This is a genomic window from Rhodoferax sp. RT5P35, from assembly GCF_056521385.1.
This window is the reverse complement of sequence record NZ_JBWMAX010000004.1, coordinates 1-111902: the sequence shown is the minus strand read 5'-3', so window position 1 is coordinate 111902 and position 111902 is coordinate 1. Positions and strand designations below refer to the sequence as shown.

At 61.7% G+C, this 111902-nt stretch carries 114 protein-coding genes and 1 tRNA gene (1 of these 115 running past the window's edge); 74 read left to right on the top strand and 41 right to left on the bottom strand.

From position 1 onward, the window contains the following. From AC097L_RS07160 to AC097L_RS07150, 3 genes are all read left to right on the top strand, one after another. Positions 1-94, top strand: the final stretch of a protein-coding gene (locus AC097L_RS07160; protein WP_479585576.1) for an HTH-type transcriptional regulator ArgP. The gene continues 851 nt to the left of window position 1, outside the view; 94 of the gene's 945 nt are visible here — the last part of the coding sequence; its start codon lies beyond the left edge, outside the window; it ends in the stop codon at positions 92-94. 1200 nt (positions 95-1294) lie between these two features. Further along, positions 1295-1585 (top strand): type II toxin-antitoxin system Phd/YefM family antitoxin, encoded by a 291-nt coding sequence (locus AC097L_RS07155; RefSeq protein ID WP_479585575.1) that lies wholly within the window; start codon positions 1295-1297, stop codon positions 1583-1585. Between the two features lie 2 nt (positions 1586-1587). Next, positions 1588-2004: a PIN domain-containing protein gene (locus tag AC097L_RS07150; protein WP_479585574.1), complete on the top strand. Its 417-nt coding sequence runs from the start codon at positions 1588-1590 to the stop codon at positions 2002-2004. Between the two features lie 74 nt (positions 2005-2078). Here AC097L_RS07150 and AC097L_RS07145 read toward each other — a convergent pair whose 3' ends face one another. The 3 genes from AC097L_RS07145 to pdxR form a co-directional block, all read right to left on the bottom strand. After that, on the bottom strand, positions 2079-2375 hold the full coding sequence (locus tag AC097L_RS07145; protein WP_479585573.1) for an addiction module antidote protein: 297 nt from the start codon (positions 2373-2375) through the stop codon (positions 2079-2081). Between the two features lie 101 nt (positions 2376-2476). After that, positions 2477-2665 (bottom strand): type II toxin-antitoxin system RelE/ParE family toxin, encoded by a 189-nt coding sequence (locus AC097L_RS07140; RefSeq protein WP_479585572.1) that lies wholly within the window; start codon positions 2663-2665, stop codon positions 2477-2479. A gap of 43 nt (positions 2666-2708) precedes the next feature. Beyond that, the gene (pdxR, locus tag AC097L_RS07135; protein ID WP_479585571.1) at positions 2709-4190 is read right to left on the bottom strand and encodes a MocR-like pyridoxine biosynthesis transcription factor PdxR; all 1482 of its coding nucleotides are present in this window, start codon (positions 4188-4190) and stop codon (positions 2709-2711) included. Positions 4191-4263: 73 nt separating this feature from the next. On the opposite strand from pdxR, the gene gabT reads away from it, so the two are divergent. The 5 genes from gabT (at position 4264) to AC097L_RS07110 (ending at position 8884) form a co-directional block, all read left to right on the top strand. After that, the gene (gene gabT / locus AC097L_RS07130) at positions 4264-5571 is read left to right on the top strand and encodes a 4-aminobutyrate--2-oxoglutarate transaminase (protein WP_479585570.1); all 1308 of its coding nucleotides are present in this window, start codon (positions 4264-4266) and stop codon (positions 5569-5571) included. Positions 5572-5579: 8 nt separating this feature from the next. After that, positions 5580-7049, top strand: coding sequence for an NAD-dependent succinate-semialdehyde dehydrogenase (locus AC097L_RS07125; protein ID WP_479585569.1), 1470 nt, complete (start codon positions 5580-5582; stop codon positions 7047-7049). Between the two features lie 62 nt (positions 7050-7111). Further along, positions 7112-7387, top strand: a complete 276-nt coding sequence (locus AC097L_RS07120) for a cupin domain-containing protein (RefSeq protein ID WP_479585568.1) — start codon at positions 7112-7114, stop codon at positions 7385-7387. A gap of 270 nt (positions 7388-7657) precedes the next feature. Next, positions 7658-8050 carry a DUF805 domain-containing protein gene (locus tag AC097L_RS07115; protein WP_479585567.1) on the top strand — a complete coding sequence of 131 codons (393 nt, stop codon included), beginning with the start codon at positions 7658-7660 and terminating at the stop codon, positions 8048-8050. Positions 8051-8086: 36 nt separating this feature from the next. Further along, positions 8087-8884, top strand: coding sequence for an NRDE family protein (locus tag AC097L_RS07110; RefSeq protein WP_479585566.1), 798 nt, complete (start codon positions 8087-8089; stop codon positions 8882-8884). Positions 8885-8947: 63 nt separating this feature from the next. On the opposite strand, the gene AC097L_RS07105 is transcribed toward AC097L_RS07110, so the two are convergent. From AC097L_RS07105 to AC097L_RS07090, 4 genes are all read right to left on the bottom strand, one after another. After that, complete coding sequence (locus AC097L_RS07105; RefSeq protein WP_479585565.1) at positions 8948-9895, bottom strand: PhzF family phenazine biosynthesis protein; 948 nt, start codon at positions 9893-9895, stop codon at positions 8948-8950. A gap of 153 nt (positions 9896-10048) precedes the next feature. After that, positions 10049-11215 (bottom strand): aminotransferase-like domain-containing protein, encoded by a 1167-nt coding sequence (locus tag AC097L_RS07100; RefSeq protein ID WP_479585564.1) that lies wholly within the window; start codon positions 11213-11215, stop codon positions 10049-10051. A gap of 38 nt (positions 11216-11253) precedes the next feature. Continuing rightward, positions 11254-11844, bottom strand: a complete 591-nt coding sequence (locus tag AC097L_RS07095; RefSeq protein WP_479585563.1) for a LysE family translocator — start codon at positions 11842-11844, stop codon at positions 11254-11256. Between the two features lie 15 nt (positions 11845-11859). After that, positions 11860-12789, bottom strand: a complete 930-nt coding sequence (locus AC097L_RS07090; RefSeq protein WP_479585562.1) for a DMT family transporter — start codon at positions 12787-12789, stop codon at positions 11860-11862. A 105-nt stretch (positions 12790-12894) separates the two neighbouring features. Between AC097L_RS07090 and AC097L_RS07085 the strand changes: the two genes are divergently transcribed. The 14 genes from AC097L_RS07085 to AC097L_RS07020 all read left to right on the top strand — a co-directional run bounded on the left by AC097L_RS07085 (position 12895) and on the right by AC097L_RS07020 (position 29564). Then, entirely contained in the window at positions 12895-14304 is a 1410-nt protein-coding gene (locus AC097L_RS07085; protein ID WP_479585561.1) for an aminotransferase-like domain-containing protein, read from the top strand. Between the two features lie 139 nt (positions 14305-14443). Further along, entirely contained in the window at positions 14444-15649 is a 1206-nt protein-coding gene (locus AC097L_RS07080) for an SGNH/GDSL hydrolase family protein (protein WP_479585560.1), read from the top strand. A 320-nt stretch (positions 15650-15969) separates the two neighbouring features. Beyond that, complete coding sequence (locus AC097L_RS07075; protein ID WP_479585559.1) at positions 15970-16800, top strand: sugar phosphate isomerase/epimerase family protein; 831 nt, start codon at positions 15970-15972, stop codon at positions 16798-16800. Between the two features lie 45 nt (positions 16801-16845). After that, entirely contained in the window at positions 16846-17967 is a 1122-nt protein-coding gene (locus AC097L_RS07070) for a substrate-binding domain-containing protein (RefSeq protein WP_479585558.1), read from the top strand. A 37-nt stretch (positions 17968-18004) separates the two neighbouring features. Further along, positions 18005-19027 (top strand): zinc-binding dehydrogenase, encoded by a 1023-nt coding sequence (locus tag AC097L_RS07065; RefSeq protein ID WP_479585557.1) that lies wholly within the window; start codon positions 18005-18007, stop codon positions 19025-19027. Between the two features lie 74 nt (positions 19028-19101). Then, the gene (locus tag AC097L_RS07060) at positions 19102-20241 is read left to right on the top strand and encodes a substrate-binding domain-containing protein (RefSeq protein ID WP_479585556.1); all 1140 of its coding nucleotides are present in this window, start codon (positions 19102-19104) and stop codon (positions 20239-20241) included. A gap of 72 nt (positions 20242-20313) precedes the next feature. Further along, positions 20314-21483, top strand: a complete 1170-nt coding sequence (locus tag AC097L_RS07055; RefSeq protein WP_479585555.1) for a levoglucosan dehydrogenase — start codon at positions 20314-20316, stop codon at positions 21481-21483. Beyond that, positions 21480-24071 (top strand): ATP-binding cassette domain-containing protein, encoded by a 2592-nt coding sequence (locus AC097L_RS07050; RefSeq protein ID WP_479585554.1) that lies wholly within the window; start codon positions 21480-21482, stop codon positions 24069-24071. Before AC097L_RS07055 ends, AC097L_RS07050 begins: the two co-directional genes overlap by 4 nt. Continuing rightward, positions 24068-25036: an ABC transporter permease gene (locus AC097L_RS07045; protein ID WP_479585553.1), complete on the top strand. Its 969-nt coding sequence runs from the start codon at positions 24068-24070 to the stop codon at positions 25034-25036. The genes AC097L_RS07050 and AC097L_RS07045 overlap by 4 nt, the downstream gene beginning before the upstream one ends. Positions 25037-25061: 25 nt before the next feature. After that, positions 25062-25385, top strand: coding sequence for a putative quinol monooxygenase (locus AC097L_RS07040; RefSeq protein ID WP_479585552.1), 324 nt, complete (start codon positions 25062-25064; stop codon positions 25383-25385). A 57-nt stretch (positions 25386-25442) separates the two neighbouring features. Next, positions 25443-26429: a LacI family DNA-binding transcriptional regulator gene (locus tag AC097L_RS07035; protein WP_479585551.1), complete on the top strand. Its 987-nt coding sequence runs from the start codon at positions 25443-25445 to the stop codon at positions 26427-26429. A gap of 23 nt (positions 26430-26452) precedes the next feature. Beyond that, positions 26453-27526 (top strand): sugar phosphate isomerase/epimerase family protein, encoded by a 1074-nt coding sequence (locus AC097L_RS07030; protein WP_479585550.1) that lies wholly within the window; start codon positions 26453-26455, stop codon positions 27524-27526. An 11-nt stretch (positions 27527-27537) separates the two neighbouring features. Then, positions 27538-28686: a Gfo/Idh/MocA family protein gene (locus AC097L_RS07025; RefSeq protein ID WP_479585549.1), complete on the top strand. Its 1149-nt coding sequence runs from the start codon at positions 27538-27540 to the stop codon at positions 28684-28686. A gap of 23 nt (positions 28687-28709) precedes the next feature. Beyond that, a complete protein-coding gene (locus tag AC097L_RS07020) occupies positions 28710-29564 on the top strand; it encodes a sugar phosphate isomerase/epimerase family protein (protein ID WP_479585548.1) in 855 nt (284 codons plus the stop codon). A 57-nt stretch (positions 29565-29621) separates the two neighbouring features. Here the strand turns inward: AC097L_RS07020 and AC097L_RS07015 are convergent, their stop codons facing one another. The 12 genes from AC097L_RS07015 to flgB form a co-directional block, all read right to left on the bottom strand. Beyond that, on the bottom strand, positions 29622-30833 hold the full coding sequence (locus AC097L_RS07015; protein ID WP_479585547.1) for an HDOD domain-containing protein: 1212 nt from the start codon (positions 30831-30833) through the stop codon (positions 29622-29624). 22 nt (positions 30834-30855) lie between these two features. Beyond that, positions 30856-32163: a flagellar hook-associated protein FlgL gene (gene flgL, locus AC097L_RS07010; protein WP_479585546.1), complete on the bottom strand. Its 1308-nt coding sequence runs from the start codon at positions 32161-32163 to the stop codon at positions 30856-30858. A 14-nt stretch (positions 32164-32177) separates the two neighbouring features. Further along, positions 32178-34079, bottom strand: a complete 1902-nt coding sequence (gene flgK / locus AC097L_RS07005; RefSeq protein ID WP_479585545.1) for a flagellar hook-associated protein FlgK — start codon at positions 34077-34079, stop codon at positions 32178-32180. A gap of 21 nt (positions 34080-34100) precedes the next feature. Then, positions 34101-34958, bottom strand: a complete 858-nt coding sequence (locus AC097L_RS07000; protein WP_479585544.1) for a glucosaminidase domain-containing protein — start codon at positions 34956-34958, stop codon at positions 34101-34103. Next, positions 34958-36094, bottom strand: a complete 1137-nt coding sequence (locus tag AC097L_RS06995; protein ID WP_479585543.1) for a flagellar basal body P-ring protein FlgI — start codon at positions 36092-36094, stop codon at positions 34958-34960. Before AC097L_RS06995 ends, AC097L_RS07000 begins: the two co-directional genes overlap by 1 nt. 394 nt (positions 36095-36488) lie before the next feature. Then, positions 36489-37178 (bottom strand): flagellar basal body L-ring protein FlgH, encoded by a 690-nt coding sequence (locus AC097L_RS06990; protein ID WP_479585542.1) that lies wholly within the window; start codon positions 37176-37178, stop codon positions 36489-36491. 10 nt (positions 37179-37188) lie between these two features. Further along, positions 37189-37971 (bottom strand): flagellar basal-body rod protein FlgG, encoded by a 783-nt coding sequence (gene flgG, locus AC097L_RS06985; protein ID WP_479585541.1) that lies wholly within the window; start codon positions 37969-37971, stop codon positions 37189-37191. A 14-nt stretch (positions 37972-37985) separates the two neighbouring features. Further along, entirely contained in the window at positions 37986-38726 is a 741-nt protein-coding gene (flgF, locus tag AC097L_RS06980) for a flagellar basal-body rod protein FlgF (protein ID WP_479585540.1), read from the bottom strand. A gap of 17 nt (positions 38727-38743) precedes the next feature. Further along, positions 38744-39967 carry a flagellar hook protein FlgE gene (gene flgE / locus AC097L_RS06975; RefSeq protein WP_479585539.1) on the bottom strand — a complete coding sequence of 408 codons (1224 nt, stop codon included), beginning with the start codon at positions 39965-39967 and terminating at the stop codon, positions 38744-38746. A 47-nt stretch (positions 39968-40014) separates the two neighbouring features. Further along, positions 40015-40665 carry a flagellar hook assembly protein FlgD gene (locus tag AC097L_RS06970; RefSeq protein WP_479585538.1) on the bottom strand — a complete coding sequence of 217 codons (651 nt, stop codon included), beginning with the start codon at positions 40663-40665 and terminating at the stop codon, positions 40015-40017. 18 nt (positions 40666-40683) lie between these two features. Next, positions 40684-41088: a flagellar basal body rod protein FlgC gene (gene flgC / locus AC097L_RS06965; protein WP_479585537.1), complete on the bottom strand. Its 405-nt coding sequence runs from the start codon at positions 41086-41088 to the stop codon at positions 40684-40686. A 22-nt stretch (positions 41089-41110) separates the two neighbouring features. Further along, positions 41111-41524, bottom strand: coding sequence for a flagellar basal body rod protein FlgB (gene flgB / locus AC097L_RS06960; RefSeq protein WP_479585536.1), 414 nt, complete (start codon positions 41522-41524; stop codon positions 41111-41113). Between the two features lie 178 nt (positions 41525-41702). On the opposite strand from flgB, the gene flgA reads away from it, so the two are divergent. From flgA to AC097L_RS06945, 3 genes are all read left to right on the top strand, one after another. After that, positions 41703-42422, top strand: coding sequence for a flagellar basal body P-ring formation chaperone FlgA (gene flgA / locus AC097L_RS06955; protein ID WP_479585535.1), 720 nt, complete (start codon positions 41703-41705; stop codon positions 42420-42422). 106 nt (positions 42423-42528) lie between these two features. Beyond that, on the top strand, positions 42529-42855 hold the full coding sequence (flgM, locus tag AC097L_RS06950) for a flagellar biosynthesis anti-sigma factor FlgM (RefSeq protein WP_479585534.1): 327 nt from the start codon (positions 42529-42531) through the stop codon (positions 42853-42855). Positions 42856-42901: 46 nt separating this feature from the next. Further along, on the top strand, positions 42902-43294 hold the full coding sequence (locus AC097L_RS06945) for a hypothetical protein (protein WP_479585533.1): 393 nt from the start codon (positions 42902-42904) through the stop codon (positions 43292-43294). A gap of 213 nt (positions 43295-43507) precedes the next feature. Here the strand turns inward: AC097L_RS06945 and AC097L_RS06940 are convergent, their stop codons facing one another. The 9 genes from AC097L_RS06940 to motA form a co-directional block, all read right to left on the bottom strand. Next, positions 43508-44224 (bottom strand): RNA polymerase sigma factor FliA, encoded by a 717-nt coding sequence (locus AC097L_RS06940; protein WP_479585532.1) that lies wholly within the window; start codon positions 44222-44224, stop codon positions 43508-43510. Continuing rightward, positions 44224-44997: a hypothetical protein gene (locus tag AC097L_RS06935; RefSeq protein ID WP_479585531.1), complete on the bottom strand. Its 774-nt coding sequence runs from the start codon at positions 44995-44997 to the stop codon at positions 44224-44226. Before AC097L_RS06935 ends, AC097L_RS06940 begins: the two co-directional genes overlap by 1 nt. Next, positions 44990-46420, bottom strand: a complete 1431-nt coding sequence (gene flhF / locus AC097L_RS06930; protein WP_479585530.1) for a flagellar biosynthesis protein FlhF — start codon at positions 46418-46420, stop codon at positions 44990-44992. Before flhF ends, AC097L_RS06935 begins: the two co-directional genes overlap by 8 nt. Then, positions 46417-48498 carry a flagellar biosynthesis protein FlhA gene (flhA, locus tag AC097L_RS06925; RefSeq protein ID WP_479585529.1) on the bottom strand — a complete coding sequence of 694 codons (2082 nt, stop codon included), beginning with the start codon at positions 48496-48498 and terminating at the stop codon, positions 46417-46419. Before flhA ends, flhF begins: the two co-directional genes overlap by 4 nt. Then, the gene (locus AC097L_RS06920; protein WP_479585528.1) at positions 48495-49652 is read right to left on the bottom strand and encodes an EscU/YscU/HrcU family type III secretion system export apparatus switch protein; all 1158 of its coding nucleotides are present in this window, start codon (positions 49650-49652) and stop codon (positions 48495-48497) included. Before AC097L_RS06920 ends, flhA begins: the two co-directional genes overlap by 4 nt. A 100-nt stretch (positions 49653-49752) precedes the next feature. Further along, positions 49753-50373 (bottom strand): protein phosphatase CheZ, encoded by a 621-nt coding sequence (locus AC097L_RS06915; protein ID WP_479585527.1) that lies wholly within the window; start codon positions 50371-50373, stop codon positions 49753-49755. Then, positions 50370-50768 (bottom strand): response regulator, encoded by a 399-nt coding sequence (locus AC097L_RS06910; protein WP_348027440.1) that lies wholly within the window; start codon positions 50766-50768, stop codon positions 50370-50372. Before AC097L_RS06910 ends, AC097L_RS06915 begins: the two co-directional genes overlap by 4 nt. Positions 50769-50828: 60 nt before the next feature. Further along, the gene (gene motB, locus AC097L_RS06905; RefSeq protein WP_479585526.1) at positions 50829-51791 is read right to left on the bottom strand and encodes a flagellar motor protein MotB; all 963 of its coding nucleotides are present in this window, start codon (positions 51789-51791) and stop codon (positions 50829-50831) included. A 17-nt stretch (positions 51792-51808) separates the two neighbouring features. Further along, positions 51809-52669, bottom strand: coding sequence for a flagellar motor stator protein MotA (motA, locus tag AC097L_RS06900; protein ID WP_479585525.1), 861 nt, complete (start codon positions 52667-52669; stop codon positions 51809-51811). Between the two features lie 191 nt (positions 52670-52860). Here motA and AC097L_RS06895 point away from each other — a divergent pair, with 191 nt between their 5' ends. The 3 genes from AC097L_RS06895 (at position 52861) to rfbG (ending at position 60879) form a co-directional block, all read left to right on the top strand. Further along, positions 52861-58926, top strand: a complete 6066-nt coding sequence (locus AC097L_RS06895) for an O-linked N-acetylglucosamine transferase family protein (protein WP_479585524.1) — start codon at positions 52861-52863, stop codon at positions 58924-58926. Beyond that, positions 58923-59693, top strand: a complete 771-nt coding sequence (rfbF, locus tag AC097L_RS06890; protein ID WP_479585523.1) for a glucose-1-phosphate cytidylyltransferase — start codon at positions 58923-58925, stop codon at positions 59691-59693. Before AC097L_RS06895 ends, rfbF begins: the two co-directional genes overlap by 4 nt. Positions 59694-59808: 115 nt before the next feature. Further along, positions 59809-60879, top strand: coding sequence for a CDP-glucose 4,6-dehydratase (gene rfbG / locus AC097L_RS06885; protein WP_479585522.1), 1071 nt, complete (start codon positions 59809-59811; stop codon positions 60877-60879). 57 nt (positions 60880-60936) lie between these two features. On the opposite strand, the gene AC097L_RS06880 is transcribed toward rfbG, so the two are convergent. Beyond that, the gene (locus AC097L_RS06880) at positions 60937-63147 is read right to left on the bottom strand and encodes a malate synthase G (RefSeq protein ID WP_479585521.1); all 2211 of its coding nucleotides are present in this window, start codon (positions 63145-63147) and stop codon (positions 60937-60939) included. Between the two features lie 146 nt (positions 63148-63293). Here AC097L_RS06880 and AC097L_RS06875 point away from each other — a divergent pair, with 146 nt between their 5' ends. Both AC097L_RS06875 and AC097L_RS06870 read left to right on the top strand, forming a co-directional pair. Beyond that, complete coding sequence (locus tag AC097L_RS06875) at positions 63294-64502, top strand: CaiB/BaiF CoA transferase family protein (RefSeq protein WP_479585520.1); 1209 nt, start codon at positions 63294-63296, stop codon at positions 64500-64502. A 51-nt stretch (positions 64503-64553) separates the two neighbouring features. Next, on the top strand, positions 64554-65492 hold the full coding sequence (locus tag AC097L_RS06870; RefSeq protein ID WP_479585519.1) for a LysR family transcriptional regulator: 939 nt from the start codon (positions 64554-64556) through the stop codon (positions 65490-65492). A 27-nt stretch (positions 65493-65519) separates the two neighbouring features. Here the strand turns inward: AC097L_RS06870 and AC097L_RS06865 are convergent, their stop codons facing one another. Then, on the bottom strand, positions 65520-65834 hold the full coding sequence (locus tag AC097L_RS06865; RefSeq protein WP_479585518.1) for a PsiF family protein: 315 nt from the start codon (positions 65832-65834) through the stop codon (positions 65520-65522). A gap of 121 nt (positions 65835-65955) precedes the next feature. Here AC097L_RS06865 and argS point away from each other — a divergent pair, with 121 nt between their 5' ends. From argS to AC097L_RS06815, 10 genes are all read left to right on the top strand, one after another. Continuing rightward, a complete protein-coding gene (argS, locus tag AC097L_RS06860; protein WP_479585517.1) occupies positions 65956-67629 on the top strand; it encodes an arginine--tRNA ligase in 1674 nt (557 codons plus the stop codon). A gap of 12 nt (positions 67630-67641) precedes the next feature. After that, positions 67642-68352, top strand: coding sequence for an SPOR domain-containing protein (locus AC097L_RS06855; RefSeq protein ID WP_479585516.1), 711 nt, complete (start codon positions 67642-67644; stop codon positions 68350-68352). A gap of 84 nt (positions 68353-68436) precedes the next feature. Further along, on the top strand, positions 68437-69090 hold the full coding sequence (locus tag AC097L_RS06850) for a thiol:disulfide interchange protein DsbA/DsbL (protein WP_479585515.1): 654 nt from the start codon (positions 68437-68439) through the stop codon (positions 69088-69090). 97 nt (positions 69091-69187) lie between these two features. Next, the gene (gene lptA, locus AC097L_RS06845; RefSeq protein ID WP_479585514.1) at positions 69188-69808 is read left to right on the top strand and encodes a lipopolysaccharide transport periplasmic protein LptA; all 621 of its coding nucleotides are present in this window, start codon (positions 69188-69190) and stop codon (positions 69806-69808) included. Further along, on the top strand, positions 69805-70569 hold the full coding sequence (gene lptB / locus AC097L_RS06840) for an LPS export ABC transporter ATP-binding protein (protein WP_479585513.1): 765 nt from the start codon (positions 69805-69807) through the stop codon (positions 70567-70569). The genes lptA and lptB overlap by 4 nt, the downstream gene beginning before the upstream one ends. A gap of 7 nt (positions 70570-70576) precedes the next feature. Beyond that, a complete protein-coding gene (locus tag AC097L_RS06835; RefSeq protein WP_479585512.1) occupies positions 70577-72154 on the top strand; it encodes an RNA polymerase factor sigma-54 in 1578 nt (525 codons plus the stop codon). Between the two features lie 57 nt (positions 72155-72211). Further along, the gene (locus AC097L_RS06830; RefSeq protein ID WP_479585511.1) at positions 72212-72439 is read left to right on the top strand and encodes an addiction module protein; all 228 of its coding nucleotides are present in this window, start codon (positions 72212-72214) and stop codon (positions 72437-72439) included. Then, complete coding sequence (locus AC097L_RS06825) at positions 72436-72729, top strand: type II toxin-antitoxin system RelE/ParE family toxin (RefSeq protein WP_479585510.1); 294 nt, start codon at positions 72436-72438, stop codon at positions 72727-72729. Before AC097L_RS06830 ends, AC097L_RS06825 begins: the two co-directional genes overlap by 4 nt. Positions 72730-72807: 78 nt before the next feature. Further along, positions 72808-74004: a THUMP domain-containing class I SAM-dependent RNA methyltransferase gene (locus tag AC097L_RS06820; protein ID WP_479585509.1), complete on the top strand. Its 1197-nt coding sequence runs from the start codon at positions 72808-72810 to the stop codon at positions 74002-74004. Positions 74005-74137: 133 nt separating this feature from the next. Then, complete coding sequence (locus tag AC097L_RS06815; protein WP_479585508.1) at positions 74138-74551, top strand: putative toxin-antitoxin system toxin component, PIN family; 414 nt, start codon at positions 74138-74140, stop codon at positions 74549-74551. On the opposite strand, the gene AC097L_RS06810 is transcribed toward AC097L_RS06815, so the two are convergent. Beyond that, positions 74532-76190 (bottom strand): FMN-binding glutamate synthase family protein, encoded by a 1659-nt coding sequence (locus tag AC097L_RS06810; protein WP_479585507.1) that lies wholly within the window; start codon positions 76188-76190, stop codon positions 74532-74534. The genes AC097L_RS06815 and AC097L_RS06810 overlap by 20 nt on opposite strands. A gap of 61 nt (positions 76191-76251) precedes the next feature. Here AC097L_RS06810 and AC097L_RS06805 point away from each other — a divergent pair, with 61 nt between their 5' ends. Then, positions 76252-77079: a YecA/YgfB family protein gene (locus AC097L_RS06805; RefSeq protein ID WP_479585506.1), complete on the top strand. Its 828-nt coding sequence runs from the start codon at positions 76252-76254 to the stop codon at positions 77077-77079. A gap of 169 nt (positions 77080-77248) precedes the next feature. Here AC097L_RS06805 and AC097L_RS06800 read toward each other — a convergent pair whose 3' ends face one another. Further along, the gene (locus AC097L_RS06800) at positions 77249-77734 is read right to left on the bottom strand and encodes a nuclear transport factor 2 family protein (protein ID WP_479585505.1); all 486 of its coding nucleotides are present in this window, start codon (positions 77732-77734) and stop codon (positions 77249-77251) included. A 327-nt stretch (positions 77735-78061) separates the two neighbouring features. On the opposite strand from AC097L_RS06800, the gene AC097L_RS06795 reads away from it, so the two are divergent. The 4 genes from AC097L_RS06795 to AC097L_RS06780 are packed head-to-tail and all read left to right on the top strand — an operon-like array spanning position 78062 to position 82977. Then, positions 78062-79471, top strand: coding sequence for a class I SAM-dependent methyltransferase (locus tag AC097L_RS06795; RefSeq protein WP_479585504.1), 1410 nt, complete (start codon positions 78062-78064; stop codon positions 79469-79471). Further along, complete coding sequence (locus AC097L_RS06790) at positions 79468-80817, top strand: sensor histidine kinase (protein WP_479585503.1); 1350 nt, start codon at positions 79468-79470, stop codon at positions 80815-80817. Before AC097L_RS06795 ends, AC097L_RS06790 begins: the two co-directional genes overlap by 4 nt. Beyond that, a complete protein-coding gene (locus AC097L_RS06785; protein ID WP_479585502.1) occupies positions 80810-82000 on the top strand; it encodes a hybrid sensor histidine kinase/response regulator in 1191 nt (396 codons plus the stop codon). The genes AC097L_RS06790 and AC097L_RS06785 overlap by 8 nt, the downstream gene beginning before the upstream one ends. Further along, positions 81997-82977, top strand: a complete 981-nt coding sequence (locus AC097L_RS06780; protein ID WP_479585501.1) for a response regulator — start codon at positions 81997-81999, stop codon at positions 82975-82977. Before AC097L_RS06785 ends, AC097L_RS06780 begins: the two co-directional genes overlap by 4 nt. On the opposite strand, the gene AC097L_RS06775 is transcribed toward AC097L_RS06780, so the two are convergent. Together AC097L_RS06775 and AC097L_RS06770 are read right to left on the bottom strand one after the other, a co-directional pair. Next, positions 82961-83440 (bottom strand): CinA family protein, encoded by a 480-nt coding sequence (locus AC097L_RS06775; RefSeq protein ID WP_479585500.1) that lies wholly within the window; start codon positions 83438-83440, stop codon positions 82961-82963. The two genes, AC097L_RS06780 and AC097L_RS06775, sit on opposite strands and share 17 nt — an antisense overlap. A 163-nt stretch (positions 83441-83603) precedes the next feature. Further along, entirely contained in the window at positions 83604-84137 is a 534-nt protein-coding gene (locus AC097L_RS06770; RefSeq protein WP_479585499.1) for a phosphatidylglycerophosphatase A family protein, read from the bottom strand. Positions 84138-84173: 36 nt separating this feature from the next. Between AC097L_RS06770 and AC097L_RS06765 the strand changes: the two genes are divergently transcribed. Further along, positions 84174-85319 (top strand): M14 family metallopeptidase, encoded by a 1146-nt coding sequence (locus tag AC097L_RS06765; protein WP_479585498.1) that lies wholly within the window; start codon positions 84174-84176, stop codon positions 85317-85319. 76 nt (positions 85320-85395) lie between these two features. Next, positions 85396-85944 carry a CGNR zinc finger domain-containing protein gene (locus AC097L_RS06760; RefSeq protein WP_479585497.1) on the top strand — a complete coding sequence of 183 codons (549 nt, stop codon included), beginning with the start codon at positions 85396-85398 and terminating at the stop codon, positions 85942-85944. Here AC097L_RS06760 and AC097L_RS06755 read toward each other — a convergent pair. The 4 genes from AC097L_RS06755 to AC097L_RS06740 form a co-directional block, all read right to left on the bottom strand. After that, on the bottom strand, positions 85941-86165 hold the full coding sequence (locus tag AC097L_RS06755) for a hypothetical protein (RefSeq protein ID WP_479585496.1): 225 nt from the start codon (positions 86163-86165) through the stop codon (positions 85941-85943). The genes AC097L_RS06760 and AC097L_RS06755 overlap by 4 nt on opposite strands. After that, on the bottom strand, positions 86077-87156 hold the full coding sequence (locus AC097L_RS06750; protein WP_479585495.1) for an MFS transporter: 1080 nt from the start codon (positions 87154-87156) through the stop codon (positions 86077-86079). Before AC097L_RS06750 ends, AC097L_RS06755 begins: the two co-directional genes overlap by 89 nt. A 175-nt stretch (positions 87157-87331) precedes the next feature. Next, complete coding sequence (locus AC097L_RS06745) at positions 87332-87913, bottom strand: hypothetical protein (protein ID WP_479585494.1); 582 nt, start codon at positions 87911-87913, stop codon at positions 87332-87334. A 322-nt stretch (positions 87914-88235) separates the two neighbouring features. Continuing rightward, entirely contained in the window at positions 88236-90479 is a 2244-nt protein-coding gene (locus tag AC097L_RS06740) for a heavy metal translocating P-type ATPase (protein WP_479585493.1), read from the bottom strand. A gap of 79 nt (positions 90480-90558) precedes the next feature. On the opposite strand from AC097L_RS06740, the gene cadR reads away from it, so the two are divergent. Beyond that, entirely contained in the window at positions 90559-90990 is a 432-nt protein-coding gene (cadR, locus tag AC097L_RS06735; protein ID WP_479585492.1) for a Cd(II)/Pb(II)-responsive transcriptional regulator, read from the top strand. A 264-nt stretch (positions 90991-91254) separates the two neighbouring features. Here the strand turns inward: cadR and AC097L_RS06730 are convergent, their stop codons facing one another. The 3 genes from AC097L_RS06730 to AC097L_RS06720 form a co-directional block, all read right to left on the bottom strand. After that, positions 91255-91521 carry a hypothetical protein gene (locus tag AC097L_RS06730; protein WP_479585491.1) on the bottom strand — a complete coding sequence of 89 codons (267 nt, stop codon included), beginning with the start codon at positions 91519-91521 and terminating at the stop codon, positions 91255-91257. A 118-nt stretch (positions 91522-91639) separates the two neighbouring features. After that, complete coding sequence (gene glpK / locus AC097L_RS06725; RefSeq protein WP_479585490.1) at positions 91640-93133, bottom strand: glycerol kinase GlpK; 1494 nt, start codon at positions 93131-93133, stop codon at positions 91640-91642. Between the two features lie 7 nt (positions 93134-93140). Then, positions 93141-93908, bottom strand: coding sequence for a DeoR/GlpR family DNA-binding transcription regulator (locus AC097L_RS06720; protein ID WP_479585489.1), 768 nt, complete (start codon positions 93906-93908; stop codon positions 93141-93143). A 148-nt stretch (positions 93909-94056) separates the two neighbouring features. Here AC097L_RS06720 and AC097L_RS06715 point away from each other — a divergent pair, with 148 nt between their 5' ends. The 26 genes from AC097L_RS06715 to AC097L_RS06590 all read left to right on the top strand — a co-directional run bounded on the left by AC097L_RS06715 (position 94057) and on the right by AC097L_RS06590 (position 111689). Further along, positions 94057-95142 (top strand): ABC transporter ATP-binding protein, encoded by a 1086-nt coding sequence (locus AC097L_RS06715; protein ID WP_479585488.1) that lies wholly within the window; start codon positions 94057-94059, stop codon positions 95140-95142. Then, positions 95142-96212, top strand: coding sequence for an ABC transporter ATP-binding protein (locus tag AC097L_RS06710; protein WP_479585487.1), 1071 nt, complete (start codon positions 95142-95144; stop codon positions 96210-96212). Before AC097L_RS06715 ends, AC097L_RS06710 begins: the two co-directional genes overlap by 1 nt. Beyond that, positions 96209-97102, top strand: a complete 894-nt coding sequence (locus tag AC097L_RS06705; RefSeq protein WP_479585486.1) for a carbohydrate ABC transporter permease — start codon at positions 96209-96211, stop codon at positions 97100-97102. The genes AC097L_RS06710 and AC097L_RS06705 overlap by 4 nt, the downstream gene beginning before the upstream one ends. After that, positions 97095-97907, top strand: a complete 813-nt coding sequence (locus tag AC097L_RS06700; protein WP_479585485.1) for a carbohydrate ABC transporter permease — start codon at positions 97095-97097, stop codon at positions 97905-97907. Before AC097L_RS06705 ends, AC097L_RS06700 begins: the two co-directional genes overlap by 8 nt. Before the next feature lie 21 nt (positions 97908-97928). Further along, a complete protein-coding gene (locus tag AC097L_RS06695) occupies positions 97929-98237 on the top strand; it encodes a DUF2160 domain-containing protein (protein WP_479585484.1) in 309 nt (102 codons plus the stop codon). 89 nt (positions 98238-98326) lie between these two features. After that, positions 98327-100057 (top strand): ABC transporter substrate-binding protein, encoded by a 1731-nt coding sequence (locus AC097L_RS06690; RefSeq protein ID WP_479585483.1) that lies wholly within the window; start codon positions 98327-98329, stop codon positions 100055-100057. A 129-nt stretch (positions 100058-100186) separates the two neighbouring features. After that, positions 100187-101785 carry a glycerol-3-phosphate dehydrogenase/oxidase gene (locus AC097L_RS06685; protein ID WP_479585482.1) on the top strand — a complete coding sequence of 533 codons (1599 nt, stop codon included), beginning with the start codon at positions 100187-100189 and terminating at the stop codon, positions 101783-101785. After that, positions 101782-102603 carry an HAD-IIB family hydrolase gene (locus AC097L_RS06680; RefSeq protein ID WP_479585481.1) on the top strand — a complete coding sequence of 274 codons (822 nt, stop codon included), beginning with the start codon at positions 101782-101784 and terminating at the stop codon, positions 102601-102603. The genes AC097L_RS06685 and AC097L_RS06680 overlap by 4 nt, the downstream gene beginning before the upstream one ends. 202 nt (positions 102604-102805) lie before the next feature. After that, the gene (gene rplN / locus AC097L_RS06675) at positions 102806-103174 is read left to right on the top strand and encodes a 50S ribosomal protein L14 (RefSeq protein WP_068674584.1); all 369 of its coding nucleotides are present in this window, start codon (positions 102806-102808) and stop codon (positions 103172-103174) included. Between the two features lie 9 nt (positions 103175-103183). After that, entirely contained in the window at positions 103184-103504 is a 321-nt protein-coding gene (gene rplX, locus AC097L_RS06670) for a 50S ribosomal protein L24 (protein ID WP_479585480.1), read from the top strand. A gap of 2 nt (positions 103505-103506) precedes the next feature. Further along, complete coding sequence (gene rplE, locus AC097L_RS06665) at positions 103507-104046, top strand: 50S ribosomal protein L5 (protein ID WP_315192382.1); 540 nt, start codon at positions 103507-103509, stop codon at positions 104044-104046. Positions 104047-104054: 8 nt separating this feature from the next. Beyond that, a complete protein-coding gene (gene rpsN / locus AC097L_RS06660; protein ID WP_295959399.1) occupies positions 104055-104360 on the top strand; it encodes a 30S ribosomal protein S14 in 306 nt (101 codons plus the stop codon). 21 nt (positions 104361-104381) lie between these two features. Then, positions 104382-104777 (top strand): 30S ribosomal protein S8, encoded by a 396-nt coding sequence (rpsH, locus tag AC097L_RS06655; protein WP_295959402.1) that lies wholly within the window; start codon positions 104382-104384, stop codon positions 104775-104777. Positions 104778-104793: 16 nt separating this feature from the next. Continuing rightward, positions 104794-105327: a 50S ribosomal protein L6 gene (gene rplF, locus AC097L_RS06650; protein WP_315191933.1), complete on the top strand. Its 534-nt coding sequence runs from the start codon at positions 104794-104796 to the stop codon at positions 105325-105327. Between the two features lie 11 nt (positions 105328-105338). After that, the gene (rplR, locus tag AC097L_RS06645; protein ID WP_295959407.1) at positions 105339-105704 is read left to right on the top strand and encodes a 50S ribosomal protein L18; all 366 of its coding nucleotides are present in this window, start codon (positions 105339-105341) and stop codon (positions 105702-105704) included. Positions 105705-105721: 17 nt separating this feature from the next. Further along, positions 105722-106246, top strand: a complete 525-nt coding sequence (gene rpsE / locus AC097L_RS06640) for a 30S ribosomal protein S5 (protein ID WP_092757617.1) — start codon at positions 105722-105724, stop codon at positions 106244-106246. Positions 106247-106260: 14 nt separating this feature from the next. Further along, on the top strand, positions 106261-106443 hold the full coding sequence (gene rpmD, locus AC097L_RS06635; RefSeq protein ID WP_092757618.1) for a 50S ribosomal protein L30: 183 nt from the start codon (positions 106261-106263) through the stop codon (positions 106441-106443). 9 nt (positions 106444-106452) lie between these two features. After that, entirely contained in the window at positions 106453-106884 is a 432-nt protein-coding gene (rplO, locus tag AC097L_RS06630; protein WP_479585479.1) for a 50S ribosomal protein L15, read from the top strand. A gap of 23 nt (positions 106885-106907) precedes the next feature. After that, on the top strand, positions 106908-108224 hold the full coding sequence (gene secY, locus AC097L_RS06625) for a preprotein translocase subunit SecY (protein ID WP_295959414.1): 1317 nt from the start codon (positions 106908-106910) through the stop codon (positions 108222-108224). 86 nt (positions 108225-108310) lie between these two features. Beyond that, positions 108311-108424 (top strand): 50S ribosomal protein L36, encoded by a 114-nt coding sequence (gene rpmJ, locus AC097L_RS06620; protein ID WP_028820150.1) that lies wholly within the window; start codon positions 108311-108313, stop codon positions 108422-108424. 23 nt (positions 108425-108447) lie between these two features. Then, positions 108448-108813 (top strand): 30S ribosomal protein S13, encoded by a 366-nt coding sequence (gene rpsM, locus AC097L_RS06615; protein ID WP_295959417.1) that lies wholly within the window; start codon positions 108448-108450, stop codon positions 108811-108813. A gap of 18 nt (positions 108814-108831) precedes the next feature. Beyond that, positions 108832-109236: a 30S ribosomal protein S11 gene (rpsK, locus tag AC097L_RS06610; RefSeq protein ID WP_092757621.1), complete on the top strand. Its 405-nt coding sequence runs from the start codon at positions 108832-108834 to the stop codon at positions 109234-109236. Between the two features lie 107 nt (positions 109237-109343). Then, a complete protein-coding gene (rpsD, locus tag AC097L_RS06605; protein ID WP_295959421.1) occupies positions 109344-109967 on the top strand; it encodes a 30S ribosomal protein S4 in 624 nt (207 codons plus the stop codon). 108 nt (positions 109968-110075) lie between these two features. Next, positions 110076-111068 carry a DNA-directed RNA polymerase subunit alpha gene (locus tag AC097L_RS06600; protein WP_295959425.1) on the top strand — a complete coding sequence of 331 codons (993 nt, stop codon included), beginning with the start codon at positions 110076-110078 and terminating at the stop codon, positions 111066-111068. Positions 111069-111192: 124 nt separating this feature from the next. Further along, positions 111193-111591, top strand: a complete 399-nt coding sequence (gene rplQ / locus AC097L_RS06595; RefSeq protein WP_315191949.1) for a 50S ribosomal protein L17 — start codon at positions 111193-111195, stop codon at positions 111589-111591. A 21-nt stretch (positions 111592-111612) separates the two neighbouring features. After that, a tRNA-Met gene (locus tag AC097L_RS06590) sits at positions 111613-111689 on the top strand. Positions 111690-111902 lie beyond the last annotated feature (213 nt).

Below are 111902 nucleotides of genomic sequence, written 5' to 3'. Positions count from 1 at the left end.
GCGGTTGACGGGGGCGGTGAAGGGGGCGGCGGGGGGGGGGTTAACGTTTGAGTTGAGCCGCCCGCGGAGGCAGGACGGTTTTGGCCCAGAATGAAATGATGGACAAAACCGGCCTGCCGGAGCGGGTCGGCTCGAACGAAGGGTTAGGCCTCACCCGTGCCGCCATACTGTTTCTTAGCACTTGTGTTGCATTTCTCATTTATGGCCAACATTGTCTCGGCGTTTGAATAGCTTGAGTAAGACGACAATGGTTGGAATTGAGACGATTGCAAAAACAAGCAGTGGCTTATAGTATGGTTCGAGGTATTCAAACAGAGGTTCTTGCTGATTAATTTGCCCTGGTTCGACTGCACGTAACGTAAAGCCCACAGATTGTGGCGCCAGAAAGTAGAAAGAAATTGAGTAAGCAGCGGCTAGCGCAATTGTGGAAACAATTAGGAACCTCCATGGGCTTGCGAGCGCGTTCCATGTTAGGTATGCGGTCCCGACGGACAGTAGAAGCGGAAATGTAAGTAGAAAGATTAGTTGAAGCATTTGTTCGCGGGGATGTATTTGTTTCTGTGAGGCCTAACGCGATGTACACCGCAAAACCTGCGGTTTAAATCGGCTGCTGAGGTTTAAATCATCCATCGAAATCTCCTGAAGGTGGCTTGCAGACTGGTCTTTCGTAAGGTGAGCCAGTTTTTATACAGGTATAAAAATTTCTACAAACCCCGCAACAAACCGATGGCCCACTATAGCCCGGCGAAGCCTTGCGACTATTCGCACATCCACATTTTTGCTTTCAACATTGAAGGTACGAAATGCTCTTCTTTCGGTAGCTGCTCACGCCCTTGGAATAAGCGCTGGAACCTCTTTTTCCTTAGAGATTTTAATGGAGTTTCGTGGGGCGCATTCATTGCTGTATGCCACAGCCGCCGCTGGCCGGGTAGTGCGCCCGGCAGCGCAGTCCCTTTTCTTTTGCGCAAAAGCAAAGGAACCAAAAGAAAGGCGCCCCAACTGTCTGCGCCCCTGCGCTGGCGCTTCTGGGAACCTGCGGTGCGCGCTTTGGTCGGGGTCTGGCTAAACTCGCTGGCGCTTAGACAACGCCAGCCCTGATCCGCCCAAAGCTGTGGTCCTCGGCGCATACAGATGGGGATCCCAGGGAGCAGGATCGGCCCGGCTGCGCCGAGCATCGCGCCAGTCGCGAGCTGGGGGAATGTTGGCGATAGATAACTCCGATAGGCCGTGTTGCATGGGTGCGCTCGAATCCGTAAAATGTGTACACATTGATCCACAATTCTGAAAGCTCTCCATGGAAACCAGCAAAGTCGGCATCCGCGAGTTTCGGGCGGATTTGGCGGAGTACATCGCCTCCAGCACCCCGGTGGCCGTGACGCGCCACGGGCAGACGGTGGGCTATTTCATCCCCACGTTGGCCCACGGCGATGCCGATATCGCGGCGCTCAAAACCGCTAGCAAAGCCCTTGACCAGATACTCGCCGCCAAAGTGGTCGATGTGGACGCCGTGGTGGCCGATTTCAAAGAGGTGCGTAAAACCATTCGCAAAAGCACCCCGAAAAAGCCCAAGGCTGCTGTGGTGTAAGCGTGTTGGCCATTGTGCTGGATGCGAACATTCTGGTCCGCGCGGTGTTGGGTACGCGGGCCTGGCAATTGATCCTCGAAAACGACTCTACGGTCCAATTTTTCACGCCCGATGTGGCCTATGCCGATGCCCGCAAGTATCTGCCTGCATTGCTGGAGAAACGGGGTGTGGACAGCACCATTGCCATGCGCGTTTTGGATGTTTTGGAACCTATCGTGCAGTGCATGGATGCGGACCAATACGCCAGTTTCAAGCAACCCGCCCTGCAGCGGATCGCCCAGCGCGATGCAGATGACTGGCCGGTGCTGGCCTGCGCTCTGGCCATCGGCTGCCCGATCTGGACAGAAGATGCCGATTTCTTCGGTGCTGGCGTAGCCACTTGGACCAGCGACCGGGTGGCGTTGTATTTTGCGGGTTGATATTCACGCCGTATGGCACGGCGTCCTTCTGAATATGGCACCCACATCCGCCAGAGGGTGCGCTGGATGCATCCTCACCCCGGTGTCGCTACCTGCACAGACAATTTGAACCCCAAGGCCCGCAGTACCTTAAACAGCGTATCGGTACTGGGTGCGCGCTCACCCGACAGGCTTTTGTACAGGCTTTCGCGGGACAAGCCCGTGTCTTTGGCCAACTGCGCCATGCCACGGGCGCGGGCGATGGCCCCTAATGCAGCACCCAACTCTGCGGGGTCACCGTCTTCCAGCACTTGACGCATGTATTCGGCGACATCCTCGTCGTCGCCCAGATAGTTGGCCACATCGAAAGGCCGGGTGGTGAGTTTGCCCATTACAGCTCCTTTGCCATGTCTATGGCACGTTGAATATCTTTGCTTTGGCTGGCCTTGTTGCCGCCGCCCAGCATGAGAACAATCGTGCCCGACTGCTCCACCTAGTACATGCGCCAGCCAGGGCCAAAGAATTCACGCATCTCAAATACCCCCTCGCCCACGGGTTTGACATCCCCCAGAATGCCGCGCCGGGCTTTGTCTAAACGTCGGATCAGCCGAATGCGCGTGGCGCGATCTTTCAGCGCACCTAGCCATTGGCTGAACTCTTCGGTTTCAATCACGCTGTACATGCTTGTATTGTAGCCAATTGGCTACTTTCTAAGGTCTAAAGCCCTACAAAAACCCCCGCACCACCTGCGCCAGCCGCGCAAAGCTGGGGCCAATCTCCTCCTCTGGCACCGCGCCATAGCCCAGCAGCAGCCCCTTGGTGGCCGCCGGTTGGCGCAGGTGGTACAGCGACAAGGGCCGAGTGCTGATGCCTGCGCGCAGGGCGGCCTGGGCCACGGCGGCATCGTCTATCTGCGGGGGCAGGCCCAGCACCAGGTGCAGGCCCGCGTCACCGCCCAGAATCGGCAACTGGCTGCCAAATTCTTGCCCTATGGCGTGGATCAGTGCGTCGTGGCGGGCGCTGTACACGGCGCGCATACGGCGGATGTGGGTGGCGTAGTGGCCTTCGCTGAGGAACTGCGCCAGCACCGCCTGCTGCACGGTCTGGCCCTCGCGGAACAGCTCGTTTAGCGCCTGGGCGAAGCCGTCCACCAGGTCGGGCGGCAGCACCAGGTAGGCGATGCGCAGGGCGGGGTACAGGGTTTTGGAAAACGTGCCCAGGTAGACCACGCGGCTTTGGGTGTCCAGCCCTTGCAGCGCGGGCAGCGGGCGGGTGCCGTAGCGGAATTCGCTGTCGTAGTCGTCTTCCACCACCCACACGCCGTGCACGGCCGCGTAGTCCAGCAGCTGCTGGCGGCGGCCATGGCCCATGAGCGCGCCCAGCGGGTACTGGTGCGAGGGCGAGAGGAACATCACCCGCGGCGGCTGGCGCAGTTGGGCCGGGCTGGGGGCCATGCCTTCGGCATCCAGCGCCACCGGCTGCAGCTCCAGCCCGTGGGCGCGGAACACGCTGCGTGCGCCCCAGTAGCCGGGGTCTTCCAGCCACACCTTGTCGCCGGGGTCGGTGAGCAGCTGGGCCACCAGGTGCAGCGACTGCTGGGTGCCGCTGGTGATGACCACTTGCTCGGGTGTGCACACCACGCCGCGCGTGCCCTGCAGGTAATCCGACACGGCCTGGCGCAGGCCCGCGTCGCCCGGGCCGGTGGCGTAGGTGAGCTGCGCCGGGGTCTGCCTGCGGGCGGCGCGGGCCTGCAGGCGGCTCCAGATGGCGGTGGGGAACATGCGCACCTCGGGCACGCCGGGGGTGAACGCGCCCCATTGCAGCGGGGCCGCCCCGGCTTCGCGCACCAGCTGGCTACCTCGGCGCGAGAGCAATGCTGAACGGTCTTGTTTCGGGGCTTGGCGTGGCGCCGTGCTGCGGTCGGCCAGGCGCGGGCCCACGGCGGCCACAAAGGTGCCCCGGCCCACGCCCGCCTGCACATAGCCTTCCAGCGCCAGTTGCTCGTAGACATGCACCACGGTGTTGCGGGCGATTTTCAGTGCCTGGGCCAGCACGCGGCTGGGCGGCAACTGGGTGCCCGCCGCCAATACCGCCGTGCGGATACCACGCTGCAGGATGCCGTAGAGCTGGCGGTGGTCGTTGTGCGGGCTGGCTGCGTCAAATTGGCGCAGCATGAAGTCGGGCAGAACGTGGCGGATTGGTTCCATTAACTAACTGTAATTGGTTCTATTTGTGGAGCCAAATAAATTTTAAACTGCGTGCTCCACTCCAGGACACCCCATGAACACCGCCGTCGCCCCTTCTGCCGTCACCCAATCCGCCAGCCCCACCAACGCCCAACTCGACCAGCGCCGTGCCGCGGCCGCCCCGCGCGGCGTGGGCATTGGTTTCCCCATCTACGCCGACCGCGCGTTGAACTCGGAAATCTGGGACGTAGAGGGCAACCGCTACATCGACTTTGCGGCCGGTATCGCCGTGCTCAACACCGGCCACCGCCACCCGCGCCTGATGGCCGCCATCCGCGAGCAGCTGGACCACTTCACCCACACCGCCTACCAGGTCATCCCCTACGAGAGCTCGGTCTACCTGGCCGAGCGCCTGAACGCCCTCACCCCTGGTAGCCACGCCAAGAAAACCGCCTTCTTCACCACCGGTGTGGAAGCGGTGGAAAACGGCATCAAGATCGCCCGCGCCCATACCCGCCGCCCTGGCGTGATTGCTTTGAGTGGCGCGTTCCATGGCCGCACTTTCATGGGCATGGCGTTGACCGGCAAAGTAGTGCCGTACAAGGTGGGCTTTGGCCCCTTCCCCGGCAGTATTTACCACGTGCCCGCCCCGATGGACGTGCATGGCGTGACGGTGGACGACACGCTGCACGCCATCCAGAACCTGTTCAAGTGCGACATCGCGCCCGACCAGGTGGCGGCCATCATCATCGAACCCATCCAGGGCGAAGGCGGCTTCTACGTGATGCCCCCGGCGCTGATGGTGGCGATACGCGCCCTGTGCGACCAGCACGGCATCGTGATGATTGCGGATGAGATCCAGACCGGCTTTGCCCGCACCGGCAAACTGTTTGCCATGGACCACCACACCGTCGTGCCCGACCTGATGACCATGGCCAAGAGCCTGGCCGGTGGCATGCCCTTGTCGGCCGTGTGTGGCCGCGCCGAAATCATGGACGCACCCGCCCCCGGCGGCCTGGGCGGCACCTACGCCGGTAACCCATTGGCCATCGCCTCGGCCCACGCCGTGCTGGACGTGATTGCCGACGAGCAGCTCAGCGCCCGCGCCGAGCGCCTGGGCAAGGTGCTGACCGACCGCCTCAACAGCCTGCGCGCCACCGTGCCGCAGATCAGCGACGTGCGCGGCCTGGGCTGCATGGCCGCCGTGGAATTTGCCAAGGCCGACGGCACCCCCGACACCGACTTCACCAAGCTCATCGTCCAGCGCGCCCAGAAAGCCGGTCTGCTGCTGCTGACATGCGGCGTGTACGGCAACGTGATCCGCTTCCTGTTCCCGCTGACGATTGAAGACAGCGTGCTGGCCGAAGGCCTCGACATTCTCGCAGCCGCCATGACCGCATAAAGCCCCTGATGACTACCACTCTGAACCTCAAAGACCCCACCCTGCTGCGCCAGCAGGCCTTCATCGCTGGTGCCTGGGTCGATGCCGACAACGGTGAAACCGTGCCGGTGACCAACCCCGCCACCGGCGAAGTGCTGGGCACCGTGCCGATGTGCGGCACAGCCGAAACCGTGCGCGCCATTGCCGCCGCCGAAGCGGCCCAGCGCGCCTGGCGCAATGTGTCGGGCAAAGACCGCGCCGCCATCCTGCGCCGCCTCAACGACCTGATGCTGCAGCACCAGGACGACCTGGCGCTGATCCTCACCTCCGAGCAGGGCAAGCCGCTGGCCGAAGCCAAGGGCGAAATCGTCTACTCGGCATCGTTCATCGAGTGGTTTGCCGACGAGGCCCGCCGCATCTACGGCGACACCATCCCTGCCCCCACCGGCGACCGCCGCCTGCTGGCCATCAAGCAGCCCATCGGGGTGACGGCAGCCATCACGCCCTGGAACTTCCCCACCGCCATGCTGACCCGCAAGGCCGGTCCGGCGCTGGCCGCAGGCTGCTCCATGGTGGTCAAGCCCGCCACGCAAACGCCTTATTCGGCCCTGGCCTTTGCCGAGCTGGCCGACCGCGCCGGGGTGCCCAAGGGCCTGCTGTCGGTGCTGACCGGCTCCGCCAGCCAGATCGGCGGCGAGATGACGCGCAGCCCCATCGTGCGCAAGCTCACCTTCACCGGCTCCACCGAAGTCGGCCGCACGCTGATGCGCCAGTCGGCCGATACCATCAAGAAGCTGTCGCTGGAGCTGGGTGGCAACGCGCCGTTCATCGTGTTCGACGATGCCGACCTGGATGCCGCCGTGGACGGCGCGATGATCTCCAAGTACCGCAATACCGGCCAAACTTGTGTGTGCGCCAACCGCATCTACGTGCAGCGCAGCGTGCTGGAAGCCTTCACCACCAAGCTGGTGGCCAAGGTCAATGCCTTGAAGGTCGGCAACGGCGTGGATGCTGGCAGCACCCAGGGCCCGCTGATCGACGCCAAGGCCGTGGCCAAGGTGAAAGAGCACATCGCCGACGCCATCGCCAAGGGCGGCAAGGTGCTCGCCGGTGGCAAGCCGCACGCACTGGGCGGCCTGTTCTTTGAACCTACCGTCATTGGCGGCGCCACCGAAGACATGCTGTTCGCCCAGGACGAAACCTTCGGCCCGCTGGCCCCGATCTTCGTGTTCGATACCGAGGCCGAAGTCATTGAACGCGCCAACAACACCGAGTTCGGCCTGGCTGCCTACTTCTACAGCCGCGACATCGGCCGCGTGATGCGCGTGTCCGAGCAGATCGAGTCGGGCATGGTGGGCGTGAACACCGGTTTGATCTCCACCGCCGAAGCGCCGTTTGGTGGTGTCAAGCAGTCGGGCCTGGGCCGCGAGGGGTCCAAGTACGGGCTGGATGAGTTCATGGAAATAAAGTACATCTGCCTGGGCGGGCTGGATACCTGAGTTCGCTGCCTGCGCTGGCAAGCTTTTCGCTTGCCAGTGCCCACACTGTCCATCCACCGACTATGCACGCCATCCCCACCGTACAGATCGACAACGACCGCACCACCGTCACCGAATGGCGGTTTGCGCCGGGGGCCGACACCGGCTTCCACGTACACGCCATGGACTACGTCGTGGTGCCGCTGACCACCGGTGTGCTGCGCCTGGAGGAGCCCGGCGGCGTGCGCGAGGTGCAGCTGACGGCGGGGCTGTCGTACACCCGTCCGGCCGGGGTGGCGCACAACGTCATCAATGCCAACAGCTACGAGTTTGTGTTTATCGAGATCGAGCTGAAATAACCGGGCCATGCCCTTCACCGTGACTGGGCCCTGCATCCAGTGCAGATACACCGACCACGCCGCATGGCGCGATGTGGCGGCGAAGGCACACCCGATGGTGTTGCCGAATTTATAAGACAAACAGCCCGCTAGCGCTTATTCTGTATGCGTAGATAGTTATGTTTTTGATAGCATGCGGCCGCAGATTTAGGTCATGCATCACAAAGAAAACTGCCCCAATCCAGCCATAATTTCAGCAGGCATTTCGCCTGGATGCAGTGGGAGAAAAAGATGGACTGGTTTGTCGAAGCCCTGAAGAAATACGCCGTCTTTTCGGGACGCGCGCAACGCAGCGAGTACTGGTACTTCTTTCTGTTTTACGGCCTGATTTCTATCGTGCTGGGCATTGCCGACGGCTTGGCGGGCTCGTACAACCGGCATGCAGGCATGGGGGTGTTGTCGGGTATTTTTAGCATCGGCATGCTGCTGCCCTCGCTGGGCGTGGCGGTGCGGCGGCTGCACGATGTGGACCGCAGCGGCTGGTGGCTGCTGATTGCGCTGATCCCCATCGTGGGTGCCATCGTGCTGCTGGTGTTCAGCGTGCGCGACAGCCAGCCCGGCACCAACCGGTTTGGGCCCAATCCCAAAGATGCGCTGCCGGGCGAGCGGTTTTCGCTGACCTGAGGTCGCCAGCCCACCCAGCCACCCACCCTGCCAGGCATGTGTCTTCTGGCCTTCCAATGGCAACCCGGTGCCCGCGCGCCGCTGACCATTGCCGCCAACCGCGATGAGTTCTATGCGCGCCCCACCTTGGCGCTGCACGCCTGGGCCGACGGCCACACAGTGGCGGGGCAGGATTTGCAGGGCGGCGGCACCTGGATGGGCGTGCACCGGCCCAGCGGGCGGCTGGCGGCGCTGACCAATGTGCGTGACCCGGCGGCAATGCGTGCGAATGCGCCCACGCGCGGCGGCATCGTCACGGCGTTTCTGCACAGCGGCCTGAGCGTCGACGATTTTGCGCAGCAGTTAGCAGCGACATCGGATGCCTTCAATGGCTTCAACCTATTGTTGTTCGACGGCCAGCAACTGGTGGCATTCGAGAGCCGCCAGCGGCGGCATTTCCAGCCAGCGTCCGGCGTGTGGGCGGTGTCGAACGCCGACTTCAACACCCCCTGGCCCAAGCTGGTGCGGTTGCGCAGCGGCTTCGCCAGCGCACTGCACACCCACCAGGCGGCAGAGTCAGCGACCATCTCCCCGGCGCTGGAGGCAGACCTGTGGCCGCTGCTGGCCGACACCCACGTGGCCGACGATGCCGAGCTGCCCACCACCGGGGTTAGCCTGGCGCTGGAACGCACCCTGTCTGCCGCCTTCATCTGCGCGCCGCATTACGGCACCCGCGCCAGCACGCTGGTGCACCATGCACGCGACCGAGTGCAGGTTATAGAACGCAGTTTTGGGGCACAAGGTGTGCAAGAACCTACCGGGACTGTGCGTTTGACGCTGGACGGTTTTACATAGAAAAATAGCATCCTGCGCAGATATTACCTGCGCAGGATGCTATTTTTTTAGGAGCATATTGATTTACAACAGCACGCTGCCGTGGATGCAGGTGACGGATGCGCCGCCCGCCCATACCTGGCCTTGCGCATCGCGTTCGATGTGCACCCGGCCCGCGCGGTCCAGGCAGGTGCCTTGGCTCACAAGGTACTGTTCGGGCGCATAGCCGTCTGCTATCAGCCACTGGGCCAGGCTGGCGTTCAGGCTGCCAGTGACGGGGTCTTCCAGCACGTCCACCGCGGCGGCGAAGGCGCGCACTTCCATCTGCGGTTCGGCAGCGGTATCTACGGGCGCGCTGCGGCCAAAGGCGCGGGCCTCCCGGCTGGAGCGGGCGATGAGCTGGGGTGCATCGTCCACCGGGTACAGCCCGGCCACGCCTACGGTGATGCCGGTGTTTTTCAATGCCAGGTGGTCGGGAGTGAGTTGCAGCACGGTTTGCGGGCTGTCCAGCAAGATGCCCAGCCAGGGCAGGCCGTTGTCCAGCATCTGCGCGGCCACCACGTCGCGCGGCTTCAGGCCCAACGCGGCGGCCACCTGGGCCAGCACCATGGCGCTGGGCGCGCTGCGCTTCAACGCTGGAGCAGCGAACAGCAGGCGATCGCCTTGTGCGTGGGTTTCTCGGCGGATCGGCACCAGCCCCACGGCGCATTCCTGCACCACCATCTTGGCCGCACGCGGCTGGCCACCCGCCTGCAGCCAGGCATGGCAGCTGCCCAGCGTGGGGTGGCCGGCAAAGCGCAGCTCGCTTTTCGGGTCGAAGATGCGCACCCGGTAATCCGCCCCCGCCGCCCGGCCCGCGTCGGTGGGTGGCAGCAGAAACGTGGTTTCCGACAGGTGCGTCCAGTTGGCAAAGCGCTGCATCTGCGCATCGCTCAAGCCCGCGCCGTCCAGCACCACCGCCAGCGGGTTGCCCTGGTAGGGGGTGGGTGTGAAAACGTCGACTTGCTGGAAGGGGCGGGTATGCGGAGTCATGGTGAGTCGGGTCAATGCGGGTATTCAAGCGCGGCGCAACAGGCTGAACGCCCCCCCAGGGATACCGTGGAACTGGCTTTGCCAGGCCACTGGTATCGCCCCCTGCATGGGGGTTGGAGAAAGATGCGAAGCACTGCAGCCTGGGGGGGAGCCTTATTTCATCGCGTCTGCGAGGGCTTTGATGCCGATGTTGATCTGCTCCACGCTGGCGGTCACGAACGACAGGCGGATGGTGTGCGGATCGGCGTTGTCGGCATAGAAAGCGGTGCCGGGCACGAAGGCCACGCCCTTGTCCACCGCCTTGGGCAGCAGGTCCACGGCGTGCACGCCTTCGGGCAAGCGGGCCCACAGGAACATGCCGCCGTCGGGGGTGTTCCATGTCACGCCCGCAGGCATTTCGCGGGTCAACGCGGCCAGCATGGCATCGCGCTGGGCTTTGTACAGTGTGCGGATGGTGGGTACGTGGCGGGCCAGGAAGTTATCTTGCATCACCGCCACCACCATGCGCTGGTTGAAGCTGGGGCTGTGCAGGTCGGCGGCCTGCTTGGCTTGCAGCAGTTTGGGCATCATGGCCTTGGGGGCGATCACGTAGCCCAGGCGCAGGCCGGGGGCCAGCACCTTGGAGAACGAGCCCATGTAGATGCAGCCGTCGGGGTTGCGGCCAGTCAGCGGTGGCGGTGGTGGCGCGTCAAACCACAGGTCACCGTAGGGGTTGTCTTCCACCAGCGGCAGGCCCAGGGCGGCGGCGCGTTCGATCAGCGCGGCACGGCGGGCTTCGGGCATGGTGCGACCGGTGGGATTCTGAAAGTTGGACATCACATACAAAAAGCGCCCTCCGGCGGCTTTGCGGGCCAAGTCGTCCAGGTCCACGCCCTGGTCGTCGCAGTCCACGCCCACCACGGCCGGTTCCATCGGTGCAAAGGCCTGCAGCGCGCCCAGGTAGGTGGGTGTTTCCACCAGCACTTTGCTATCCTTGTCGATCAGTACCTTGCCGATCAGGTCCAGCGCCTGCTGCGAGCCGGTGGTGATCAGCACCTGGGCGGGTTCTACGTTCCAGGGCAGGCCCGCGGCCACGATCTCGCGCAGCGGGCCGTAGCCTTCGCTGGCGGCGTACTGCAGCGCGCCCTTGCCGTCTTCGTGCAGCACCTTTTCGCAGGCCGCCGCAAATTCGGCCACCGGAAAGGTCTTGGGCGAGGGCAGGCCGCCCGCAAAACTGATGATGCCAGGGCGCTCGGTGACCTTGAGGATTTCGCGGATCACCGACGAGTTCATTTTTTCGGTACGGGCGGCGAGGGTCCAGGGGTTGGATGGGTTGCTCATGGGGACTTTGTGCAATTAGGGTGGAGTTGGATTGTCAGCTAAGCGAGCATCGGTGCGAGCGAAGCTACCAGTAAAACCGCCATCACGCTGTTAAAAATTCGGCGGTAGCGCGGAATGCGCAGCCAGTGGCGCAGGCGGCTGCCGCACAGCGCCCACAGACTGATGGCCGGGATGCCGACAACGGCAAACCACGCCGCCGCACCCACCACCAGCGCACTGCCACTGTGGGCGGGCACATAGCTGCTGAACGCGCCCACGGCCATCACCCAGGCCTTGGGGTTGACCCACTGGAAGCCCGCCGCGCCCCAGAAACCCAGCGGGTGGGCAGCCTCGGCATCTTTCGGTGCCCCGGCGATGGCCACGCCCCAGGCCAAGTACAGCAAATAAGCCGCGCCTAGCCACTTCAGCACCAGATAGAGCTGAGGCACCTGCGCAAACAGCAAGCCCAGCCCCAGGCCCACCGAGGCCAGCAGAATAAAGAACCCCGTGGAAATGCCCGCCATGTGCGGCAGCGTGGCGCGAAAGCCGTGGTTCACGCCCGAGGCCAGCAGCATCAGGTTGTTCGGGCCGGGGGTGATGGAGCTGACGAAGGCAAACAGCGTCAGCGCGGCGAAGAGTTGGGTATCCATACTGGCTCCTGAAAATCAACGAACGGGCATGCGCTTGCCGATGAAGACGGTGGCAATCACCGCCAGGCTAAAGCCCAGCGTCACCACATCCAGCGTTTCGCCCAGAAGTGGGATGGAAATCAGCATGCTCAAAAACGGCTGCACCAGCTGCACCTGGCTGACGCGCACGGTGCCGCCCAGCGCCAGCCCCCGGTACCAGGCAAAAAAGCCCAGCCACTGCGAAAACACCGCCAGGTAGGCAAAACCGGCCCAAGCGTGGACCGACACCGCCTGCTCGGGTTGCGTCCACAGTGCCACAGGCAAAGTGATGGGCAGGGCCAGTACCAGCACCCAGCAAATCACCTGCTCGCCGGGCATGCGCTGCGCCAAGCGCCCGCCAAAACCGTAGCCCACGGCGCCCAGCAGCATGGCCAGCAGCAGCAGGCCGTCGGCGGCCTGGATATGCAGCCCGGCTTGCCCCGAATGCAGCATGGCAAACGTCACCACCATCCCGCTGCCCAGCACGGCGCACAGCCAAAAGCCGGTGGACGGGCGTTGGCGGTGCATCAGCGCGCCCATCACCGCCGTGGCCAGCGGCAGTACACCAACGATCACACTGGCGTGGACCGCCTCCACATGGCGCATGGCGATGGAGGTGAGCAGGGGGAAGCCAAACACCACACCCGCCATGGTCAGCAGCAGCGGCATCCAGTCCTGCCGCTGCGGCCAGGGCGCACGGGTGGCCCATAAGAACAGCGCCGACAAGCCGCCCGCCAGCGTCGCACGGCCCATGGCCACAAACACCCCGGACATCTGCGGCACCTCGGGCGTGCCCACGGCCATGCGCGTCATCGGCAGGGTCAGCGCAAAAATCACCACGCCCAGCAGACCCAGCCAGAGGCCACGGCGTTCGGCGCTGCGGTGCGAGGGCGGCGGCAGGGGGAGGGTGGCAGTGTGGGTGTGCATGGTGATATCCAATGTAGTGGCAATATCAGCACACTGGCAGTACACTTTAACGACTCAGTTTGTGAACTGTATTGCCCATTAGGCCAGCACACAGGACGTACCACCATGTTGATGAAAACCGCAGACCAAACGCTGACCGAGCAGCTCGCCAGCCATTTCGCCGAGCGCATCCGCAGCCGCTTGCTGGCCGCCGGTGCGCGCCTGCCCTCGGTGCGCCAGTGCGCCCAGCAGCACCAGGTCAGCGCTTCTACCGTGGTGGCGGCCTACGACCGGCTGCTGGCGCTGGGCCTGGTAGAGGCGCGCAAGAACCGCGGCTTTTATGTGCGAGACTTTATACAAAATGGGGCTCCAGCGCAGGATATGCATACGCGAGAAGCTACACATTCCATAGCAAGCCCGCCCCGCCGCCCCATCGACGCTACCGCCCTGATGCGCGGCATGTTCCAGGGCGACAGCGACACCCCCCAACCCGGAATGGGTGTGCTGCCACCTGACTGGCTGGCCAACAGCTTCATGCCCGCCGCGGTGCGCCGGGTGGCGGCAGGCACGGCCGATTTCTCGCGCCGCTATGGCGACCCGGCGGGCGACCTCGGCCTGCGCCAAAGCCTGTCGAAAAAGCTGCTCGGCCTGCACGTACCGGCCGGGCCCGAGCAGATCATCACCACCGTGGGCGCCACCCACGCGCTGGACATCGCCAGCCGCACCCTGCTGCGCTCCGGTGACTGCGTGATGGTCGAAGAACCCGGATGGGCGGTGGAATTTGCCCGGCTGGAGGCCATGGGCATGCGCATCCTGCCCGTGCCGCGCAACGCCGACGGGCCGGATTTAGAGGTGATGGCCCGCTACTGCGAGGCGCACAGCCCGAAGCTGTTTGTCAGCGTGAGCGTGCTGCACAACCCCACCGGCTTCTGCCTCACCCCTGGCAGCGCGCACCGGGTGCTGACCCTGGCCAACGCCCACGACTTCTACATCCTGGAAGACGACACCTACAGCCACCTGGCCCCCGAACACGCCACCCGCCTGTCCGTGCTGGACGGCCTGCAGCGCACCCTGTACGCCAGCGGTTTCTCGAAAATCCTGGCCCCTGGCTGGCGTGTGGGTTTTCTGGCCGCCCCCACCGCCCTGGTGGACCGCCTCACCAACACCAAGCTGCTGGCCACATTGACCACCCCGTCCCTATTGGAAAAAGCCCTGGCCTGGTGCATCGACCAGGGCCAACTGCGCCGCCATTCGGAAGGCGTGCGCGCCCGCCTCGACCAGGCCCGCACCCGCAGCACCAAGCTGGCCCTGGCCGCAGGCTGCAGCTTCGCCTCCGAACCCGCAGGCCTGTTCGGCTGGGTCGAAACCGGCGTAGACACCGATGCCCTGGCCCAGCGCATGCTGGACGAGGGCTACATGCTGGCCCCCGGCGCCCTGTTCCACGCCAACCGCCAGCCCAGCAGCCTGATGCGCATCAACTTTGCGAATACGCAGGATGCGGCGTTTTGGAAAGTGTTTGCGCGGGTGCGGGGCTGAAGCGGGCGGCCTGTGCCGCGGGGCAGTAAGCCCCTATCTCTGCATTTACCGCGCGTAGTATGGTGGGGGTTGATCACTGCCCAAGCGTGCGCAAGGTCGTACAACCGTGTCTCCTTAATTCCCAAAGAATATCGATCCTATGCCGCCTGACTTCGCTTCCAGCTCTCAACACACCTGGGTGGCTACCTGGACCGCCAGTCCCCAGCCCGTCTGGCCCGCCAGCTTCCCGGTTCCCATCGGTCTACCGCGCCAGCTCTGGAACCAAACCCTGCGCCAGACCGCGCGCATCAGCATTGGCGGCGAGCGGGTTCGCATCGTCCTGTCCAATGCCTATGGTGACCGGCCGCTGGTGATTGGCGCAGCTGAACTCGCCTTGGCCCACAGCCCCTCGGCCACCGTGGCCGGATCGGGGCATGCGCTACGCTTCGATGGCCAGCGCGGCACGGTGATCCCTCCCGGAGCCATCGCCATCAGCGACACTTTGGCATGGCCTGTGGCACCGTTGACCAGCTTGTCGATCAGCCTGTACCTGCCCGAGATTACGCCTACCTCCACCATGCATTTCGATGCCCGCCAAACCGCCTGTATTGCCGCTGGCGACGTGGTTTCGCAGGTTGGGCTGACTACCGAGGCCAGCTTCACTTCGCGCCTATTCCTGAGTGCTGTGTGGGTCGATGCCCCGGCTGCGGCGCGCGCGGTGGTGGTGCTGAGCGATTCGATCGCCGATGGGGACGGCTCCACGCTCGACGCTAATCGGCGATGGCCCGATGGGTTGGCCGAACGTTTGCAGGCGGCAGGTGGAGCGCCAGTGGCGGTGCTGAACCAAGGTATTTCGGGCGGCCGGGTGCTTGCCGACGGCATGGGTTCCAGTGCGTTGGCGCGGTTTGATCGGGATGTGCTCGCGCAGCCAGGCGTTGACACCCTGATTCTGATGCTGGGCCTGAACGATATCGGTTGGCCAGGCGGCGTACTCGACCCGACCGGGGCGTTGCCCACCGTGGCAAGCCTGACCAGTGCCTACCGCCAGTTGATAGCCCGCGCCCGCGCCCATGGTTTGCGCGCCATCGGGGCAACTCTCACCCCTTTTGCCGGGGCCTTGTCCGACGGACCGTTTGCCTATTTTTATGACCCGGCCAAGGAGAGTTTGCGCGTTCAGGTCAACGCATGGATACGTGAGGCTGGCCATTTTGATGCGGTTATCGACTTCGACGCGGCCGTGCGCGATCCGCAGTCGCCGACCCGGCTACGGCCGGAATACGACTCGGGCGATCACCTCCATCTGCAAGACCGAGGCTATGCCGCCATGGCGGCGCACGTCGATCTGGCCTTGCTCCGGGCCGCTTGAGGTGAGTCTCGCCATCGCGGGAAAACCCCGATTAAATAAAAAAAGTAAACGATTACTATACAACCCATAGAGCAACGCACCTGCTGGGATTGAGGTGTTGTTAGCGGCCTGAATTGCAAGCATGGGGTAGGGAGGAAATATTCCTCCTCACTTTGATGTAAAAAAGTAAACGATTACTTTATTCCAGAAATGCATGTTTTGTGGGCTGGAACTTAAGCTGAAATGGGATGGTTCCTGCCCAGCCGCATCAAAACGGTAAAAGATGGATCTAAAAAAGTAAACGATTACTAAAACCGATTGTCAATTGAAGGGGATCTCTGATGAAGCGCTGGAAACTGGGTTATCAAACCAACTGCTGGGGCCCGATGGGGGGCGACGCTGTTGGCGTCACGTCTGCCACACGCCTGACCTACCGCACTTATGGCGACATGGGGCGCGCCATTGCCGACATCGCCGAGGCCGGCTTCGATGGTGTCGAGATGTTTGACGGCAACCTGCTCGACTACCAGCCAGCTGAATTGCGTCGCCTGCTGGACGCGGCCGGGGTGCAACTGGTAGCGTCTTACAGCGGTTGCAACTTCATCTTTCCCGATCTGTTGGAAGAGGAACTGGCGCGCATCGACCGGGTTTCGGCGGCCACCGCAGAAGCCGGTGGTAAATACATCGTGCTGGGCGGCGGAGCGCAGCGCGCCGCAGGTATCCGCGAAGGCGACTACGCCCTGCTGGGCGCGGCGCTGAACCAGGCCGCAGCCGTGGCCCGCAAGCATGGCATCAGCGCGCACTACCACCCGCACCTGAGCACCATTGTCGAAACCCCCGAGCAGGTGCGCAAGATCTTCGCGCAGACCGACATCGGTTTCTGCCCGGATACCGCCCACTTGGCTGCCGGTGGCGCTGACGTGCCGGCGCTGATCGAAGAGTTCTTCGACCGCATTACCTATGTGCACATGAAGGGATGGCAGCGCACGCCCTTCCGTTTCACGCCACTGGACCAGGGCGACCTCGACACGCGCGCCATCTTGGCCAAGCTTGAGGAACTGAATTTCGAGGGTTGGATCACGACCGAGCTTGACGAATGGTCCGAACCAGCGGCCGCAGCCCAGCGCACGCGCAAGTTTTTTCAAGACTTCGAGGCGACACAAAAAAATTAGGCCTGGACCTACAGGCACCCATCACAACAATAAAAGGAGACATTCATGCTACGTTCTATCCCCACCGTTTTTGCTGCGGCCCTGTCGGCCGTGCTCATCGGCCTTTCCACTTCTGCTGTAGCGGTAGACCCCGCAGCTGCGCTGGCGGTGTTGAAAGACAACGTGCAGAGTCTGGGCCCCCATGGCGAGAAGCCTGCACCGGCCTCGGTGGTGCAGCTCAGCGATGCCGAACTGGCCAAGATCAAGACGATGAATGCGACCGCGGCCATCGTCTTGCATTACAGCGGCAACGACTGGTCGCGCGCCCAGATTGCCGGTCTGAAGGACCAGTTTGCCAAGATGAACATCAAGGTGATTGCCGTTACCGATGCCGGTTTCAAGCCTGAAAAGCAGGTCGCCGACATCGAAACCGTGTTGACCCAGAAGCCTTCGATCATTGTCTCGATTCCGGCAGACCCGTCGGCCACGGCCTCGGCTTACAGGGCGGCGGCGGCCCAGGGCGTGAAGCTGGTTTTCATGGACAACGTGCCCAAGGGCATGCAGTCCGGCAAGGACTATGTCAGCGTTGTTTCGGCCGACAACTACGGCAATGGCGTGGCCGCTGCCCACCTGATGGCGCAAGCTCTGAAGAGCGAGGGTGAGATCGGTATCGTTTTTCACGCGGCAGATTTCTTCGTTACGCGCCAGCGCTACGACGCCTTCAAGAAGACCATCACCAGCGACTACCCAAAGATCAAGATCGTGGCCGAGCAGGGCATAGGCGGGCCCGACTTCACGGGGGATGCCGACAAGGCCGCCAGCGCGATGCTGACCTCGAACCGCAAGATCAAAGGCATCTGGGCGGTCTGGTCCGATCCTGCCGAAGGGGTACTCGCCGCGGCGCGCACCGCCGGGCGTGACGACCTGATCGTCACCACAGTTGATCTGGGTGAAACCGTCGCTATCGATATGGCGCGCGGCGGTTTCATCAAGGGCCTGGGTGCGCAGCGCCCCTACGACCAAGGCGTTACCGAGGCCTTGCTGGCTGGCTACGGACTGCTGGGCAAGGCTGCACCGGCCTACGTAGCCCTGCCGGCCTTGCCAGTGACCCGGCAGAACGTGCTGGAGGCCTGGCAAACCGTTTACCACGTGCCAGCCACAGAAAAAATCAAGAGCAGCCTGCGCTGAACTTGTTCTTAATTCGATCTTTTGGAGCGATCACAGTATGAAAGCAGTCTACTTACCTGGCAATAAAGAGGTGGTGGTGCGCGAGCTCGATCCCCCTCGGCCCGGCCACGGAGAGGTACAGATCGCCGTCAAGGCTTCCTGCATCTGCCGCAGCGATATGAGCCTGTATTACGGCAATGCGTTATTGGGGGATGCCGAGCCCGGCCGCTTTATTTGCGGCCATGAACCAGCCGGTTTCGTTGAAGAACTCGGTCCTGGGGTCTCGACGCTGAAGGTCGGCGACCGCGTGGCGGTGCACCTGGCGCTGGGGTGCGGCACCTGCCCGGCCTGCCGGCGCGGCATCTTTCACCTGTGCCCCACCTGGAAATGCATTGGCTTTACGGCCCACGGTGGCAATGCCAACTACATGGTGGTACCTGAGCGCAATTGCCTGCGCATTCCGGACGCGATGAGCTTCGTCGCTGCGGCGATTTCGACCGATGCTTTTGGAACCCTTTACAGCGCTTGCAAAAAGCTCGAACTGTCGGGCGCTAGCACCCTGGGTATCTGGGGCATGGGACCGATGGGTTCGAGCGGCATTCTGGCGGCAAAGGCGCTGGGTGCGCGGGTCGTTGCCCTCGACCCCATCGCCGAGCGCCGCGAGTTTGCACTCAAGCTGGGTGCCGACTTAGCCCTAGATCCGACCGACGTTGGCGTGCTGGACTCGATCAAAGAGTTCAGCCACGGCGACGGGCTGAGTGCGGCCATTGACTGTTCGGGCAATGCGGGGGCGCAGAACATGGCGCTCGACGCCGTGCGGCCCTTTGGCAAGGTGGCCTTCATCGGCGAGTCCAAGGAGACCACCATCCGCCCCAGCGAACAACTGATCCGCAAGCAGATTACCTTGATGGGTTCTTGGTACTTTGGCATCGCCGAATACGCCGAGTTCGCCGACTTGTTGATCTCCAAAAAGATCGACCTGGAGCAACTAGCCACGCATACCTTCAGCCTAGATGAGGCACCACAGGCCTTCAGTCTGTTCGACCAACGCAAGACCGAAAAAGCCGTTTTTGTCATGTGATATCTCCCAAGGCGCCGGGCACCACCCAGCGCCGCTCACCCTGCAACCACCTAGCCTCACCTTTGGATTTCCCCATGAAAACATTTTCTGTCTCCCGCCTCGGCGCCGCACTGTGCACCGCTGGTTTCGTCATGGCGCTGGGCATCACTGCGCCAGCTCTGGCCTATGACCCCGCTGGCGCGTTGAAAGAAGTGGCCACGATGCTGCCACCCGCTGGACCGGGTGGCGAAAAGCCGGTCCCGGCGTCTGAGATCAAGCTGTCTGCGGCCGAGATCGACCAGGTCAAAGCCAAGAAGGCCAAGGCTGCTATCGTCATGCACTACGGCGGCAACGACTGGTCGCGGGCCCAGGTCGAGGGGCTCAAAGCCCAGTTCAAGTTGATGGGCATCGAAGTCATTGCTGTCACCGATGCTGGCTTTAAGTCTGAGAAACAGGTAGCCGATATTGAGACGGTGTTAGTGCAAAAACCCGACATCATTGTCTCGGTCCCAACCGATCCGGTGGCTACCCGGGCTGCGTATCAAAAGGCGGCCAAGCAGGGCGTGAAGATCATCTTCATGGGCAATGACCCCAAGGGCCTGGAGGCGGGCGTTGACTATTTCAGCAATGTCTCCCCCAACGACTACGGCAACGGCGTGGCGTCTGCGCACCTGATGGCGCAGGCCCTGGGCCCGAATGGCGGCGAGATCGGCATGGTGTTCCACGCTGCGACCGACTTCTTCCAAACGCGCCAGCGCTACATCGGCTTTAAAAAGGTAATGGCCGACTTTTACCCGAACATCAAGATCGTTGCCGAGCAAGGTATCGGCGGCCCGGACTTTGTGGGTGATGCTGAGAAAGCTGCTGGAGCCATGTTGACCTCGAATCGCAAGCTCAAAGGCATTTGGGCAGTGTGGGATGTGCCAGCCGAAGGCGTGATCGCGGCCGCCCGTGCGGCTGGTCGCGATGATTTGATCATCACTACCGTTGACTTGGGCCAGAACGTCGCCATCGACATGGCGCGCGGCGGGTTTGTCAAGGGCGTTTCGGCACAGCGTCCTTACGACCAGGGCGTGACTGAGGCCTTGCTTGGTGGATATGCGCTGCTGGGCAAGAAGGCTCCGACTTTTGTCGCCTGGCCAATCATTCCTACTACCAAAGCCAATGTGCTGGATTCGTGGAAGCAGGTCTACCACGTGGACGCGCCAGACAACATCCGCAAAAGCATGAAGTAAGCCTAACCAACGTTTTGCACGGGGATGCGCGAGTTGCCGTCCCTGGCCCACACTTTAAGTAAGGAAATAACCATGACTAAAAACCTCAATGTCGCCATGATTGGTGGCGGCTTTATGGGCAAAGCCCACGCTCTAGCCTATGCCGCGATGCCCATGTTTTTTTGGCCCGCGCCTGCCATCCCTGTACGCAAGGTGGTGGTTGACATCAACCCGGCAGCGGCCGAAATCGCCCGCCAGCGCTTTGGCTTCGAAGAAGCATCGAGCGACTGGCGCGCGGTGATCGCCCGTCCAGACATCGACATTGTTGACATCGTCACTCCCAACGACAGCCACGCTGAGATCGCGATTGCCGCAGCCCAAGCCGGCAAGCACATCATTTGCGAAAAGCCGCTGGCGCGTACCGCGCCCGAAAGCAAAAGCATGCTCGACGCCGTCAATGCCGCCGGCGTGATCCATATGGTGGCTTTTAACTACCGCCGCACCCCGGCCGTGGCGCTGGCGCATAAGTTCATCACCGAGGGCCGTATCGGCAAGATACTGAACTTCCGCGGTACCTACCTACAGGATTGGAGCGCGGACCCCGATTCGCCATTGTCCTGGCGCTTCAACAAGACGATCGCTGGCTCCGGCGCGGTGGGAGACATCGGTACGCACGTGGTTGACCTGGCGCGCTACCTCGTGGGCGACATCAGCGCGGTTAACGCCATGACGCATACCTACGTTAAGACCCGGCCGCTGCAAAGTGGTGGCGTGGACAAGCTTGGCGCTGCCGACAAGAACGCTAGCGGCCCGCGCGGCGCGGTCGATGTCGACGACGAGATGCTGACCATGCTGCGCTTCGCCAACGGCGCGGTGGGCTCGATCGAAGCCACTCGCAATGCTTACGGCCGGAATAACTTCTTAACCTTCGAGATCCATGGCGAACGCGGCTCCATCGTCTTCAATTACGAACGCCGTGACGAATTGCAGGTGGTGTTTGCCGACGATGCGGCCGATGTACGCGGCTTCCGCACTATCTACACCGGCCCGGCGCATCCTTACGGCGATGGCCTGTGGCCGATCCCTGGTCTGGGCATTGGCTACACCGAGACCAAGATTGTCGAATGCTATGACTTGTGCAAGGCCATCGTTAGCGGCCAGCAACCATCGCCCAACTTCGACGACGGTTACCGCGTCGAGCTGATCGCCGAGGCCATCCTGCACTCTGGCCAAACCGGCCTGTGGACCGAGATCGCAGCATGAACGCCAGTGCCCCGAATGCCGTTGCGGTGCGCATGACCGGCGTGTCCAAGTCGTTCGGAGGCATCCGGGCGCTGGACAACGTCGATCTGAGCTTCCACAAGGGCCAGATCCATGCGTTGCTGGGCGGCAATGGGGCTGGCAAGTCGACCCTCTTGAAGATTCTCAATGGCGTCTACACGCCCGACGCGGGCAGCAAGATCGAGGTCGGTGGGGCGTTGCTGGTTGAAAACACGCCCGAGGCTGCACGCAAGGCAGGCATCGCGATGATCTTCCAGGAGATGAGCCTGGTGCCCACGCTGAGCGTGGCGCAAAACATCTTTCTGACCCGCGAGCGGCGCGACGGCCTGGGCCTGATCGACGACGGCGAGGCCGAGCGCCAGGCGCGCGAACTGTTCGGCGAGCTCGGGATCGACATCGATCCACGTTTATTGGTGTCCGAACTCAGCGCTGGCCAGCAGCAGCTTACCGAGATCATCAAGGCGATGTCACAGCAGCCGAGCATCCTGATCCTCGACGAGCCGACCACGGCACTGTCGTCGACCGAGACCGACCGGCTGTTCGATTTCGTGGTGCGGCTCAAGACCAAGGGCGTGGCAATCGTCTACGTGTCGCACCGCATGGACGAAATCTTCAAGATTGCCGACGTAGCCACCATCCTGCGCGACGGCCGGCATGTGATGACGGCGCCGATCGGCGCGTTCACGCTGCAGTCGATGATTGAGCACATCGTCGGAAGTAGCGCGGCCGGCTTCCACGACTTTGACCGGCAGACAGCGCTGGGCGAACCGCTGATCGAGCTGCGCGGCGTGTCTGGTACCCGGCGGCCGCAGAACACTGTCAACCTGGTGGTCCACCGCGGCGAGGTGGTCGGCGTCGCCGGCCTGTTGGGCAGTGGCCGCAGCTCCATGGTCAGAGTGCTGTGCGGCATCGATCCTCTGGCTGCCGGCGAGATCCGCATCAAAGGCAAGGCGGTGTCGATTAAGAGCCCGCGCGACGCGATCCGCCATGGCATCGCACTGATCCCCGAGGACCGTCGGCGCCAGGGCTTCGTGGCAGCGCACAGCGTGGCTGAGAACATCCATCTGCCGGTACTCGACAAGCTCAGCAAGTTTTCGTGGATGCTGAGCGACAAGGCTAAACAACATGCCGACGGATTGATCAAGCGGCTGCGCGTGAAGACCGCTTCGGCTGACAGTGCCGTCAGCACGCTGTCGGGCGGCAATGCGCAGAAGGTGGTGATAGCCAAATGGCTAGGCAACAACCCGGACGTGCTGGTGCTCGACGAGCCCACAGCGGGCATCGACATTGGTAGCAAGGGCGAAATCGTGGCATTGGTCCGCGAGCTGGCCCGGCAAGGCAAGGCGGTGCTGATTCTTTCGTCCGAGCTCGCCGAGCTGCTGGCTGCAAGCGACCGCATCGTGGTCATGTCCAACGGCCAACTGGTGCGCGATATTCCCGGCAGCGAGCTTGAGGCAGTGATGGCCCCTGCCAGCCAGCCGGCCGAGCGCCAATTGCTGGCCGAGCGCTATCTACAGATGGCGCTGCAAAACCGGGCGCAGCAATATACCAAGACACTCAGCACCGGCCCGCACGGAGAGCCCCCGGAACTGTCGGTGAATGTCAAACTCAGCGACGAGGAGCTGGCCCGGATCCGGGCGATGCAGGCCCGGGCGGCGATCGTGATGCATTACGCGGGAAACGACTGGTCGCGTGCCCAGGTCGAGGGGCTGAAAGCCCAGTTTGCCGTCATGGGGATCGAAGTGGTCGCGGTGAGCGACGCGGGCTTCCAGGCCGAGCAGCAGGTCAAGGATATTGAGGCCGCACTGGCGCTCGATCCGCAGATCATTATCTCGATCCCGACCGACCCGGTGGCGACGGCGGCAGCCTACCGCCGGGCTGCCGAGCGCGGCGTCCAACTGGTCTATATGGACAACGTGCCCGCCGGGCATGTGGCCGGGCGGGACTATGTCAGCGTCGTTTCGTCCGATAACCACGGCAACGGGGTCGCCTCGGCACAGCTGATGGCCAAGGCGTTGGAGGGCCAGGGCGAGATCGGGCTTGTGTTCCACGCGGCCGAGTTTTCCGTGACACGCCAGCGCCACGAAGCCTTCAAACAGACCATGGCCCAGCAGCATTCCGGCATCCGCATCGTCGCCGAGCAGGGTATTTCCGGTCCCGACTTTGCGGCGCAGGCGCGGCAGGCAGCGCAGGCCATGTTTGCCGCGCACCCGCAGCTCAAGGGCATCTGGGCGGTTTGGGATGTGCCGGCGCAAGGTGTGATCGAAGCGGCCTGTGCTGCAGCTCGCCCGGACCTGGTGGTCACCACCATCGACCTGGGCCAGCAGGTGGCTACCGACATGGCACGCGGCGGCAATGTGCGCGGCGTGGCTGCCCAGCGCGTCTACGACCAGGGCGTGACCGAGGCTTTGCTGGCGGGCTATGGCCTGCTAGGCAAGGCGGCACCGGCCTTTGTTGTACTGCCGGCTTTGTCGGTAGACAAGGAAAACCTGGGCGACGCCTGGCAAATCGTTTATCGCCAGAGCGCCCTAAATTTTGAACCCAGCACACCGCAAGGAGAATTTCCATGACCACTTCCACGCTGGCCGCGCGGCCTTCCCCGTTCGCGCTGTTCACCACCTCTTGGCGCAAATACGTCATCTATCTTGGCTTTGTCGCGATCTTCGTAATCTTCTCGTTCACGCTGTTCGACAAGGGCTTTCTGGATCCGAACAATCTGCTCAACATCATTCGCCAGACGGCGATGATCGCGGTAATGGCGGTGGCTATGACCTTTGTGCTTTGCGCCGGTGAGATTGACTTGTCGATCGGCGCGGTGGCTGGTTTGGCCACGGTGACCACGGCCATGGCGATTGACGCTGCCGGGCCGTTGGTGGGAGTTTGCGCCGGTCTGGCTACCGGGCTGGTGGTCGGTCTTTGCAACGGCCTGCTGACGACCCGGATCGGTATTCCTTCCTTCCTGACCACGCTGGCCATGCTGGGTGTTGCCAAGGGCATTGCCATGTGGGTCAGCGGCACGGCGGCCATCCCGATCCTTTCGCCTGGCTATTCCTACCTTTTTGGTGGTGGCAATATCGGCCCGGTACCGACGCTACTGGTGTGGATGTTGCTGTTCGGCGTGTTCGGCCACCTGGCGCTGCGGCGCACCGGTTTTGGTCGTCGCGTGCTGGCCACCGGCGGCAACGAAACTGCAGCCCGCTACAGCGGCGTCGACACCCGTTCGATCAAGATGCGGGTGCTGATGCTGTCCAGCATGTCGGCAGCCGTCGCTGGCATGTTGTATGCGGGCCGCCTGCAGTCGGGGCGCTTCCAGCTCGGCGAAGGCGATGAACTGTCGGTAATCGCCGCCGCCGTGCTAGGCGGCACCAGCCTGTTCGGCGGTGCCGGTACGGTGGTTGGCACAATCATGGGCGCGCTGATGATAGGCATGATCAACAACGGCCTGATCTTGATGGGGCTGGAGTTCAGCCAGCAGTTGATCGCCAGGGGCATCATCATTATTCTCGCGGTTGCCCTGAGCCAGCAAAAACGTTAAATCCAAACATAAGGTCAAACCCAACATGAAACCAGGTTGCACCATCATCGGTAACGTCCACGGACGGCCGGAAAAGCGAGATGAATTGCTAGCACTGCTGCAGTCTTTCATCGTCCCCACGCGGGCCGAGGAGGGTTGCATCGAGTACCAGTTGCACGTCAGCGCCGAGGACCCCAACGCCTTCATGTTCTACGAGAACTGGGCCAGCCGCGCGATTCTGGAACAGCACATCGCTATGCCCTACATCCAGCCGCTCATCGCGCGGCAAGACGAGCTGCTGTCGCGCCCGGTGGAGATCGTCCACTACGAGATGCTCGCGCCTTTGCAGTCGGCGCGCTTGCGGGAGTGAGGATGCTGTTGCATTTACGTCAGTATTTGGCCCTGGCCAGATTGCGGGGAGTCTGAGGTGTCCATCATCGAGATTGCCAAACGGGCCGGTGTGTCCACCGCGACCGTGTCCCGGGTCGTGAACAACAACTACAGCGTGCGTCCGAAAACCCGTGAAAAGGTCGAGGGCGTGATCGCCGAGATGGGTTACCGGGCCAATTTTCTAGGCCGGAATCTGCGCACCGCGCAGAGCCGGTTGTTGTTGACCATGGTGCCCGACTTCGGTAACCCCTTTTATGCCGAGATTGTGCGTGGCATCGACGGCGTGGCGCGTGCGGAGGGCTACCACCTTTTGCTATGCGACACCAGTTCGGGCGTGGGGGCTGACCGCACCTATTTCGATCTGCTGCGCAACCGCATGGCCGATGGCGCGATCTGTCTCGACCCTGCCACCATCCAGCAAGAGCTTAGCCGCGAAAACGGTGAACTGTGCTGGGTGGCTTGTTGCGAGTTCGATCCCGTGGGGGCGGTGCCATTTGTCGGCATTGACAATGCCCGCGCGGCCTTCGACGCGGTGAGCTATTTGGTCCAGCGGGGCTGCCGCAGCATTGCTTTGCTCAACAGCGACACGCGTTTCCTGTATTCGCAGCAACGCCACAAGGGCTATTTGGATGCACTGCACTCTGCCGGACTGGCACCGCCTGCCGGGGGGGTGATCACAACCCAAGGTCTAACCTACGACCATGGCCGCGACGCCATCGCCGACATGTTGGCCGCTGGCCTGCGCCCGGATGCGGTTTTTGCCGTCTCCGATACCCTCGCCATTGGCGCCATGCAAGGCTTGCGCAACGCCGGACTGTCGGTGCCGGACGATGTGGCGGTGGTCGGCTTCGACAACATCGAGCTCTGCACGATGGTGCAGCCCAAGCTGACCACCGTGGCCCAGCCCATGCATCAGCTGGGTGAAACCGCTGCCAAGCTGCTGTTGCAGCGCATGCGCAATCCAGACGCTGCCATCGAAGGCATTGTTCTCGAACACAAACTGCATTTCCGTGGCTCAGCCTGACCCACATACCGCGTTTAGACACCATGAAAACACTCCAAGGTCCTGCCATCTTTCTCGCCCAGTTTCAAGGTGAAACGGCGCCCTTCGATACCTTGCCCAACCTGGCGCGCTGGGCGGCGGACCTGGGTTACAAAGGCATTCAGCTGCCTACCGACTCCGGCTTGATCGATCTGAAACAGGCGGCCCAGAGCCAGACTTACTGCGATGAATTGCGGGGCCAGGTGGCGGAGTTTGGCCTGCAGATCACCGAGCTATCGACCCATCTGCAAGGGCAGCTGCTGGCCGTGCACCCGGCCTACGACCCTTTGTTTGACGGCTTCGCGCCCGCTGCGCTGCGCGGCAATCCTGCAGCGCGCCAGGCATGGGCCGGTGAGCAACTGCTGCTGGCTGCACAGGCCTCGAAACGGCTGGGCCTGCGCGCCCACGCCACCTTTTCCGGCTCGCTGGCTTGGCCGTATTTATATCCTTGGCCGCAGCGCCCCCCCGGTTTGGTTGAACAGGCATTTGCCGAACTGGCGCGGCGTTGGCGCCCGGTGCTCGATGCGTTTGACGCGGCCGGGGTGGATGTGTGCTACGAGCTGCATCCAGGCGAAGACCTGCACGACGGCGTCAGCTTCGAGCGTTTTCTTGAGGCCGTCGACAACCACCCGCGTGCCAACATTCTTTACGACCCTAGCCATTTCGTGCTGCAGCAACTCGACTACCTGGCCTTTATCGACATCTACCATGCGCGCATCAAAGCTTTCCACGTTAAGGACGCCGAGTTCCGGCCGGACGGCCGCCAGGGGATGTACGGCGGCTACCAGAGCTGGCTGGAGCGCGCTGGGCGCTTCCGCTCGTTGGGCGATGGGCAGGTGGACTTCGGCGCGATCTTCTCCAAGCTGGCGCAGTACAACTACGCGGGCTGGGCCGTGCTGGAATGGGAGTGCTGCCTCAAACACCCTGAGGATGGGGCCCGCGAAGGCGCTGAATTTATCCGCCGCCACACCATCCGCGTGGCCGAGCGGGCGTTCGATGACTTCGCCGCCAGCGGTGCCGACCCGCAGATGCTGGCCCAAGTGCTGGGCCTGGGCCTGGGCCCAGCCGTGAATCCTTGATGGAAGCCAACATGCAAAGACGCATACGTATCGGCCTGGTCGGCGGTGGCCAAGGCAGTTTCATCGCCGCGGCACACCGTGCCGCGGCCCGCCTGGACGATGGCTACGAACTGGTCGCCGGGGCCTTGTCGTCCGACCCGCAGCGCGCATTGGCCAGTGGGTTGGATTTGCGGCTAGCCCCCGAACGCTGTTATGCCGACTACGCCGAAATGGCCCGACGCGAGGCCCAGCGACCCGATGGTATCGACGCGGTCGTCATCGTCACGCCAAACCATTTGCACTTCCCGGTGGCGCAAGCCTTCCTGGAGCAGGGCATCCATGTCATCTGCGACAAGCCGATGACGACGCGGCTCGACCATGCGGACGTGCTGCTGGAGCTGGCCGAGCGCCAGGGCCTGCTGTTCATGGTGACGCACACCTATTCAGGCTATCCGCTGGTGCGCCATGCCCGTGAACTGGTGCGCAACGGCGCGCTGGGCGAAATCCGCGTGGTGCAGGTCGAGTACGCCCAGGACTGGCTGGCCGAACCGCTGGAACTGACCGGCCAGAAACAGGCCGAGTGGCGCGCCGATCCGCAGCGTGCGGGGCCGGCCGGCGCTTTGGGTGACATCGGTACGCATGCCTTTCACCTGGCCGGCTTTGTCACTGGGTTGGAGGTCGACCAGCTCGCGGCCGAATTGACGACCTTCGTTGCTGGCCGTGCGCTGGACGACCATGTGCAGGTCATGCTGCGCTACCAGGGCGGCGCGCGCGGCATGCTATGGGCCAGCCAAGTGGCCACCGGTAGCGCCAACCGGCTGCAACTTCGGGTCTACGGTAGCCGTGCGGCCATCCATTTCGATCAGGAGAGTCCCGACCAGCTGCTATTTACGCGCCTGGGCGAGGCAACTCAGATCGTGCGCCGTGGTGCCACGCCCGCTGGCGGCGATGCGGCCTTGGCCACGCGGCTGCCTGCCGGCCACCCGGAGGGCTATTTTGAAGCCTTTGCGCAGCTCTACCGCGACTTTTCGCTCACCTGGCAGGCCCGCGCCGTAGGCCAGCCCTTTGACGCTGCGCACCACCCCATGCCCACCGTGCGAGACGGACGTCAAGGCATGGCTTTTATCGATGCCGTGCTGCGCAGCCACCAGGGTGGCAGCAGTTGGGTTGCCCTGTCTTGACCGACACACTATTGGAGAAAACTATGTTCCGTTATACAGCCGAAATCCTGCCTTACCATGACCACCCGCTCGAAGCTGCGCTGGCCGAATTGGCCAAGTTGAACTACCGCGAAGTCAACCTTTGGTCCAGCGCCGCGCCGCTGGCCCACCATGTCAACCCGGGTGACGATGTTGGGGCCATCAAGGCCCTGCTGGAGAAGTACCGCCTGAAGCCTTGCGGCCTGACCATGTACGGTAAGAACCAGGCTGAGATGCTGGAGCGGATCGACTTTGCTGCCGAATTAGGTATCGACACCGTGATCTTCGATTGCGAAGCGAACTACAGCGACTTTGTCGCCAAGTTCCTTCCACCGCTGGTCGAGCGGGCCGAGCGACGCGGTGTGCGCATTGCCGTGGAAAACCACCTGACCGTGCCGTTCTCGGCCGATTTCGAGGCGGGCGGCAACGAGGAAAAGCGCTGGGACGAAGGGGTGGACAGCTTGGCACAGATCAAGCGTTTGGTGACCGACATCGACCACCCTAATCTTGGCATTTGCCTGGCACCGCCGCACCTGTGGGTAATGGGCGAAACCATCAGCCAGGCCATCACTTTCCTGGCCGAGCGCAAGCGTCTGTATTACTACTACATCTGGGACGTCGACCGCGCCTACCGCCGGGGTGTCGACGGCCTGAACTTTGGCCCAGGCGAAAAACAATTGCCCCGCGCGGACGGAACTCTTGACCACGCCGTGCCGCTGGCTGAGCTCAAGCGCGTGGGCTACACCGGCGCGGCCAGCATCAAGTGCCACGGCACGCACGGCTGGTCGCTCGACTACATCAGCGCGCAGTTGAACGCCTCCGACACTTACATTCGCGACTGCATGCAACGCATCGGCTGAGGCGCTACTGGGCGCATCGGGTGCTGATGCTGTAGTGGCCGGGTGCGCCTAGAGCTTTTAAACCACCAGGGTTCTCAACAGCGCCCGGTTAATCTCGTCCAGCCCCATCCCGTGCTCGTGGCAGAGGGCGCGGATGGCGGCACCGTTGTCGGTTTCCAGCGCGCTGGCGATGTGCAGCAGTGGGGCGTAGGGACCGGTGTTGCGCACGGTGGCGTTGTAGATGCGGCTGCTCAGGGGCACGCGGTGCAGGGCGCTGCCCAGGGGTTCGCCCATCAGCACGTCGATTTGCGAGAACAGGCCGCAGAGGTAGATTTCGCGGGCCAGTTGGTGTTCGGCCCCGGAGTCCATCAGGTTTTCCATCAGCCGGGCGCGCAGCACCATGGCGGCTTTGACGGGCAGCAGGTTGAGGTCGCGCGAGGCCTGGGGCATTTGCTCGACCAACCAGCGCTTGAGCTGGCTGGTGCCTAGCAGCATCAGGCCGTGGCGCAGCGATTCGACCTCGTTACGCAAGCCCACGGCGGCCGAGTTGGCGTAGGCCAGGAAGCGGAAGGTTAGGATGGGTTCCATGCCCAGCAGGGCTTCAATTTTTTCCACCGACAGGTCTGCGTCCACCGCCTGTACCAGTTGCACCATGGCCCGGTAGTCGGGGGCGGTGGCCTGGCGCTGCAGGGCGTGCAGGATGTCTTCGTCGGGCCAGCCCAGCAGGGCGGTGGCGTGCTGCTGGTCCAGGCAGTGCTCCATCAGCAAGCGGCTGGCAATGCCCTCGTACAGCATGCCGGGCTGTACCGGGCTGGGTCCACCCGGCGTACCGGCACGGGCGCGGGCGGCGGCTTGCAGGGCGGCCAGTGCGGCTTGCGGCGACAGGCGCAGCAGGCGGGTGAAAAAACAGGCGGCCAGCTCGGGGCTGGGGGGATGGTCGGATTCGGCCCGCCACACCAGGCGCAGGCCGCGCTGGTGGGCGCGTTGCACCCGCTGGGGCATGGCGTGGCTGCCCATCCATTCGCTACGGACTTCGATCCAGTAGGGCGGGGCGTTGTGCTGGGGCGCATGGTCCAGCAGATCCCGCAGCAACGCAGGGGACTTGACCGACAGCAGCAGGGGGGGCGCGCCGGTTTTGCCCTGCTCTTGCAGTGCGCCGAGCAGGCGCTCGGCATCGATGCTGGCATCGGCCCGGCCTTCGATGAACAACTGCACTGCCGCCAGGCTGCGCACAGCGTTCCACAGCGGGCGGTAGCCCAGGGTAATACTGCCGAGGACGGACGTGGCCATGGTGGACGCGGAGTGTGCGGGCTTAGCTGATGTAGTTGAACAACGACAGCTTCTGGATCGAGGCGTAGGACTTCAGCGCGGCCTGGTAGGCGGTTTGCTGGTTGCTTTGGTCGGCGGCGGCAGCAATCATGTCGATGTCTTCGGCGTTGGATTTGTCGGTTTTGGCCTGGATGGTGTTGCCGGACTGGGTGTCGGTGATGCGGTCGGCGCGGGTCAGCAGGTCGCCCGCCTTGCCCCGGCTGGCACTGATCTTTTCCATGCTGGTGTCGATCTGGGCCAGCGAAATCGCCTGCTCCTGGTTGAAGTTGGCATCCGTGCTGTTGGCCCCTACGGTGGTGGAGCCCACGGCGTACATGCTGCGTATGCTGCGGTCGAGCACGTCAAAAATACTCGGCCGGTTGGCGGCATTGGCAGCGTTGGGGTTGGTGGCGGGGTTGGTGTCCAGCACGTCCAGGGTGTTCAGGGTGTCGCCGTTGCCCGGCACACCACGGACCACCATCGAGATGCCGCCCATCACGATAGACTGGCCCGCCGTGTAGGGTAGTGCTGCCGACGTGGTATTGGTGGTGTTGTTGGTCACCGTGTAGGTGGTTGCACCGGTCGCCGGGGCCACGGGTGCGGTGAAGGTCACGGTAAATTTGCTGCCTTGGGTGGCCATCAGCGAGGCATTGGTGACCACGCCGATGTCGCTAAATGCCTTGCCGGTGTTGGTGCTGCCCAGGCTGATGCTGAACACACCGTTGCCCTGGGGCACGTCCATCCAGGCGGCGCGGCCGTCCAGTGTGAACGGTATCGCTACCGTGCTGGCAGCGGTTTGGCCGGGCAGGCCGTTGTAGTTGTAGTCGGGGTCGGGGGCCACGCCGTCGGCACTGGTTTCAAACGGCGATGCGGTGCTGCCCAGCCCGTTGAACAGCGGCATGCCGTTGCTGTCTTTTTTGTTGGCCAGGGTCAGCAACTCGTCGCGGATACTGACCAACTGCTTGGCAATGGTGTCGCGCTCTACCGGGCTGTTGGCACCGTTGCCCGCCTGGACCACCAGGGTGCGGAACTGGGTCAGCAGGTCAGTGGTATGGCCCAGGGTGGATTCGGCCTGGGTGATGGAGCTGACCTGGCTGTCTAGCGCGCGCTGCTCGGTCTTGATGCGGTCGATGCGGGTGTTGGCGCGTTCGGCCTGGGCTGCGCCGGTCGGGTCGTCGCTGGAGCGCAGGATTTTTTTGCCCGAGGTCATATTTTCTTGCAGCGCAGACATGGTGGCGTACCGGTTGGTCAGATTGCGTAGCGCGTTGTCGTAGCCGGTGGCACTGGCCAGGCGGGTAAATGAATTGCTCATGGTCTTCTCCTCGCCTATCGGCCCACGCTGGCCATCAGGCTGTCAAAAATGGTTTGGGCAATCTGGACCATCTTGGCCGATGCCTGGTAGGCCTGCTGGTACTGCAGCAACTTGGCGGCTTCTTCGTCCAGGTTCACGCCCGATACCCCGGTGCGCGAGGTTTCCAGGTTGTCGGCAATCGACTTGGACACGTTGGCGGTGTATTGCACGCTTTGTACTTTCACGCCCACCTGCGACATCAGCGCGGCATAGCCGTCGGACAGGCTGGAGCCGTCGAACAGGGCCACATCGCGCAGGTTCAGCAGGGCCGCAGCATTACCGGCATTGAGCTTGACGTAGCTGGGATTGGCCGGGCCCAGGGTGATCTTGTCGCCGTTCTGGGCTGCGCCCGACAGGGTCAGCGACCAGCCGGACGACAGGTTGGTGGAGTCAAACGCAATTGGCGTCCCGGGGCTGTAGGTGTAGACCGTGGCCCCGGTGTCGCTGCGCGTATACGTGTTGGAGCCGGTGAAGTTCAGCGTGATGTTGGCCGGAATGGGGACCGACTTGGCAGCCAGATTGGCCACGGCCAGACTACCGGTATTGGCGGTGCCCATGGCGGCCTGCACCGGGCTGGATACGGCCAGTTGGCGAGGCGAGCCAAAGGCGGTGGTGATTTTGCTGGCGGCCGTGCGGTAGGGCTGGAGCAAAAAGCTGTCGCCCGTGGCCGGGGTACCGCCCACGGCAATCGCCAGGCCATCGTAGCTGCCGGTGGTCGGGTCGGGTAAGACCGTGGTGTTGTCCGACAGGCGCTGCACAGTAAATGCCGTGGCCGAGGTGAAGGTGACTTTGTAGTCCGAGGCGGCCAGCTTGGCCACGGTGGGCGCATCCACGCCGACGTTTACCGTGCCGCTGCCGGTGTTGAAGCTGGCGGCTGCGCCGATGGGCATGCTGACCGGGCTGAACAGGTTGCCTCCGGCATTGCCGTCCAGGTCCAGCCCCAGCTTGTGCTGGGCATTGACCACCGTGGTGATGCTGGTGGCGATGCGGCCCAGCAGGTTGGCCCCTTCGGCCAGGTCCTTGTTCTGGAACTTCAGCATTCCGGTGATCGAGCCGCCGCCCATCATGTCTTCGGACAGCACCACGGTCTGGGTGCCGAAGACCATGGCGATCTGGCTTTGCGATGCGTCCTGGGGGTTGGACTGCACCTGCAAGGCCGTGGCCTTGGTGCCCAGCACCAGGGGCTGGCTGCTGGCGGCAAATATGGTCACCGTGCCGTCGTCGGCATCCACCTGGGAGGTCTGGATGTACTGGTTGAGCTGGCTGATCAGGTTGTCGCGCTTGTCCAGCAGGTCGTTGGGCGACTGGCCGTTGCCCCTGGCGAGCTGGATCTGTCCGTTGACTGCGGCCAGGTTGGTGGTGATGGTGTTTACCGCCGCCGCCGCGTTTTGCAGCTCGGTGGTCAGGCCGGTCTGCAGGTTGGTCAGCTGGGTGGCGGCATTGTTGAAGCGGGCGGCGGCCTCGTCGGCACGGGTCAACACCACGGTGCGGGCGGTCAGGTCGGTGGGCGCGCTGGCCACGTCGGAGAACGCGTTCATCATGTCGGTCACCGCTGCGCCCAGGCCGTTGGTGCCGCCTTTGAAGATATCTTCCAGCTGCAGCAGCTTGTTGGCGCGGGTGACGTCCGAGGCCGACACCGATTTGGACAGCGCCGCCTGGCGGGTCAGGTATTCGTCGTGGTTGCGCTGGATGGTCTGGATGTCCACGCCCTTGCCGATGTAGCCGCCACCGGTGAACTGGCCTTCCACGGTCTGCAGCACCACGTTCTGGCGCGAATAGCCCACCGTGCTGGAGTTGGCAATATTGTTGCCAATGGTTTGCAGAGCCACTTCGTTGGCCACCAGGGCCCGTGCGCCGACGTTGAGGAGGTTGCTCATGGCGTGACTCTGTAGGGGGCTTTAGGCGTAAGCCCGGCGCAATTGCTGCGTTACGGTAATGGCCCGGTTCAGCTTGGCGGCGTAATCGGGGTCGGTGGCGTAGCCCGCGCGTTTGAGCTCGGTGGCATAGGCCTGGGAGGAGCCGGTTTGCTGCCGCGCCTGGGCATAGCGCGGGCTGTTGTTGATCAGATTCGCGTAGTCGTTGAACGAGTCCTGGTAGGAGTCGTAGGCGCGGAACTTGGCGCTGACCTTGCGGGTTTCACCGTTCACCACTTCGTGCGTGGTGACGGTGGTGGTCTTGCCGGTCCAGCCACTCCCCGCCTTGATGCCGAACAGGTTGAACGAGGTGCTGCCGTCGGAGTTCTTGATTTCTTTGCGGCCCCAGCCGGTTTCGTGCCCGGCTTGGCCCAGCATGTAGCTGGCAGGGATGCCGGTGGCCCGCTCTACGGCGGTGGCGGCGGTGTTGTGCTGCTCGACAAAATCGGTCTGGCTGACGCTGGCCGGTTTGCCCTTCGGGGCACCCAGCGGGGTGACCATCTTGGGGGTGCTACTGGTATCGGCCGGAACGGTCTGGCGCGTCAACTGCCGCTCTATGGCGGCCGACAAACCGCCAGGCTGGCCCGACATGGTGACCGACAGCTGCTGGTCCAGCAGGTCGCTGCCCAGGTCGCCCTGGGGGCTGTCGAACAGGCCGGATTTGGTGGTGGCCTCGCGCATGCTTTTGATCAGCTCGCGCATGAACAGCGATTCCAGCTGTTTGGCGGTTTCTTTGATGGCACCCGCGCCGTCTTTGCCCGCCTGCATCTTCAGCGCATTCAGCGACTGGGCATCGGCGGCCAGCGCATTGCTGGAGACTTGCGAAGTTTGGGTCAGTGCCATCAGATCACCTCCAGTTCAGCATTCAGGGCGCCCGCGGCCTTGATGGCTTGCAGGATGGCCAGCAGATCTTGCGGCGTGGCACCCAGGGCGTTCAGGGCGCGCACCACGTCGGCCAACTGGGGCGCAGGCGGCACCTGGATAAGGATGCCGGGTTCTTGCTTGATCTGGATATTGCTCTTTTCGGTGACCACCGTCTGTCCTTGCGACAAGGCGTTGGGTTGGCTTACCGAGGGCGTGGTGCTGATGCTGATGGACAAATTGCCGTGCGCAATGGCGCAGGGGCCGAGCGTGACCGACTGGTTCAGCACGATGGAGCCGGTGCGCGAGTTGATTACCACCTTGGCCGCCGGGGCCGAGGATTCCATGGTCAGCTCTTCCAGGTCGGCCAGAAAGTTGACGCGGGCGTTCGGGTCGTTCGGCGCGCGCACCCGCACGGTGCGGCCATCCATGGCGTTGGCCAGGCCGCTGCCCATGCGGTTGTTGACGGCGGCGGCTACGCGGCGGGCGGTCTGGAAGTCGCTGGAGTTCAGGTCCAGGGTGATGAAGTCGCCGTCTTGCAGCGGCGTGGGCACGCTGCGCTCTACCTGCGCACCGCCAGGAATGCGGCCTGCGCTGAGGTGGTTGATCTGTACTTTGCTGCCCCCGGCGGCGGCACCGGCACCGGCTACCACCATATTGCCCTGGGCCATGGCGTAGATTTCGCCGTCGGCCCCGCGCAGCGGCGTGGCGATCAGCAGGCCGCCCTTGAGCGACTTGGAATTACCCATGCTGGCCACGTTGATGTCAATCGTCTGGCCCGGCTGGGCAAAGGCGGGCAGTTGTGCGGTGACGATCACCGCCGCCACGTTTTTCAGCTGCAGCGACGATGCCAGGCTGGCGGGTAGGGTAATGCCCATCTGCTGCAGGTAGCTGGACAGGCTTTGCGAGGTGTAGGGCATCTGGGTGGTCTGGTCACCCGTGCCGTCCAGCCCCACCACCAGCCCGTAGCCGGTCAACTGGTTGCTACGCACGCCCTGGATGGACGCAACTTCCTTGATGCGCAGCGCCTGCGCGGGCAGGGCCACCAGCAATGCCATGCACAGCCCCAAGCCCCATGTCGCGGCACGGCGCATTGGCAGAAGGCGGGAAAATGGCATGGCGAACACCTGTTCTACGTCTGGTTCGGTCGAAATGGCGAAACCTTTAGCATTATTTTGCGGTGCGTCTGCGTGTTGGAACGGCGGAAAAGGCGGCACTTTCCGGTCAATTGGCTTTGCTATTATTTAGATAGCACTAAGTGTAGGTGAAATATGCGCCAGAGGCCGATTTGGCTTAAAAATACAGCCAGGGCAGCCCCCCACCCCAGCCCTTCCTGGAAGGGGAGGAAGCAAGACAAGGCGCAATAAACACCCCTGTCCCCTGCCCGCCCCAGGGCAAGCGCAGCAAAGCCCCTTCCAGAACTGCGCAGGACTGGCTCCGCCAGACTGCTGCAGTTGCCCCCTGCAATGGGGTTGGCGCTGCCACACGCAGTGGGCAAGCCCGGGGGTGTACCTAAAACGGCATCACGTTCATAAAGAAGCGCCCCAGCCAGCCCATGGCTTGGGCTTCGCCCTGTTGGCCGCGTCCCTTGGACTCGATACGCGCGTTCGCCACCTGGGTGGAGGCGACGATGCTGCCCGGTTGCACCGCGCGCGGGTCTACCGTGCCCGAGAAGCGCAGCACGTCCACGTTCTGGTTCACGCCGATCTGCTTTTCGCCGGTGACCACCAGGTGGCCGTTGGGTAGCACTTCGACCACGGTGACGGTGATGGCCCCCGAAAAAGTGTTGGCGCTTTCGGTGCCACCCTTGCCTGAAAAGTCGTTGCTGGAGGTGGCACCGATGCCAAACTTGTCGAGTAAAGGGGCTTTCAGGAAGGGAATACCGGTGATGCCCGCCGCCTCGGCGGCGGTGCGGTTCACAGTGCTGGTCGATTTTTGGCTGGCGCTGACGTTTTCCACGATCTGGATGGTCAGGTTGTCGCCCACCAAGCGCGGGCGGCGGTCTTCAAACACCGGGCGGTAGGCGGCCGATGCAAACAGGCTGCCGGTGGGGCGGGCGTTGGTGGCCACCACGGCAGGCGGCAATTGCCGGGGCCCGGTGGATTCGGCGAAATCCACCTTGGGCGCGGGTGCCAGGGTTTCGCAGCCACTGAGCAGGCCCAGGAGGCAAAGCCCTGTGAACGCAGTGAGGACGGCGCGCATGGTGAATCTCCTACAGCTGGGCCAGCTTTTGCAGCATCTGGTCCGAGGTCTGCACGGCCTTGGAATTCATCTCGTAGGCGCGCTGGGTCTGGATCATGGTCACCAGCTCCTGCACCACGTTGACATTGCTGGTTTCCACAAAACCCTGGCGCACCACGCCCATGCCGCTCACGCCCGGCGTGCCGGTGGTGGGCTGGCCCGAGGCGGCGGTTTCGGCGTACAGGTTGCTGCCCTTGGGCTCCAGGCCGGCCGGGTTGATGAAGTTGGCCATGGCGATATTGCCCGCCGGTTGGGGCGTGGCGTTGCCGGGCAGCATCACGGTGACCGTACCGTCGGTGCTGATGGTGACGCTTTGGGCGGTGACCGGAATGGTCACGCCGCTGGCTACCGTGAGGCCTTCGGCCGTGACCAGACGGCCCTGTGAATCCACCTGGAACGAGCCGTCGCGGGTGTAGCCGATGGAGCCATCGGTCTGGTTGATCTGGAAGAAGCCATTGCCGTTGATGGCCACGTCCAGCGTGTTGCCGGTTTGCTGCAGGCTGCCCTGGGCAAACGAGCGGGTGGTGGACACGGTGCGCACGCCCAGGCCCAGGTGCAAGCCGGTAGGCAGCTGGTTTTGCTCGGTGCTGTTGGCCCCGACCTGGCGCAGGTTTTGGTAGATCAAATCCTCAAACACCGCATTGGCACGCTTGTAGCCGGTGGTGGAGACGTTGGCCAGATTGTGCGAGATCACGTCCAGCTGGGTTTGCTGGGCTTCCATGCCGGTCTTGGCGATCCAGAGTGAATTAATCATGGGGGCTCCTAAATTTAGCCTTGAACGTTCAGCAACTGGCTGGCGCTTTTGTCATTGGTTTCGGCGGTTTGCAGCAGGCGCATCTGCGTCTCGAATTGGCGCGCGGTCTGGATCATGCCCACCATGGTTTCCACGGCGTTAACGTTGGAGCCTTCGACCGCCCCGGCCAGCAGTTTGGCGTTGGCATCACTGGGCAGCGGGTCGCCGGTGGCCCCGCGGAACAGGCCGTCGTCGCCGCGCTTGATGGGGTTGTCGGCATCGGGGGTGACCATCTTCAGTCGTCCCAGGCTGCTGGAGGCCTGGCCGGCCACCTTGGCGCTGATGGTGCCGTCGTTGCCCAGGGTGATGTCGGCTCCGGCTGGCACGTCGATGGGCGCGCCGCCGTCCGACAGCACCGGCAGACCGGTGGGCGTGACCAGGGTGTTGGTACTGGAAATTTCAAAAATGCCGCTGCGGGTATAGGCCTCGGTACCGTCTAAACCCTGCACGGCAAACCAGGCATTGCCCTGGGCCATGGCATCCAGGTTGCGACCGGTACGTTGCACCGGGCCGGGGGTTTCGGAGTGGCCGGAGGTGGTTTCCAGTGCAAACACCCGGGTGCTGGAGCCGGGGCCGTTCAGCGGCACCGAGCGGTAGGTGGCCAGCTCGGCCCGAAAGCCATTGGTGGACACGTTGGCCAGGTTGTTGGCCAGCACGGCCTGCCGATTGGCCGCCGTGTTGGCCCCCGTCATCGCGGTGTAAATGATGTGGTCCATGGCGGCGGCCTAGCGGATTAGCGCAGGTTGACCAGGGTGGACATCACCTGGTCTTGGGTTTTGATGGTCTGGGCATTGGCCTGGTAGGCGCGCTGGGCGGTCATCATATTGACCAGCTCTTTGGTCAGATCGACGTTGGAGTCTTCCAGTGCACCCGCACGCAGCCCGCCCAGGTTGCCGCTGCCCGGTACGCCTTTGGCCGAGGGGTCGCCGCTGGACGGGGTGGACAGCCAGACGTTGCCGCCAATCGGTGCCAAGCCCTGCACATTGGTAAAAGTGGCCAGCTGGATCTGCCCGGCCGCCAGCGACTTGCCGTTGGAGTAGGTGCCCTGGATGATGCCGGTCTCGTCGATGCTGATGGCCGTCAGGGTTCCCGGTGCCTGGCCGTCCTGGGTGGCTTTGGAGATCGAGAACTTGGAGCCGTACTGGGTGGCACTCACCACGTTCAGGTTGACGCTGAAGGTGCTGGCCGGGTTGGTGGGCGAGGGCAGGGTCAGGCTACCGATGGTGGCTGCGGGCGTGCTGCCGGTGCCGGTGAAGGCTAGGCCGGTTTTGGTAAGCGTCGGAGTGGCTCCGTTCACGCTGGAATACACATCCCAGGTGTTGACCGCGGTTTTGGTGAAATAGACGCTGACTGGCACGCCGACACCTTGCGCATCGTAGGCGGTGACCGAGGTGCCGTAGGTTGCCAGCACCGGCACGAGCGCCGCCGGTGCGGTACCGGTGGCCACGGCGGCCTGGGCATCCAGGTTGAAGCTCAGGTCCAGCTTGGTGGTTTGCACCGCAGGGATTTCGCCGCCTGTGGGCAGGGTCAGCGGGCCGACCGCACCGCCGGTGGGGATCGAGCCGTCGGCGGCGGCGGTGATGCCCATCAGGTGGGCGCCGGTGTTGGTGATGATCTCGCCACCCTTGTTGAGTTTGAAGGCGCCGTCGCGGCTGTAGGCGGTGGTGCCGTTGGGCTGTTGGACCTGGAAGAAGCCGTTGCCGTTGACGGCCACGTCCAGAGAGTTGCCGGTGATGCTGATATTGCCCTGGGTGAACTGCTGTGACACAGTCTGCACCTCGACACCGATACCCGCGCTGATGCCGCCCGAGCTGCCCAACGACGAGGCGTACAGCTCGGCAAACTCGGCGCGCGAGGCCTTCATGCCGGTGGTGTTGGCATTGGCGATGTTGTGGCCAATCACATCCAGGTTTTGGCTGGAGGCGTTCAGACCGGAGAGACCTTGTTGAAAGCTCATGGATGGCTCCTAAAAATTCGGTGGCAAATACGGCGGTGGGGGAGGGGCTACAAAATGGCTTTGATGGCGCTGTAAGCCACCGAGTCGCCGTTTTGCAACTGCAGATTGAGGACATTGTTTTCGTTGCTGACCGACACCACCTTGTTACGCTCCAGCGCCGTGGTGGCCACGGTACTGCCGCCCTTGGTGGCGACCACCTTGAAGTCCAGGTTGCCCGAGTTGGTGTATTTGGACGCATCCCAGGTGAATGCCTGGCGTCCCGCCTCTTGCGCGCCCATGTCCACCGTGCCCAGCAGGGTGCCACCGGCGGTGCGCACTTCGACCTTTACCGCATCGGCTGCACTGCTCAGGTCAAAAGAGCCCTTGCCCACGCCGTCGGTGATGCTCAGGGTGGAGCCCTCGGTGAGTACTTCGCGGCCGATGGTGGAGCTACCCTGCAAGGACTGCAGGGCCGCAATTTGCGTGGCCATGCTCTTCATGGTGTCGTTCAGCGTCTGGATACCCGATACGGTGTTGATCTGCGCAAGCTGGCTGGTCATTTGCGCGTTGTCCATCGGATTCATCGGGTCCTGGTTGTTCAACTGGGCTACCAGCAACTTCAGGAAACGGTCTTGCGAGGCTTCCGCCGTCGTGCTGTTGGTGGTGGTTTTGGTCAGCGAACTGCTGGCAGCGTTGAGGGCGGTGACATCCAAGGCCATGGGGTGCTTTCAGTAAATTTATTGGCCCATTTGCAGCGTTTTCAGCAGCAAGGTTTTGGCGGTGTTCATCACTTCTACGTTGTTCTGGTAGGAGCGCGAGGCGGAAATCATGTTCACCATTTCATCCACCGCGTTGACGTTTGAATGGGTGACGTAGCCATCGGCATCGGCCGACGGGCTGGTGGGATCGAGCACTTTGCGGCCCGGTTGCTGGCTTTCGGTGATTTCTTTCACGCGCACCCCCGCAGCGCTCTCGGCCCCCAGCAGCGTGGTCTGAAACACCACCTGGCGGGCCTTGTAGGCATTGCCATCGGGCCCGGCGACGGCATCCACGTTGGCCAGGTTGCTGGCCACCACGTTCAGGCGCTGCGACTGGGCGCTGATGGCGCTGCCAGAGACCCCAAAGATCGAAAACATGGACATGGTGGGCTTTCCTGTATGCCGGTTACTGGCCGGTGATGGCGCTGAGCATGGTTTTGGCCGAGCCGTTGATAAAGCGCAGGGTGGCTTCGTAGCGCACCGCGTTATCGACAAAGTTGGCCCGTTCGCGGTCCAGGTCCACGGTGTTGTTGTCCATATTGGGCTGGCTCTGCACGCTGTAACCGCGCTTTTGGGCATCGCCCAGGCTGCTGCTGTCCAGGTCGGGCAAATTCATGTGCCGGTTATCGGTCTTGTTGCCGGCGATCAGACCCTGGCTGGCAGTGGCGGCGCTCATGGCTTCCTTGAAATTGAAGTCGCGCGCCACATAGCCGGGGGTATCCACGTTGGCGATATTGCTGGCGATGGTGCGCTGGCGTTCGGCGCGCAGCACCAAAGCCTTGCTTTGAAAGTCCACCGAACCGACCATTTTGTCCAACATGCGACACCCCGCTTGGTAATCAATGGCGAAACCTCCGGTGCCATCCCGGATCTCGCTTGGGCAAATTATGGAAAAACTTGAGTCTTTTGAGCCCCGGAAGAAGCGGGTGATTGCGGCGCAGTTCGCGGCTTTGCCGCAGGTGTTCTGGCCTTAGTCTTGGCAAGAATTTGGAGGTTCTATGCCCGTATTGCTACGAAACATGGTTTGCGCTGCCGCCGTGCTGTGCGCGCTGCCAGCGTATGCCCAGGCTGAGGCCGACATGCAGGCCAATATGGTGGCTAATAGCCAGCGCTGGCTGGAGTCTGCCGTGGTGCAGGCTCCGTCTGTGCAGGGCCAGGCGCTGCGCATGGAGGTGTCGGTGGGCGCGCTGGACCCGCGCTTGCAACTGGCTGCCTGTAGCAAGGTGGAGCCGTACATGCCAGCGGGCACCCGTTTGTGGGGCAAAAGCCGGTTGGGCCTGCGCTGTTTGGCGGGTACTACCCGATGGAATGTGTTTATGCCGGTGACCGTCAAGGCGATGGGCCGGGCCTGGGTGGCCAAAACCAATGTGATGACCGGTGCCGTGCTGACGGCGGACGACGCGATGGAGGCCGAAGTCGATTGGGCCGAAGACGCGTCGCCCGTGGTGGCCAACGCCGAGCAGTGGATCGGCCAGGTGGCGGCCCGCTCCTGGGTGGCCGGGCAAACCGTGCGCCAGGCGATGGTCAAGCCAGCCCAGGTGTTCCAGGCCGGTACCCAGATCCGGGTGCTGGCCCAGGGCGTGGGTTTCCAGGTGCTGTCTGACGGGCAGGCCATCACCTCCGGGGTGGTGGGCCAGCCCGCCAAGGTGCGGCTGGATAGTGGCCGGGTGATGTCCGGAGTGGTGCAGGATGCCCGCACCATTGTGGTCGAGATGTAACAACTGGTTTTTCTCACACCATCTAGCCTAATTAGATTTAAGAAAATGAAGAATCGGCCGAAACCATTGCTACGATGCCTTAACGTCAAGGCTGTTGGAGAGCGTGATGAAAATTGGACAAGGGATAGATGTAACGGCCGCAGTGAATGCCGCCGTACTCAAGAAAGCCGATCAGGACAAGGAAGCTGCGCCCGCAAGCATGGCGCAGAAGGGTGCGCGCGCCATTCCCGCGGCCGGTGCACAGGTGTCTGTATCCACTCTGGCCCGCACGTTGGAGCAGAACGACCGGGCTGTGGGCACCGACTTCGACAGCAAGAAAGTGGCCGACATCAAGGAGGCTATCAAGAACGGCACGTTCAAGATCAACCCCGAAGCGATTGCCGACAAAATGCTCGACAACGCGCAAGAGATGCTCAGCGTCACACGCAAATAAACGTTTCCTCGCCCTTCCCGCTCGTTCCAGCGTAGGACTACCGACCATGACGGCCCGACCAACACCCCATGGCATGGAGGCCAGTCTGCTGCGCGTAGAGCAATTGCTCAAAGAAGTGTCTGCCGCCCTGATCGCGGGCGAACCCCTTGTTTTGGAGGCCGCCAGCACCGCGCTGCGCCAAGCCATGGCCGACATGGCGGTATGGGGCCGCACCCCTGCTGGCATGCAGCCGCTGAATGCTGACATGCGCAGCCGGCTCGAAAAAGTCTCTCTTACCCTGTCCCAGCAACGGTCCAACCTGGCCCGCCGCGCCGTGGTGGTAGACCGGGCATTGGCCACCGTGCTTCCCCAAGCCCAACCCTCCGCCACCTATTCCGGCGGCAAAACCGGCACCTACCGCGGCGGTGCAGCCCGCATCTACGCTGCAGCCGCAAATTAGATTTGCTATCTAATCTATAGCTACTAGCGTAGGTAAAATATGCGCTAGCGGCCTAAAAGGCTCAAATTCAAGATTGAGGCACCCCTTTCAGAAACGCCGCAGAACTGGCTTTGCCAGGTTGCTGGTGTTGCCCCCTGCAAGGGAGTTGGCGCTGCCACCTGAGTTCTCGGCTTTGCAAGCCGATTCCGGGGCAGTGGGCAAGCCTGGGGGTGTTCAGTGGCTTCTCATCTTGGCCCGCAGCCGGGCGATGGACTGGCTGTGCAACTGGCAGACGCGGGACTCGGTAATCTCCAGCACCGCCGCAATCTCTTTCAGATTCATGTCGTTTTCGTAGTACATGCTCATGATGTACTGCTCCCGGTCAGGCAGGGTCTTGATGGCATCCACCAGTGACGCCCGCAGGCGGTGGTCGCGCAGCAGGTTGACCGGGTCGGCGGCTTCGTCGGCCACATGCCGGTCTAAAAAGCCCGCACCATCGTCGGCACCGCCGTTCATGTCTTCCAGGTAGACCAGCTGCGTACCACGGACCTTGCCCAAGAGCTCCTGGTAGTCGTGCAGGGTCATTTCCAGCTCGATGGCGATTTCGGACTCCAGCGGGCTGCGGCCCAGCTTTTGCTCCAGCCGCTGCACGGCGCGCTCGATCTCTTTCTGGCTCTTGCGCGAGCCGCGCGACATCCAGTCGCCCTCGCGCAGCTCGTCGATCATGGCCCCGCGGATGCGTTGGGTGGCAAAGGTCTCAAACTGCACGCCCTGGGCTACTTCGTAGCGGGTCAGGGCCTCCGACAGGCCAATCATTCCCACCTGGATCAGGTCGTCCAGCTCAATGTTGGGCGGCAGCTTGGCGATCATGTGGTGCGCCAGCCGACGCACCAGCGGCACATACTGGCGCAGCATGTGCTCACGGTCCAGGTGGCCTTTGGCGGTGTACATCAGTGGCTCCCGACCCCATGGACCATGGGAATGGCGCTGGCCATCAGGCGCAGGGCGATTGGGTGCGCATCGTCCCAACGCGCAGTTTTTTGCGGGAATGAGCGCACGGTCATGAAGTCGGTCTGGCAGTCCAGGTGCAGGTGGGCGCAGTTTTGCAGTGCCCGCCCAGTGGATTTGGCCAGCAGCTCGGCATTTTTGAAGGGCGCGGTGACCACCGAGGCAATCAGCGGTACCAGCCGGGCCTGCAGCAGCAATTTTTTAAAATTTTGGTAAGCACCGAGGATGGAGGCGCGGCGCGGCGTGACTGCCAGCAAGGGGCGCACCTGTGTGCCCGGCAGCAAAGTGGCCAGCAGCTGGGCATCGGCATACACCACGACCAGATCGCAGCTGCGGAACAGGTGGCTGAGGGCTTGGAGGGGTGGAGTGGACATGGGGGAGTCTTGGCGGGTCAGCATCGCCAGGCGGCTTAGCCCCAAACGGGCGGGCACGGTGTGCCAAGGGGGCGCTTCATGGCTTGCATCATCGGCGGCATCTTCTGACCAGTGTGCGTGGTCCAACAGATTCTGTAAACCTGGATTGTCTTCCGTTTCTGCCGAGGTTGCGTCCAGTACGGTGATGCGCAGGCTAAAACTTTGCAGGGCCGCGCAGATTTGCCAGAGTAGCGGCAACTCGGTGGCGGTGTCGCCCCTGGTCACCATGGCAATCACGCTCCAGGCGGCTTGCGGCGCGATGCGGCGCAGGCTGGCTCCCTGGTCGGCACTGGTGTCAAGCATGCGCCCGTTCCTGGCGGCTGGCATCCATGGGTGCCGGGGTAAAGAAGAAGTTCAAGTCGGCGGCCTTGGGGTCAAACGCCGACTTGGTGGTGGAGCGCATCGAGGCCCGCACCAGCTTCTTGGCATCGGCGGGTTCCCAATCTTCGGGCACGCGCTGGCCATTGCATACGCCGCGCAGCACCAGTTGGTGGCGGATGATGGCATCCAGCGCCGGTCCGAGCTTGGCGGCTTCGTCGATTTTGGACAGGATGGCCTGCTGCACGCCCCGGGTTTTGAACGAGGTCAGCACCTCGTCCATGGTGTCGCCGTGGCTACCTGCATTGAGCACCAGCAGGCGGTTCACACCGGGCAGGTCCAGCACATCCATCATGTCGCGCTTGCGCGGGTCCTTGGGGGCAATGCCGGTGGTGTCGATCAGCACCATGCGTTTGTTGCCCAGCAGGCCCAGCAGGTCTTGCAAAGCGGCGCGGTCATGGGCCAGGTGGGCCACCACGCCCAGCATGCGGCCAAAGGCGCGCAGTTGTTCGTGGGCGGCCACGCGGTAGGTGTCCAGCGTGATCAGGCCGACGCTGTTGGGTCCGTGTACCCTGGCGCAATGTGCGGCCAGCTTGGCGGCGGTGGTGGTTTTGCCCACGCCGGTGGCACCCACCAGCGCGAACACACCGCCTTGCTCGAAGATCGGCTTGCTACCGGCATCGGTGCGCAGGTTTTGCTCCAGCACGCCCATCAGCCAGCGGATGGCTTCGGCCGGCGTGGCATCTTCGGGCAGGCGCTCCATCACGGCGCGGGCCAGGTCGGGCGAATACCCGGCGCGGATCAGCTTGAGCATCAGGTTGGACTGGATCGGGTCCTGCTTGGTCTTGCCCAGCCAGGCCATGGTGTTGAAGCGCTCTTCAATCATGTCCTTCATGGCCTGCAGCTCGTCCACGATGCCCTTGGAATTGATGGTGGCGGCAGCCGGAGCGGGCTTGGCACGGGCCACGGGCGGCGCGAACGGAACGGCATGCACGGCGGGCTTGGGGCGCTGGGGGGGCGGGGCCATGGGTGTAGGTGCAGCCTGCACCGAGGCCGGGGCCGACGTTTTCTGCGGAAAGATCTCGTCACGCAGGTCGGGGCTGCTTTCGTGGCGGCGGCGCAGCATGCGTTCGCGCACGTAGTCCTGGAACGACAGTGTGCTCATGGCCAGTTGCTCGGTGTCTTCTTCCACCGGGACTTGCGCCATGGCGATGGTGGCGGCCGAGGCGGGGGCCGGTGCCACGCTGGGTCGGTCGAGCGACGACAAGGCATCTTCTGCGGTGGCCACCACTTCCACGCCATTGGGTGTGGGGCGGTTGGACAGAATCAGCGTCCCCTCACCAAAGACCGCACGGGCCTTGGCCAAAGCTTCGCGGGACGTGGCGGCGTGAAAGCGTTGGATGTTCATGTGAGTGCACCTTTGAGGATGGGGCCAATGCGGATGGTGTGGGTTTCAGGTATTTCGCTGTGCGCCAGTACCTGCAGCCGGGGGGCTACGCGGCGCACCAGCCGGGAAATGGCGTTACGGATCTGGTCGGGCACCAGCAGGCAGGCAGGCACGCCCAGCTCTTCTTGCTGCAGGGCCACATCGGCTACGTTACGGGTCAGCAGGTCGGCCACGCCAGGGTCCAGCGCCGGGCCCGCGGCATTGCCCAGGGCTTGCACCAGCATGCGCTCCAGGCTGGGCTCGATGGCAATCACGTTGAGTTCGCGGGTGGGGCCGTAAATTTGCTGCACGATGGCCGGGGCCAGGGCGATACGCACGCGCCGGGCCAGGTCGGCGGGGTCGGTGGTGGCCACGGCGTGCTCGGCCAGACATTCGACGATGGTGCAGATATCGCGGATGTGCACAGACTCTTCCAGCAACAGCTGTAAGACTTTCTGGAACGTGGCGATAGACACCATTTTGGGAACCACTTCTTCAATCAGTTTGGGGGCCAGTTTGCTGACATGCTCCACCAGTTGCTGCGTCTCGGTACGGCTCAGTAGCCGGGCCGCCTGCACTTGCATCAAGTGTGACAAATGTGTAGCCATCACGGTTTCCGAATCAACCACGGTAAAACCGGCCATTTGTGCCGCTTCCTTCTGGCGCTCGTCGATCCAGTGGGCGGGTAGGCCAAAAGCCGGGTCGGTGGTGGCCGTGCCGATCAGCGGGGTGGTGATGCCTCCGGGGTTGATGGCCAGGTACATGCCGGGGAAGGCCTCGCCTTCGCCCACCACCACGCCGCGCAGGGTGATGCGGTAGCCGCTGGGCTTGAGGTCCAGGTTGTCGCGCACGTGCACCGGTGGGGGTAAAAAGCCTACTTCCTGGGCAAATTTGCGGCGCACGCCCTTGATGCGGGTCAGCAGATCGCCGGGGCGGGTTTTGTCTACCAGGGTGATGAGGCGGTAGCCCAGCTCCAGCCCCAGCAGGTCCACTGGTTGCAGGTCGTCCCAGGTGGCTTCGCCGTCGGTGGGTGGCGGACCGACGATCAGGGTGGAATCCTGTGGCACGGGCCGGTGGGCAATGGCCCAGGCCATGTAGCCCAGCACCGCCGCCATCGACAAAAACACCACGTGCGGCATGTTGGGGATGACACCCATCACCGCCATGATGCCCGCCGTAATGCCCAGCACCTTGGGTGAGTCGAACAACTGGCCGATGATCTGCTTACCGATGTCGTCGTCCTTACCCACGCGCGACACCACCATGGCGGCGGCGATCGAGATCAGCAGGCCGGGGATTTGTGCCACGAGCGCATCGCCTACGGCCAGCAGAATGTAGGTGTCGGCGGCTTTGGCGGCGGTCAGATCGTGTTGCAGCACACCGATAGTGAAGCCGCCCACGATGTTAATGATCAGGATCAAAATGCCCGCAATCGCGTCGCCGCGCACAAACTTGGAGGCACCGTCCATGGAGCCGAAGAAGTCGGCTTCCTCGCCCACCTCGGCGCGGCGGCGCTTGGCTTCTTTTTCGTTGATCAAACCGGCGTTCAGGTCGGCATCCACCGCCATCTGCTTGCCGGGCATGGCATCCAGGGTGAAGCGGGCCGACACCTCGGCAATCCGCTCCGAACCCTTGGTCACCACCACAAAGTTGATGACCACCAGAATCGCGAAGACGATCAAGCCCACCGCAAAGTTGCCGCCGATCAGGAAGTGGCCAAAAGCCTCGATCACCGCACCCGCTGCGCCCGGGCCGGTGTGGCCTTCCAGCAGCACCACGCGGGTGGAGGCCACGTTGAGCGACAGGCGCATCAGCGTGGTAAGCAGCAGCACCGAAGGAAACGCGGCAAAGTCCAAAGGCCGCACCATATAGGCTGCCACCATCATCACCATCAGGGCCACGGCGATATTGATGGTGAAAAAGGTGTCCAGCAGCCACGCGGGCATGGGCAGGACCATCATGGCCAGAATGACCATCACCATCATCGGGGCCGATACGCCCTGCAGCATTTTGCGGTTGTTGTTGAACCACTGCTGTACGGACTGGAGCTGCGGGTTCATGGGCTTGCCTCAGCCAGAACGGTGTTGCCCAGCGGGTCGAGCTCGGGCGGCACATCGGGTTGCGGAAAGCTATCGGGCATCTGGCCCTCGCCGCGCATGGCGGCTTTCACGCGGTACACGTAGGCCAGTACCTGGGCCACGGCGGTGTACAGGGCAGACGGGATTTCGCCATTGATCTCGGCGTGTGCGTAAAGGGCACGTGCCAGCATGGGCGACTGGAATACGGGGATCTCATGGCTTTTGGCCACATCGCGGATTTTCATGGCCACCAGGTCGGCACCTTTGGCGATGACCTGCGGGGCACGCATGGTTTTTTCGTCGTATTTAAGAGCCACGGCAAAGTGGGTTGGGTTCATCAGCACAAAGTCGGCCTTGGGTACGGCGCTAACGCTGGTGCGCTGGGCGATCTCGCGGGCCCGGGCGCGCATCTTGCCCTTCATCTGCGGGTTACCGTCGGACTCCTTGTGCTCTTGTTTCACCTCCTGGTGCGACATTTTCAGGCGCGACTTCATCAGAAAGGTTTGCAGCGGTACGTCGATGGCCGCCACGGCAAACACCACCAGCAGCAGCAAGCTCATGCCCGAGGTGATCCAGTTCGCCACGTGCTGGATGGAGGCTGCGGACGGCTGCAACACCAGTTGCGCGACCGAACCCAGGCTGTTGGACACATACGTCCAGGCCACCGAGATCAATACGGTGGTGATGACCAGCAATTTGAGGATGTCGGTGGCCTGTTCTTTGGAAAACAAGCGGCCAAACCCCGAGATCGGGTTGATACGGCTGAAGTCCGGCATGATGGGTTTCAGGCTGGCGACCCAACCCCCCGATGCCACGGCACTGCCCACGGCCGCGGCCAACACAATCGCTGCAAACACGGTACTGGCCACCATACCGACCAGCACCACATCTTGAAGCCGGTCCAGCATGCTGCCGTTCTGCGCCAAGGTGGCTGCATCGAACGAGAGCTGTTGGCCCAAAACCAGCTTGAAATGTTCTAGAAAAGAGGGGGCCAGCAGCAGCACCGCCACAGACCCCGTGCCCAACACCGCCAAATGGGACAAGTCCTTGGAGCGTGATGCCTGCCCATCCTTGCGTGCTTGGTCTAGCTTGCGCTGGGTGGCGGGTAGGTCTTTGTCTTGGCTGGATGATTCCATGGCAATGGGGTTTTTGGTGACCCCATTGTCGGCACCGAGCCACTTGGCTAAAGCGGGATAAGCAGCACTTAGGCTGGCCTATTCCCGCCCCACAATTCGGCTAAAAACCCAGGCTGGCCAGCAAGTCATCCACCTGCGACTGGTCCGTGACTACATCAGTGCGGTTGCTGGCATCCACCACCGGACCCGACAAGCCTTCAGGGATTTTCGGCTGAATAACAGCGGCAGTGGGGGCGGTCTGGATCAGTAGTTCGATCAGCTGCTTTTCAATGGTCGAGGTGAGGTTGACCACCCGTGCAATGACCTGGCCCGTCAAATCGTGGAAATCTTGCGCCATCATGATTTCGGTCAGGTGCATGTCGATTTCTTTGCTGGCGCGCTCGACATCGGCCACGAAGTTGTATACAGCACCCGTGGCAACAGCTGCGACCGGGTCTTTGACGATGAGCGCGGCCAGTTTGCTGGTTTCGGCGGCGATGAAGTCGTGCTGGATTTTGGCCAGATCGACCCGGCTGAGTACTTTTTCAGCTGCCTCACCGGTCAGGCGGGCAATGTAGGTCAGACGGCTTTGCGCATCTGGCAACTCTTCGACGCTGTCTTTGAGCTTGTCGGTGTAGCCCAACTCGTTAAGGGAGTCGTGCAATTGACGGGTCAAAAGACCGAGCTTTTGGTGCACTGCTGGCTGGAGCTCTCCGTCAGCGGGTAGGGCTGCGGCGCTCATGCTGGGATCAGCCCGTTCTTTTTCAGGATGTGTATCAGCTTGTCTTCAAGCGTTGCCTTGGTGAACGGTTTCACGATATAGCCCGCCGCGCCACCCTGTGCAGCGGCTACGATGTCTTCCTTGCGGGCCTCGGCGGTCACCATCAGTACGGGCAGGTGTTTCAGCTTCTCGTCTCCCTTGACTTCGGCCAGAAGTTGGAATCCATTCATATTGGGCATGTTGATGTCGCTCACCACGAAATCAAAATGCAGGCCGCTGCGCAGCTTTTGCAGCGCAGCAAGGCCGTCTTCGGCTTCGTCCGCGTCAGGGTAACCAATCTCTTTGAGCAGGTTACGCACGATACGACGCATGGTGGAGAAGTCGTCCACGATTAAAAAACGCAGGTCATTTGCCACGGGTGACCCTTTCGATAAAGGTTGCTGAAATAAGGCGCATTTTGGAGGTTCTCGGCGATCTCATGGCTTTTCTACGCCACGTGCGGGTGGTTGAACGGAAGATTGCCCGGTACCAGACGCTGTTTCATTTGTTACAGAAGCCTCTATTGTGGCATTGCCCATGAGTCGTGCTTCGGCTTCTCGCGTCATGATCGTAATGCTGATGCGCCGATTGATGGGGGCCAGTGGGGTTTTTGTGTCCAGCAGGCTGCTTGCGGCCAGGCCCACTACACGGGCCATTTTTTCATCCGGCATGCCTGCGGCGACCAGTTCGCGGCGCGAGGCATTGGCCCGGTCGGCAGACAGCTCCCAGTTACTGTAGCCTCGCTCACCATTGCCGTAAGGCGTACTGTCGGTGTGTCCAGCCAGGCTGATGCGATTTTCCACCCCATTCAGGGCGCTGCCAATTTCCCGCAATATGTCGCGCATGTAAGGTTTGACCAAGGCGCTCCCACTGTCGAACATTGGGCGGTTTTGCTCGTCCACGATCTGGATCTGCAGTCCATCGGGCGTGGTTTCCATGCGGATTTGCGAGCGAAATTCGGCCAGCTTGGGGTTGCTGGTGATCAGAGCGTCGATCTTGTCGCGCAAGTTTTTGATGCGTGACGCATCTTGCTTGGCAATCTCGGCCTTGGCGGCCGCTTCTTCCATCTTCTTTTTGACCGGGTCGTCGCCAGTACCGCGCGTGCCTTGTCCTGCCGTCTTGGTCAGGTCCGAGCCGCCGCCCGACAATATGCTGTTGCTGGCCCCGGCACCGCTGCCGCCTTGCATAGCCACTTTGAGCGGCGTATTGAAAAAGTCGGACAGGCCTTTTTTGTCGCCTTCGGAGGTCGAGCCCAACAGCCACATGAGCAAAAAGAAGGCCATCATGGCCGTTACAAAGTCGGCGTAGGCGATCTTCCAGGCACCACCATGCACGGCATGGCCACCTTTTTTGATCTTCTTGACGATGATCGGTTGGAGTTTTTTGCCTTCCGTCGCCATATCAGTTAGCTAAAGAATTACTTTTTGCCACGCACATGGCCTTCCAGTTCGGCAAAACTGGGCCGATCCCCAGAGAACAGCACCTTGCGGCCAAATTCAATCGCGGTAGCGGGGTTGTAGCCTTGCATACTGGCTAGCAGCGTGGTCTTCATGCACTGCAGTTCCTTGGCACCGTCTTCGGTTTTTTGCTCCAGCAGACCGCCCAGCGGCTCCACCACACCATAGGCCAACAAAATCCCCAGAAAGGTACCCACCAGCGCCGATGCAATCATGCCGCCCAGCACAGAAGGCGGCTGGCCCACCGAGCCCATGGTGTTCACCACCCCCAGCACTGCCGCCACAATTCCGAAGGCGGGCAAGGCGCCAGCGAGCCGCGCAATAGCGGCAATCGGGGCATGGGCTTCGGCATGGTGGGTGTCGATCTCGCTGTCCATGAGCGACTCGATTTCGTGGGCATTCAGGTTGCCCGACACCATCATGCGCAGGTAGTCTGTCATGAACTCCACCACATGGTGGTCGCTGCCAACGGTCGGATATTTCTTGAAAATTTCGGAATTCTCCGGCGATTCCACATCACCTTCGATCGCCATCAGCCCCTCTTTGCGGGCTTTTTGCAAAATGTCGTACATCAAGGACAGCAACTCCATGTAGCGCGTCTTGGTGTACTTAGAGCCTTTGAGCGCCTGCGGCAGCAGGGCCATAGTGGCTTTGAGGACTTTGGGCTGATTGTTCACCGCAAATGCGCCCAGTGCGCCACCAAAAATGGTGATCAGCTCAAAAGGCAGGGCGTGCAGGATCACCGAAATGTTGCCACCGTGAAAGATGTACACACCGAAGATGCAACCCATGGAAACGGCATAGCCGATGAGAACAATCATGTCTGGATGGTGGCGGTCATTGTGGCGGTAAGAGAGAAATGCACGATTTATCCTGTGTGTAAATGTATCGGATTTGCAAGCTCTTGCACCAGAAGAAGAGCCCCAAAACAACGCTAAATCAGACTTTGCGCCGGCTGGGGGGTGGTTATCCTTATCTATTAGATACGCCCTGCGCCCAGGGCCGCAACACCATGACCGACGTGACCATCGACATTGCCTGCTCGCCAACTACCGACACCACCACGGTGGATGGTTTGCTGGTACAGGCCATCGAGGCCCATCGGGCCCTGGATTTTGCTGTCGCCGAGACCAACTACCGCGCCGTCTTGCAAGATGCACCTGAACATGCCGATGCACACCACAATCTGGGCGTGCTGCTGGCGGTGCAACTGCTGCGGCCCCTGGAGGCGCTGCCCCACTTTGAAGCGGCTTTGAATGCCGACGCTGAGCGGCCCCAGTTTTGGTTTAGCTACATCGACGGCTTGCTGCGTTGCCAACATTTTGAGTTGGCCCGCCAGGTGCTGCCGCTGGCGCAGGGGCTGTCCATGGCCATGGTGAATGCTTTGACGGAGCGTCTGCCGCGGGTGGCGGCTGAGCCCGTGCAGATCGCTGTTCCTCTGCCCATACAAGAGCCCAACCAGACGGAAAAACAGGCTCTGGTGGGCTACTTCCAGCAAAAAAACTATGAGCAAGGCGAGGCGCATGCTCGGGCGATGGTGTTGCGCTACCCCGAAAGTGGCTTCGCGTGGAAGGCCTTGGGCACCATGTTGCAGCCGCAGGGTAAAAAAGAAGAGGCGCTGGAGGCCAAGAAGCGCGCGGTGCACCTGCTGCCCGGTGATGCCGAGGGGCTGTGTAATCTAGGCCGGGCCCACTTTGAGCTGGGCCAAATTGCGGAGTCGATTGCCGTATTTCGCACTACTGTGGCGGTCAAGCCTGACTATGCCGAGGCATTCAACAACCTGGGCCTGGCTTTCAATGCCGATGGCCAGGTCCACGAAGCGCATACCTGTTTCAACCGTGCCATTGCCTTGCAGCCCGATTTTGCAGAAGCCTATAACAATTTGAGCGGCATTTTCAATGCCCACGGCTTGATTGACGAGGCCATGGATGCCCTGCAGCATGCGATTGCCGCCAAGCCTGACCACCGCGTGGCGTTCGATAACCTGTTATTTGTTATCAACTACCACCCCGATAAAAGTGCAGAAGCCATTTTTGCGCACTACCGGGACTACGACAGCCGCTTTGGCCAGCCGCACCGTGGCGAATGGGCGGCGCACACCAACCCACCCAGCGCAGGCCGCCGCCTCAAAGTAGGCTACGTCTCGCCCGACTTCAAACACCACGCCTGCAGCTTCTTCATGGAGCCCCTGCTGGCGCACCACGATGCCAGCCTGGTCGACGTCTACGCCTATGCGGAGTTAACCCAGGAAGACGCTGCCACCCAGCGCTACAAACGCTACGTCGAACACTGGGTGCCCACCCGCGGCATGAGCGATGCGGCACTGGCCCAGCGCATCCGTGCCGATGGCATCGACATCCTGGTTGATCTGGCCGGCCACACCGCCGGCAACCGTCTGGGCATGTTTGCCCGTAAACCGGCCCCCGTATCCATGAGCTGGATGGGCTACGGCTACACCACCGGCCTGCAAGCCATCGACTACTACCTCACCGATGCCGCCAGCGCCCCCGAGGGCTGCGAGAACGTCTTCTCCGAGCAGCCCTGGCGCTTGCCGGGCAGCTACACCGCCTACCGCGCCCCCGCCACGATGGGCGAGGTCAGCCCCTTACCTGCGCTGCAGCGTGGCTACGTCACGCTGGGCACCCTGACCCGCGGCGTGCGTATCAACCACCGCACCATCCGCGTGTGGTCGGCGATATTGCAGCGCCTGCCCACGGCCCACATCGTCATCGACAGCAGCTCGTTCAAAGATGCCACGGTGCAACAAGCCGCCATCGACAAATTCACGGCCCACGGCATCGCCACTGAGCGCCTGCACATCGGCTACAACAGCCCACCGTGGGACGTACTGCGCGGCATCGACATCGGGCTGGACTGCTTTCCGCACAATTCGGGTACCACGCTGTTTGAGACCCTGTACATGGGCCTGCCCTTTGTCAGCCTGGCGGGCCGCCCCAGCGTGGGCCGCATCGGCAGTGCCATCCTGCACGGCGTGGGCCACCCGGAGTGGATTGCCAACAGCGAAGAAGAGTACGTCGAAAAGGTACTCGCCTTGGCTGCTGACCTGCCTGCGCTGGCCCAAATGCGCGCAAGCCTGCGGGCGCAGATGCAGGCCAGTGCGCTGATGGACGAAGCGGGCTTTGCCAGGAAGGTGGAAGCCGCCTATGCGCAGATGTTTGAGGGTTGGGCTGCTCAGCCTGTGCCGCAACCCGTCGCCAAGGATGTCGTTCGTACGGCGCGCAACAGCCAGCCCAGCGCCGACGACATGAAGTTGCTGACCTCGTTTTTTGAATCGCGCGACTTTGCCGCAGGAACCCAGGCAGCCCGCGCGATGGTCCAGCAGTATCCCGCGCATGGTTTTGGCTGGAAGGCTTTGGGAGCCATGCTGCAGGCCGGAGGGCACGCGCAAGAGGCTCTGGAGGCCAAAAAACAAGCCGCCCTGCGTATGCCGCAAGATGCCGAGGCGGCGTGTAATTTGGGCCATTCATTGCAAGATTTGGGTCACTTTACCCAGGCCGAAGTGGCTCTGAAGCGGGCCTTGGTACTCCAACCCGCGTACCCCGAGGCCTTTAATAACCTGGCCATCACTTACCAAAAGATGGGCCGCCTGGATGCGTCGGAAGCCAACTTTCGTGCCGCTCTAGCGCTTAAGCCTGGCCATATTTCGATCTTCGACAACTTCTTGTTTACGCTCAATTACCACCCCGACCACTCGGCCGAGGTGATTTTTGAAAGTTACCAGGAGTACGAGCGCCGTTTTGGCACGCCGCACCGGGCTGACTGGCGGCCCCACAGCAATGACCGCACGCTGGGGCGGCGCCTTAAAGTGGGCTATGTGTCCCCCGACTTTCGCAGCCATTCCTGTACTTTCTTCATGGAACCCCTGCTCGCCCACCATGATGATGCCGCCGTGGAAGTCACGGCCTATGCGGACCTGGGCAAAGAAGATGCGGTCAGCCAGCGTTACCAAGGGTATGTGGACCATTGGGTACCGACGCGGGGCTTGTCGGACGCTGCCTTGGCCCAGCGCATCCGCGCCGATGGCATCGACATATTGGTCGATCTGGCGGGCCATACGGTAGGTAACCGCCTGGGGGTGTTTGCCCGCAAACCCGCGCCGGTATCCTTGAGCTGGATGGGCTACGGTTACACCACCGGTCTGCGCGCCATCGACTACTACCTGACCGATGCCACCAGTGTGCCGGTGGGCAGTGAGCACTTGTTTTCTGAAGAACCCTGGCGCTTGCCCGGCTGCTACACCGCTTACCGCCCTGGCTCTGGCATGGGCGATGTGAATACCTTGCCGGCTTTGTCGCGCGGCTATATCACCCTGGGCACCTTGACCCGGGGCGTACGCGTTAATTACCGCACGATCCGGGTCTGGGCCCGTATCTTGCAGCGCCTGTCCACGGCCCACATCGTGATAGACAGCCGGTCTTTCCAGGACCCGGCGGTGCAAGCCGACGCGGTGGCCAAGTTTGTTGCCTTGGGCATAGCGCCAGAGCGCTTGCATATTGGTTTTAACAGCCCACCGTGGGATGTTCTGCGCGGCATCGACATTGGGCTGGACTGCTTTCCGCACAACTCGGGCACCACCTTGTTCGAGACGCTATACATGGGCCTGCCCTATGTGACGTTGGCAGACCGTCCCAGTGTGGGCCGTATCGGCAGCGCGATACTGCACGGCCTAGGCCGCCCCGAGTGGATTGTCGAAACCGAAGAGGCGTATGTGGACATGGTGGTGGCTTTGGCATCGGATGTGCCTGCTTTGGCCCGCCTGCGCGCCACGCTGCGCCCGCAAATGCAGGCCAGCCCGTTGATGGACGAGTCCGGCTTTGCCCGCAAGGTGGAACAGGCCTATGGCCAGATGTTTACGCGCTGGGCCAGGGATGTGGCGATGGGGGAGGTCGAGGCCGCACCCTCTGTCGAGACCATGAACGCGTTGGTCGATTTGTTCCAGGACCAGGCCTTTGCCCAGGGCGAGCAGGCCGGCCGGGAACTGACGGTGCGCTACCCGCGGCACGGCTACAGCTGGAAGTTGCTGGGGTCGTTCTTGCACAAGCTGGGGCGCATGCCAGAAGCTTTGCAGGCCAAGCAGCGTGCGGTTGCCCTGCTGCCCTCGGACACCGAGGCGCTGTTCAACCTGGCGCTGGCCTACGAGCAGCAGGGGTGGATGCAGCAGGCGGAGCGTTGTTACCGCAGCGTGATTGCCTTGCAACCCGAAGATGCCGAGGCGCACCACAACCTGGGCAATGCCTTGTTTGGCCAGGGCCGCCGCCTTGAGGCACTGCCTTGCTACCGCGAGGCCTTACGCCTCAAGCCCGATTTCGCAGCCGCCCACATCGGTTTGGGGGGGCTTTTGCAAGAAGCGGGCAAGGTGGTGGAGGCCGAATCCATCTGGCGCAGCCTGCTTCGCATCACGCCTGATGACATGCAGGTCTCTTTGCACCTGAGCCGGGCCTTGCAGCAGCAAGGCCGCCGTGCGGAGGCCGAAGCCTGTATTCGCCATGCCGTGGTGGTCAAGGACGACGACTATGAGAGTTACTTCCACCGGGGTAATTTCTTGGGCGAGCTAGGGCTGCAAGCCGAGGCCGAGCGTGACTTTCGCAAGGCACTCGATATCAAGCCCGATTCGGTAGCCGTTTTGAGCAACCTGGGTGCCAGCCTGAAAGAGCAAGGCCGCCTGACCGAATCCGAGGCCGTGCTGGCCGAGGCCGTGGCGCTGGACCCCACCTTTGCCGCCGCCTGGGCCAACCACGCCATCGCCTTGCTGATGCAGGGCCAGTTGACCGCCAGCCAAGCCAGCTTTGTGCGCGCCCTGGAGCTGTGTAACTACGCTGCGCCCATTTATTCCAGCCTGCTGTTCGCCCTGAACTACGACCCCGACAAAACCGGCGCCGAGATTTTTGCCCACTACCGGGACTACGACAGCCGCTTTGGCCAGCCGCACCGTGGCGAATGGGCGGCGCACACCAACCCACCCAGCGCAGGCCGCCGCCTCAAAGTAGGCTACGTCTCGCCCGACTTCAAACACCACGCCTGCAGCTTCTTCATGGAGCCCCTGCTGGCGCACCACGATGCCAGCCTGGTCGACGTCTACGCCTATGCGGAGTTAACCCAGGAAGACGCTGCCACCCAGCGCTACAAACGCTACGTCGAACACTGGGTGCCCACCCGCGGCATGAGCGATGCGGCACTGGCCCAGCGCATCCGTGCCGATGGCATCGACATCCTGGTTGATCTGGCCGGCCACACCGCCGGCAACCGTCTGGGCATGTTTGCCCGTAAACCGGCCCCCGTATCCATGAGCTGGATGGGCTACGGCTACACCACCGGCCTGCAAGCCATCGACTACTACCTCACCGATGCCGCCAGCGCCCCCGAGGGCTGCGAGAACGTCTTCTCCGAGCAGCCCTGGCGCTTGCCGGGCAGCTACACCGCCTACCGCGCCCCCGCCACGATGGGCGAGGTCAGCCCCTTACCTGCGCTGCAGCGTGGCTACGTCACGCTGGGCACCCTGACCCGCGGCGTGCGTATCAACCACCGCACCATCCGCGTGTGGTCGGCGATATTGCAGCGCCTGCCCACGGCCCACATCGTCATCGACAGCAGCTCGTTCAAAGATGCCACGGTGCAACAAGCCGCCATCGACAAATTCACGGCCCACGGCATCGCCACTGAGCGCCTGCACATCGGCTACAACAGCCCACCGTGGGACGTACTGCGCGGCATCGACATCGGGCTGGACTGCTTTCCGCACAATTCGGGTACCACGCTGTTTGAGACCCTGTACATGGGCCTGCCCTTTGTCAGCCTGGCGGGCCGCCCCAGCGTGGGCCGCATCGGCAGTGCCATCCTGCACGGCGTGGGCCACCCGGAGTGGATTGCCAACAGCGAAGAAGAGTACGTCGAAAAGGTACTCGCCTTGGCTGCTGACCTGCCTGCGCTGGCCCAAATGCGCGCAAGCCTGCGGGCGCAGATGCAGGCCAGTGCGCTGATGGACGAAGCGGGCTTTGCCAGGAAGGTGGAAGCCGCATACCAAGACATGTTTAGCCGCTGGATGGAGACAAACAAATGAAAGCTGTGATTTTGGCTGGGGGGCTGGGCACCCGGATTTCGGAGGAAACCCATCTGCGCCCCAAGCCGATGATCGAAATCGGCGGCAAGCCCATCCTATGGCACATCCTGAAGATGTATTCCGCCCATGGCGTGAACGACTTCGTGATCTGCTGCGGCTACAAGGGTTACATCATCAAGGAGTACTTCGCGAACTACTTTCTGCACATGTCCGACGTGACCTTCGACATGGCCAGTAACCGCATGGAAGTGCACCACAAGCATGCCGAGCCCTGGAAGGTCACGCTGGTGGACACGGGCGACGACTCCATGACCGGCGGTCGCTTGCGGCGCGTGGCCGACTATCTGAAGGACGAGCAAGCCTTCTGCTTCACCTACGGCGACGGCGTGTCCGATGTGGACATCACGGCCAGCATCGCCTTCCACCAAAGCCATGGCAAGCTGGCCACCGTCACCGCCGTGCAGCCCCCAGGCCGCTACGGCGCTTTGAGTATGCAGGGCACGGTGGTGCAGGGCTTTACCGAGAAGCCACGGGGCGATGGCGGCCTGATCAACGGCGGCTTCTTCGTGCTCTCGCCCCAGGTGCTGGGCCGCATTGCGGGCGACACCACGAGCTGGGAGGCCGAGCCCCTGGCGAGCCTGGCGGCCGAGGGCCAGCTCATGGCCTACGAGCACACCGGCTTCTGGCAACCTATGGATACGCTGCGTGAAAAGAACCTGCTAGAAGAACTCTGGCTGTCGGGCAAAGCCCCGTGGAAGCGCTGGTGAATAGGATGCTCACCCCCAGGCTACAGCGCAAGCGCTTTCCGCCACCCCCCTTGCAGGGGGCAACACCAGTGGCCCGGCAAAGCCGGTTCCACGGTGTTTCGCGAAGGGATACGGCATGACCTTTCCCGATCCGAATTTCTGGCGCGGCAAAGGTGTTTTCCTCACCGGCCACACCGGCTTCAAAGGCGGCTGGCTGGCCTTGTGGCTGCACGCGCTGGGGGTCAAGGTGCACGGTTACGCACTGGACCCGAACACCACACCCAGCCTGTTTGGCGTGGCCCGCGTGGCCCAGGTGCTGGCCAGCGACACACGCGCCGATCTGGCCGATCGGGTTGCCTTGCAAGCCGCGTTGGCCGCCGCCCAGCCCACGGTGGTGTTCCATCTGGCCGCCCAGCCGCTGGTGCGCGCCAGCTACGCCGACCCGCTGGGCACTTTCGCCACCAACATCATGGGCACCGCCCACCTGCTGGAAGCCGTGCGCACGGTCCCCAGCGTGCGCGCCGTGGTGGTGGTGACGACCGACAAGGTGTACGACAACCGCGAATGGGTTTACCCCTACCGCGAAAGCGATGCCCTCGGCGGGCACGACCCCTACAGCGCCAGCAAAGGTGCGGCCGAAATTGTTACCGCCAGCTACCGCGCCAGCTTTTTCCACATGCCCACATCCCCGCGCATCGCCACGGCCCGCGCAGGCAATGTGCTGGGGGGCGGCGACTGGGCCGCCGACCGGCTGGTGCCGGACTGCTTGCAAGCGTTTGCCAACGACCAACCCGTGCAACTGCGCTATCCCGGTGCGGTGCGGCCCTGGCAGCATGTGCTGGAGCCGCTTTCGGGCTATCTGCGTTTGGCGGAGGCTTTGCTGGACGGCCCCACTGCCGCCAGCGCCTGGAACTTCGGCCCCGACGCGCGCGGCGATGCCACCGTGGGCCAGGTGGCGCAGCGCCTGGCCGCGCTCTGGGGGCCGATGGCCCGGGTGGAGATTCCCGACGGTGGCGACCATCCGCACGAGGCCGGCCAGTTGCGCCTGGACATCACCCGTGCACGGGCCGAACTAGGCTGGCAACCCCGCTGGAGCTTGGAGGATGCCTTGGGCCACACCGTAGACTGGCACCGCGCTTGGCGCGCCGGTGAAGACATGGCCGCCATCACCCGTGGCCAAATCGCCCGCTACCTTACCGTTGGGTAGTTGCTATTTATTTTGTAGCTAATAGCGCATGTTCCATATGCGCTAGAAGCCTATTTTTTATAAATTTTTTGCTTTGACCTTCAAGCGCCAGGCGTGCAGCAGGGGCTCGGTGTAGCCGCTGGGCTGCTCCAGGCCCTTGAACACCAGATCACATGCCGCCTTGTACGCTGCCGAGGTGGTGAAGTGGCCCGCCATATTCTGGTACGCCGCGTCACCCGCGTTCTGGCCATCCACCACGGCGGCCATGCGCTCGAAGGTTTCGGTGATCTGGGCCTGGGTGACCACGCCGTGCAGCAACCAGTTGGCCATGTGCTGGCTGCTGATGCGCAGGGTGGCGCGGTCTTCCATCAGGCCGACGTTGTGGATGTCGGGCACCTTGGAGCAGCCCACGCCCTGGTCCACCCAGCGCACCACGTAGCCCAGAATGCCCTGGGCGTTGTTGTCCAGCTCCTGCTGTTTCTCGGCCACGCTCCAGTTGGGCGTGGCGGTCACGGGAATGGTCAGCAGGCCATTCAGCAGGGTTTCGCGCTCGGCATTGGCGTCGATTTTTTCCAGCCCGATCTGGATATCCGACACCTTGACCTGGTGGTAATGCAGGGCGTGCAGCGTGGCACCGGTGGGGCTGGGTACCCAGGCGGTGTTGGCACCGGCCTTGGGGTGGGCTATTTTTTGCTCCAGCATGGCGTGCATCAGGTCAGGCATGGCCCACATGCCTTTGCCGATTTGCGCCTTGCCGCGCAGGCCGCAGCTCAGGCCGACCAGCACATTGTTCTTCTCGTACGCGGCAATCCAGGCGCTGGACTTCATGTCGCCCTTGCGGATCATCGGGCCGGCGTGCATGGCGGTGTGCATCTCGTCCCCAGTGCGGTCCAGGAAGCCGGTGTTGATGAAGGCCACGCGGGCGCTGGCGGCGGCAATGCAGGCTTTGAGGTTGACGCTGGTGCGGCGCTCTTCGTCCATGATGCCCAGCTTGACGGTGTTTTCCGGCAGGCCCAGCACGGCTTCCACGCGGCCAAACAGCTCGCAGGCAAAGGCCACTTCGGCCGGGCCGTGCATCTTGGGCTTAACGATGTAGACCGAGCCGGTGCGCGAGTTGCCCTTGCGTTGCAGGTCGTGCATGGCGATGGTGACGGTGACCATCGCGTCCAGGATGCCTTCGGGGATTTCCTGGGGAGCTTCTGAAGAGCCATACAGAATCGCCGGATTGGTCATCAAATGGCCGACGTTGCGCACAAACATCAGCGAACGGCCATGCAGAGTGACGGTGCCACCGTTGGCCCCGGTGTACACGCGGTCGGGGTTCAGACGGCGGGTGAAGCTGCCACTGCCTTTTTGCACTTCTTCGGTCAGCGTGCCGAGCTGGATGCCCAGCCAGTTGCTGTAAGCCAGCACCTTATCTTCGGCATCCACCACGGCCACCGAGTCTTCCAGGTCCAGAATAGTGGACAGCGCGGCTTCCAGCACCACGTCGCTGATGCCGGCGGCATCGGTCTTGCCAATCGTCGTGTTGCGGTCGATCTGGATGTCGATGTGCAGGCCGTTGTGTTGCAGCAGGATGGAGCTGGGGGCGGCGGGCGTGTCCTGGTAGCCGATGAAGGCCTCGGGGTGCGCCAAGCTGGTGCTGCTGTTGTGCAGGGTAATGACCAGCTGGCCATGCTGCACGCTGTAGCCCGTGGCTTCTTTGTGCGAGCCATTGGCCAAGGGGGCGGCTTGGTCGAGCACATTGCGGGCGAAGGCAATCACCTTGGCACCGCGCACCGGGTTGTAGCCCTTGCCTTTTTCAGCGCCACCGGCTTCAGATATTGCGTCCGTGCCGTACAGCGCGTCGTACAGGCTGCCCCAGCGGGCGTTGGCGGCGTTCAGAGCGTAGCGCGCATTCAGCACCGGCACCACCAGCTGCGGCCCGGCCTGCAGGGCAAGCTCGGCATCCACATTGGCGGTGGTGGCGGCCACATTCAGGGGCATGGGCACCAGGTAGCCGATAGATTCCAGAAACGCGCGGTAATGGGTCATGTCGCGAGGATTGGACGGATCACCTGCGGTGATGGGGCCGGGGTGGGCCTTGTGCCAGGTGTCTAGTTCGATTTGCAGGCGGTCGCGCTCGGCCAGCAGGGCGATGTTCTTGGGGGCTAGGTCGGCCACGATGGCGTCGAATCCGGCCCAAAACCGGGCGCTGTCCACGCCCGTGCCGGGCAGCACTTTTTCGTCAATGAAGCGTTCGAGAACGGTGGCAACCTGGAGCTGGTGGCGGGTGGTGCGTGCGGTCATGGTGGTGCGCCTTGGAATGGAGTGGGACAGAGAATAAAGCAAACGATGGGCCTACTGTATTCGATACTTTATGGCGTATTAATTGAGATAAATTGCATTTATAAGTGACAAAATTACAGGTAATGGATGCCACGAAAGAATTTTCTATGACGACTGCTGCACCGCCTGCATTGCCCTATGCCCACATCCGCGTCGTCGAGTTCACCCACATGGTGATGGGGCCGACCTGCGGCCTGGTGCTGGGCGACCTGGGGGCCGAAGTCATCAAGGTCGAGTCCATCGGCCATGGGCGCGAAGGCGATGCCACGCGCCAGTTGCTGGGGGCCGGGGCGGGTTTCTTTGCGCTGTTCAACCGCAACAAGAAAAGCCTGGCGCTGGACCTGCAAACGCCCGAGGGCAAGGAAGCGGTGCTGCGCCTGATTGCCACCGCCGACATCGTTAGTGAAAACTTCAAGCCCGGCACCATGGCCAAGCTGGGGCTGGACTACGCCACGCTCAAGAAGCTGAACCCGCGCCTAATCTACATCAGCCATAAGGGTTTTCTGCCCGGCCCCTACGCGCACCGCACCGCGCTGGACGAGGTGGTGCAGATGATGGGCGGCCTGGCCTACATGACGGGCCGCCCTGGCGACCCATTGCGCGCGGGCACCAGCGTGAACGACATCATGGGCGGCATGTTTGGCGCGATCGGGGCCATGGCGGCCCTGGCCCAGCGCGATCACCCCACGCACGGAACCGGCCTGGGCCAGGAGGTACAGAGCGCGCTGTTCGAAAACAATGTGTTTCTGGTGGCCCAGCACATGCTGCAGTTCGCCGTGACCGGCCAGCCCGCCGCCCCCATGCCCGAGCGTATCTCGCCCTGGGGCATTTACGACGTGTTCCAGGTCAAAGACGGCGAGCAGATCTTTTTGGCCGTGGTCAGCGACGCGGCCTGGAAGCTGTTTTGCGGGCTGTTTGGCATCGCCGACCTAGTGGCCGACCCGCGCCTGACCAGCAACAACGACCGGGTGCGCGCCCGCGACTGGCTGATCCCGGCGCTGCGCCTGCGCATGGCCCCGTTCAGCGCCAGCGAGATTGCCGCGGTGTTTGAAGCCAACGCGCTGCCCTACGCCCCCATCACCCGCCCACACGACCTGCTGGACGATCCGCACCTGCTGGCCACCGGCGGCCTGGCCCCCATGACCCTGCCCGACGGCCGCGCCACCCACACCGTGCTGTTGCCGCTGACGCTGGACGGCCAGCGCGCAGGCCTGCGCCTGAACCCGCCGCGCCTGGGCGAACACAGCGCCGAGTTGCTGCGCGAGCTGGGCTACGGTGATAGCGAAATCCAGGCTTTGATGCTATTGAATAAATAGCTATAAGCGCAGAGGATATATGCGCTAGAGCCGTATTTTTTATAAATTTACATGGACCGTCTCAAAACCTTGGAATCCTTCGTCGCCGTGGTGGCGCGCGGCAGCCTGACCGCTGCCGCCCAGGCCGAAGGTGTGGCCCCGGCCATCATCGGGCGGCGGCTGGACGCACTGGAGGAGCGCCTGGGCGTGAAGCTGCTGCTGCGCACCACCCGGCGCATCAGCCTCACCCACGAAGGCAGCGCGTTCCTGGAAGACTGCCAGCGCGTGCTGGCCGACCTGGCGAATGCCGAGGCCAGCGTGTCGGCGGGCGGGGTGCAGGCCAGCGGGCATTTGCGCATCACCGCACCCGCGGGGTTTGGCCGCCGCCACGTGGCCCCGTTGGTGCCGTGGTTTCGCGAGCAGCACCCGGATGTGACCGTGACCCTGAACCTGAGCGACCGGGTGGTGGACCTGGGCGGCGAGGGCTTTGACTGCGCGGTACGGGTGGGGGATTTGCCCGATTCATCCCTGGTCAGCGTGCGCCTGGCCGACAACCGCCGCCTGTGCGTGGCCACCCCGGCGTTTTTGAAGCGCCATGGCACGCCGCAGCAGCCGGGTGATCTGGCCCGGTTCGACTGCCTGGCCTTGTCCAGCGAGGCCTCGCAAACCCGGGGGTGGGTCTTTGCCGTGCCCGGTAAAGACCGCACCGAAGTGTTCTACACCAAGCCCAGTGGCCCGCTGAACTGCTCTGACGGGCAGGTGTTGCACGACTGGTGCCTGGCGGGCTACGGCATCGCCTGGCGCAGCACCTGGGAGGTGGAAATGGAGATCGCCAGCGGCCAACTGGTGTCGGTGCTGGACGCGTTTGCCGCGCCGCCCAACGGCATCTACGCCGTGTTTGCCCAGCGCAAGCACCTGCCGCTGCGGGTGCGGCTGTGGATCGATTTTTTGAAGCTGCACTATGGGCGGCCCGGGTTTTGGACCGGGGCGGACGTAAAAAAACCCGGCTGACCGGGTTTTTGAGAGCTGGGGAAAACCTTACTTTTTCAGGCAGTCGCTCATGAAGGCTTTGCGCTCGTCGCCCTTCTTGCCGGTTGCGTCCTTGTTGCAGGTGACCATCTTGCTTTGCTGGGCGGTTTTGCCGTCATCGGCGGCAGCTGCGGGTGCGTCGGCCTTGGCACTCAGGCAGGTTTTCATGAAGGCTTTGCGCTCATCGCCTTTTTTGCCGGTGGCATCCTTGTTACAGGCGGCCATTTTTTCTTGCTGGGGGGTCTTGGGCTTGTTTTCGGCATGGGCCATGCCCAGCGAAAGGGACATGCCCAGGGCGGCGATCAGGGGTAAGAGTCGTTTCATGCAAGCTCCAGAAGAGGAAAGATGGAAGTAATCCTGTGTACAACGCCATGCTGCACCGGGGGATTGCACCCTATAACGGCGCTTCCCGCAAGTCGGATGACGGCCCCCGTAAAATCGGTGCATGCTCTCAGTCAAACATGAATTGCTCGCGGCGCTGGCCGTCGGGCTGGAAAAAATTGCCCCCGGCGCCGGTGCCAAAGCCGCGTTCGAGTCCCCCAAGGTGGCAGCCCATGGCGATTTCGCCTGCACCGCAGCCATGCAATTGGCCAAACCGCTCAAGCTGAATCCGCGCCAACTGGGCGAAAACCTGCGTGAGGCCCTGCTGGAGCAGCCTGCCTTTGCAAAGTGGGTTGAGGCCATTGACATCGCCGGGCCGGGCTTCATCAACATCAAACTCAAACCCGCCGCCAAGCAGGAAATCGTGCGTGAAGTGCTGGCCGCCGGGGCCCGCTTTGGCGTGCAGCCCGCCAATGGCCAGCACATACTGGTGGAATTTGTCTCGGCCAACCCCACCGGCCCGCTGCACGTAGGCCATGGCCGCCAGGCCGCGCTGGGCGACGCGATTTGCAACCTGTACGCCACCCAGGGCTGGGACGTGTACCGCGAGTTCTATTACAACGACGCGGGCGTGCAGATCGGCACCCTGGCCACCAGCACCCAATTGCGTGCGCAGGGCTTCAAGCCCGGCGATGCCGAATGGCCCGAAGCCGCCTACAACGGCGACTACATCGGCGATATTGCGCAGGATTTCATCGCCCGGAAGACCGTCAAGGCCGACGACCGCGAAGTCACCGCATCGGGCGACATTGACGACCTGGACTCCATCCGCGCATTCGCCGTGGCCTATCTGCGCCGCGAGCAGGATTTGGATCTGCAGGCCTTCCAGGTGAAGTTCGACAACTTCTACTTGGAGTCCAGCCTGTACACCAGCGGCAAGGTGGATGCCACGGTGCAACTGCTGCAAGACGCGGGCAAAACCTACGAGCAGGATGGCGCTCTGTGGCTGCAGTCCACCGACTACGGCGACGATAAAAATCGCGTGATGCGCAAGACCGACGGCAGCTACACCTACTTTGTGCCCGACGTGGCCTACCACATCGCCAAATGGCAGCGCGGCTTCACCAAGGTGGTCAACATCCAGGGCACCGACCACCACGGCACCATTGCACGCGTGCGCGCTGGCTTGCAGGCCGCCAACGTGGGCATCCCGCTGGGCTACCCCGACTACGTGCTGCACACCATGGTGCGGGTGGTGCGCGGTGGCGAAGAGGTCAAAATCTCCAAGCGCGCTGGAAGCTACGTCACCCTGCGCGACGTGATCGACTGGACCAGCAAGGACGCGGTGCGCTTCTTCTTGCTCAGCCGCAAGCCCGATACCGAATACACCTTCGACATCGACCTGGCCCGCTCACAGAACAACGACAACCCGGTCTACTACGTGCAGTACGCCCATGCCCGCATCTGCAAGATGCTGCGCGACTGGGCGGGCGATGTGGCCAGCCTGCAGGGCGTGGACCTGTCCAGCCTGCTGGTGCCCCAAGCCCAAACCTTGATGCTGCAATTGGCAAAGTACCCAGAGATGCTGACCAACGCCACGGAAACCTTTGCGCCGCACGACGTGACCTTTTACCTGCGTGAACTGGCCGCCAACCTGCACAGCTACTACGACGCGGAACGCGTGCTGGTAGACGACGAGCCCCTTAAACTGGCGCGCCTGGCCTTGGTCGCCGCCTGTGCCCAGGTGCTGCACAATGGTTTGGCGGTACTCGGGGTGAGTGCCCCTGAAAAAATGTAAGTGGCAGCAAGTATGAAAAAGCAAAAGCAAAGCGGCGGCACCATCATCGGCTTCATCGTTGGGGTGGTGGTGGGCCTGGGGTCGGCGCTGGCAGTGGCGGTGTACGTCACCAAGGTGCCGATTCCGTTCATGAGCGGCAAGACCCAGGTCAGCGGTGCCGACCACGATGCCGCCGAAACCCAGAAAAACAAGGACTGGGACCCCAACACCCCGCTGCACGGCAAAAACCCGGTGCGCCCGGTGGTGCCTGCGGCCACGCCCGACGTGACCCCTGAGCCCACCGTGGCCGTGCCACCGCCTGCGGTGCTGCCTGCGGCCCCGGCAGTGTCGGTGGCAGCCAAACCCGCGGCCAAACCTGCCAGCAGCGCACCGGCTACCAGCACACCTGCCACCAGCGCCGACCCCTTGGGCGACCTGGCCAAGGCCAAAGCCAAGGCGGCAACGAACACTGCCACCGCCCCGCCTGCGCTGGCCCCGACGGCCGAGCCGTTTGAATACTTTGTGCAGGCCGGTGCGTTCCGCACCACCGAAGATGCCGAAGCCCAGCGCGCCAAGCTGGCCATGATGGGCATGGAGGCCAAGGTCACCGAGCGCGAGCAGTCGGGCCGCACGGTGTACCGCGTGCGCATGGGCCCCTACGCCAAGCGCGACGATGCCGAGCGCGCCAAAGACAAGTTGGAAAGTGCCGGTGGTGACACCACCCTGGTCCGCGTACAGCGCTAGTGCGGCGTTACATCGACTGTTGGCCATCCGGGCTGAACTTTTTGACTGCAGCCCCGTCTGAACCCCCACAAGGAGTAATTTGCAATGAAACGTCGTGATTTTTCGCTGACCTCAGCCAGTGTTTTGGCGGGCTCGGCCTTGGTTATGTCGCCCATGGGCAGCGCCCACGCGCAGGGCAAAGCGCCTGTGGCGGGCGCCGACTACCTGGTGCTGGAAAAGCCCGTGCCCACCGATGCCCCGGCGGGCAAGGTCGAGGTGATCGAGTTCTTTTGGTACGCCTGCCCGCACTGCTTTGCGTTTGAGCCCGCTCTGGTTGCCTGGCTCAAGAAGCTGCCCAAGAACGTGGCTTTCCGCCGCGTGCCAGTGGTGTTCCAGGATAGTTTCATTCCGCCGCAAAAGCTCTACTACACGCTGGAAGCCATGGGCCAGCTGGAGGCCATGCACAGCAAGGTGTTCAACGCCATCCACGTGGAGCGCCAAAAGCTGGACAAAGACAATCTGGTGATCGACTGGGCCGCCAAGCAGGGCCTGGACAAAGCCAAGTTTGTGGAAACCTACAACTCGTTCTCGGTGGCCACCAAGGTGCGCAAAGCCGCGCAGCTGCAAGAGGCTTACAAAGTGGCCGGTGTACCCGCCATGGGCGTGGCCGGACGCTTCTACACCGACGGCACCCAGGCCCAGTCAATGGAGCGTGGTTTGACGGTGGTGGACTACCTGGTGTCGCAGCAGAAAACCTGATCGGTCGTTGCCTCGGAACACCTGAGCCCGCTTTTGCGGGCTTTTTTCTGGGCGGAGTGAATCGACCGCTACAATCATTTGCAAGATTCGTGCCTCTATGAAAAACGCCTACCACACTCTCCTACTCTTGTTGCTGTGCGCTTGCGCGGGTGGCTCTGCCTGGGCTGAAAAAGCCGACCGCCTCAAGCCCATGAACGTCGAGTCCGATGCCATGCGCTACGACGACCTGAAGCAAACCAATGTATTTACCGGCCGGGTGCTCATGACCAAGGGAACGATCGTCATCCGGGGTGCCCGGGTGGATGTGCGCCAGGATGCCGAGGGCAACCAGTTTGGCGTGGTCACCGCCGAGCCGGGCAAGCTGGCTTATTTCAAGCAAAAGCGCGACGGCGTGGATGAATACATTGAAGGCGAGGGCGAAACCATCGAATACAGCAGCAAGCTGGACAATGTGCGCTTCATCAAGCGCGCTGTGATGCGCCGCCTGCTGGGCAGCAAAGTGAATGACGAGGTCACCGGTGGCGTCATCGTTTACGACAACACTACCGATGTTTTTACAGTAGACAACGGCACGCCCGCCAACAACCCTGGTGGCCAGAACGGCCGGGTGCGCGCCATGCTGACCCCCAAGGTGGTGGCGCCAGCTGCGTCCGCCCCTGCGGGCACCACCAGCCCTACGCTGCGCTCCACCACCACGCTGGAGGGCCCGCAGAAGTGACGGCCGTGGCGGAAGTCGTAGAAAGCCGCTTGGAGGCCCGCCATCTGCAAAAGACCTATGGCAGCCGCAAAGTTGTCAAAGACGTGACCCTGGCGGTTAAAAAAGGCGAAGTGGTGGGCCTGCTGGGCCCCAACGGCGCGGGTAAAACCACCTCGTTTTACATGATCGTGGGCCTGGTGCGGGCCGATGGCGGCAGCATTTCTATCGACGGCCAGCCGGTGGAGCACATGCCGATCCACCGCCGTTCACGCCTGGGTTTGAGCTATTTGCCGCAAGAGGCCTCAATTTTCCGAAAGCTCACGGTGGAAGAAAACGTGCGCGCCGTGCTGGAACTGCAGTTTGATGCAGCGGGCAAATCGCTGACCAAGCCGATGATCGAGGAGCGCCTGACCGCCTTGCTGGAAGACCTGCGGGTCGAGCACCTGCGCCAGTCCAGCGCCATGGCCTTGTCCGGAGGCGAGCGCCGCCGGGTCGAAATCGCCCGCGCCTTGGCCACCCAACCGCGCTTTATCCTGCTGGACGAGCCGTTTGCCGGTATCGACCCGATCGCGGTGATCGAGATCCAGCGCATCATCGGCTTTTTGAAATCGCGCGGCATCGGCGTGCTGATCACCGACCACAACGTGCGCGAAACCCTGGGTATTTGCGACCACGCCTACATCATCAGCGACGGCAACGTGCTGGCCGAAGGCACGCCGTCCGAGATCGTCGACAACGCCGATGTGCGGCGCGTCTACCTCGGCGAGCACTTCCGCATGTGATCGCACGATGAAGCAAGGCCTCTCCCTACGCGTTTCCCAGCACCTGGCGCTCACGCCCCAGTTGCAGCAGTCCATCCGTTTGTTACAGCTGTCCACGCTGGAACTCAGCCAGGAAGTGGACCAGATGCTGGACGAAAACCCGTTTCTGGAACGCAATCTGGACGACGCGCCGCGCGAAGAGTTCGGACTGGCCCAGGCCGACACTCCCGTCAGCGCGGGTGACCGCGAAACCGAGTCTGCTCCTACTTCTGTAGCTGAATACGCAGGCGAATCCAGCGCGGAAGCCTCAAATGACTCTGAAACGCCACTCACCGGCGGCGACGACACCAGTTGGGACGGCGACGGCACTTCGGAAATGAAACCCGACGACAGCGAGTGGGGTGGCGACGCACCTGCCCGCCAGAACAATCTGGGCGAAGACGGCGAGGCCGATGCCACCGAGCTGGCCCGTAACCAGGAATCGCTGACCAGCTTTCTGCACCGCCAGGCCCTGGCGCTGCGCCTGGGTGAGGTAGACCAGGCGGCGCTGCGCTTCCTGATCGAATCGCTGAACGATGACGGTTACCTGGAAGACGAGCTGCCCACCCTGGCCCGGGGCTTGGCAGGCGACGACGTGGAAGCCCAGGAAGAGCTGGTGCACCGCTTCACCGTCGCCCTTCGCTTGCTGCAAAGCCTGGAGCCCGCCGGGGTTGGTGCCACCCATCTGGGCGAATGCCTGGTGCTTCAGCTCAAGGCGCTGCAATCCACCATGGGCGACGACCCGGCGCGCAAAACCGCGCTGCGCATCTGCCGCCAGCCCATGGACCTGCTGGCCCGGCGCGATGTAAAGCGCCTGGCGCAGCTTTGCCACGCCACCGATGCCGACATCAAACTGGCGATTGCGTTAATCGCCCGCCTGGAGCCCAAGCCCGGCCGCCGTTTTGTGGATGTGGAACGCAACATCGTGGTGCCCGACGTGATCGTCGCCAAGGTCGGGCGCGGCACCAGTGCCAAGTTCCGGGTGGTGCTAAACCCCGAGGTGATGCCGCGCCTGCGCGTGCACGACATCTACGCCAACGCCCTGCGCCAGCACAAGGGCGGCGGCAAGGATTCGTCGAACAACGCCGCCCTGCAGCAGCGCCTGCAAGAGGCCCGCTGGTTCATCAAAAACATCCAGCAGCGTTTCGACACCATTTTGCGGGTCAGCAACGCTATCGTGGAGCGGCAAAAGAACTTCTTCAGCCACGGCGCTCTGGCCATGCGCCCGCTGGTGCTGCGCGAAATCGCTGACGAGCTGGGCCTGCACGAGTCCACCATCAGCCGCGTCACCACCGCCAAGTACATGGCCACGCCCTACGGTACCTTTGAGCTGAAATACTTCTTTGGCTCGTCCCTGGGCACCGAGACCGGCGGCAATGCGTCCAGCACGGCGGTGCGCGCGCTGATCAAGCAGTTCGTCGCGTCCGAAGACCTGAAAAAGCCGCTCAGTGATAGCCAGCTGTCCGACATGCTGAAAGAACAGGGCATTGAATGCGCCCGCCGCACCGTGGCCAAATACCGCGAAGCCTTGCGGATTGCGCCGACGAATCTGCGCAAGGCGCTGTAATAGACTTTGTGGCAAGCTGATGTCGAACGCACCGTAGCTGTTCTGGAGATTCACGACATGCGTACATCCCTTGAAATTCTGGAGGCGGAGGTTTTGCAGCTGGCGCCCGCACACCGCGCGCATTTGCTGGAAAAGCTGATCTCCAGCCTGGATGCAGATCCGGACGTGGAAGCCGCCTGGGAACAGGTGGCCGACCAGCGCGAAGCCGCTGTGGCATCCGGCAACGCTATCGCCGTGCCTGGGCAGGAGGCGATGGCCCGCTTGCGTGCCCGCTGGCCGGTGTGAGCTACACGTTCCATCCTGGGGCTGAGCAAGATATTGCAGAGGCCGTGGATTTTTACGCTTCCCAAGCGGGGCCGCTGGTGGCCCGGCGTTTCCTTGACGAGTTTGAGCGTGTGGCCGCGCTGTTGGTCGAATTTCCCGGTATCGGCACACCGGGAGCACGCGGGCGGCGGATGTTCCCGCTCCAGGTTTTTCCCTATGCGGTGGTCTACCGCTCCGTGGAGGAGGGTATCCACATCGTGGTCGTCCGCCACCAGCGCAGAAAGCCAGGATATGGTGGTTCCCGGCGTTAAAAGTAGCGTCCAACCCCCTATGGGATACTCCACGCCTCCCGGCGGACCCGCTCCGCGCCCCACTTTGGCACCGATCCCATGAACCAACTCCAATTATTTTTACCCTGCGCCGCTGGCGTGGAAGAGCTGCTGGCCGAAGAGGTGCACGCGATTACCGGGCTGCAGGGCGAGGATTTGCGCTCGCACCGGGGCGGGGTGCTGGTGCGTTCGTCGTGGCGCGACGCGATGCGGCTCAACTTGCACAGCCGCCTGGCGCAGCGGGTGCTGATCGAGCTGTCCAGCACGCCCTACCGCAGCGAGCAAGATCTGTATGAAGCCGCCAGCAACGTGGCCTGGGAGATATGGTTCACGCCCAAACAAAGCTTCAAGATCGAAGTCACCGCGCAGCACAGCCCACTGACCTCGCTAAACTTTGCCGCCCTGAAGGTCAAGGATGCGGTGGCTGACCGCTTCCGCTTCAAAACCGGCGTGCGCCCGGATGTGAACGTGCAGTGGCCCGACGTGCGCATCTATCTGCACCTGACCACCGAGCACGCCACGGTCTACATCGACACCTCGGGCGACGCGCTGTTCAAACGCGGCTGGCGCGAAGACAAGGGCGATGCGCCTCTGAAGGAAACCCTGGCCGCCGCCATGATTGCCGCCAGCGGCTGGGACGGCACCACGCCCTTTTACGACCCCTGCTGCGGCAGCGGCACCATCGCCATTGAGGCCGCGCAGATCGCCTGCAACATCGCGCCCGGCAGCCTGCGCCGTTTTGGCTTCGAGAAGCTGCTGCCGTTCCAGCCCCACGTGTGGTCGGCCATACAGAACCAGGCGGCCGAGGCCGAGCACGAGCCGCAAACGCAGATTTTCGGCAGCGATGTGGCCTTCCGGATGGTCGATTTCGCCACCCGCAACGCCGAGCGCGCCGGGGTCACGGGCGTGGTTGAGTTCCGCGGCGGCGATGCCTTGCAGCGCATGCCGCCCGCGCCATCGGGTGTGATGCTGCTGAACCCGCCTTACGGCGAGCGGATCGAGGTGGCCGGTGTGGCCGGTCGCCGCGAAGCCGCGAAAACCGAGGACGGCGAGGCCGGCAACAGCGAATTCTTTCCTCAGCTGGCCACCCACTGGAAGCGCAACTACGCAGGCTGGACCGGCTGGATCCTCACCCCCGACCTGAAGCTGCCCGGCAAGATGCGCCTGAAAGAGTCCCGCCGTGTGCCGATGTGGAACGGCCCTATCGAATGCCGCTTGTTCCGCTTTGACATGGTCGCCGGGTCGGCAAGGAAATGACGCACCCCCAGGCTTTTTCACTGGCTGTAAACGCCAACCCCCTTGCTGGGGGCAACACCATCAGCCCGGCAAAGCCGGTTCTGCGGTGTTTTGGAGGGGTCTGCGCTGCGCTTGCCTCTGGCCTTGGCTTGCCATGAACGTCGTGATCGACACCAATATCGTGCTGGACATGTTTATCTTCGACGATAAGGTGTCTAAGCCCCTTCAGCCCGCCCTGGCCAGTGGGCAATTGCGCTGGCTGGCCACGCATTACATGCGCAACGAGCTGGAGCGGGTGCTGGACTATGTGCACCTTATCCCCAAGCTGGCTTTTTACCAACTCAGCAAGGCCGACGTGCTGGCCCAGTTTGACCGTTACGCTACGCTGGTGGAGGTGGCCCCCCGCATCAGCGCCATCTGCAAGGACCCGGACGACCAATGCTTCATCGATCTGGCTGTGGCCCACCAGGCGCTGCTCTTGAGCAAGGACAAGGCCGTACTTTCCATGAAAAAAAGGCTTCTCGCGCAGGGTGTGTCTACGCAAGTAGCTATTCAATTTGTAGCGTGAAGCTATCGGCTGAAGCGCGGGGCCAGTAGAACTTGTAGACATTCGGCAGGGCGCTGATGTCCCGGTCCAGCAGGGCATCCATGGGCAGCGGCGGCATCAGGCTGACCAGCAGCTTGACCCCGGTTTCATTCACCCGGCGCACGATGTGGTGGGCGGTGATATCGCCCGGATGCATCAGCCCGGCGGCCTGGACCATCTCTTTCAGGGCTTTCAGTGTGTTCTGGTGGAAGTTGAACACCCGCACCGCCTTGTCGGGCACGATCAGCGCCTGCTGGCGTACGGGGTCTTGGGTGGTCACCCCTGTGGGGCAGTGGCCGGTGTGGCAGGCCTGGGCTTGCAGGCAACCCAGCGCAAACATGAAGCCCCGGGCCGAATTGCACCAGTCGGCCCCGAGCGCCATCATCCGTGCAATATCAAAGGCGCTGACCACCTTACCCGCGCAGCCCAGCCGGATGCGGCTGCGCAGGCCCACGCCGCGCAGGGTGTTGTGCACCAGTTGCAGGCCCTCTTGCAGCGGCGCGCCCACGTGGTCGGTAAATTCCAGCGGTGCTGCACCGGTGCCGCCCTCGGCCCCGTCCACCACGATGAAGTCGGGCGTGATGCCGGTGACCTGCATGGCCTTGACCATGGCAAACCATTCCCAGGGGTGGCCAATGCACAGCTTGAAGCCGGTGGGTTTGCCGCCCGACAGCTCGCGCAGCCGGGCGATGAACAGCATCATCTCGACGGGCGTGCTAAACGCACTGTGGGCCGAGGGCGAGACGCAGTCCACCCCTTCGGGCACGCCGCGGGCTTCGGCAATCTCGGCGCTGACCTTGGGGCCGGGTAGCACGCCACCGTGGCCGGGCTTGGCGCCTTGGCTGAGCTTGAGCTCAATCATCTTGACCTGCGGGTTGGCAGCGGTGCTGGCAAAGCGCTCAGGGTTGAACGTGCCATCCTCGTTGCGGCAGCCGAAGTATCCCGAGCCGATCTCCCACACCAGATCCCCGCCATGGGTTTTGTGGTGCACCGAGATCGAGCCCTCGCCCGTGTCGTGCGCAAAATGGCCTTGCTTGGCCCCCTGGTTCAGCGCCAGGATGGCGTTGGCCGACAGTGCGCCAAAGCTCATGGCCGAGATGCTGAAGATACTGGCGCTGTACGGCTGGGTGCAGCTGGAGCTGACAGCCTGCAGCCCGGTGTTGCTGTCCAGCCCGATGGTGGTGCGAAAGTCGTGCGAGGGGGCGACAGTGGGGGCGACCGAGTGGTTGATCCACTCGTAGCCCTCGGCCAGCACGTCCAGTTGGGTGCCAAACGGGCGTTTGTCGATGTCGCTCTTGGCGCGCTGGTAGACCAGCGAACGCTGGGCGCGGGAGAAGGGGTTGGAGTCGTTGTCGGCCTCGATGAAGTACTGGCGGATTTCCGGGCGCACGTACTCCAGCATGTAGCGCATGTGGCCAATCACCGGGTAGTTGCGCAGCACCGATTTCTTGGTCTGCCGCAGGTCAAAAACCCCCAGCACCACCAGCCCGCCAAACACCAGCAGCGCCAGCACCCCGGTGTGGAATGCCACCAGGCTGAACAGGCTCAGCAGCAGGCCCATCACGCACAGCCCCATGGCGGTGTAGCGGATGGGGTAGACCGTATTCAAATATTCCAGCATAGACATTTCTCCTGGGCGCGATGCTACTGGCTAAACTGGGGGTTTGCTACCAGTGATCACCATGACTTCGACACCCCTTTCCCCCCTGCAGCCCGACGACTTTGATGCCCTGGATTTGATTCTGGAAAACCTGCGCGAGCGCTATGACGAAACCCCGCAGTGGGAGTTTTGCGAAGGCTTCATGGCGGCCGTGGTGTGTGGCCGCAAGCCCATCGCCCCGAGTGAATATTTTTCGGTGCTGCTCGACATTGGCGAAGACGGCGAAGGCAGCTTTGCCGACGAGGCCCAAAAAGAAGCTTTTATGTCTCTGTGGATGCGTCGCTTTGCGGAAGTGACCGCGGCGCTGGACGAAGAAGACGTGCGCAACCTGACGGACGAAAAAGCCTACACCCCCGAGGTGCTGGACGTGCGCGCCATGATGCTGTCGCTGAGCCCCGAAGAGCGCGCCGAAGCCATGTTGGGCGAGGGTGGCGAAGAAAACGAAGGGCCGCTGCCCGCATTCGGCCAGGTCTGGGCCCTGGGTTTCATGTTCGCGGTCGAATCCTGGCCCGAAGAGTGGGTGGCCCCGGCCAAAGACAAGGACGCTGTTAAAGCGCTGGATGCGGCGCTGGATGCCATCGTGGCACTCACCGAAGACGATACCGGCCCGGCCGAAGTATCTGCCTTTGGCCCGGACGAAGAAGGCGGCGAAGAGCCACCCCCCAGCATGTCCATGGCCCGCATGGAGGCTTTTGGCGAAGCCATGTGGGCGGTGTACGACCTGCGTGCACTGTGGCGCAGCATTGGCCCGCGGGTGGAAACCGTGCGCGTCGAAGCCACGCCGGGTCGCAACGACGCATGCCCCTGCGGCAGCGGCAAAAAGTACAAAAAGTGCCACGGCATGACGTGATCGCTCACCCCCAGGCTACAGCGCAAGCGCTAGTCCCCAACCCCCTTGCAGGGGGCGATGCTGGTGGCCTGGTGGAGCCAGTTCCACGGCATCCTTGGATGCGTGCGTTTTGTCTGAAAGTTGGGTGAGTTGAGAGTGAGCCTCTAGGGTGTTTTTTAGAAGTTCAGGCTCACTGCTTGGTTAGAAATTTTTGTAAATTCATGGCGGCTTGGCGACGCACCTTGGCGCGCAAAAACGGCGTCCAGCCCAGCAGCAGCCCGGGCGTGCCCAGTGCCTGGCGCGACCAGCGCCAAAAGTCAAACCGGTCCACGTGGTTCACGATCAGCCCTGCCGGGTTGAAGCTGAACGTGCCGTCAATCCGGTTGTGCACCAGCCGCCCGGTTGCGCTGAACCGGTAGTGCGCCTCCCAGTGGGCCTTGCCGGTAGTGGCATCGGCCTGAAGGCCACTGGATTCCAGTCTCCATACATCCCGGCCCTGGGTGCGGGTGGCTGCACACAGCATGCGCCACATACCGCCCACCTCCCGCTGGCCACGCAAGGAAAACACCGCGTCGTCAAACTGCGCATCGGGTGCGTAGCAGGCCGCCATGGTGTCGGCATCAAGTTGGGCGAAGGCGGCATAAAAGCGTTCCAGCGTTTTTTGAGGGGGGTGCATAGCTCTCTTTATTTGTTTCAAATAATTACATTCTGGATGCAAGGGTCTTGTATAGACTACATAATGCCGTTGGGTGTCTTGCTGCCGCTACAAGCGGTGATTTTGGGGCCTGTTTGGGTCTTAGGGTGTGGCTTAAGGTGACAGAATATCTCTGTAACTGTGTTTGCACCTGCTTTATTCGGGCGCTAGCCACCCGGTTGACCGCCAACATCCATCCTGACTTTCATGTGCTGCACGTGCAACGTTTCGCGCGTGGATAAGTTGTTTCACGCTAACCGGTAGTCTGTGTACCCATGCAGGCCCATCCCTTGTGAGTGCTTTATTTCTGTGCAGTCTTTAAGCTCCATCCACCCGGTGATCACCTTCCGCAATAGCAAGCATGAAGCGATGCGTGGCACTCTCGTCAGTCACCAGCGTGGCTCATTGGTGATGGAGGTGTACAACCCGGATGCCTTGGTGCAGGTCAGTGAAATGCTGCACGACCTGACCGTGCGCTCGGCACAGCAGACGGTTTACCAGGGCAAAGCAGTGGTTGTCAGCTTGGTCAATACCGGGCTGATGGTGGTGGTGTCGGTAAATTTGATGGACCAGTGGAACGAAGTGGGGTTGATGCAACCCGGTACGGCGGCGGTAGGGCAGGCTGCCAGCACCTTTGTGCAAGACTGGAAAAGCCGCTTCAACGTGCTGCGCGATTACCAGGTGGTGGTGAGTGAGATGCGGGCCTATTTTTCCGAAGTCTCGCGCTGGGTCGACCAGTTGGACGTGGCTGCCAGTCTGCCGCGCGATGCCGACGGGCGTATCCAGTCCGCGGTGTTTGCCGAGCTGGGCACGCCATTGCTGCACAAGGGCCGCGAATACCTGCAGTGGTTTGACCACGAGGCGGCGGCGGTGCCCGAAGACCTGGTGCCGATGCACCGCAGCTTTGCCCAAAACGCCATCCACCCGCTGATTTTGCGGGCTCCGTTTGTACACCGCACCTTCTCCAAGCCTATGGGCTACGCGGGTGACTATGAGATGGTAAACCAGATCGTAGGCGATCCCCGGCAGGGGCCTAGCAGCTATTTCCAGTTGGTGAATTTCATGTTTTTGCAGGCGGGTGTGGCGCAGGCCCACCGCAACCGCATCGACATCTTGTTCAACAGGCTGGAAAAACTCGCCGCCCAGGCCCTGCAGGCACAGCGCCCCCTGCGGGTGTTGAACATTGGCTGCGGCCCGGCCCTGGAAATCCAGCGGCTGGTGCAAAAAAACCCGCATTTCGACCGCCTGGAATTCGTGCTGGTGGATTTCAGTGAAGAAACCCTGGCTTACACCCGCAATCTGCTGGCGGGCCTGCAGCAAGGCACGGGCAAAACCTTGCACCTGACGATGCAGCACGCGTCGGTGCAGCAACTGCTCAAACGCAGCACCCTGGTCCAGCCCTTGGCCGACGCCGACCGGTTCGACTATGTGTACTGCGCCGGTTTATTTGACTATTTGACCGACAAGGTGTGCAACCGCCTTATCAAGTACATGGCCAGCCAGTCGCGCGTGGGCGGCAAGCTGCTGGTCACCAATGTGCACTCCAGCAACCCCGAGCGGCGCTGGATGGAGCATTTTTTAGAGTGGCATCTGATCTACCGCGACGAGGCGGATATGCAAAGGATTCTGCCGCCCGGCCTGCGTAACACCCTGGTCTACACCGAGGTCACCGGGGTGAATATTTTTGTCGAAGCTACTGTGGGTGGTCCCGGCACATGATGCAGTTCATCCAGCCGCGCAAGGATGCCGCCTACCAGCGTGAGTTGCACGGCTATTTGATTTTCAACAGCCGGGCGGCCTGCCTGATGACCATTGTTTTGGTACTGGCCGGGCTGGCACTGGACCATATTTTTTACCCGCAGTTTGCGGCTGAGTTTTTTGGGCTGCGTATCGCCGCCTGTACAGCGATTGGCCTGGTACTGCTGAGCTACCGGGGTACCTGGGGCCGCGACCACATCAAGGCGTTGACGTACTTTTGGATCTGCATCCCCCAGGCGATGGTGTCCTGGATGATTTTTAAAACCGATGGCGAGCAGTCGATCTACTTTGTCGGCCTGACTTTTGTGTTGAGCGGCATGGCGTTTTTCCTGCCGATTTCCTGTGTGGAAGCCATCTTTTTTGGGACCTTAACCTTGGTGGCTTACTGTGCCGCCTGCGTATGGCGCGAGGGCGGTATCCAGAACTTTCAGGCTTTTTGGGGCAATGCCTTGTTCATGTTGTTTTACGCGTTGATCGGCATTGCTCTGGCGGTGTACAACGAGCGTTGGCGCTGGCTGTCGTTCCAGCTCAAAAAAGAAATCGAGCAAAAAAATGCGGCCTTGCAGCAGACCAACCAGGCCCTGGCCGAGATCAAGGGGCACATGATGCAGCAGGAGAAAATGGCCGCCCTGGGCACTCTGGCTGCCGGCTTGCTGCACGAGGTCAACAACCCCGTCAACTACAGCCTGATGGCGCTCAACATGTCCCTGATGGACCCGGTGGTACTCCACAGCGCCGACCTGCAAGAAAGTCTGGGCGATGCCAAAGAGGGCATGCAGCGGGTGCAAAGCATCGTGTCCGACCTGAAGACCTTTGCCTACCAAAAACCAGGCGATACCAGCAGCAGCCGCATTTTCCTGTTTGAAAAAGCCCTGCAATCGGCCCTGCGCCTGACCGGGTTTGAGCTCAAGGGCATTACCGTACCCGTGGATCTGCCCATGGACACCCATGTGCACGGCGACGAGCCCGCGCTGATCGGCGTGCTCATCAACCTGTTGGGCAATGCCGCGCTGGCTTTGCACAAAGCCGCCCGCGCCGCGCCGCGCATCGAGGTGCGGGCCATGCGCCTGGGTGATCGGCTGGAGGTGACCGTGCGCGACAACGGTACCGGCATCCAGCCCGAGCACCTGCCCCGGGTGTTTGAGCCGTTTTTTACCACCCGCGATGTCGGCAAGGGCCTGGGCCTGGGCCTGAGTGTCAGCTATGCCATCGTGCAGCGCCACGGCGGTTCCCTGCGCGTCAACAGCGAGCCCGGTGTATGGACCGAGTTTGCATTTGATCTAGGACTGGCCCATAAGAATGTCTGAACTTGCCGAATCCCTGCCGCTGGCCACCAGCGTCTTGTTTGTGGACGATGAGCCGCAGTCCTGCAAATGGTTTGCCCGCAGCTTTGCGGATGAATTCACCATCCTCACCGCCACCAGTGTGGACGCCGCGCTGGCGGTGCTACACGCCCGCGCCGACGAGATTGCCGTACTGGTCACCGACTACCGCATGCCCCAGCGCGACGGCATGGACCTGCTGCGGGCGGTGCTGCGCGCGCACCGGCCGCTGGTGCGCATGCTGGCCACCGGCTATGCCGACAAATCCCTGGCGATTGCGGCTGTCAACGAAGGCCAGGTGTTCCGTATCCTGGAAAAACCGCTGGCTGCCGAACCCACCCGCCAGGCCTTGCGCGACGCGCTGGCCCTGTACCGTGAGCAGGCGCTGCAGCACCTGGTGCATGCCAGCCGCGTCACCGCCATGCGGGACACCCTGGGCTTTTTAGCCCACGAGCTCAACACCCCGCTGGGTACGGTGCGCGGATACATTGCCGCACTGAAAGAGCGGCACATGGCCCCTGAATTTGCCCCGTCCGGGCGCGGCATGGCCATGTTTGCCGAAGGCGTGCCCGGCGAAATTTTGCAGGCCCTGCTATCGGCTGAACGCCAGGCCCTGTACTGCCAGTCGCTGGTGTCCAGCTTTGTGCAGTCGGCCCGCGATGCCTACCCTGGCATTTCCAGCGCTTCCGAACCCACCATGGCCAGCAGCCTGCTTAAAGCCTTGCTGGACGAATACCCGTTCAGCGGCGACGAGCGTGCCTGCGTCAGCACCCAGATCGAAGCCGACTTTGTGCTCCCCGGCCACCGCGACCTGCTCTACCTAGTGCTGTGCACCCTGGCCAAAAACGCCTTGTTGGCCCTGCGCGGCTGGCCCCAACCCCGCCTGCGCATCTGGTTGGGTTGGGATGCCGACAGCCAACGCAGCTGCATCCGATTTACCGACAATGGCCCCGGTATTGCGCCGGCGCTGCTGGAGCGTTTGACTCTGCAGCCCACCACCCCGCGCGCCGACACCGGTGGCCACGGCATGGGCCTGGTGCTGTGTCGCCGGGTGCTGCAGTCCATGGGCGGCAGCATTGCGATTACCTCCGTCGCTGGACAAGGGGCTTGTGTGGCCCTGTACTTCCAGTCTTTTTCTGTTGACAAACCTGGCAAGGGCCCCCTATGAGACCTGACAAAATTCTGTACGTCGATGACGAACCGATGGCCCTCAAATACTTCGAGCGCCTGATCAAGCCCATGGCCCCGGTGCTCACCGCGCTGTCGGTGGAAGAGGGCAAGGCGGTACTGCAGGCGCGGGGTGCCGAGATCGCGGTGCTGATCAGCGACCAGCGCATGCCGGGGGCTTTGGGCAACGAGCTGCTGCGCTACGCCCGCGACCACCATCCCCAGATGGTGCGCATGCTCACCACCGCCTACTCCGAGCTGGGCGAGGCCATCGAGGCCATCAACACTGGCGAAATCTACCGCTACGTCACCAAGCCCTGGGACCTGGAGCTGCTGCGCGCCGACATGCGCAACGCCCTGGAGCTGTCGGACACCCGCTGCGAACGCGACGACCTGCTGCGCGAAAAAATGGCTGTGCAGCGCCAGCAGCTGCTGGCCAGCCGCGTCTCGCAGTTGGCCATCGTCTGCGCGGGCTTTTTGCATGCCGACTACGCGCGGGGCTTGCAGGTCTACCTGCAGGCGGCCGAACTCAGCGGCTGTGCGCTGCCGCCCATCGACTGGCGCAGCATGGACCACGCCGAGCTAATGCAGTACGAAGCCCAGCGCAGCGTGGCCATTGGCCAGGCCCTGGCAGGCTGGCAGCCGCAGTTTGCCGCCATACACAGCCCTGCCGATGCCCTGCAGGCGCTGGCCGATGCCTTGCCGGGCCAGGTTGCGTTGCTGGGCGACACCGCCACCTTCAGCCACCGCAGCGCACTCACCTGGCTGCTGGATGCCGCCTCGCACGAGCCGCCATCGCCCAGCTCGGTGGCCTGGCTGGCCTGGTTGTCGTACTGGGGTGGCAGCGTGCAATTGAAGTCGGACTCCCAGGGTCTGGCCGTGCGTTTGTTGGCCGCTGGTACGCCCGCTGCGCTGCAGTCCGACTGGATGGCCGACGCGATCGAGCGCATCAGCCACCGGGCTATTGAGGCGGAGTAAGCAGCTCGGTGAGCCGCCGCAAGGCATGCTGCACCGTGGCGGCCCGCACGGCGGCGCGGTCGCCGGGAAAATGTTGGCATTCTGCGTGGACCTGCCCATCCAGCGCAAACCCCAGCCACACCGTGCCCACCGGCTTGTCTGCACTGCCGCCGCCGGGCCCGGCAACGCCGGTCACCGCCACCGCCACCTGGGCGTGGGAACGGGCCAGCGCCCCAGCCGCCATGGCCCGCACCACGGCTTCGCTGACGGCCCCGTGCTGGGCGATCAGCGCGGCATCCACTCCCAGCATCTCGGTTTTGGCGGCGTTGGAATAGGTCACAAAGCCGCGCTCAAACCAGGTGCTGGACCCGGCCAGGTCGGTACAAGCGGCGGCGATCAGGCCCCCGGTGCAGCTCTCGGCCGTGGCCAGGAATAAACCCCGTTCAAGCATCAAATCGGCCACTAGCCTAGGTAAGGTATGCATGAGATGCTATTAAATTGTGTAACTACCGATACCATGGGCCAAGCTGAACGCACGCTCCAAGAAACACCGCAGAACTGGCTTTGCCAGGCTGCTGGTGTTGCCCCCTGCAAGGGGGTTGGCGAAAACACGCAGTGTGTAGCCTGGGGGTGTGGGTGTGCACACATCACCAAAAGCGCCATAGTGCGATGACGAGTAGCGTGCAAAACGCCGCCACCAGGTCGTCAAAAATAATCCCGAAGCCGCCGCGTGCGTTCAGCCCTTTGAACGCCTGGTCGGCCCAGGCCACCGGCCCCGGCTTGGCCGCGTCAAAATAGCGGAACAGCCCAAACGCGACCAGCTGCCCCACCAGCCCGGTCGGCATCACCAGCCACAGTACCAGCCAGAACGCGATGATCTCGTCCCACACAATAGCCCCGGGGTCGGCCACGTTCATGTGCTTTGCACACACCGTGCAGGCCCACCAGCCGATAAAAAACGAGGCCACCAGCAACCAGCCCATCTGCGCTTGTGTCAGCAGCGGCTGGACCACCAGAAACGCCAGCCAGGCCCACAGCGTGCCCGCGGTGCCGGGGGCCACCGGGCTTAGGCCCGAGCCGAAACCCAGGGCGATGAAGTGGGCCGGGTGCGACAGCAAAAACCGCACAGTCGGGCGGCGAACGGAGGGGAGTGGAGGAGGGCGGGGAGAAGGGGTATCCATTCGGACGATTATCGGCTCCGCGCACATAATCCCCGGATGAACACCTTGCACATTTCCAGCCAGTTCGATGCGGGTGCGATCACCGTGGTCAGCCTGGCCGACCCGCAAGACATCCAACTCCAGATCCGCCCCGACAACGCCAGCGCCTTTGCCCAGTGGTTCTACTTCTGCCTGCAGGGCGCGGCGGGCGTGCCAGTGGCGATGAAGTTCTTGAACGCCGGCCAAAGCGCCTACCCGCCCGGCTGGGATGGCTACCAGATGCTGGCCAGCACCGACCGCCGCCGCTGGTTCCGCGTACCCACCAGCTATGACGGCCAGGTCATGACCGTGCGCACTACGCCCACGGCCAACCGCCTCTACTTCGCCTACTTCGAACCCTATTCCTACGAGCACCACCTGGACCTGCTGGGCACCGCCTCCCTGTCCGACCTGGTGGAGGCGCAGCACCTGGGCACCACCCACCAGGGCCGCGACATCACCCTGCTGCACATCCGCGACACCCAGGTTGGGCAAACCACCGTCCCGAAAAAGAAAGTCTGGCTTATCGCCCGCCAGCACCCCGGCGAAACCATGGCCGAATGGTTTGCCGAAGGCTTCTTGCAGCGCCTGCTCGACCGCGACGACCCCACCAGCCGCCGCTTGCTGCAGCACTGCGAATTTTTCGTCGTGCCCAACATGAATCCCGATGGTGCCGCCCTGGGCAATTTGCGCACCAACGCAGTCGGCACCAACCTGAACCGCGAGTGGTTGGAGCCCAGCGTCGACAAGTCCCCCGAGGTCTTTTATGTGCGCCAGAAAATGCAGCAGGTCGGCCTGGACCTGTTTCTGGACGCACACGGGGATGAGAATTTGCCCTACAACTTCGTCGTCGGTACCGAAGCCACCCCCGGCTACAGCCCGCGCATCGAAGCCCTGCAAGATACTTTCAAAGCCGCTTGGCTCGCCGCCAGCCCGGATTTCCAGACGGCCATCGGCTACCCCCGCGCCGCGCCCGGCCAGGCCAACCTCAGTCTGGCCACCAACTGGGTGGGGCAGAACTTCAATTGCCTGGCCTTCACGATTGAAATGCCGTTCAAGGACAACGCGAATTTGCCGGATGCGCGCAACGGCTGGAGCGGGGCTAGATCGAAAAAATTGGGGGCCAGCGTACTGTCGGCGGTGCTGGCCGTCACTTCTGCATAAAAAGTGGCTCTAGCGTAGGTTCTGCCTACGCTAGTAGCTATTAAAAATAGAGTAAACCGTGCAAAAGACTCCGCCCATGCCAACCCTAGAAACCACCGGTGATCTCGGTCACTTACAGCAATTCGTCAACACCTGGTCTATCCCCAACGACACCCGTGTGGCCACCGACGTGCTGCCGGGTTTGCTGGGCGACTCCGCTGCGTGGTATGCGCTCTTTCCCTTCGCCCTGGGTGCGCAAGACAGCCATGCGGCGATGCTGCGGCTGCGGGACGACTTGCGTGCGGCCATCGCCGACCCCAGCCGCCTGCAAGGCACGCTCAATGCCTGGTTGCAAAAAGCGGCGCTGGGCATGGCCGTGGCAGTACAAGACGGGCTGCCGGTGCTGCACACCACCAACCCCGGCCGCAGCGCGCAGGGCGCTATTTTGGTGATCGCCATGGAAGCCATCGCTCGCGGTGATTGGGTGCGCCTGAAATGCTGCGCTGATTGCCAGTGGTGCTTTTTTGACACCTCTAAGAACCGCAGCAAGCGCTGGTGCGGCATGTCCAAGGGCGGGCCCGAAGGCCGCGCCTGCGGCACCATCGCCAAAGTGCGCAGTTTCAGAGAGCGGCAAAAGGGCGCTTAGGCCGTGGCGGCTTCACGTGGCAGCTGGCCTGCTGTGCGGGCACGTAAAACCACCGTCAGCACCACGCCCAACGCCCCTACCGCGCCAAACACCAGCCAGGCGGTCGCCCGTGCACCGTCCACCACCAGCCAGCTACCCACGTAGTAGCCCGCCGTACCGGCCAGCGCACCCGCCACACTCAGCACGCCGAAGAACGTGCCCTGGCTGCCGTCGGGTGCCACGGTCGAAGTCAGGGTTTCCAGCGCGGGCAAGATGGTGGTTTCCACCACGGTATAGCCCACCACAAACAGGTAAAACCACAAACAGGTAAAACCACAGCAGGCTGTCGGTCAGCGCCACGCTGGCAAACAGCAGGCTGGCGGCGGCGTAGGCCAGCAGCAGCAACTGCCGGGGCGGCGTGTGCACCAGCCACTGCCGGGCCAGCACCATGAAGCCCACGCCGACGATGCCGTTGACCACATAAATCGGTGCCGTGCTGCCGCTTTCCGACAGGTTCTTCAGGTAGATCGGAAACGCCACATACAGCTGGGGAAACAAAAAGTACCAGGGCATCGCCGCGCACACCAGGAGCTGAAAGGGCCGGTGCGTCAGCGCAGTGCGCAGGCTGCGCCAGCCGCCCGCTGCCGGGGCGTGCGCGCTGTGCATCGCCGGTTGCCGCCAGGCCCGCAGTGACAGCATGCCAAACAGCACGGCACTCACCGCAAAGCAGGCCCGCACGCTGACAGCACTGCCCAGGGCTCCCAGGAGCGGGCCGAAGATGACCCCCAGGTTCAGCATCTGGTTGTTGGCCGCAAACACCGCCGACAGCCGCTCTGGCGGTTCGCGGCCCAGCACCCCAAACAGCGCCGACTCGTACACCGCCACCCCCGCGCCGCACAGGCATGCGGACAGCACCAGCAGCGCCGTGTCGCTTTGGCTGGCAAACCCGGCCAAGCCGAAGCCCCGCAGGAACAGGCCCAGCACCAAAGCCGGTTTGGCACCGTACCGGTCCACCAGCGGGCCCGCCAGCAGCGGCAGCGACTGTGCCAGCAGCAGGTTGGCCCCCATCACCGTCGCCAATGCTGCGGGGCCTAGCCCCATGTCTCGGCTCAGGAACACCGCCAACAGCGGCACGGTCATGAAGTGCGAAGCGTTCATGCACAACTGCCCCCACAGTAAATGCCGGATGCGCGGGGGGAAGTGCGCCCACGTTCCAAGGATTCTTGCGTGCATGGGGGCTTCATGGTTGTAGTTTTCAACCAGGAAAATTGTAACCTCTTAAATATTGTTGATGGTTACAAAAATGAGCCGAAGTACTTTACGCATTTGCCAGTGGGAACGCCGTCCATCTTTGGGAACAAAACGATCGTGTCAGAGCGCATCACGCTATGGATATGGTCAGACATCGTCACCGCAGCAGACCGCAGTTGCCAAGCGGCAATGAGATGCCGAGTACCAGATAGGAAAGAAGAAGGCATGCCACGCAAGCCGTTACGCGCTTATGGCGAGCCAACGAGGCCCTGAGTCGACCGCGCTCGGCACCAAGGACCGCCGATGTGAGAGCGAGAACCATGCTCAGCACCCAAAGAAAGTAGCCCACTTCAAGCTTGATGGGATGCGGCGTGCACATTCCTTGCATATGCGTTTGCCTTACAAGTCCGAAACTCGCGCTAAGGGTTATGCCGCCTACCGCAAAGAAGCACGCAACGAACCTTTCGCTGCGCAACAAATTGATAATGGCCGAGATGTAGGCAATGTTGGCGAACCAAGCAAGGCAAAAGAAAAGACTTTCATCAGAGCCAATCCCCACAACTGCGAATACGCCCAATACCAGGGCGTAAGCGCCTGGGACTACATCGTGATATCCGGTGAGTATTTCGAACGCAGGTAGACATAGGCAGGCGATATAGGCTGCAATGCTTCCGACAATTGCCAATATTGCCCGCCACCGTGCAGATTTGGTTGTGATGGCGAGGGCAGGAGATTCCATGCGGGGCCTAACGACCAAGGTAAAAGGCGGAGCACTCTTGCATAGTCCAGCGACTGAAGGGTGCGATTTTGACCGGCGTGTTAGAAAGCATAAGGTCGAGTATCTAGATGAATTGCTTGACCTCTTGAAAGCGGCACCCGGTCGGCTAAGAAACGCCATCTGATTACCACGTCATCACTCATCATTACGGTCAAGATGTAGTTGCGTTCGTCAGGCCTACAACTCAGAAATTCGTATTTAAAAATGTACACGCTCATTGGTTGCTTTCTAACGTTTGCGTATAAAAATACGGCTCTAGCGCATATATTACCTGCGCAAGCAGCTATTTAAATCGTAGCAACCGCAACCCATTCCCCACCACCAGCAAACTGGCCCCTACGTCGGCAAACACGGCCATCCACATGGTTCCTGAGCCCATCAGCGTCAGCACCAAAAACACAGCTTTTATCCCCAGCGCAAGCACGATGTTTTGCACCAGCAAGGTGTGGGTGGTGCGGGACAGGCGGATGAAGCGGGGGAGTTTGCGCAGGTCGTCGTCCATCAGGGCTACGTCGGCGGTCTCAATCGCGGTGCCGCTGCCGGCCGCGCCCATGGCGAAGCCGATGTCGGCGCGGGCCAGGGCGGGGGCGTCGTTGATGCCGTCGCCGACCATGCCCACGGCACCATTGGGGCCGATCTTGCTTTCAATGAATTTCAGCTTGTCTTCGGGCAGCAGGTCGCCATGGGCTTCGGTAATGCCGACTTGGGTGGCAATGGCCTGGGCGGTGTGCGGGTTGTCTCCTGTGAGCATCACGGTCTGGATGCCCAGTGCGTGGAGCTCCTGGATGGCCTGGCGGCTGCTGTCTTTGACGGTATCGGCTACGGCGAACAAGGCGACAACCTGTTTTTCGTGGGCCAGCAGCACCACGGTTTTGCCCTGGGTTTCCAGGGCGGCCAGGCGGGCCTCCAGCGCGTCGGAGCACAGGCCTTGCTCGTGGATGAGGCGGTGGTTGCCCAATACGTAGCGCTCGTGGCGCTGGCCGCCGATGTCGCCTTGCGTGCCGCGGCCGGGCAAAGCTTCAAAGTTGGTGACCTCGCGCAGAGCGATGCCGTCGCGCTGCGCGGCATCGGCCACGGCGCGGGACACGGGGTGGTCCGAGCGGCTGGCCAGGCTGGCGGCCAAGCTGCGCACATCGGCCTCTGCGCTGCCATCCAGTACGGCAAAGTCGGTTTGCACGGGTTTGCCGTGGGTCAGGGTGCCGGTTTTGTCCAGCGCCAGCCAGCGCAGCTTGCGGCCCTGCTCCAGAAACACGCCGCCTTTGACCAGGAGCCCCAAGCGTGCCGCCGCAGCCAGGCCGCTGACGATGGTGACCGGGGTGGAAATTACCAGTGCGCAGGGGCAGGCAATCACCAGCAGCACCAGTGCTTTGTAGACCCAGGCAAACCAGTCGCCGCCTGCCAGCAGCGGCGGCAGCACGGCCACCAGCACGGCGAGTGCGAAGACGATGGGGGTGTAGACCTTGGCAAACTGGTCCACGAAGCGCTGGGTGGGGGCGCGCGCACCCTGGGCGGCTTCTACGGCGTGGATGATGCGGGCCAGCGTGCTGTCGCCTGCCAGCGCGGTCACCTCGTATTCGAATGAACCGGCGGCGTTGACCGTGCCCGCAAACACGCTGTCGCCCACGGTCTTTTCCACCGGTAGGCTCTCGCCGGTGATGGCCGCCTGGTCGATGGTGGAGCGACCGCTGGTGATGCTGCCATCCAGCGCCAGACGTTCGCCGGGCTGGATGCGCACCCGGGCTTGCAGGGGGACGGTTTTGGCCTCGACGGCCAGCCAACTGCCATCGGCCTGCTGCACGGTGGCGCGCTCGGGGGCCAGTTGCAGCAGGCCCTGGATGGCGTTGCGGGCGCGGTCCAGCGACAAGGCCTCGATGCGCTCGGCCAGGGTGAACAGCACCATCACCATGGCCGCCTCGGGCCACTGGCCCAGCAGCAGCGCGCCGGTGACGGCAATGCTCATCAGTGCGTTGATGTTCAGGTTGCGGTTGCGCAGCGCGACCCAGCCTTTTTTGTAGGTGGTGAGGCCGCAGGTGGCGATGGCCATCAGGGCCAGCAGGGCGGGCACCCAGATGGGCAGGGCGGCAAAGTGCGCGGCTTCGGACGCAACTGCGGCCACCCCGGCCAGAATCAGCGGCGACCAGGGTTTGGCGGGCTCCGGCGTGGGTGGCGCGCTGCCCTGGGCTAGCTCGGGCGTGTAGCCCAGCGCGCGTACGGCGGCCAGGATGGGCTCAATCGCCTCGGGGGCGTGGGTGACGGTCAGCACCCGCTGCATCAGGTTGAATTCCAGCCCGGCCACCCCGGCCATGCCACCCAGCTTGCCGCGCAGCAGAGCTTCTTCGGTGGGGCAATCCATTTGCAGGATGCGGATGGGGGTCTGCACATCGCCGCTGCTGCTGGTGGCCGACGCGTGGAGCGGGGCCAGCACGGGCTCGGCATGGCCGCTGCAACAGGCCACATCGCTATGTTCATGGCCATGCGCATGCCCATGGGCGTGCGAGTGTTCGTGGTGGTGGGTATGGTCGGACATAGGGCTTTCTGGATGCAGGCTGTGTCCATTAGGCAACCTGAAGCTACTATAGAGTCAACTGCTATTTGGGGAAGACCTTATGAAGATAGGCGAATTGGCGCAAGTGGCCCAGTGCACGGTGGAGACAGTGCGGTATTACGAGAAGGAAGGGCTGTTGCCCACGCCCGCCCGCACCGCGGGCAACTTCCGGATCTACGGCCCGGCGCATGTGGAGCGGCTGCGGCTGATCCGCAATTGCCGGGCACTGGACATGAGCCATGCGGAAATCCACTCTCTGCTGGCGCTGGCCGATGGGCCCGCCGAAGATTGCAGCGCGGTCAACGCGGTGTTTGACCAGCACATCGCCCATGTGGACGAGAGGATTCGGGAACTGGCGCAACTGAAGCTGCAGTTGGCGGCCCTGCGCCAGCGCTGTAGCGCGGACCAGGCGGTGGATGCCTGCGGCATTCTGCAAGGGCTTGCAGCCATGGAGCTGGAGGCCTCGCCGGTGCGGCACACACATCTGGGATGACGTGCCCAGATATATTAGCTAAATGTGGCTCTAGCGCATGTTATGTATGCGCTATTAGCTATTAATAGTATAGCAAATAAAAAAGGAGGCAGGCCTCCTTTTTTGGTAGAACGAATGGTTTCGCGCCAGGCTAACCCAACGCTAAATACAGGCCTTTCTCTCACCAAAGATACCGTGGAACCGGCTTTGCCGGGCCACTGGTATCGCCCCCTGCAAGGGGGTTGGCGAAAGAAGCGAAGCTCTGTAGCCTGGGGGTGAGCCCAGTTATTTCGCGCCGTTGGCCAATTCGTGGCGGTCGGCTGCGGCAAACAGGTCGGCGGCAAAGCCACGGTCGCTGTCGGCGTAAGACTCGGCCATCATGCGGACTTGTTCGGCTTCTTCGAACACAGTCAGTGCGCGTGGCGCAGCGGTTTTGAACAGCGTGGCGGATACGGCGGCAACCAGGTTGGTGGCAGCGGTAAAAAGTTCTTGCAGGGCAGAACTGACAGGGGCATTGTTGGCGCGGGTCAGTTGCAGGGTATTGGTGGACATGGTGTTTACTCCTAAACATCGGGTTGACGTTGGAGTGAATTATGGGGTTAACCCTAGTCATGTGCCAGTACTTTCCTAGGGTTTACCCTCTAGTGTCTTTTTTTTGTGAACTAAGAGCTCACTCCAAAACCGTCTGCCGTACCGCGTGCTCCCAGCGTGCCATCAATTCCGTAGCACGTTGTGTGCCCAGCGTGGGCAGAAAGCGCCGCTCGGCCCGCCACAGCGCGGCCAACTCATCGGTGTTGCGGTACACGCCCACCGCCAGCCCGGCCAGGTAGGAGGCCCCCAGGGCGGTGGTTTCGGTCACCGCCGGGCGGATTACCGGGATGCCCAGCAGATCGGCCTGGAACTGCATCAGCAAGTCGTTCACGCAGGCGCCGCCGTCTACCCGCAGCTCGGCCACGGGCATGCCCCCGGCCTGCACCGCGTCGCGGCCCATGGCCAGCAGCAGGGCGGCGCTCTGGTAGGCGATGCTCTCCAGCGCGGCGCGGGCGATGTGTGCCAGGGTGGTGCCACGGCTCAGGCCGGTGATGCTGCCGCGCGCCTCGGGCTTCCAGTAGGGTGCACCCAGTCCGGTGAAGGCGGGCACAAACATCACGCCGCCGGAGTCGGGCACGCTTTGGGCCAGGCTTTGCACCTCGCTGCTGCTGGGGATGGCCTTGAGGCCGTCGCGCAGCCACTGCACCACCGCGCCGCCCACGAATACGCTGCCTTCGATGGCGAATTCGGGCTGCGCCGACGGCTGGGCTGCGCTGGTGGTCAGCAGGCCGTTGTGCGAGGTCTGGAAGGTGCTGCCGGTGTGCATCAGCATGAAGCAGCCGGTGCCGTAGGTGTTTTTGGCCATGCCAGCCTTGAAGCAGGCCTGGCCGAACAGCGCACTTTGCTGGTCGCCCGCCACACCGCCGATGGGGATGGCGTGGCCCAGCAAGGCGGGGCTAATCTCGCCGTAGATGGCACTGCTGGGTTTGACGGCAGGCATCAGGCTGGCCGGAATGTCCAGCGCGGCCAGCAGCTCGGCATCCCACTGGTTGGTGTGCACGTTGAACAGCATGGTGCGCGATGCGTTGCTGACGTCGGTGGCGTGCACCCCGCCCTCGGTAAGCTGCCACATCAGCCAGCTGTCGATGGTGCCAAACGCCAGCTCGCCACGCTCAGCCTGGACGCGGGCGTTGGGTACGTGGTCCAGCAGCCATTTGAGCTTGGTACCCGAGAAGTAGGCATCCACCAGCAGCCCGGTTTTGCGCTGTATCACATCGGCCAGGCCATCGGCGCGCAGTTGCACGCAGGTGGGCTCGGCGCGCCGGTCTTGCCACACGATGGCGTGGTGGATGGGTTGGCCGGTGGCGCGGTTCCACACCACGGTGGTTTCGCGCTGGTTGGTGATGCCGATGGCACGGATGTCTTTGGCCGCCAGCCCAGCCTGGGCCAGGGCTGCACGGGCGGTGGTGAGCTGGGTGCGCCAGATCTCCATGGGGTCGTGCTCCACCCAACCGGGCTGCGGAAAGATCTGCGGCAGTTCGAGCTGCGACTGGCTGACGATGTGGCCGTCGGCGTGGAAGACGATGCTGCGCGAACTGGAGGTGCCCTGGTCGAGGGCGAGGAGGTAGGTCATGGTGGGTCTAGTCAATCGCAATGTGGTTGCGCACCTGGGCATCGCGCAGCAGGGCGGGAAAGGGCTCGGGTACGGGAGCGTCGGTAAATAGGCGGTCGATTTGCGACAGAGTGGCCACTTCAACCATGGCCGGGCGGTTGAACTTGCTGCTATCGGCGGCCAGCCAGACCTCGCGGGCGTGGCGGATGATGGCCTGCGAGACCTTGACTTCGCGGTAGTCGAAGTCGCGTAGCGTGCCGTCTATTTCTATGGCCGAAATGCCGATCAGCGCAATGTCCACCTTGAACTGCCGTATGAAATCTATAGCAGCTTCGCCGACCACACCGCGGTCGCGGCCGCGCACCACGCCACCCGCAATGATCACTTCGCAGTGTGGGTTGGCGCTCAGGATGGTGGCCACGTTCAGGTTGTTGGTGATGACGCGCAGGCCCTTGTGTTGCATCAGGGCCTTGGCGATAGCCTCGGTGGTGGTGCCGATGTTGAGGATCAGCGAGCAGTCGTTGGGCACCTCGGCGGCCACGGCACGGGCAATGCGGGCCTTGCCTTCGGCGTGCAGGTTTTCACGCTGCGGGTGGGCGATGTTTTCTATGGTGGAGCTGGGTACGCGCACGCCGCCGTGGAAGCGGGTGAGCAGGCCGTCGTCGGCCATGCGCTGCACGTCGCGGCGTACCGTTTGCAGGGTGACGCCCAGTTTTTCCGCCAGTTGGTCCACGGTGACGGAACCCTGGGCTTGCACGGCTTGCAGTAACAGCAGTTGTCGGGGGTTGGGGTTCACAAATGTTCGTTTTGGGTAGATGTCGTGACAGCGACTTTAAAACGAAAGACAAAGAACCAACCAAGGGTTGTTACTAAGAAAAAAGAAACGTAAACGAACAATAATTATCAAATTCGAAGATTCGCGTAAATTTTAGTAAAGGAACATGATGCAGTTGAGCTTAGAAGGCATCAGCAAAAAGGTGGGGGCGCAGACGTGGCTGTACGAGATGGGTATTGCCCCCCAGCCTGGCGCGGTCACCGTGCTGCTGGGTGCCACCCAGGCCGGCAAGACCAGCCTGATGCGCATCATGGCGGGTCTGGATGTACCGACCCACGGCCGGGTCAAGGTGGACGGCGTCGATGTGACGGGCCAGCCGGTGCGCGAGCGCAATGTGGCCATGGTCTACCAGCAGTTCATCAACTATCCCTCGCTCAAGGTACGCGACAACATCGCCTCGCCGCTGAAGCTGCGCGGTGAAAAGAACATGGACCAGCGGGTCCGTGAACTGGCCGAGAAGCTGCATATCGAAATGTTTTTAGACCGTTATCCGGCCGAGCTGTCGGGCGGGCAACAACAGCGCGTGGCTTTGGCCCGCGCACTGGCCAAAGCCGCTCCGCTGATGCTACTGGACGAGCCCCTGGTCAACCTTGATTACAAGCTGCGCGAAGAGCTGCGCGAAGAGCTGAGCTCGCTGTTTGCAGCCGGTGAATCCACCGTGGTCTACGCCACCACCGAGCCGGGCGAAGCCTTGCTGCTGGGCGGCTATACGGCGGTGATGGATGCCGGTGAGTTGCTGCAGTACGGCCCTACAGCAGAGGTGTTCCACCAGCCCAAGTCGCTGCGTGTGGCCCGGGCATTCAGTGACCCGCCGATGAATCTGGTGGTCGCTAACACCGCATCTGGTGGCGTACAACTGCAGGCTGGGCCGCTGTTGTCGTTGACCTTGCCGCCCACGGTGGCGGGGGGCTTGACGGTGGGTTTGCGCGCGAGTGCGCTGCGGGTGCAGCCCCGTCCTGGCGACGTGGTGTTGAACGGGCATGTCGAACTGGCCGAGATTTCGGGCTCGGACACCTTTGTGCACGTCTCCACGCCTATCGGTGAGCTGGTCGCCCAGCTTACGGGTGTGCATTACTTTGAACTGGGCACGGCTTTGACTTTGTACTTTCACGCTACCCAGGCCTATGTGTTTGATGCCCAGGGCGCTTTGCTGCTGGCCCCCTTGCGGAACGTGAAAGCTGGAGGAGTTGCGTAATGGCCCGCATTGAACTCGATCTGGCGCACGCTTACCGCGCCAACCCCACGCAAGACAGCGATTACGCGCTGCTGCCGCTGAAGATGACATTCAACGACGGTGGTGCCTATGCCTTGCTAGGCCCATCGGGCTGCGGCAAAACTACCATGCTGAACATCATGTCCGGCCTGCTGGCCCCCTCGCAGGGCACCGTGCTGTTTGACGGCGTGGATGTAACCCGCGCATCACCACAAGAGCGCAACATTGCCCAGGTGTTCCAGTTCCCGGTGATCTACGACACCATGACGGTAGCGGAGAACCTGGCCTTCCCGCTGCGCAACCGCAAGGTGCCGCAGGCGCAAATCGACAAGCGCGTGGGCGAGATTGCCGAGATGCTGGAGATGAGCGGCCAACTGAACCAGCGCGCGGCGAATCTGGCGGCAGATGCCAAGCAAAAGATTTCGCTAGGCCGTGGCCTGGTGCGGCCGGACGTATCGGCTGTGCTATTTGACGAGCCGCTGACCGTGATCGACCCGCACTTGAAGTGGCAACTGCGCCGCAAGCTCAAGCAGATCCACCGTGAACTCAAGCTGACGCTGATCTACGTGACCCACGACCAGGTGGAGGCGCTGACCTTCGCCGAGCAGGTGGTGGTGATGACACGTGGCCGTGCCGTGCAGGTGGGCTCAGCCGATGCGCTGTTCGAGCGGCCCAGCCACACCTTTGTAGGCAACTTCATCGGCTCGCCCGGCATGAACTTTCTGCCCGCGCAGGCGACGGGCGATGCGCTGAAGGTCGCCGGTGCGCAATGGCTTCTGCCCCGCGCTTTACCCACGGGTGCGCTCAAGCTGGGGGTACGGCCCGAATACGTGTCGCTGGCAGTGCCCGCGACTCCGGGAGCCCTGCTGTGCACGGTATCCAAGATCCAGGACGTGGGCACCCACGTGATGCTGACCGCCGCCGTGGATGGCCAGGCGCTCAAAGCCCGGCTCAGCCCGGAAGTCCAATTGCCCGCAGTGGGCGAAGTTGTCTGGTTGCAGGTGCTCGGCGAGCACACCTGCTTCTACCAAAATGAGGAAATCGTTGGATGAGCACTACCACTAAACCTGTGAACCAGAAGGCCTGGTTCTTGATCTTGCCGGTGCTGGTCTGTGTGGCGTTTTCCGCCATCATTCCGCTGATGACCGTGGTGAACTATTCGGTGCAAGACATCATCTCGCCCGAGCGCCGCGTGTTCGTGGGCACCGAATGGTTTGTAGCGGTGATGCGCGACGAAGAGCTGCATGCCGCGCTGCTACGCCAGCTGACCTTTTCGCTGTCGGTACTGGCGGTGGAACTGCCGCTGGGTGTTTTGCTGGCCTTGTCCATGCCTGCCGATGGCTGGAAAGCTTCGGTGGTGCTGGTGATTGTGTCCCTGTCGCTGTTGATCCCCTGGAACGTGGTGGGCACCATTTGGCAGATTTTTGGCCGCTCCGACATCGGGCTGCTCGGAGCGACGCTGCTGTGGTTGGGTATTGACTACAGCTACACCGGCAACGCGACCCACGCCTGGTTGACAGTGCTGGTAATGGATGTGTGGCACTGGACGCCGTTGGTGGCCTTGCTGGGCTATGCGGGCTTGCGCTCCATTCCCGATGCGTACTACCAGGCCGCACGGATCGACGGGGCCAGCAAGTTTGCTGTGTTCCGCTACATCCAACTGCCCAAGATGCGCGGCGTACTGATGATCGGCGTGCTGTTGCGCTTCATGGACAGCTTCATGATCTATACCGAGCCCTTTGTGCTAACGGGCGGCGGGCCCGGCAATGCCACCACCTTCCTGTCGCAGTTTCTGACGCAAAAAGCGGTGGGCCAGTTTGACCTGGGCCCAGCCGCAGCGTTTTCATTGATCTACTTTTTGATCATCCTGCTGCTGTGCTTTATTTTGTACAACTGGATGCAGCGGGTAGGCACCCAAGAAAAAGAAGGCGGCCATGAATAAACCCAAGTTTCAAAAGCGGACGATCTTTCTGTTCGCCTACATCCTCTTCGCGCTGCTGCCCATCTACTGGATGGTCAACATGTCGTTCAAGACCAACCAGGAAATCGTGGCCAGTTTTTCGCTGTTTCCCCAGCATCTCACCTGGGACAACTACCACACCATCTTGACCGATCCATCGTGGTACTCGGGCTATATCAACAGCCTGATCTACGTCAGCATGAACATGGTGATCACCCTCACCGTGTCCCTGCCTGCGGCGTATGCGTTTTCGCGCTACAGCTTCCTGGGCGACAAGCATGTGTTCTTCTGGTTGCTGACCAACCGCATGACCCCGCCTGCGGTGTTCTTGCTGCCGTTTTTCCAGCTCTACACCACGGTGGGTCTGATGGACACGCACCTGGCCGTAGCGCTGGCGCATTTGCTGTTCAGCGTGCCGCTGGCGGTGTGGATTTTGGAAGGCTTCATGAGCGGCATTCCGCGCGAGATCGACGAGACGGCGTATATCGACGGCTACACCTTTCCGCGCTTTTTCCTCACCATCTTCCTGCCGCTGATCAAGGCCGGTGTGGGCGTAGCGGCATTCTTCTGCTTCATGTTCAGCTGGGTCGAATTGCTGCTGGCCCGCACCCTGACCAGCGTCAATGCCAAGCCCATCGTGGCCACCATGACACGCACCGTATCGGCATCCGGCATGGACTGGGCCACGCTGGCGGCGGCGGGTGTGCTGACCATCGTTCCAGGTGCCATCGTGATCTGGTTTGTGCGGAACTACATCGCCAAGGGATTCGCCATGGGGCGGGTGTGATAGGTCTAACAGGAGATTTGTATGTTTGAGTGGATGGCGTGGACCTTGCCGGTCGCAGTGTTTTTTATTTGCATCGCGCTGATGCTGGCGGGTATGACGGTGTGGGAGATCAAGTCGCCCACCACCTTGCGGCGCGGCTTTTTGCCAATGGAAACCACCCGGGGTGACCGCCTGTTCATTGGCTTGCTGAGCGCAGCCTATGTGAATCTGGCTTTTGTGGGCCTGAGTGGCAAGTTTGCCGAGTGGTTCCAACTGGACGGCGATCCGTCGATCTGGATCAGCTTTGGGGTGTCCATGGCAGTTTTGGCGCTGGTCATGCGCAAAGGTTAAGCAATTGGTTTCCAGGATTCGGCTTTTATTTCCCCCAAAGCCGAGCAGCCTTTTTTCGAAATGGGGGTACACCAATGAGGAGACGAGACATGAAGATGCGTTATTCCATACTGGCTATTGCAGCGGTTTGCGCGCTGACCGGCCACGCTTTCGCCGATGAAGCGGCGGCCAAGAAGTGGATCGACAGCGAGTTCCAGCCTTCGACCTTGAGCAAGGATAAGCAAGCGGCTGAAATGAAGTGGTTCATGGATGCCGCCAAGAAGCTGCAAGCCAAGGGCGTAAAAGAGATTTCGGTGGTTTCCGAGACCCTGACAACCCACGAATACGAGTCGAAAACCCTGGCCAAGGCGTTTGAAGAAATCACCGGCATCAAGGTCAAGCACGACGTGATCCAGGAGGGCGATGTCGTCGAAAAACTGCAGACCTCGATGCAGTCGGGCAAGTCGATTTACGACGGCTGGATTTCGGATTCGGACTTGATCGGCACGCACTACCGCTACGGCAAGATTCTGGCGCTGTCGGATTACATGACAGGCACCGGTAAAGAGTTCACCAACCCGGATCTGGACCTGAAGGACTTCATCGGCACCAGCTTTACCACTGCGCCTGACAAGAAAATGTACCAACTGCCCGACCAGCAGTTTGCCAACCTGTACTGGTTCCGCGCCGACCTGTTCGCGCGCCAGGACCTGAAGGACAAGTTTAAGGCCAAGTATGGCTATGACCTGGGTGTGCCACTGAACTGGAGCGCCTACGAAGACATCGCCGCCTTCTTCAGTGAAGACGTTAAAACCATCGACGGCAAGCCTATCTATGGCCACATGGACTACGGCAAAAAAGACCCGTCGCTGGGCTGGCGCTTCACCGATGCCTGGCTGTCCATGGCCGGTGCGGCCGACGTAGGTATTCCCAACGGCATGCCGATTGATGAGTGGGGCATCAAGGTGGCCGACGACAAGTGCACACCGGTCGGTGCATCGGTTTCGCGCGGCGGTGCCACCAATTCGCCAGCAGCCGTGTATGCTTTGACCAAGTACATCGACTGGATGAAGAAGTTCGCGCCCAAGGAAGCCATGGGTATGACTTTCGGTGAGTCGGGCCCGGTGCCTGCGCAAGGCCAGATTGCCCAGCAAATCTTCTGGTACACAGCCTTTACCGCCGATATGGTCAAACCCGGCCTGCCCGTGGTGAACGCCGATGGCACGCCCAAATGGCGCATGGCCCCCGGCCCGAATGGTCCGTACTGGAAGCCCGGCATGCAAAACGGCTACCAGGACGTGGGTTCGTGGACCTTCTTCAAGGACCACGATGCCAACAAAGTGGCGGCTGCCTGGCTGTACGCCCAGTTCGTGACCAGCAAGACCGTATCGTTGAAGAAGTCCATCACCGGCCTGACCTTCATCCGCGACAGCGATATCCGCGCCGACTACTTTACGCAGAACGCCAACAAATATGGTGGTTTGATTGAGTTCTACCGCAGTCCGGCGCGTGTGGCCTGGACCCCCACCGGTACCAACGTGCCGGATTACCCCAAGCTGGCGCAACTGTGGTGGAAAAACGTGGCCGAGGCAGTGACGGGTGAAAAGACGCCGCAAAAAGCCATGGACAACCTGGCCGACGAGATGGACAACGTGATGTCCCGCCTCGAACGTGCGGGTATGGCCCATTGCGCCCCCAAGCTGACCCCCAAGGGCGATCCGAACAAGTACCTGAGCGATGCACATGCTCCCTGGAAGAAGCTGGCGAACGAAAAGCCCAAGGGTGAAACCATTGCCTACGACACGCTGCTGAACGCGTGGAAGAATGGCAAGGTCCGTTAACGTGAGAGCGTTAACACAGATGCCATAAGTTGTATGCGTCTGGCCGCGTGGACTCTGTGCACGCGGCTTTTTTTTTGGCCCGGCACGCTTCGCGCTTGGTGGGCTTGTTTGATTGGTGAAATTTAGGTTATGACACTCGCATCCCCACCCCTGGCTACCCAGCGTTCTGCGTTGATGGCGCAATTGACCGCCCCCGCCCGCTTTGATGTGGTGGTGATTGGTGGCGGGGCCACCGGTCTGGGCGTAGCGCTGGATGCTGCAGCACGAGGATTCAGCGTGGCCCTGGTCGAGTCGCATGACTTTGCCAAAGGCACCTCGTCGCGGGCGACCAAACTGGTGCACGGCGGCGTACGCTATCTGGCCCAGGGCAACATCGCCCTGGTGCGCGAGGCGCTGCACGAGCGCACCACGCTGCTGCACAATGCGCCTCACCTGGCCCAGCCGCTGGCTTTTGTCATGCCCTCGTACAAGTTGCTGGATACGCCGTTTTACGGCATTGGTTTGAAGATGTATGACGCACTGGCGGGCAAGGCAGGCCTGGGGCCCACAGAATTTTTAGGGCGCAATAAAACCCTACAGTACCTACCTACCGTCCAGGCCCACGGCCTCAAGGGCGGGGTGAAGTATTGGGATGGCCAGTTCGACGATGCGCGCTTGGCCCTGGTGCTGGCCCGCACGGCCGCCGCCTACGGTGCGGTGGTGGTCAATTACTGCGCCGCCACCGGTTTGCTGCATGAAGACGGCAAGGTCGCCGGTGTGCACTGCGAAGACCGTGAAACCGGTGCCAAGATCACCTTGCGGGCAAGTTGCGTGGTGAATGCCACGGGCGTATGGGTCGATGCGTTCCGCCAGCAAGACGGCGAAGCCACGGGCCGGGTGGCCAAACCCATGGTGGCCCCCAGCCAGGGCGTGCACATCGTGGTGGACCGCGAGTTTCTGCCCGGCGACCACGCCATGCTGGTGCCCAAGACGGCCGATGGCCGGGTGCTGTTTGCCGTGCCGTGGCTGGGCAAGGTCATTCTGGGCACCACAGACACACCGCGTGAGGACCTGGCCCGCGAGCCGCAGCCGTTCAAGGAGGAGGTGGAGTTCATTTTGAGCGAATCCGCCCGCTATCTCAGCCGGGCCCCACAGCGCGCTGATGTGAAAAGCGTCTGGGTCGGCTTGCGTCCGCTGGTAAAGCCCCAGGACGACGATGGCGGCAACACCAAGGGCATCAGCCGCGAGCACACGGTGCTGGTCAGCAAAAGCGGCCTTGTTACCGTGACCGGCGGCAAGTGGACCACGTACCGCGCTATGGCCGAGGATGTGTTGGACAAATGTTTCGAGGCGCATTTGCTGCAGCCGCGCAAGCCCGGCACAACTTCCACCTTGCGATTGGTGGGGGCCGGTGCAGCTGTGGATGCGCTGCGTCCTAAGATCAGCGACGCACCTGGTCTACACGCCTACGGTACCGAGCAAGCTCTCGTCCAGGCCTTGCCCGGTGGTGACCGTTGGCTGGGGGGCGGGGTTACTGAGGGCATGGTGCGTTTCGCGGCACGCTTTGAATACGCCCGCACCGTGGAAGACGTGCTGGCCCGCCGCAGCCGCCTGTTGTTCCTGGACGCACGGTTGGCTGCCAGTTTGGCTCCGGCTGTGGCCGAAATCTTGCAAGAAGAAACCGGTGTCGATCCGCAAACCGATGCGTTTGTTGCTTTGGCGCAACTCTATGTGACCCTGCCCGCGTGAAGCCGCTGGCGCAATGGCCATTGGTGGCGCGGCGCGGCTTGGTGGGCGTGCTGACTGACATCGACGACACCCTGACCACCCATGGATCCATCACCGCCGACGCGCTGCAGGCCCTGGCAGATTTAAAGGCGGCGGGTTTGGTGGTCATTGCCATTACCGGTCGCCCTGTGGGTTGGAGCGAACCTTTCGCGTGCACCTGGCCGGTTGATGCGATCGTGGCAGAAAACGGCGCTGTGGCGCTACAAAATTTAAGCCAAATAGGCCTCCAGCCCACGTTTTGTCTGCATGGACAGCTATCAAAACTGTATATCCAGGATGCCGCTACGCGCCGCAGCAACTTTGCGCGCATGCAACAAGTTGCGCAGCGTGTGCTGGCCGAAGTGCCCGGGGCCCGGCTGTCGGAAGACTCGGCAGGTCGCGAAACCGATATCGCCTTCGACCACAGCGAATTCACCCACCTGCCACCCGACAAGATCGCCCTGGTCGTGGCCATTTTGCAATCTGAGGGCATGCACGCTACCGTCAGCTCTATCCACATCAATGGCTGGTTTGGCGGGCATAACAAATGGGTGGGGGCGTGCTGGATAGTCCAGACTTTGCTGGGCCGCGACTTGGCCGCAGAGCGCGATCTATGGGCTTACGTAGGCGACTCGACCAATGACCAGCGCATGTTCGAGGCCTTGCCAAACAGTATTGGAGTCGCCAATGTACGGCGGTTTGAGGCGCAGATGGCCTGCAAACCCCGCTACATCACCCACTATGAGCGGGGTGTGGGCTTTGCAGAGGTGGCTTTGGCCGTGCTAGCTGCACGTGAATAGGGGCAACACCGGGTTTTTCTTAGTGGGGTGTTGACGCATAGCCAAATACTCTGCATAATCGAGGGCTTCGCTCCTAAAAAGCGATGCTTCTGCCCAAAGGAAGCGCTATGAGTGGTTTGTAGCGTGGACGACGGGCCCAAGACTGATCAGGCGAGTTAGCTTCCAAGCTGGCTCAACTGATGCAAGTTGGGAAAACATAGACATGATCCAAACTGAATCCCGGTTAGATGTTGCCGACAATACTGGCGCGAAATCCGTTCTCTGCATCAAGGTGCTGGGCGGGTCCAAGCGTCGCTATGCTAGCGTTGGCGACGTCATCAAAGTGAGTATCAAAGAAGCCGCTCCTCGTGGTCGCGTCAAAAAAGGCGAGATCTACAGTGCAGTGGTGGTGCGCACGGCCAAAGGCATCCGTCGTGCAGACGGTTCGCTGGTCAAATTCGACGGCAACGCAGCAGTGTTGCTCAATGCAAAGCTGGAGCCCATCGGCACCCGCATCTTTGGACCCGTGACGCGCGAATTGCGTACCGAAAAGTTCATGAAGATCGTGTCCTTGGCTCCTGAAGTTCTGTAAGGACGCAACATGAACAAAATTCGCAAAGGCGATCAAGTCGTTGTGCTCACCGGGCGCGACAAGGGTAAGCGCGGCACCGTGGCGCTGCGCAAAGATGACTCGTATGTGTTGGTCGATGGTATCAACATGGTCAAGAAGCACGCTAAGCCCAACCCCATGAAGGGTGAGGCCGGCGGCATCATTGAAAAGAATATGCCCATTCACCAGTCCAACGTAGCCATCTTCAATGCGGCTACCGGCAAGGCTGATCGTGTTGGAATCAAGTTGCTGGCAGATGGCAAGCGCACACGCGTTTACAAGTCTAGCGGCGAAGAAATCAAGGTTGCATGAGCATGGCACGTCTACAACAACTCTATCGCGACAAAGTCGCTCCCGAGCTGATGGCCAAGTTTGGCTATACCTCGCCGATGCAGGTTCCACGCTTCACCAAGATCACCCTGAACATGGGTGTGAGCGAAGCGGTATCCGACAAGAAGGTCATGGACAACGCGGTTGCCGATTTGACCAAGATTGCAGGCCAACGTCCTGTGGTGACCAAGGCCAAGAAAGCTATCGCTGGTTTCAAGATCCGTGAAGGCCAGGCCATTGGTTGCATGGTGACTTTGCGCGGCGTGCAGATGTTTGAGTTCCTGGACCGTTTCGTTACCGTGGCTCTGCCCCGTGTACGTGACTTCCGCGGCATCTCTGGTCGTGCTTTCGATGGCCGTGGTAACTACAACATTGGCGTGAAAGAGCAGATCATTTTCCCTGAAATCGAGTACGACAAGGTCGATGCCTTGCGCGGTCTCAATATCAGCATCACGACAACGGCCAAGAATGACGAAGAGTGCAAAGCACTGCTCGCCGGGTTCCGTTTTCCGTTCAAGAACTGAGGTGACGTGTGGCTAAACAAGCTCTGATTCAGCGTGAACTCAAGCGTGACCAATTGGTTGCCAAGTACGCAGCAAAACACGCAGAGTTGAAAGCAATTTCGACCGATGCCAAGAAGACCGACGACGAGCGTGCTGCGGCTCGCTTGGCTTTGCAAAAGCTTCCACGCAATGCAAACCCGACGCGCCAACGTAACCGTTGCGCCATCACGGGTCGTCCTCGTGGAACATTCCGTCAGTTTGGCTTGGCTCGCGCAAAAATTCGCGAACTGGCTTTTGCTGGCGACATCCCCGGTATGGTCAAGGCCAGCTGGTAAGTAAGGCAGGAGAACCTAAACATGAGTATGAGTGATCCCATCGCCGACTTGCTGACACGCATCCGCAACGCGCAAATGGTGGCCAAAACGACTGTATCGATTCCTTCATCCAAAGTGAAGGTCGCGATTGCCCAAGTCTTGAAAGACGAAGGCTACATTGATGGCTTCCAGGTGAAAACCGAAGCTGGCAAAAGCGAACTCGAAATTACCTTGAAATATTACGCCGGTCGCCCTGTGATCGAGCGTATTGAGCGCGTTAGCCGTCCCGGCCTGCGTGTTTACAAAGGCCACGGCGCCATTCCACAAGTCATGAATGGCTTAGGTGTGGCAATTGTTACCACTCCGCAAGGCGTGATGACGGACCGCAAAGCCCGCGCAACCGGTATCGGTGGCGAAGTCTTGTGCTACGTCGCTTAAGCAGGAGAACTAGCAAATGTCTCGCGTAGGAAAAATGCCTGTTGCTATCCCCGCTGGTGTGGATGTAGCAATCAAGGACGATCAAATTAATGTCAAGGGCACCGGCGGTTCGCTGTCGTTGACCCAAAATGCGCTGGTTACCGTGACCAATGACGCTGGCAAACTCACGTTTGTCCCCGCCAATGAGTCCCGCGAAGCCAATGCCATGTCGGGCACCATGCGACAGCTGGTGAACAACATGGTCGTCGGTGTGACCAAGGGTTTCGAGAAGAAGCTGAGCCTGGTTGGCGTGGGTTACAAGGCCGCCGCCCAAGGTGCCAAGCTGAACTTGGCTGTGGGTTACTCCCATCCTGTCAATATTGACATGCCTGCTGGCATCACCGTGGCAACCCCCACCCCGACGGAAATTCTGATCAAGGGTGCGGACCGCCAACGTGTGGGCCAAGTGGCTGCTGAGATTCGTGCGATCCGTCCTCCCGAGCCTTACAAGGGCAAGGGCATCCGTTATTCGGATGAGAAGATCACGATCAAAGAAACCAAGAAGAAATAAGGAGCCGCAACATGTTGACCAAAAAAGAACAGCGTCTCCGCCGTGCGCGTCAAACCCGTATCCGTATTGCAACCCAGGGCGTTGCACGCCTGACGGTGAACCGTACCAACTTGCACATCTACGCCAGTGTTATTTCTGGCGACGGTGCCAAGATTCTGGCCAGCGCATCGACCGCCGAAGCGGCTGTGCGCAAAGAGCTAGGTGGTGCTGGCAAAGGTGGCAACACCACCGCAGCACAAGCCATTGGCAAGCTGATTGCTGAAAAAGCAAAGGCTGCTGGTGTTGAAAAAGTAGCGTTTGATCGCTCAGGTTTTGCGTACCACGGACGCGTCAAAGCGCTTGCCGATGCTGCCCGCGAAGCTGGCTTGCAGTTCTAAGCAGATCGGAATAAATCATGGCTAAAGTTCAAGGAAAAATGCAGGGTAAGGCTGAAGGGCCTGAAGACGGCCTGCGTGAAAAGATGATCGCGGTCAACCGCGTTACCAAGGTGGTCAAGGGTGGCCGCATTCTTGGTTTCGCAGCTTTGACCGTGGTGGGTGACGGCGAGGGTCGCGTTGGCATGGGCAAGGGCAAGTCGAAAGAAGTGCCTGCTGCTGTGCAAAAAGCGATGGAAGAAGCCCGCCGCAACATGGTGAAAGTCACACTGAAAAACGGTTCCGTTTTCCACAAAGTGACTGGCCAACATGGCGCAGCCAACGTGATGATGGCACCGGCCCCCAAGGGTACCGGCATCATCGCAGGCGGCCCTATGCGCGCAGTGTTTGAAGTGATGGGTATCACCGATATCGTGGCCAAGAGCCATGGTTCGTCGAACCCGTACAACATGGTGCGTGCCACCTTGGATGCATTGCGTAATTCGACCACTCCTTCGGACATTGCTGCCAAGCGCGGCAAAAACGTCGAAGAAATCTTCGTCTGAGCAAGGTTATCCAAATGACAACGCAACAAACACTCAAAGTGACGCTGGTTCGCAGCCCGATTGGTACCAAAGAATCGCACCGTGCAACCGTTCGTGGCTTGGGTCTGCGCAAGATTCGCAGCGTAAGCGAACTGCAAGACACGCCCGAAGTCCGCGGCATGATCAACAAGATCAGTTATCTGGTCAAAATCATCTAAGGATCGACGATGGAACTCAATGGCATTAAGCCCGCAGCGGGCGCAAAGCACGCCAAGCGTCGCGTTGGTCGCGGCATTGGCTCTGGCCTGGGCAAGACCTCTGGTCGTGGCCACAAGGGTCAAAAATCCCGTGCAGGCGGCTACCACAAGGTCGGTTTTGAAGGCGGTCAAATGCCTATGCAACGCCGTTTGCCCAAGCGTGGTTTCAAGTCGCATTTGCTGAAGTACAACGCTGAAGTCACTCTGGAAGCGCTGGAAAAGCTGGGCTTGTCTGAAGTAGACGGTTTGGCACTGAAGCAAGCAGGTTTGATTTCTCAGATGGCTAAGGTCATCAAGGTCATCAAAACCGGCGAACTGACCAAGGCGATCAAGTTCACGGGTATTGGTGCTACGGCAGCAGCTAAGGCGGCTATTGAAGCCGCCGGTGGCAGCCTGGTTTAAGTTTTTGTTGAAGGAAACGTTCGGTGGCAACTAGCGCTCAAATCGCAAAGACGGGTAAGTTCGGCGACCTGCGTCGTCGCTTGGTGTTTTTGCTGCTCGCGCTGGTTGTCTACCGTGTCGGTGCACACATTCCTGTGCCTGGTATCGATGCAACGCAACTGCAGCAGCTTTTCAAGGGCCAACAAGGCGGCATATTGAGTTTGTTCAATATGTTTTCTGGCGGCGCGCTGTCTCGTTTCACAGTCTTCGCCTTGGGCATCATGCCTTACATTTCGGCCTCCATCATCATGCAATTGATGGGTTATGTAGTCCCGATGTTTGAACAGATGAAGAAGGAGGGCGAATCCGGTCGTCGCAAAATTACCCAGTACACACGCTATGGCACGTTAGGCCTCGCGTTGTTTCAGTCACTGGTGATTGCTACGGGCCTGGAGAGTTCGCCGGGCTTGGTGTTGTCTCCTGGATTCGGTTTCCGGATGACAGCGGTTGTCAGTTTGACTGCTGGAACCATGTTTCTGATGTGGTTGGGTGAGCAAATTACAGAGCGCGGTTTGGGTAATGGAATTTCCATACTGATTTTCGCCGGTATCGCGGCTGGATTGCCGGGCTCCATCGGTGGTTTGCTGGAGTTGGTGCGCACCGGTGCAATGAGCATCATCGCCTCCATCTTTATTGTTGCAGTGGTTGCCTTGGTTACTTACTTTGTCGTGTTCGTTGAGCGCGGTCAAAGAAAGATTCTGGTGAATTACGCACGGCGGCAGGTGGGTAATAAGGTATACGGCGGACAGTCTTCGCACTTGCCTTTGAAGCTCAACATGGCTGGTGTGATTCCTCCGATCTTTGCTTCATCCATTATCTTGTTGCCTGCAACAGTTGTGAATTGGTTTAGCGCTTCTGAATCGTTGCGCTGGTTGAAAGACGTTGCAGGGATGCTGAGTCCTGGACAGCCGGTGTACGTGTTGTTTTATGCCAGTGCCATTGTATTCTTCTGCTTTTTCTACACGGCCTTGGTATTTAACAGCCGTGAAACAGCAGACAACCTGAAGAAAAGCGGTGCGTTTATTCCTGGCATTCGCCCAGGTGAGCAAACCGCCCGTTATATCGACAAGATATTGCTTAGGTTGACTTTGGCAGGTGCTGTATACATCACCTTTGTATGTTTAGTTCCGGAAATATTGGTCTTGAAATACAACGTGCCATTTAATTTTGGTGGAACGTCGCTGCTCATTATTGTGGTGGTGACAATGGATTTCATGGCCCAGGTTCAAAACTACATGATGTCTCAACAGTATGAGTCATTGCTGAAAAAGGCTAACTTCAAGTCTTCTGCCAATGCGTAATTGGTAGGTGATAAGTTGGTCGTGGGTTCTGGTGTTTTGTTCCAGAGAATTCAATCGCACGGTATTCAGAGTTTTAGGAGAATTTAATGAGAGTTTCAGCTTCGGTTAAGAAAATTTGCCGCAACTGCAAAGTCATCCGGCGTAAGGGCGTGGTTCGTGTGATCTGTACAGATCCACGCCACAAACAGCGTCAAGGTTGATAGAAAAGTTTTAGAGGACGCACATGGCACGTATCGCTGGTATTAATATTCCGCCGCAAAAGCATTCCGAAATCGGCTTGACCGCTATTTTCGGCATCGGTCGCACCCGCGCTCGCAAGATTTGCGAAGCTTGCGACATTGCATATTCCAAGAAAGTCAAAGACTTGACCGATGCAGATCTGGAAAAGATCCGCGACCAAATCGCTCTCTTCACCATTGAAGGCGATTTGCGTAGAGAAACCACGATGAACATCAAGCGATTGATGGACATCGGCTGCTACCGTGGTTTCCGCCACCGTCGCGGTTTGCCGATGCGTGGTCAGCGTACGCGTACCAACGCACGCACCCGCAAGGGACCGCGCAAGGCTGCAGCTTCATTGAAGAAATAAAGGGATTGAGAGATCACTATGGCAAAAGCTCAGCAAAGCAACGCATCGCAGCGCGTACGTAAGAAGGTTCGCAAGAACGTGTCTGACGGTGTTGCGCACGTGCACGCATCATTCAACAATACAATCATCACGATCACTGATCGCCAAGGCAATGCGTTGTCTTGGGCTTCTTCCGGTGGCCAGGGTTTCAAGGGTTCGCGTAAATCGACCCCATTTGCTGCCCAGGTTGCTTCTGAAGTGGCTGGTCGTGCCGCCATTGAACAGGGTATCAAGAATCTTGATGTCGAAATCAAAGGTCCGGGTCCCGGTCGTGAATCTTCGGTTCGCGCTTTGGGTGCACTCGGTATCCGCATTACCTCGATTGCAGATGTGACTCCCGTTCCACACAACGGTTGCCGCCCTCAAAAGCGTCGTCGCATTTAACCTCGCCGGAATTCATTTCGGTTCGGTCTTCATAAGCCCACCGCCATCTGCATTGTGCAGATGGCTCCTACGTTTCTGCGTGGAAGATAATATTTAAGGACGCTCAAGTGGCACGCTATCTCGGTCCCAAGGCCAAACTCTCCCGCCGTGAAGGCACTGATCTTTTCCTGAAAAGCGCCCGTCGCTCGATCAGCGATAAGGCTAAATTCGACTCCAAGCCAGGTCAACACGGCCGCACTTCCGGTGCCCGTACTTCTGACTTCGGTTTGCAGCTGCGCGAAAAGCAAAAAGTAAAGCGCATGTACGGTGTGTTGGAGCGTCAGTTCCGCCGCTATTTTGAAGAAGCCGATCGCCGCAAGGGTAATACCGGTGCCAATTTGTTGTTCCTGTTGGAATCGCGGCTGGACAACGTCGTATACCGTATGGGCTTTGGCTCTACGCGCGCTGAAGCACGCCAGTTGGTGTCGCACAAGGCGATGACGGTGAACGGGCAGTGTGTGAATATACCTTCGTACATGGTTAAGACCGGTGACGTAGTGGCTGTTCGTGACAAGTCGAAGAAGCAGAACCGTATTGTTGAGGCCCTGCAATTGGCGCAACAAGTGGGCTTGCCAGCTTGGGTGGAAGTCAGCATTGAAAAGACCGAAGGTATTTTCAAGAAGGTACCGGACCGCGATGAATTCGCTTCTGATGTCAACGAATCCCTAATCGTTGAGTTGTATTCGCGTTAATTTCGCATTTGTCGTTTGATTTTGTTCCTAGGCTGCGGGGCACTGCGGTCTAGAACCAACACTTGCCTTACCGGTGTAACGAGCTGGGGGTATTGAGAGGAAGCATGCATGCAAACTAATTTGCTGAAACCCAAAGCCATCAACGTTGAGCAACTGGGCCACAACCGTGCGAAAGTTGCGTTGGAGCCGTTTGAACGCGGTTACGGGCACACATTGGGTAATGCACTACGCCGCGTACTGTTGTCGTCCATGGTGGGTTACTCGGCAACCGAAGTGACCATTGCAGGCGTGCTGCATGAGTACTCTTCGATTGACGGTGTTCAAGAAGATGTTGTGAACATTTTGTTGAACCTCAAAGGCGTTGTTTTCAAACTGCACAACCGCGATGAAGTTACCCTGAGCCTGCGTAAAGACGGCGATGGCGTGGTCACTGCGGCTGACATCCAGACTCCGCACGACGTTGAAATCATCAATCCAGACCACGTGATTGCCCATTTGTCGCAAGGCGGCAAGCTGGACATGCAAATCAAGGTCGAAAAGGGCCGCGGTTATGTTCCAGGAAGTATGCGCCGCTATGCGGATGAGCAAACCAAGTCGATCGGCCGTATTGTGCTGGATGCTTCGTTTTCGCCCGTCAAGCGCGTGAGCTACACCGTCGAGAGCGCTCGCGTTGAGCAGCGTACAGACCTGGACAAGCTGGTGGTGGAGATCGAAACCAATGGTGCGATCTCGGCAGAAGACGCAGTGCGCGCATCGGCTAAAATACTTGTTGAACAGCTCGCAGTATTTGCGCAGTTGGAAGGCAGTGAATTGGCCGGCGTGTTTGAACAACCCGCGCCGCGTGGCAACACGCAGTTTGACCCGATTCTGTTGCGTCCTGTGGATGAGCTGGAATTGACGGTTCGCTCCGCGAACTGCCTGAAGGCCGAGAACATTTATTACATCGGTGATCTGATCCAGCGCACCGAAAATGAACTGCTCAAGACCCCTAATCTGGGTCGCAAATCGTTGAATGAAATCAAGGAAGTTCTCGCTTCGCGCGGTCTGACCTTGGGTATGAAGCTTGAAAGCTGGCCACCGGCTGGTTTGGACAAGCGTTAATTGGAAATTTGGCTGGTGCAGCACTTCGGTGCTGCGTTGGTCCTTAAAAATGTCCTGCAAAGGACACGTGCAACGCGCAGTACCTGATCCGGCTGTGCGTCAAAATAATTGAAAGGAATGCACCATGCGCCACGGACACGGACTTCGTAAACTTAACCGCACCAGCTCGCACCGCCTCGCTATGCTGCGCAACATGATGAACTCGCTGATTGAGCACGAGGCCATCAAAACTACTTTGCCTAAAGCAAAGGAACTGCGTCGTGTGATCGAGCCTATGATCACTTTGGCCAAAGAAGCGACTGTTGCTAACCGCCGCCTAGCTTTTGATCGTTTGCGTGACCGCGATAGCGTGACCAAGTTGTTTAACGATCTGGGCCCCCATTTCAAAGCCCGTCCAGGCGGTTATACCCGAATCTTGAAGATGGGTTTCCGAGTGGGTGACAATGCGCCTATGGCATTCGTGGAACTGGTTGACCGTGCTGATGTAAAAGAAGCTGTAGAAATATCTGCAGACCAAGCATAAGCTGCTATAATAGAAAAATACCGCGCGATGGAGCAGCCTGGTAGCTCGTTGGGCTCATAACCCAAAGGTCGTAGGTTCAAATCCTACTCGCGCAACCAATCAGTGGTACTTCGGTATTACGAATTAAAAAACCCACCTTGTGTGGGTTTTTTAATTTCTGCCTTACGTTAAATTCGCTACACAAACGGTTGTGTGTAAGCGTCCGGCGAACCCATCTTGAACTGAGCCCTTTCCACTCGCAAGATCGTGTGCACGCAACAGATCGTGCACACCATGCTTAAAGATTCAGAGATTTCCAGAGATACAACCCG

Excerpts from the sequence above, each read along its gene's own strand:
- AC097L_RS07155 (WP_479585575.1), top strand. The coding sequence starts at position 1,295 with ATGGAAACCAGCAAAGTCGGCATCCGCGAGTTTCGGGCGGATTTGGCG.
- AC097L_RS07145 (WP_479585573.1), bottom strand. The coding sequence starts at position 2,375 with ATGGGCAAACTCACCACCCGGCCTTTCGATGTGGCCAACTATCTGGGC.
- AC097L_RS07140 (WP_479585572.1), bottom strand. The coding sequence starts at position 2,665 with ATGTACAGCGTGATTGAAACCGAAGAGTTCAGCCAATGGCTAGGTGCG.
- pdxR (WP_479585571.1), bottom strand. The coding sequence starts at position 4,190 with ATGGAACCAATCCGCCACGTTCTGCCCGACTTCATGCTGCGCCAATTT.
- gabT (WP_479585570.1), top strand. The coding sequence starts at position 4,264 with ATGAACACCGCCGTCGCCCCTTCTGCCGTCACCCAATCCGCCAGCCCC.
- AC097L_RS07125 (WP_479585569.1), top strand. The coding sequence starts at position 5,580 with ATGACTACCACTCTGAACCTCAAAGACCCCACCCTGCTGCGCCAGCAG.
- AC097L_RS07120 (WP_479585568.1), top strand. The coding sequence starts at position 7,112 with ATGCACGCCATCCCCACCGTACAGATCGACAACGACCGCACCACCGTC.
- AC097L_RS07115 (WP_479585567.1), top strand. The coding sequence starts at position 7,658 with ATGGACTGGTTTGTCGAAGCCCTGAAGAAATACGCCGTCTTTTCGGGA.
- AC097L_RS07110 (WP_479585566.1), top strand. The coding sequence starts at position 8,087 with ATGTGTCTTCTGGCCTTCCAATGGCAACCCGGTGCCCGCGCGCCGCTG.
- AC097L_RS07105 (WP_479585565.1), bottom strand. The coding sequence starts at position 9,895 with ATGACTCCGCATACCCGCCCCTTCCAGCAAGTCGACGTTTTCACACCC.
- AC097L_RS07100 (WP_479585564.1), bottom strand. The coding sequence starts at position 11,215 with ATGAGCAACCCATCCAACCCCTGGACCCTCGCCGCCCGTACCGAAAAA.
- AC097L_RS07095 (WP_479585563.1), bottom strand. The coding sequence starts at position 11,844 with ATGGATACCCAACTCTTCGCCGCGCTGACGCTGTTTGCCTTCGTCAGC.
- AC097L_RS07090 (WP_479585562.1), bottom strand. The coding sequence starts at position 12,789 with ATGCACACCCACACTGCCACCCTCCCCCTGCCGCCGCCCTCGCACCGC.
- AC097L_RS07085 (WP_479585561.1), top strand. The coding sequence starts at position 12,895 with ATGTTGATGAAAACCGCAGACCAAACGCTGACCGAGCAGCTCGCCAGC.
- AC097L_RS07080 (WP_479585560.1), top strand. The coding sequence starts at position 14,444 with ATGCCGCCTGACTTCGCTTCCAGCTCTCAACACACCTGGGTGGCTACC.
- AC097L_RS07075 (WP_479585559.1), top strand. The coding sequence starts at position 15,970 with ATGAAGCGCTGGAAACTGGGTTATCAAACCAACTGCTGGGGCCCGATG.
- AC097L_RS07070 (WP_479585558.1), top strand. The coding sequence starts at position 16,846 with ATGCTACGTTCTATCCCCACCGTTTTTGCTGCGGCCCTGTCGGCCGTG.
- AC097L_RS07065 (WP_479585557.1), top strand. The coding sequence starts at position 18,005 with ATGAAAGCAGTCTACTTACCTGGCAATAAAGAGGTGGTGGTGCGCGAG.
- AC097L_RS07060 (WP_479585556.1), top strand. The coding sequence starts at position 19,102 with ATGAAAACATTTTCTGTCTCCCGCCTCGGCGCCGCACTGTGCACCGCT.
- AC097L_RS07055 (WP_479585555.1), top strand. The coding sequence starts at position 20,314 with ATGACTAAAAACCTCAATGTCGCCATGATTGGTGGCGGCTTTATGGGC.
- AC097L_RS07050 (WP_479585554.1), top strand. The coding sequence starts at position 21,480 with ATGAACGCCAGTGCCCCGAATGCCGTTGCGGTGCGCATGACCGGCGTG.
- AC097L_RS07045 (WP_479585553.1), top strand. The coding sequence starts at position 24,068 with ATGACCACTTCCACGCTGGCCGCGCGGCCTTCCCCGTTCGCGCTGTTC.
- AC097L_RS07040 (WP_479585552.1), top strand. The coding sequence starts at position 25,062 with ATGAAACCAGGTTGCACCATCATCGGTAACGTCCACGGACGGCCGGAA.
- AC097L_RS07030 (WP_479585550.1), top strand. The coding sequence starts at position 26,453 with ATGAAAACACTCCAAGGTCCTGCCATCTTTCTCGCCCAGTTTCAAGGT.
- AC097L_RS07025 (WP_479585549.1), top strand. The coding sequence starts at position 27,538 with ATGCAAAGACGCATACGTATCGGCCTGGTCGGCGGTGGCCAAGGCAGT.
- AC097L_RS07020 (WP_479585548.1), top strand. The coding sequence starts at position 28,710 with ATGTTCCGTTATACAGCCGAAATCCTGCCTTACCATGACCACCCGCTC.
- AC097L_RS07015 (WP_479585547.1), bottom strand. The coding sequence starts at position 30,833 with ATGGCCACGTCCGTCCTCGGCAGTATTACCCTGGGCTACCGCCCGCTG.
- flgL (WP_479585546.1), bottom strand. The coding sequence starts at position 32,163 with ATGAGCAATTCATTTACCCGCCTGGCCAGTGCCACCGGCTACGACAAC.
- flgK (WP_479585545.1), bottom strand. The coding sequence starts at position 34,079 with ATGAGCAACCTCCTCAACGTCGGCGCACGGGCCCTGGTGGCCAACGAA.
- AC097L_RS07000 (WP_479585544.1), bottom strand. The coding sequence starts at position 34,958 with ATGGCACTGACCCAAACTTCGCAAGTCTCCAGCAATGCGCTGGCCGCC.
- AC097L_RS06995 (WP_479585543.1), bottom strand. The coding sequence starts at position 36,094 with ATGCCATTTTCCCGCCTTCTGCCAATGCGCCGTGCCGCGACATGGGGC.
- AC097L_RS06990 (WP_479585542.1), bottom strand. The coding sequence starts at position 37,178 with ATGCGCGCCGTCCTCACTGCGTTCACAGGGCTTTGCCTCCTGGGCCTG.
- flgG (WP_479585541.1), bottom strand. The coding sequence starts at position 37,971 with ATGATTAATTCACTCTGGATCGCCAAGACCGGCATGGAAGCCCAGCAA.
- flgF (WP_479585540.1), bottom strand. The coding sequence starts at position 38,726 with ATGGACCACATCATTTACACCGCGATGACGGGGGCCAACACGGCGGCC.
- flgE (WP_479585539.1), bottom strand. The coding sequence starts at position 39,967 with ATGAGCTTTCAACAAGGTCTCTCCGGTCTGAACGCCTCCAGCCAAAAC.
- AC097L_RS06970 (WP_479585538.1), bottom strand. The coding sequence starts at position 40,665 with ATGGCCTTGGATGTCACCGCCCTCAACGCTGCCAGCAGTTCGCTGACC.
- flgC (WP_479585537.1), bottom strand. The coding sequence starts at position 41,088 with ATGTCCATGTTTTCGATCTTTGGGGTCTCTGGCAGCGCCATCAGCGCC.
- flgB (WP_479585536.1), bottom strand. The coding sequence starts at position 41,524 with ATGTTGGACAAAATGGTCGGTTCGGTGGACTTTCAAAGCAAGGCTTTG.
- flgA (WP_479585535.1), top strand. The coding sequence starts at position 41,703 with ATGCCCGTATTGCTACGAAACATGGTTTGCGCTGCCGCCGTGCTGTGC.
- flgM (WP_479585534.1), top strand. The coding sequence starts at position 42,529 with ATGAAAATTGGACAAGGGATAGATGTAACGGCCGCAGTGAATGCCGCC.
- AC097L_RS06945 (WP_479585533.1), top strand. The coding sequence starts at position 42,902 with ATGACGGCCCGACCAACACCCCATGGCATGGAGGCCAGTCTGCTGCGC.
- AC097L_RS06940 (WP_479585532.1), bottom strand. The coding sequence starts at position 44,224 with ATGTACACCGCCAAAGGCCACCTGGACCGTGAGCACATGCTGCGCCAG.
- AC097L_RS06935 (WP_479585531.1), bottom strand. The coding sequence starts at position 44,997 with ATGCTTGACACCAGTGCCGACCAGGGAGCCAGCCTGCGCCGCATCGCG.
- flhF (WP_479585530.1), bottom strand. The coding sequence starts at position 46,420 with ATGAACATCCAACGCTTTCACGCCGCCACGTCCCGCGAAGCTTTGGCC.
- flhA (WP_479585529.1), bottom strand. The coding sequence starts at position 48,498 with ATGAACCCGCAGCTCCAGTCCGTACAGCAGTGGTTCAACAACAACCGC.
- AC097L_RS06920 (WP_479585528.1), bottom strand. The coding sequence starts at position 49,652 with ATGGAATCATCCAGCCAAGACAAAGACCTACCCGCCACCCAGCGCAAG.
- AC097L_RS06915 (WP_479585527.1), bottom strand. The coding sequence starts at position 50,373 with ATGAGCGCCGCAGCCCTACCCGCTGACGGAGAGCTCCAGCCAGCAGTG.
- motB (WP_479585526.1), bottom strand. The coding sequence starts at position 51,791 with ATGGCGACGGAAGGCAAAAAACTCCAACCGATCATCGTCAAGAAGATC.
- motA (WP_479585525.1), bottom strand. The coding sequence starts at position 52,669 with ATGATTGTTCTCATCGGCTATGCCGTTTCCATGGGTTGCATCTTCGGT.
- AC097L_RS06895 (WP_479585524.1), top strand. The coding sequence starts at position 52,861 with ATGACCGACGTGACCATCGACATTGCCTGCTCGCCAACTACCGACACC.
- rfbF (WP_479585523.1), top strand. The coding sequence starts at position 58,923 with ATGAAAGCTGTGATTTTGGCTGGGGGGCTGGGCACCCGGATTTCGGAG.
- rfbG (WP_479585522.1), top strand. The coding sequence starts at position 59,809 with ATGACCTTTCCCGATCCGAATTTCTGGCGCGGCAAAGGTGTTTTCCTC.
- AC097L_RS06880 (WP_479585521.1), bottom strand. The coding sequence starts at position 63,147 with ATGACCGCACGCACCACCCGCCACCAGCTCCAGGTTGCCACCGTTCTC.
- AC097L_RS06875 (WP_479585520.1), top strand. The coding sequence starts at position 63,294 with ATGACGACTGCTGCACCGCCTGCATTGCCCTATGCCCACATCCGCGTC.
- AC097L_RS06870 (WP_479585519.1), top strand. The coding sequence starts at position 64,554 with ATGGACCGTCTCAAAACCTTGGAATCCTTCGTCGCCGTGGTGGCGCGC.
- AC097L_RS06865 (WP_479585518.1), bottom strand. The coding sequence starts at position 65,834 with ATGAAACGACTCTTACCCCTGATCGCCGCCCTGGGCATGTCCCTTTCG.
- argS (WP_479585517.1), top strand. The coding sequence starts at position 65,956 with ATGCTCTCAGTCAAACATGAATTGCTCGCGGCGCTGGCCGTCGGGCTG.
- AC097L_RS06855 (WP_479585516.1), top strand. The coding sequence starts at position 67,642 with ATGAAAAAGCAAAAGCAAAGCGGCGGCACCATCATCGGCTTCATCGTT.
- AC097L_RS06850 (WP_479585515.1), top strand. The coding sequence starts at position 68,437 with ATGAAACGTCGTGATTTTTCGCTGACCTCAGCCAGTGTTTTGGCGGGC.
- lptA (WP_479585514.1), top strand. The coding sequence starts at position 69,188 with ATGAAAAACGCCTACCACACTCTCCTACTCTTGTTGCTGTGCGCTTGC.
- AC097L_RS06835 (WP_479585512.1), top strand. The coding sequence starts at position 70,577 with ATGAAGCAAGGCCTCTCCCTACGCGTTTCCCAGCACCTGGCGCTCACG.
- AC097L_RS06830 (WP_479585511.1), top strand. The coding sequence starts at position 72,212 with ATGCGTACATCCCTTGAAATTCTGGAGGCGGAGGTTTTGCAGCTGGCG.
- AC097L_RS06820 (WP_479585509.1), top strand. The coding sequence starts at position 72,808 with ATGAACCAACTCCAATTATTTTTACCCTGCGCCGCTGGCGTGGAAGAG.
- AC097L_RS06815 (WP_479585508.1), top strand. The coding sequence starts at position 74,138 with ATGAACGTCGTGATCGACACCAATATCGTGCTGGACATGTTTATCTTC.
- AC097L_RS06810 (WP_479585507.1), bottom strand. The coding sequence starts at position 76,190 with ATGCTGGAATATTTGAATACGGTCTACCCCATCCGCTACACCGCCATG.
- AC097L_RS06805 (WP_479585506.1), top strand. The coding sequence starts at position 76,252 with ATGACTTCGACACCCCTTTCCCCCCTGCAGCCCGACGACTTTGATGCC.
- AC097L_RS06800 (WP_479585505.1), bottom strand. The coding sequence starts at position 77,734 with ATGCACCCCCCTCAAAAAACGCTGGAACGCTTTTATGCCGCCTTCGCC.
- AC097L_RS06790 (WP_479585503.1), top strand. The coding sequence starts at position 79,468 with ATGATGCAGTTCATCCAGCCGCGCAAGGATGCCGCCTACCAGCGTGAG.
- AC097L_RS06785 (WP_479585502.1), top strand. The coding sequence starts at position 80,810 with ATGTCTGAACTTGCCGAATCCCTGCCGCTGGCCACCAGCGTCTTGTTT.
- AC097L_RS06780 (WP_479585501.1), top strand. The coding sequence starts at position 81,997 with ATGAGACCTGACAAAATTCTGTACGTCGATGACGAACCGATGGCCCTC.
- AC097L_RS06775 (WP_479585500.1), bottom strand. The coding sequence starts at position 83,440 with ATGCATACCTTACCTAGGCTAGTGGCCGATTTGATGCTTGAACGGGGT.
- AC097L_RS06770 (WP_479585499.1), bottom strand. The coding sequence starts at position 84,137 with ATGGATACCCCTTCTCCCCGCCCTCCTCCACTCCCCTCCGTTCGCCGC.
- AC097L_RS06765 (WP_479585498.1), top strand. The coding sequence starts at position 84,174 with ATGAACACCTTGCACATTTCCAGCCAGTTCGATGCGGGTGCGATCACC.
- AC097L_RS06760 (WP_479585497.1), top strand. The coding sequence starts at position 85,396 with ATGCCAACCCTAGAAACCACCGGTGATCTCGGTCACTTACAGCAATTC.
- AC097L_RS06750 (WP_479585495.1), bottom strand. The coding sequence starts at position 87,156 with ATGCACGCAAGAATCCTTGGAACGTGGGCGCACTTCCCCCCGCGCATC.
- AC097L_RS06745 (WP_479585494.1), bottom strand. The coding sequence starts at position 87,913 with ATGGAATCTCCTGCCCTCGCCATCACAACCAAATCTGCACGGTGGCGG.
- AC097L_RS06740 (WP_479585493.1), bottom strand. The coding sequence starts at position 90,479 with ATGTCCGACCATACCCACCACCACGAACACTCGCACGCCCATGGGCAT.
- cadR (WP_479585492.1), top strand. The coding sequence starts at position 90,559 with ATGAAGATAGGCGAATTGGCGCAAGTGGCCCAGTGCACGGTGGAGACA.
- AC097L_RS06730 (WP_479585491.1), bottom strand. The coding sequence starts at position 91,521 with ATGTCCACCAATACCCTGCAACTGACCCGCGCCAACAATGCCCCTGTC.
- glpK (WP_479585490.1), bottom strand. The coding sequence starts at position 93,133 with ATGACCTACCTCCTCGCCCTCGACCAGGGCACCTCCAGTTCGCGCAGC.
- AC097L_RS06715 (WP_479585488.1), top strand. The coding sequence starts at position 94,057 with ATGCAGTTGAGCTTAGAAGGCATCAGCAAAAAGGTGGGGGCGCAGACG.
- AC097L_RS06710 (WP_479585487.1), top strand. The coding sequence starts at position 95,142 with ATGGCCCGCATTGAACTCGATCTGGCGCACGCTTACCGCGCCAACCCC.
- AC097L_RS06705 (WP_479585486.1), top strand. The coding sequence starts at position 96,209 with ATGAGCACTACCACTAAACCTGTGAACCAGAAGGCCTGGTTCTTGATC.
- AC097L_RS06700 (WP_479585485.1), top strand. The coding sequence starts at position 97,095 with ATGAATAAACCCAAGTTTCAAAAGCGGACGATCTTTCTGTTCGCCTAC.
- AC097L_RS06695 (WP_479585484.1), top strand. The coding sequence starts at position 97,929 with ATGTTTGAGTGGATGGCGTGGACCTTGCCGGTCGCAGTGTTTTTTATT.
- AC097L_RS06690 (WP_479585483.1), top strand. The coding sequence starts at position 98,327 with ATGAAGATGCGTTATTCCATACTGGCTATTGCAGCGGTTTGCGCGCTG.
- AC097L_RS06685 (WP_479585482.1), top strand. The coding sequence starts at position 100,187 with ATGACACTCGCATCCCCACCCCTGGCTACCCAGCGTTCTGCGTTGATG.
- rplN (WP_068674584.1), top strand. The coding sequence starts at position 102,806 with ATGATCCAAACTGAATCCCGGTTAGATGTTGCCGACAATACTGGCGCG.
- rplX (WP_479585480.1), top strand. The coding sequence starts at position 103,184 with ATGAACAAAATTCGCAAAGGCGATCAAGTCGTTGTGCTCACCGGGCGC.
- rplE (WP_315192382.1), top strand. The coding sequence starts at position 103,507 with ATGGCACGTCTACAACAACTCTATCGCGACAAAGTCGCTCCCGAGCTG.
- rpsH (WP_295959402.1), top strand. The coding sequence starts at position 104,382 with ATGAGTATGAGTGATCCCATCGCCGACTTGCTGACACGCATCCGCAAC.
- rplF (WP_315191933.1), top strand. The coding sequence starts at position 104,794 with ATGTCTCGCGTAGGAAAAATGCCTGTTGCTATCCCCGCTGGTGTGGAT.
- rplR (WP_295959407.1), top strand. The coding sequence starts at position 105,339 with ATGTTGACCAAAAAAGAACAGCGTCTCCGCCGTGCGCGTCAAACCCGT.
- rpsE (WP_092757617.1), top strand. The coding sequence starts at position 105,722 with ATGGCTAAAGTTCAAGGAAAAATGCAGGGTAAGGCTGAAGGGCCTGAA.
- rpmD (WP_092757618.1), top strand. The coding sequence starts at position 106,261 with ATGACAACGCAACAAACACTCAAAGTGACGCTGGTTCGCAGCCCGATT.
- rplO (WP_479585479.1), top strand. The coding sequence starts at position 106,453 with ATGGAACTCAATGGCATTAAGCCCGCAGCGGGCGCAAAGCACGCCAAG.
- rpmJ (WP_028820150.1), top strand. The coding sequence starts at position 108,311 with ATGAGAGTTTCAGCTTCGGTTAAGAAAATTTGCCGCAACTGCAAAGTC.
- rpsM (WP_295959417.1), top strand. The coding sequence starts at position 108,448 with ATGGCACGTATCGCTGGTATTAATATTCCGCCGCAAAAGCATTCCGAA.
- rpsK (WP_092757621.1), top strand. The coding sequence starts at position 108,832 with ATGGCAAAAGCTCAGCAAAGCAACGCATCGCAGCGCGTACGTAAGAAG.
- AC097L_RS06600 (WP_295959425.1), top strand. The coding sequence starts at position 110,076 with ATGCAAACTAATTTGCTGAAACCCAAAGCCATCAACGTTGAGCAACTG.
- rplQ (WP_315191949.1), top strand. The coding sequence starts at position 111,193 with ATGCGCCACGGACACGGACTTCGTAAACTTAACCGCACCAGCTCGCAC.